The following is a 112,148-nucleotide window of genomic DNA, read 5'->3' as shown; positions in this document are numbered from 1 at the left end:
TCGTCGCGCAGCACGTGGCCGTACTCGCGCACGGTGACGCCGCAGCCGGAGGCGTTCATCACGATTGCCTCGACCGCACCGTCTTCCACCGAGGGCCACCACGCATCGATGTTGGCGCGCATCTGCGCCTTGCCGCCTTCCTGGTCGTTGAGGTGGAACTTCACTGCGCCGCAACACCCCGCGGCCGGCGCAATCACCGCCTCGATGCCCGCGGCATCGAGCACGCGCGCGGTCGCGCTGTTGATGTTGGGCGCCATCGAGGGCTGCACGCAGCCGGCCAGCATCAGCACCTTGCGCGCATGGCTGCGCGCGGGCCAGGCCCCGGCGGGCTGCGGCACCGGCACCTTGGCCCTGAGCTTGGCCGGCAGCAGGCCGCGCACCGACTGGCCCAGCTTCATCGCCGGACCAAAGAGCGGTGAAGGCAATGCCTCCTTCAGCGTCCAGCGCAGCGCACCTTCCATCGCAGGCCGCGGCACCTTCTCGTCGACGATCCTGCGGCCGATGTCGACCAGGTGACCGTACTGCACGCCGCTCGGGCAGGTGCTCTCGCAGTTGCGGCAGGTGAGGCAGCGGTCCAGGTGCAGCTGCGTGCTGCGCGTCGGTGCCTTGCCCTCGAGTACCTGCTTGATCAGGTAGATGCGCCCGCGCGGGCCGTCGAGCTCATCGCCCAGCAGCTGGTAGGTCGGGCAGGTCGCGGTGCAGAAGCCACAGTGCACGCACTTGCGCAGGATGGCCTCGGCTTCCTGGCCGTCGGCGGTGTTCTGGAATTCGGGGGCGAGCTCGGTTTGCATTCAAGTCGTCGGGAAGAGGCGCGCGCGATCGAACACGGCATGGGGATCGAACTCGCGCATCAGCGCTTCGTGGATGCGCCGCAGCGGCGCGCTCAAGGCATCGAAGCGGCGCGTGACGGTGCTGGCGCCGTCCACGGTCGTGAACAGGGTCGCATGCCCGCCCGCCGAGCGAGCCGCTTCCCGGAGTCGTTCGCCATCGCCGGGCGACACCAAGTACCAGCGCTGCGCACCATGCCATTCGATCAATGGCGGCTCTTCCAGGGGGAGCACTGGCGCGGTCTGCGGCACCGACAGGCGCCACAGTTCGCGCCCATCGCGCGCGTCGAACCAGGGCAGGCGCAGGTCGCGCGCAGCCTCCCACTCAGCGCGAGCCTGCGCATCGTCCTGTCGCTCGCCGCCGAGATGGGTGCAGGCTGCTGCCACCGCGGCCGTTGCGCCGCGCAGGCGCAGCCAGAGACGGCCCCGGCCCTGCTCGTGCGTCCAGCGGCTGGCGTTGAGCGGCAGCGGCTGCCCGCCCCAGCCGTTGATCAGGCGCAGCGCGTCGGCCTGATGGCAATCGAACACGAGCGTCGCCTCGGCGGGCGGCACGGGCAGCACCTTGAGGCTGACTTCCGTGATCAGCCCCAGCACGCCCAGCGAGCCAGCAAGCACACGAGACACGTCGTAGCCCGCGACGTTCTTCATGACCTGGCCGCCGAACGTGAGCAGCTCACTGCGGCCGTTGAGGAGCCGCGCGCCCAGCACATAGTCCCGCACGGCCCCCACGCTCGCGCGTGCCGGTCCGCTCAAGCCGGCGGCAACCATGCCACCGACGGTACCGCCGCCCTGGCCAAGACGCGGCGGCTCGAAGGGCAGGCACTGGCCCTGCTCGGCCATCAAGGCTTCGAGCTCGACAAGCGGCGTGCCGGCGCGCGCGGTGACGACGAGCTCACTCGGCTCGTAGCTCACGATGCCGCGCAGCCCGGCGGTGGAGAGCGGTTCGCCGCAAGGCGGTTCGCCATAGAAGTCCTTGGTGCCTGCGCCGCGGACGCGCAGGGTCGTGCTTTCGGCGGCGGCCTCGCGAATGCGTTCGGCGATCTGGCGCAGGGCTGGATCCATGCGTGCGATGGTAGCGCCCGGTCAGGCGGAAGCCGGGCGGCCAAATTCAATCCTCGAAGAAATGGACCGGCAGTCCTGGCACCTCGGTACGCAGCGCGATCACGTGGCCGGAGGCCGGCCGCTGCTCGAGTTCGTCGGCGGACCGCCCGCTGCGTGCGCTGGTGACGAACAGCGTGCGCAGGTCGTCACCGCCGAAGCAGGGCATGGTCGGGCATTGCACCGGCACCGCCAGGGCGGCCGCGAGTTCGCCCGCCGCCGAGAAGCGCAGCAGCTGGCCGCCCTCGAACATCGCGACCCAATAGTGGCCCTCGGCGTCGACCGTGGCACCGTCAGGGCGGCCTTGGTAGCCCCGAGGCGAGGCCGGCGACCAGCCCTCGGGCTTGGCGCCGAACTGCCGGAACGTGCGCGGGCGCGACAGGCGGTTGGCCTCGGCGTCCCAGTCCCAGGCGCTCACACAGTGCGCGGCGGTGTCGGCCCAATAAAGCGTGTACGCATCAGGCGCGAAGGCCAGGCCGTTCGCGGTGGTGACGCCACCGGCCATGCGCGCGAGCACCGGCGCGCCGTCGCCGCGCGCATCGAGGCAGTAGAGCGCACCGCTGGCGCCGTCCTTCGCCTCGTTGAGCGTGCCGGCCCAGAAGCGGCCCTGCGCGTCGCACTTGCCGTCGTTGAAGCGCATGCTGCGCGCGTCGTGGTCCACCGGCGCGAGGGCTTGCAGCGCCCCGCCCCATTCGTGCGCGCGGTAGATGCCATCGCGCAACGCGATCACCAAACCGCCACGGGCCGCAGGCGCCATGCAGCCGGGTTCGGTGGGCAGGCTCCAGCGCTCGACGATTGGCTCGCCCTCGATCTCGCCGCGCGTGCGCAGTACCGCGCGGCCAGGGATGTCGAGCCAATAGAGCGAGCGCTCATGGGGGTGCCAGAACGGCGATTCGCCGAGCTGGCAGAGGCTGTCGTTCAGGGTGGTCCACATGCCGCCAGCTTAGGGCCTGTTGCTGCCTCGACCTCGAAAATGCCCCCACGCTCGAGCACCGCATGGGGCTCCGTGCGCCGGAGGCAAAAAAAAGCCCGCTCGGGCCGAAGCACTTGCGGGCTGAACATCCAGAGGAGACTCTTGCGTTGAATTGTTCCTGGGGGCGATGCCGCAGGCCGCGCGAGGCGACCCGCGCCCGCCTCAGCGGTTGTAGGCGGTTTCGCCGTGGGCCGAGATGTCCAGGCCCTCGCGCTCTTCCTCTTCGCTCACGCGCAGCCCGATGGTGAGGTCGACGATCTTGTAGGCGACGAAGGAGACCACGCCGGACCACACGATGGTCAGCAGCACCGCCTTGAGCTGGATCCACACCTGCGCGCCGATGCCGTTGGACACCACGCTGGCCGTGACCCAGTCGCCGACCAGGCCGGGGCCGCCCAGCGCCTGCGTATTGAACACGCCGGTCAGGAGCGCACCCACGATGCCGCCCACGCCGTGAACGCCGAACACGTCGAGCGAGTCGTCCGCCCCGAGCATGTGCTTCAGGCCGTTGACGCCCCAGAGGCAGGCGAAGCCCGCGACGAAGCCGATCACGATCGCGCCCATGAGACCGACGTTGCCGGCCGCCGGCGTGATGGCCACCAGGCCGGCGACTGCACCGGACGCCGCGCCCAGCATCGAGGCCTTGCCTCTCATCAGCGCTTCGCCGATGGACCAGGCCAGCACCGCCGCGGCCGTCGCCGAGAAGGTGTTCATGAAGGCCAGCACGGCGCTGGTGCCCGCTTCGAGCGCGGAGCCGGCGTTGAAGCCGAACCAGCCCACCCACAGCAGCGAGGCCCCGACCATCGTGAGCGTCAGCGAGTGCGGCGTGAAGGCTTCCTTGCCGTAGCCGATGCGCTTGCCGATCAGGATGGCCCCCACCAGGCCGGCGACCGCCGCGTTGATGTGCACCACGGTGCCGCCCGCGAAATCGAGCGCGCCCCATTGCCAGATCAGGCCGGCCTTGGCGTTCATGGCGTCGACCACGTCCTTGCTGGCGTAGGCGTCGGGGCCCATCCAGAACCAGACCATGTGCGCGATCGGCGTGTAGCTGAAGGTGAACCACAGGGCCATGAAGAGCAGCACGGCCGAGAACTTGATGCGCTCGGCGAAGGCGCCCACGATCAGGCAGCAGGTGATGCCGGCGAAGGTGGCCTGGAAGGCGGCGAACAGCAGCTCGGGGATGTAGACGCCCTTGCTGAAGGTCGCGCCCGGCGCGAAGGTGCCGGTGGCAGGATCGAAGATGCCCTTCATGAAGAGCCGGTCGAAGCCGCCGATGAAGGAGTTGCCCTCGGTGAAGGCCAGGCTGTAGCCGTAGATCAGCCACAGCACGACGATCATCGAGAACGTGACCATGACCTGCATCAGCACCGACAGCATGTTCTTGCTGCGCACGAGGCCGCCGTAGAAGAGTGCCAGTCCGGGAATGGTCATCATGATGACCAGCAGCGTCGACAGCAGCATCCAGGAGGTGTCGCCCTTGTTGAACGAAGGCGCGGCGGCGGCAGCCGGCGCCGCGGCGGCATCGGCGGGGGCCGCAGCCGCCGGAGCCGCTGCAGCGGGCGCCGCGGGCGCCGCCGGGGCAGACGCGGCTGGCGCTTCGGCGGGCGCAGCCGGGGTCTGGGCGAAGCCCGCGGTGCCGGCGACGAGCACGCTCAGGCCGAGGGCGAGAGAGACAATCAGTTTTTTCATTGGATCTGTTCTTTCGTGCCTCGAAGTCAAAGTGCTTCGCGGCCTGTTTCTCCGGTACGGATGCGCACGACCTGCTCGAGGTCGTAGACGAAGATCTTGCCGTCGCCGATCTTGCCGGTGCGCGCGGCGCTCTCGACGGCCTCGATCACGCGCTCGACGAGCTCGTCGGCCACGGCCGCCTCGATCTTGACCTTGGGCAAGAAGTCGACCACGTACTCGGCCCCCCGATAGAGCTCTGTGTGGCCCTTCTGGCGGCCGAAGCCCTTGACCTCGGTCACGGTGATGCCCTGCACCCCCATGGCCGAGAGCGCCTCGCGCACCTCGTCGAGCTTGAACGGCTTGATGATGGCTGTGACCAGCTTCATGATGCTTCCCTCATAGGTTCCACGATTTTTTTCCTCTGCATCGACCCGAACGGCGCGCCATCATGATCAAAGCGTCTTCGTCAGGGTGACGATGAATCGCGCCTTGTTGGGCGACCAGGTGCGCTCGCCGATGGGCCCGAAGCCCAGGTCGAGGCCCGGGTCGGCCACCAGCAGGTACGAGCTCTTCCTGTTGGCGCCCTGCACCGAGCCGGCCAGCGACAGGCCGTTGCCGAAGTCGTACGAAGCGCCGACGTTGTAGTCCACGTAGTTGCGATAGCCCAGGCTGCGGATGTCGCTGCTCATGTGCGTGTAGCCGACCGCCGCCTTGAAGGTCACCTTGGGCACGATCTCCTTGGCGTAGCTCAGGTTCAGGTAGCCGGTGTTGCGGCCCTTCAGGCCCGAGCCGTCCTTCTCGCCAGCGTAGTTGAAGTAGTCCTTGGACACCGTGTGCGAGTACTTCAGCGTGAACGAGCCGATGGCTTCGTCGGCCCAGGTGCCGGCGCCGTAGAGCTCGGTGGTGTTGCCGCGGGTGTTGCCCGGATAGATGTACGTCAGCGCGCCGACGTCCAAGTCGAAGACGCCGGCCTTGAACTTGTAGCCGCCGTAGATGTCGCTCTCGATGCTGTTGCCGTTGAGCCAGTTGACGCTGGAGTTCCAGTTGCCGATGTAGAAGCCGCTCTCGCCGAAGGCATAGTCGAAGCCGCCCTGGATGGCGGGCTTGAAGCCCTTGGTCTTCGCGAAGTCGTTGCTGCCCAGCACGTCCTGATCCTGGCCGCGGAACTTGTAGTTGCTGGTCAGCGCGACGTTGCCTGTGAGCTGGGCACTCGCCAGCATCGGCAGCGCAGCGAGCGCGGCGACGGCCAGGGCAGACGCGGTTTTACGGTGCATCATCGGGAGACTCCTCGGTCGGTTTTGAAATGGTTGGATACCCATTCAAAGCAGGGAGCGTGCCAAATCTCGCGGCCCCTGCGCCGCGGAGCCTGGGACAGGTGCAAGAAGGCGCGATGAACAAAAGATGGGAGCACCATCTTGGTGAAGGGAGAAGGAATGAGCTTATCTTTGGTGCAAAGCCGTGCTTTGCTGGGCCTGGAGGCGGCAAGCGTCACGGTCGAGGTGCATCTGGCCAACGGTCTGCCCAGCTTCACCATCGTTGCGCGTCAACTAGATTTCGTTGTGCGGACCGTATCGTTGGGGCTTGGATACACAACCGTGTATCCAACGCGACTAAGATGCGGGAATGACCACGAAGGAAGTTGGCATCCGCATCCGGGTGGAAAAGGAGCTCCGAGACGAGTTCCAGTCTGCTTGTCTCGCAGAGAATCGCCGCGCTTCTGAGGTGCTGAGAGCGTTCATGCGCCTCTACGCACAACACCAGATGGGGGGCCTGCAGACTGGTCTCTTCCCGCACAACGCCCCCGACATCCCGAAAGAAACGAATGACTAAGCGTCAGGGCGCAAAAGCGCCCAAGAAGTACAACGTAATCTCTCTGTTCTCCGGAGCTATGGGGCTAGACATTGGTCTCGAACAAACGGGCCGCTTTGAATTGCTCGCTTGCGTGGAGAAGGTGCCCTCTTTCTGCGAAACGATTCGAGTCAATCGCGCTGCAGGCCGGCTGCGCCCCGACCTCAAAGTGTTCGAAGGGGACATCTCTGACCTCGACCCGGCCGAAGTCCTGTCCGCTTGCGGGCTGAAGCCAGGCGAGTTGGACGTACTGGTCGGTGGTCCGCCATGCCAATCCTTCAGTACTGCCGGCCGCCGAATGTCCACACAAGACCCCCGGGGAACCCTCCTTTGGCAGTACCTCCGTTTCGTGGAATACATGCAGCCGAAGTTCTTCCTAATGGAGAACGTGAGGGGCCTTCTATCTGCCGCTTTAAAGCATCGTCCCATTGCAGAGCGTCCGGAGCGCGGCGGCGCACCGCTCTCCTCCGACGAACTGCCTGGGTCGGTCGTTCGACTATTCGCGGAGGACATGCAGAACATCGCCAGCGTCGCAGGTTTCGGCTATCACATGGACTGCTTCGAAGTGAATGCAGTCAACTATGGTGCGCCACAATTGAGGGAGCGTGCACTGTTCATCGGAAATCGCTATAACGTAGTCGTCGATTTCCCCAATCCGACTCACGGGCCTGGCCGCTCAATCCCTGCTCAATCATCACTTATTGAAAAGACATCGCCCCTGAGGCCTTGGAAGACGCTGGGTGATGTCATCGGCAGCTTAGGCGACCCCGGCGAAGTAATCATGGACTTCAGTCCTCGCAAAAAGTCCTTTCTGGCCCTAATTCCTCAAGGGTCAAACTGGCGCAGCTTGCCCATCGACCTTCAGCAGGAATCAATGGGTTCTGCTTGGCATGCAAAGGGTGGGAGGTCAGGTTGGTGGCGTCGATTGAGCTATGACCTCCCCTGTCCTACGCTAGTCACGATGCCAAATCACGCGAGCACCTCACTTTGCCACCCAACTGAAGTGCGTGCATTGTCCTTACGGGAATACGCACTTATCCAGGAATTTCCTGCAGACTGGGTCTTTAAGGGGACCGCCAGCCAGCAGTATGCGCAGGTAGGAAATGCCGTACCAGTGCGCCTCGGGACAGTCGCGGGCAAGGTCATCTCAGACGAATTGGATGCCCTTGCGAAACGCAATTGGCTTGCTGAGGCGACAAAGCCGCGCGATTACAGAGTGGTGTATGTTCAATCCCACGTTCGAACTCGACAGTGGTTTAAAGACGGCAAAACCTATGTATGGGAAGACGGCGAGGAAAATCAATCGGCTACCTACGAGGCACCTCAAACGCTCCGAAAAATCAGCGCAATAGGCTAATAATGGCAACAGTCAGAAGAAGAAGAATAGCAAATCCCGATACGTTGTCCGGCGTATTGAAATCAAGAACACATCATTTCAATCCCGAGGAAATTGTCAGGCATTTTGCTTCCGTCACTGAGGAGCGGGTGGACTCCCTCGCCGAGGCACTCACAGCGTACATCAGTGTAAATTTGCCCGCCGCCTTTGAGCGTAGAGACGGCCTAGCGGACTATCGCACTAACCCGTACGTATTGATGACGTCCGCGAGCGTAATGCGATTGGATGACCCCCAGGCATTTGGCACCTTTCTTTTCAATAGCAAGCTATACATGGCGCTCGAAACGTCATTCGGCAAGCAAATCGAGGCAGCGTTCGTCAGCCAATACCCGATTGGGTCGCAAAATAAATGGATTGAGGCTCCAGAGAAGCGCGCGGAATTTACCGCTCTGGAAGGGTTAAGTCGAGAGCGAAAAGCGCAGCAGCGACTCAATTCCGTATGGCGTGAGATTGATAAATCAGTGGTCGTCGGAGACCGCAGATATCTGACTTCAATAAAAAGCGGGCCCAACACCATCAATGATACCCAAGTGCAGGGTATGACACGTGCGATTATTGACAACTATCGCGCTTGGGTTGAACAAACAAGAGCAACCTACCCGGAAGTAACGGGAATAGACGTCGTCCTCGGATTGACCTACGGAACCGACCGCACCACGAACAACAAAGAGAATCAGATTCTGGTAAAGCTCTTGGAAAACGGATTCGTAGAAGAGGACCGGGAGCGATGCCCCGGCGTTCTCATCGACTCAGAAACGGGAACCGTTCGTGTCTATCGATGCATTGGCATGGATTTTTGGGCGTTCATCGGACAACCGAATAACCGTCAAGCCGCGAGCTTTGTATTTTTAGAGGTGCTACTCGCATTGTCCAAAGCTCTTGGCCGCGGGGTAGAAAACGCTGATATTGAAACCAGAATTAACCTGAAGCTTCAACAGCTCGCGCTGGCTCTGTCTCGGCTACTGTTTCCACGACAGAGTCTTCCGGCCTGGGTACGCGATGACTTTTCGGAAAGTCAACTCTTCTGGTTTGCCACAGCGGTGACGGCCTTCTTCGATGAGGGCATATAAACAGCCGAGAAGCGGTCAGCATTGGTGCGCGACTACCCTATTGCGTGCCCTTGTTAGCCGCCGCAGGATGACGGCGGTCAGTTCCGGCCGGCGCCGGGACTGACGCGAAGGCGCACCCGCCCCCAGCGGGTTGCCGTAGCGCTGCGGGAGCCGACCCCTTGCAGGCGCGGTCCAAGCGCCGGGTCCGCGCCCACGCGGATGCATGGGGTCGGGGTGCAGGGAGCGAACAGCGACCGAAGCCCGCCGCTGACGAGCGCAGCGCAGGAAGCCACCCGGGAGGTGACGAGGCGTCCAGCCTCGAAGCGAGGACCGGGCACGGGCCACGCTGCTCACCTGCCGGGTGGCTTCCTGCGCGACGCGCCGACCAAGGGTCGGGGTGGCGTGCAGGCAGCGGCGCTGATGACGGGCGAGCGTGACGTCCAGGAACGCAGGCAGCGTGCGGCCCTAGCCGCCGAGGGCACCGAGAACTGACGTTCGACCGACCGGAGCCCGTGTGCGCTGGCAGCATCTGCTGCGAGCGTGCGCGGGCGACAGACGCATCGGCAGATGCGTCGGCCTGACTGCCCGCCTCCGAGGGGTCGCTACACCTGGCATCGAAACGAAGCCAAGTGCCTTCCCATGCGACTCTCCCCCGACCTCCTGAGCGGCCTGCTGCGCAAGCCCGCGCCGCGCCCCAAGCTGCCCACGTCGCGCGAACGCGCGGCGACGAACCGGCTGCGTGTCCTGCAAGCGGTTGCCGACCACGGCCACTTGCGCTGCGCCGACCTGGCCGCCGCCTGCTGGCCGGGTGCCAGGTTCGGCGAGCAGATGGCCCAGCGCACCGTGCGCGCGCTCGTCACGTCGGGCGACCTCAAGGCCCGGGCCAATTGCCACGGTGGCCTGAGCTACGTGCTGACCCGGCTCGGCGCCGCAGCGCTCGAGGTGCGCGGAACTGGTGCCCACCACGGCTTGGACCTGGCCAGCGTCCGGGGTCCGACATTCACGCATCACGCGCTCACGAGCCGGTGGTGCCTGCACATGCAAGGCCAGGGCTTCCAGGCGTTCCACGAATACGCCGTCGCCTCGGGCCGCGCGCCGGTCACGACCGAGCAGCTGCTGCGCCGATACGGCAAGGTCTGCGATGCCGTGCTCATTAAGGGTGACCAGCTCTGGCTCGCCGAAACCGAGGCCGCTCCCAAGAGCACCCAGGAGCTGATGCGCATCGCCGGCCTGGCCGAGCACGTCGGCCGCAGGGTCCACCCTGACTTGCCGTTCGTGCTGGCCGGCGTGCACATCGTCTTCAACGCCGAGCAGAACCACGCCGCGCGCATCGCGAAGGCGGCGCGAGAGCGCTGGCAGCGCTACACCGCAGCTCAAAAACACACCCTGGCCGGGCGCATCACCCTCAACCGCGTGAGCCTCGGGCTGCCCCTGGTCTGGCGCGGCTGCACCGACGAGCCGCTGAGCCTGAAGGCGATTTAAACCGGTTGCTATACGAAGAAGACCTGCTCATAGAACTCTGCCAGGCCACACCCCGTGCAACCCTGATTAGGAGCCTCGCGCTCCCCCAACGGCCCTTCGGGGCCGTTGGGCTTTTAAACGCCATACCCCCTGGAAGTGCGCCGCCCGATCGCGGCGCTGCGCCCCGCGCTCCGTCGTCGCGGCCGTAAAGCGGAAGGCTAAACCCCCCGTTCCTAGACGTGGACCCCCTTGCACGGAGTCCTCGTCATGCCATCCCCGTCGCCGACGCCCCTGTCGGCCGCCATTGCTCGCGCCAAGCACGACCGCGCCGCGAGCGCCTTTAGCCCACTTCATCCGTTCCTGCCCGAGCCCGACGCCGAGCTGCACCCTCGGCAGGCCGCGCAGCTCAAGCTCGCCCATGCCGAAGCCCAGGCCTGGGAGGCCGAGCTGCTGCGCGATGCGCGCGGCGTGCAGCGCTACCTCGGCTGGAACTACGGTGAGCTGTGCGACGAAGCGCGCAGCATCCCCGCACGGCTGCGTGCGCTCGCCAGCCTGGGCAGCCGGCGCGAGTTCGACCCCCAACGGCTCGTTGCCATCGCCGAGCGCGTGTTCAAGATACAGGTGCCCGGCAAGACCCAGGAGGCCAAGGTCGCCCGGGTGCTCGATGGCCGCTACTGGCGACTTGCGCTGTGGAAGCGCATCGGCCAGGCCAAGGAACATCTGCACCTGAAGCTCGGCCTCATCGGCAAGGGCGCGCGGGCGTACTGCAGCGCCGATGCCCTGACGGTGCGCAGCACCCAGCTGAAGCGTCAGCAGCAGTGGCTCAAGGAGACCGTGCTGCGCGCGGACATCGACGGCGAGCGCGTCGAGCTGCCGCTGGAGGCCGTCGCCAAGAGCCCGCGGCAGAAGCTGGCCAGGCTATACGCGTTCATCGCCGCGATGGACCAGCTGGCCATGGAGAACTCCCTCACCGTGACGATGCTCACGGCCACGCTCGAAGGCCCATGGCATGCGAACCCGACCTATGCGGGCGCCGGCCACCGCTGGAACGGCAAGACGCCGGGCGAAGCCAGCAAGGAGCTGGGCGCGCGCTTCCAGCGCGTGCGCCGCGACCTCGACAAGAAGGGTATCGCCATCAGCGGCCTGTGGGCGGCCGAGCCGCACAAGGATGCGTGCCCCCATCGTCACTTCTGGCTCATCTATGCGCCCCAGCACGAGCGCTCGGTGCTGGCCGCCTTCCTCGGGCACTTCCCCGGCAAGCTGAAGCTGCGCCGCGACGCCGCCGCCGGCGGTGACGTGATGTTCGACGACAGGGCCGATGCGCTGGCCGGCCGCGCGCGGCCGCTCGCGTACGAGAAGGAAGGCGCCCAGGTCGATGTGGTCGTCATCGACCGCACCAAGAGCTCGGGCGCGAGCTACGCGCTCAAGTACGTGTCGAAGGCCATCGGCGCCGAGCTGGCGTTCGATGGCGAGGGCGACCCCGATGACGCAACCGCACCCACCGAAAAGCAGCGGGAGCTGCAGAAGACCCTGCAGGCCGTCGACGCGTATCGCTCGGTGTGGCGCATGCGCAGCTGCCAGTTCTTCGGTATCCGCAACAGCCTGAGCCTGTGGGACGAGCTGCGCCGCATGAAGGAGCCGCCGGAGGAGATGGACCTGCGTGCGCTATGGCGCGCCGCACGCGGCGGCGACGCCAAGGGCAGCGTCTCGGCCGATGTGCAGCGCGGCGATGCGTGCGCCTTCCTCAAGTTGCAGGGCGGCTTGGCGGCGGCGCCGAAGGCCGAGCAGCGCGAGTTGGACGACGAGGCCCCGCAGCCGCAGGCGCGCGTGTACCGCACGCCCACCCTCACGCAGTACGGCGAGACCGGCACGCGCATCGCGGGCGTCGAACTGGTGGAGCCTGGTAAGGAGGAGGCGGTGCTGGAGCGCGTGGCAACGCGGCAGACGCGCTGGACCCTGGCGCCCAAGGAGAAGGCCAAGGGAAAAGGAAAGAAGCCAGGAACCAGCCCTGCAAAACCCATGGCGAAGAGGCGCAGGGATAGTTAGTCATAGTTCTCCAAGATTCGCATTGCTCATCCGACGCCCATGCCTCAGCTGCTCAGACCTGTCCGCGTCGAGTTGCGCCCATTCGTCGGGCGTCAGCTCGGGGACGCCGAAAGTGACGGTCTTCGAGTCCTCAATCTCGAACGAATCGACTTTGTCGTTTCGAAGCTTCACCGTCACTTTGGTGCGGTCCATAGAGACATCGACGCGCGCGACTGATTGAACGATGCGAGAGCGGAACAGCGAGCGCGCTCTGTAGGCATCATCAAATTGCGGTGTCCCGGTTTCGAATACGTCAAGGTATGCAGGCAAGAAGACCCCGGCAGCTTCTTCAAAGCTGAACCCAGCGGCCGGCGCTGCATTGCTCTTGAGGTCATCAAGTTCAGTTTGCAGCGCCTTCTCCTCCGCAACTAGCTCGCGGAGCCGCGGAAGAAACTCCTCCGCCAAGCTATCAGAGACTTCAACCGCGCGCCTGACCTTCGCTTTCCGCTTGGAAACGTCAGAAAACTGCGCTTCAAGCGACAAAATTCGCCCCCGTCTAGGGTCGTCGCCGGAGGAAAGCAACTCCGGTATGCGGTCAAGCGCCCAAGTGACGAACGTATGGTCGAAGAGTCGGCCGTTGACGTTGGGGCACGCGCTAACCGCCCGCTGTCTGTTGGAGCAGCCGTATTGAGAGTATCCACGCTGCTTGCCGCTGTCTTTGTTCATCCATCGCCAAGACCCGCCGCACTCGCATTTCGCGATGCCCATCAAATAGTTATGGTTATTATCATCTCGTCGCGATGGGAAGGTTGTGGCCTTGGCCTGCAGGCTTTGGACCGCGAAGAAAAGGTCCGGCGCAATGGCAACAGGGTAAAAGCCGGCAATCGGCTCGCCTTCTGGCAGCCGCTTACCGCGCCCCGCGTTGCGGTGCGGTTGGAACTCACCGATGAGCGCCCTGTTGTTAAGCACGCGCTTAATGAGGGACGTATGCCATGTGTCGCCCTTACCAGGAACAGGTAGCCTTGCCTGATTGGCATACCGCACGAGCTTATCGATTCCGTACCCGTCCAAGGTCTTCAAGTAGATGTCCCTGATGGAGTCCACTTTCTCCGAGATTACGCGGTATTTGCCGCCGACAACCTCAAGCCAATTGGGGCACTCGCCGGTGAATGCGCTTTGGCCCGGGCGCTCGCGTGCGTGCCGGCGTTTGCGTTCCCAGTTGTCGAGGCTGTAACGTTGCTTTTGTGCACTCTCTTCGCGTGCAAGCTCAGCGTAGAGAGCTAGCTCGACCGACAAGAACTTCGGAACACTACCCCTATTGAACAGGGTTCCGTTCTGGAGCATGAGTATCGAGAAGTCCGCTTCGAGCAGGGTGTGCACCATCGAAAGGAGAACGAACCCGCCCTGGCGCGATGCGCGGGAGACAGTCTCGCAAACGAATAGGCAGTTTTTTGGCAGCTTCCCGGTTCGAACCTTGTCCATGAAGTCGCCGAGCCATCCGTGGGTAACGTGTTCTCCGTGATATGCCGAGAGCCCGTGGTCCTCAAGCCACGTGATGTCGAACCCCGCCACCTCGTCCTTCTGAAAGCGCTGACGCACTGCAGCCTCGATGTCTTGGCGCTGACGTTCCAGGGAGTTCCCGTCCGCCTGCCCCTCGCTGGAAAACCGCGCGTACGCAAAGATGCGCGAAAACTTCGTTGGTTCTTGAGTCATGTGCGGATATCGACAAATCTAGCTAGAAGTTAACCTTGACGCTGGTGGGACTGGCGGACGTGGAGGTCAAGGAAGCGCGGGAGCGGGTGCGTTCGGCCATCCAGAACGCCGGCCTCGAATTCCCCAGCAACAAGCGGATCACGGTCAACCTGGCGCCGGCCGACCTGCCCAAGGACTCGGGCCGCTTCGACCTGCCGATTGCCCTGGGCATCCTCGCGGCCGCCGGGCAGATCGAGGCGGCTCGGCTGGCGGGCCACGAATTCGCTGGCGAGCTCTCGCTTTCAGGGCATCTGAGGCCCGTGCGTGGTGCGCTCGCGATGGCGCTGGCGCTGCATGGCCGCGGCGTCACGACGAAGCTGGTGCTGCCGGCTGAGAGCGCGCGCGAGGCCGCCCTGGTGCCGGGCGCCGACATCTACGGTGCGGCCCACCTGCTCGACGTGGTGCGGCAGTTCCTGCCCGGCGGGCCTGCACCAGGCGATGCGGCGGAAGATGGCTGGCATCGCGCGCAGCCCGCCGCAGCGGGGCCGGCGGCGGCCGGGGCCGACCTGGCCGACGTCAAGGGCCACGCGGGCGCACGGCGCGCGCTCGAGATCGCGGCGGCCGGTCAGCACAGCTTGCTCATGGTGGGGCCGCCGGGTTCCGGCAAGTCGATGCTGGCGCAGCGCTTCGCGAGCCTGCTGCCGTCGATGAGCGTGGACGAGGCGCTGGAAAGCGCCGCTGTCGCGAGCCTGCACGGCCGCTTCGCCCTCGAGCGCTGGCGCGTGCGACCGACCTGCAGTCCGCACCACAGCGCGAGTGCGGTGGCGCTGGTGGGCGGCGGCTCGCCGCCGCGGCCGGGCGAGATCTCGCTGGCGCACAACGGCGTGCTGTTCCTCGACGAATTCCCCGAGTTCCAGCGCAGCGCGCTCGAGGCGCTGCGCGAGCCGCTGGAGACCGGCAGCATCACCATCGCGCGTGCGGCGCGGCGCGCGGAGTTCCCGGCGCGCTTCCAGCTGATCGCGGCCATGAATCCATGCCCTTGCGGCTACCTGGGCTCATCACTCAAGTCCTGCCGCTGCACGCCGGACCAGGTGGCCCGCTACCAGGGCAAGCTCAGCGGGCCGCTGCTGGACCGCATCGACCTGCACATCGAGGTGCCCGCGGTGCCAGCCACCCAGCTGCTCGAAGCACCCGCCGGGGAAGCCAGCGCCGAAGTCCGTTTACGCGTGGTCGAGGCGCGCGAGCGCGCGCTGCAGCGGCAGGGCAAGGCCAACCAGGCGTTGCAGGGCGCGGAGATCGACCGCTACGCGCAGCTCGATGGCGCGGCCCTGCGGTTTCTGCAGACCGCAGCAACGCGGCTGGGCTGGTCGGCCCGTGGAACGCATCGCACGCTCAAGCTGGCCCGCACGATCGCGGACCTGGCTGGGGCTGCCACGGTGCAGGCCGCGCATGTGGCAGAGGCGGTGCAGTACCGGCGCGCGCTGCAGATGGCCGAATAACCGGCATCCATCGAGCGCTGCATCTCGCCTCGGCGCTCAACGCTTGAACCGCCCCCCGCTGATGATCGACAGGTCGACGTAGTCGATGCCCGTGTGGTCCTGCGGCGAGTAGCTCACTTCGAGCCCGCCGCCCGTGTCGTAGCGGAAGTCGTTCAGCGCGGCCAGCAGCCTGGCGCGCGTCGGCTTCGGGCCGGCGCGGCGCAGCGCCTCGACCATCACCTTGGTGGCAACGAAACCCTCGAGCAGCGCCGGCGAGAGTTCGATGTCGCCCTTGGCCTTCGCCAGGTCCGAGGCCTCCTTCACCAGCGGATGCGCCATGCCGCGCTCCGACGGCAGCACCTGCATCACGATCACGCCGCCGCTGGCGCTGCCCAGCTCCTTGATGAAGCCGGATGCCGCGTTGTTCGACAGCGTGATGACCTGCGCGGCGGAACCGGTGGCGCGCAGCGCCTTCACGCCTTCGGTCACGGCGGTGCCAGAGCCGATCCACAGCACGGCTTGCGCGTTGGCAGCAGCAAGCTTGGGCACGATGGCCGCGTAGTCAGGCTTGTTGCGATCGGCCAGCGCCAGCACGACCGGCTTCAGGCCGGCCTTGTCGAAGCCCTTCATGGCGCCTTCCATCGCGTCCTTGCCGAATGAATCGTCGGCCTGGACGACGGCGATGCGCTGCATGCCCACCGTGTGCAGATGCTGGACCGCCTTCTCGGCCTCGCGCTGGTAGGTGGAGCGCACGTTGAACACAAGCTTCTGGACCGGCTTGTGCAGCGACATCGCGCCGGTGGAAGGACCGATCAGCGGTGTCCCGCTCTTGTCGAGCAGCGGAACGACTGCCAGTGCATTGGGCGTCCCGCGATTGAGCAGCAGCGCGATCACCTTCTTGTCTTCGATCAGGATGCGCGAGTTCTCGACGGAGCGCTTGGGGTCCAGCCCGTCGTCCAGGCGGATCACCTCGATCTTCTCGCCGTGGATGCCGCCCTGCGCGTTGACGTTGTCGATGACCAGCTGTGAGCCGAGGATGGTTTCCTTCACGCTCGCCGCGACCGGGCCCGACATGTCGGCTGACTGGCCGATGAGGATCTGGGCCGCTGCGTTCGCCGTGCTCAGGATGAGCGCGGCAGCGCAGAAGAATATTCGCACGGTCTCCATGGGCTGATCTCCAGAAGGCCGGGCCGAAACGCGCGGCGCAATTTGTGATGAATTGTTACCGGGCGATCATCTTCCCTTGTCCAGAGCAAACCCTTGAGCCATTTGTCTTAGTTTTCAGACCATCCGCGTGGCTTAGTTCAGGCTCGCGGGCGCCGCGCGGCGCGGCGGCCGGCGGCGCGCCACGTCCGCGGCGCTCAGAGCAGACCGCGCCCAGCCAGATTGCGCATCAGCGCGCCGATGCCGAAGGACCAGCGCGCCGCCTGGTCGGCATGCACCACGCGGTTCTCCAGTGCGCCGAGCTCGGGCGCCGAGATGGTGACGCGGTCGCCCACCACGTGGGTGAAGCCCTGCCCCGGTCCATGCCGGTCCTGCGTGGGCGCGAACATGGTGCCCAGGAAGAGCATCAGCCCGTCCGGGTAGGCGTGGTGCGGCCCGATGGCCTGCGACACCAGGTCCAGCGGATCGCGGCTGATCTGCGCGAGCGAGCTCTCGCCCTGGAGCACGAAGCCCTCGGGCCCGACGACGCGCAGCGCCACCGTGATGCGACGCACGTCGTCGATGCCGAAGTGCGCGTCGAACAGGCGGATGAAGGGGCCGATCGCGCAGGAGGCGTTGTTGTCCTTGGCCTTGCCCAGCAGCAGCGCGCTGCGCCCTTCGAAATCGCGCAGGTTGACGTCGTTGCCGAGCGCCGCGCCCAGGGTGCGCCCGCGGCTGTCGACCGCCAGCACGACTTCGGGCTCGGGGTTGTTCCAGACGGAGCCCGAATGGATGCCCACGTCGGCCCCGGTGCCCACGGCCGACAGCACCGGCGCCTTGGTGAAGATCTCGGCGTCGGGACCGATGCCGACCTCGAGGTACTGCGACCAGGCGCCCTGCGCGATCAGCACCTCCTTGACCTGGGCGGCCTGCGGCGAGCCGGGGACGATGCCGGCGAGGTTGTCGCCCAGCACGCCCCCGAGCGCCGCGCGAATCGCCTCGGACCGCGACGCATCGCCGCGCGCCTGCTCCTCGATCACGCGTTCGAGCAGGCTGGCGACGAAGGTCACGCCGCTGGCCTTCACCGCCTGCAGGTCGCAAGGCGCCAGCAGCCAGGGCAGTTCGGGATCGCGCCGGGCCTCGTCGCTGTTGGCGAGCGCTGCGTCGAGCGCCGCGATGCGGGGCGCGTCGTTGTCGCGCAGGGCCTGGCGCACCAGGCCAACGGGATCGTCGAGTTCGAGCAACTGGCTGGTGGTGGGCGCCAGGCGCGTGAGGTCGTGCAGGCCGCCCTCATGAATGACCACCGGCGTGGGTCCGACATCGGGCTGCCAGAGGCGGCCGATCAGGGCGGCGCGCTCGACATCGCGCGGGAGGCTGGTGGCGGGCGAGAGGGTCTGGGGCATTGGTGTTGTCTCCAAATCGGGTACCGGACGCAGAGGTTTCGCAGAGGACGCCGAAGCATCCGGCCGCAGAACATTCTGTCTGTCTTTTTCCGGGCCCTCGTTTTCCTTTGCGTCGGCTGCGTCAGGTCAGCTCGTGTTCATTCGCCGCTCCGCACGCGCGCCACCTCCGACGCCAGGTCCTTCCACGCCGGCTCCTGGGGCGCGAAGCGCGCGCGCATGTAGCCGGCGAGCTCGGCGATCTGGGCATCGCTCAGGGCATCGCGGAAAGCGGGCATGAAGCCGATCTCGCGCGTGGCCGGTTCGCGCACGCCGTCGAGGATCGTGCGCAGCAGGTTGTCGGGACGCGCACTCGTGAGATTGCTGTTGAGCGCGAGCGGCACGTTGGCGCCGAGCAGCGTCGGGCCGTTGCCGTCGTGATGGCAGGCGCCGCAGGCCCCGTCGAACAGGCGCTGGGCCGGGCCGAGCAATTGGCCCTGGCGCGCCGCGGCGGTGGCGACGGCGCGCTGCGCCTGCGAACGGGCCTCGGCCTCGCTGGCTTCAGCATTGAAGGATGCGAGGTAGCTCGCCATCGCGCGGATGTCGGCGTCAGGCACCGCGGCCAGTTCGCGCACCACCTCGGCCATGGGGCCGCCGGCCGTGCCGTGCTGCGGACTGTGGCCGTTGCGCAGGTAACGGTAGAGGGACTCGGCATTCCAGGGCACGGCGGACTTCGAGGCCGCGCCGGTGAGCGCCGGTGCTTCCCAGCCCTCGACCATCGCACCCGACAGGTAGGCGCTGCCGCCCTGCTCCGCGCCCAGCGCATTGCGCGGCGTGTGGCAGGCACCGCAATGCCCCAGCCCGTTGACCAGGTAGGCGCCGCGGTTCCATTGCGCACTCTGCTGCGCGATGGGCTGCATCGGTGCGGGATCGTGGAAGAGCGCGTTCCAGCCGGCCATGAGCGGCCGGAGGCTGAAGGGGAACTTCAGCTCGGACTTCGGCGTGGGCGCCTGCACTGCGGGTTGCGACACCAGGTAGGCGTAGAGGGCCTGCAGGTCGTCGTCGCTGGTCTTGGCAAAGGCGGTGTACGGGAAGGCGGGGTAGAGATGGTGGCCGTCGCGCGAGATGCCTTCGCGCATGGCGCGCTGGAAGGCGCTGAAGGACCAGCGGCCCAGGCCGGTGTCCGCATCGGGCGTGAGGTTGGTGGTGTAGAGCGTGCCGAAGGGCGTCTCCATCGCGCGTCCCCCGGCGTTGGGCAGGCCACCGGGCGCGGTGTGGCAGACCGCGCAGTCGCCGAGGGCCGCGAGGGTGCGGCCGCGGTCGATGGTGGCCTGGCTGTAGACGGGCGCGCTGAGGGTGACGGGGGCGATGGCGGAGCGCCAGCCGAGGAGGCCGGCGACGAGGCCCAGGCCGCCGACGACGAGCGCGGTGGCGGTGGCCCACACACCGCGCGGCTTCGGCCACGGCGCATCGGTCTTGCTCCTTCCCCCTCCGGAAGAAGGTGGGGATGAGGGTGCGAGGGCGCCACCATCGACCGCTCGGGTGCCCTCACCCCAACCTTCTCCCGGAGGGAGAGGGAGCAAGTCCGGAGGGCCCAAGGGATTCAGCGCAGCCCGCACCACCTCCGGCGTGAACGGCGGCGCCCTGAACCGCACCCCCGTCGCATCGAAGATCGCATTCGCGATCGCCGCCGTCCCCGGCACCGAGGACGACTCCCCCGCGCCCAGCGGCGGCTCGCCCGGCCGCTGGATGTGCACCACCTCGATCATCGGCACCTCGCGGAAGCTGAGGATCGGATAGCCGCCCCATTCGCGGCTCGCGACCACGCCAGCCGGCAGCACGCCCGGCAGCGCCTCGCCGCCGGACGGCTGCGGGACCGGCGCGAACTGCACGCGCTCCTTCAAGGCCCGGCTGGTGGTCTGGATCACGTTGCCGTGGACCTGGTGATCGACGCCCGCCGGATTCACCATCAGCCCCGCGTCGTGCCCCACGACCACGCGGCGCACGTGCACCTCGCCGGTCGTCTTGTGGACCTCGACATCCGCGACCCAGGCCGACCAGGCCGCGCCGAAGCCGGGCCATTTGCTGTGCACGTAGCGGGCGTAGGCGAAGCCCTGCCCGAAGAGCACGTCGCCGCCCTGTCCGAGCCCGCCATCGACGTTCTCCTGCGGCCCGGTGCGCATGCGCCAGCCGGCCTTCTGCGCGGTTTCGCGCACCAGCTCGGCCGCGCGCGCATCGCGCAAGTGGCGCAGGCGGAAAGCCACCGGGTCCACGCCGGCCGCGGTGGCCAGCTCGTCGACGTAGGACTCGTGCGCGAACGAGCTGGGCAGCGCCGAGACGCCGCGCAGCCAGGAGGCGCGCACGATCGGCGCCATGTCGTTGACCTTGACCCGCAGGTTCTCGTAGGCATAGGGTGGGCGCGCGGTGCGGTCGCCCATCTCGAAGGCCTGCGCCACCGGCTCGACGGTGCGCGTCAGCAACAGCGCCAGCGTGGGCGCGCCGTTCGACGGATAGGAGGTCTCGAAGTCATAGGCCGCCACGCCCCCCTCGGCATCGAGTCCGCCATTGACCTGCATCAGCTGCGCCGCGCCCTTGGGCTCCCACGCATGCTCCTGCTCGCGCGTGAGCTGCACGCGCACCGGCGCACCGGCCGCGCGCGCGAGCAGGGCCGCGTCGGCCGCCACGTCGTCGGCGCTGTTGCGGCCGTAGCAGCCGGCGGCCTCCATGCGCACCACCTCGACGGCCACATCCTCCAGGCCCATGAGCCTTGCGAGATCGGCCCGCAGCACGTGCGGGTTCTGCGAACCGGCCCAGACACGAAGCTGCACACCCGGCTCGCCCTCGGGCTGCCAATGCGCAAGCGCGCAGGAAGGCCCGATGGAGGCATGCATCTGGTAAGGCCAGACATAGGTGCGCGGCATCGGCTGCGCCGCTGCCGCAAGCGCTTCGTCGACCCGGCCTTCGTCGACCAGCAGGCGCTGCGTCGCCGGGTTGGCGCGGATCGCGCCCTCGAGGTCATCGAGCGCGGGCAGGCCCGGCCACGGCTTCCAGCGCACGCGCAGCTCGCGCAGCGCCTGCTCCGCATGCTCCTCGCGCTCGGCCACGACGCCGACGAAATCGCGGATCACCACGACCGCGCGGATGCCGGGGATGTGGGCGATGGAGGATTCGTCCACCGATTCGAGCGTGTTGCCGATGAAGTCGCCGTGGTCCGCGCCGGCATAGGGCGGCCGCACGACCCGGCCGTGCAGCATGCCGGGCACGCGCATGTCGTGAACGAACACCGTCTCGCCAGCCAGCTTGGCCGGAATGTCGACGCGCGGGACCGCGGTGCCGACGAGGCGATAGTCCTTCGGGTCCTTGAGACGGGCCGCGGCGTCCAGCTGCAGCACCGTGCGCGTGCCCGCGACCAGCTCGCCGAAGGGCACGCTGAAGGCCGGGTCCTCGCCGGCATGGATGCGGCCGTCGCGCACCTCGAGCAGCGAAGGCTGCACGCCGAAGCGCTCGGAGGCCTGCTCCAGCAGCCAGGCGCGCGCCTGCGCCGCCGCCAGCCGCAGCGGTGCGGCGTGGATCTGCAGCGAGGCGCTGGCAATGGTGGCGCCCTGGTTCGGCGCGCTCGCCGTGTCGCCCAGCAACATGTGCACCTGCGCCAGCGGCAGGTCGAGCTCCTCGCCAACCACCTGCGCCAGCGCGGTGCGGATGCCGGTGCCCAGGTCCACGTGGCCGTTGAGCGCGTTCGCGCTGCCGTCGCTCCACAGCGCGAGCAGGATCTCCGGGCCTTCGGCGGGATTGCCGAAGACCGCGGGGGGTTGGCCATGCGCGGGGGGCGGCGCGGGCGGCGTCTCGCGCACCACCACCAGCACGTCGTGCGCGTTCAGGATGTCGCTGCGGGTGCGCGGCTGCTCGGCGCGCAGGGTCACGTCGTCTCGTCCTTGGCCATCCGCAGCGCCGCGGCTCGCACTGCAGCGAGGATCTCGACGTGCGTGCCGCAGCGGCACAGGTTGCCCGACAGCTCGGCGCGGATGCGCGCATCGCTGGGGTGCGCATCGCGCGCCAGCAGCGCGGCCGCCTGCATCACCATGCCGCTGAGGCAGTAGCCGCACTGCGCTGCCTGCGCGTCCTCGAAAGCCTGCTGCACCGGATGCCAGCTGTCGCGCGAACCGAGGCCTTCGAGCGTGGTGATGGCACGTCCCGCCACGCCATGCGCAGGGATCACGCAGGCCCGCGCCGCCACACCGTCCACCCACACCGTGCAAGCCCCGCACTGGCCGAGGCCGCAGCCGTACTTGGGGCCGTTGAGCGCGAGGTCGTTGCGCAGCACGTGCAGCAGCGTGGCCGCCTCGGGCACCGACAGTGCGACGTCGCGTCCGTTGACCTTCAGTGCGAGTTCCGGCATTGCGTTCGTGGAACACCGCGGAACCGGCTTTGCCGGGCCGCTGGTGTTGCCCCCGGAAGGGGGTTGGCGGACCCCACGAAGTGGGGGAGCCTGTGGGAGAGCTTCACTTTCAAGCGCTGATCTCGATGTCGCTGGACTGGATGCGCTTGACCCCCTTGGCCTGCATCTCCTTCCAGGCCTTCGCGAGCGAGCCGTCGAGGTCGATGGCCCGCGTCGCGTCCTCGATCACATAGGCCTCGAAGCCAGCCTTGCGCGCATCGAGCGCGGTCCAGGCCACGCAGAAGTCGGTGGCCAGCCCGGTAACGAACACGGTCTTGATGCCGCGCTGCTTGAGGTAGCCGGCCAGGCCCGTGGGCGTCTTGCGGTCGGCCTCCTCGAAGGCCGAGTAGCTGTCCACGCCCTTGTGGTAGCCCTTGCGGATGATCAGCTGCGCGCTCGGCAGCTTCAGGTCCTTGTGCAGCGCGGCGTCGTCCGTGCCCTGCACGCAGTGGTCGGGCCACAGCACCTGGTTGCCGTAGCCCAGCTTGATGCTGCTGAAGGGCTTCTGTCCCGCATGTGCGCTCGCGAAGGACGCATGGCCCTGCGTGTGCCAGTCCTGCGTGAGCACGATGTTCTCGAAGGCGGTGGACAGCTTGTTGATCACCGGCACCACATCCGCGCCGCCCTTCACCGGCAGCGTGCCGCCGTCGACGAAGCAGTTCTGCACGTCGACCACGATCAGCGCCGACTTGTCGTTCGGCCTGACCTTTGCCGCCGCGAACAGCGGCATCGACAAGCCGGCCAGGCCCAATGCGGCAGCGGACTGGAGAAAGATTCTGCGGTGCGTGTCGTGCATGATGTTCGCTCCTCGGTTGATGAAAAACCCTGGCTCAGACGGACAGGTAGGCCCGCCGCACTTCCTCGTTGGTCGCCAGGTCGGCCATCGAAGCCTGGTAGCGGATCTGCCCCTTCTCCAGCACGTAGGCGCGGTCGGAGACCAGCTCGGCGAAGTGCATGTTCTGCTCCGACAGAAGGATGCTCACGCCCTGCGCCTTGAGCTCGAGGATCATGTTGGCCATCTGCTCGACGATGAGCGGCGCCACGCCTTCGGAGGGCTCGTCCAGCAGCACGAGGTAGGGGTTGCCCATCAACGTTCGCGCCACCGTCAGCATCTGCTGCTCGCCGCCGCTCATGCGGCCGCCCGGGCGCTGCGGCATCTCGCCGAGGTTGGGGAAAAGCTTGAACAGGCGCTCGGGCGTCCACAGCGGCGCATCGCTGCCGTCGGACCATCGGCGCGGCGCCTGTTTGCCGACTTCGAGGTTCTCCATCACCGTGAGGTCGGTGAACACGCGCCGGTCCTCGGGCACGAAGCCGAGGCCCAGCTTGGCCGCATGGTGCGGCTCGCACTTCGAGATGTCGTGGCCCAGGAAACGCACCGCGCCGCGCCGCTTGGAGAGCATCCCGATCAGCGCCTTGAGCGTGGTGGACTTGCCGGCGCCGTTGCGGCCCATCAGCGCGACCACTTCGCCGCGGCGCACCTCGAGGTCGACGTCGTAGAGGATCTGGGCGGCGCCGTACCAGGCGCGGAGGGACTTGGCTTCGAGCAGTGTTTCGTGCGTGATCATTGAAATACACCTTCGGGGGCGGAACTCATCAAGCCTCTCCCACGGCCGCATTCACAGCGGCGGCCTTCTCGGCGATCTTCTCGAAGGTCTTGCCGCTGCCGAAGTAGACCTCCTGCACCTTCGGATGGTCGCGGATCTCGAGCGGCTTGCCCTGCGCGATGAGGCGGCCGCGCGCGAGCACGATCATCCGGTCGGCGTACGCGAAGACCACGTCCATGCTGTGCTCGGTGAAGAGCACGGCCATGCCGCGGTCGATCACCAGCTGTTTCGTGAGGGCCATCAATGAGTTGCGCTCCTTGGGCGCCATGCCGGCGGTGGGCTCGTCCATCAGCAGCAGCTTGGGCGAATTGGCCATGGCGATCGCGAGCTCGACGCGCTTGACGTCGCCGTAGGCGAGCACGCTGCAGGGCCGGTCCGCCTGCGCCTTCATCCCGACTTGATCGAGCAGGACCAGCGCTTCGTCGCGCTTGTGGTCGGCGGCGCGGCGCCAGGTCGAGAACAGCTTGTGGTCGTGCGACAGCAGGGCCATCTGCACGTTCTCCACGACGGTGAGCGAGGCGAAGGTCTCGGCGATCTGGAAGGTGCGGCCCACGCCCATGCGCCAGATTTCCCGCGGCCTGCGACCCACCAGCTCTTCGCCATCGAGCAGGATCGAGCCGCGGTCGGCCTTGAGCTGGCCGTTGACCATGTTGAAGGTGGTGGACTTGCCGGCGCCGTTGGGGCCGATGAGCGCCAGCAGCTCGCCGGGGGCGAGGTCGAAGCTGATGCCGTCGACGGCCTTGACGCCGCCGAAGGACTTGCCGAGTTCTTGGACTTTGAGGAGGCTCATGGTCTTGGTTCTGCGCGTCTTGCTCCCGCGGGTGTTGCTCCCTCTCCCTCGGGGAGAGGGTTGGGGTGAGGGCACCGGGCGGTCGATTGGTACCGTGCGCTTGTGTTGAGGCCGGAGCCGGGATGTCGTCCCGGCAGCCGAGTCACTTTCTTTTGCTTCGCCAAAAGAAAGTAACCAAAGAAAAGGCGACCCCACTGGCCGCGACCCTCCGCTTCGCTACGGGCAACCTGCGGTGCTCGCTTTTCGCGGGGTCCTCGCTCACGTTGGCTCTCGCGCACTCGCACACGCACACGCACACGCACACGCAGCACATGCACTTGCACAAGCTCGCGCTCGTACTTGTGCTCGTACTGGTACTCGTGCTTGTGCTCATGGCCATGCTCATGCTCATGCTCACGTTGGGGCGCATAAGCACGCACCTGTTCCAGGCCTCGCGCAGCGAGGCCGTTGGTGGCCGAGCGAAGCAATGGCCCGAACGGTCCCCACTCCCCTCTGCGCGTGCCGAGGAGCGGAGCTTTTCGCGGATCAGGGCCGCGCGTGTTTGAGCGCAGCGAGTTTGCGCGGACCCCGCGAAAAGCGAGCACCGCAGGTTGCCCGTAGCGAAGCGAAGGGTCACGCGCAGTGGGGTCGCCTTTTCTTTGGTTACTTTCTTTTGGCGAAGCAAAAGAAAGTGACTCGGCCGCCGGGACGACGCCCCGGCTCCGGCCTCCGAACAAGCGCAACGTACAAATCGAAGGCCCGGTGCCCTCACCCCACCCTTCTCCCAGAGGGAGAGGGAGCAAATCGAAGTCCGAGGCAATCAAGCCTTCACCTCCTTCAACTCACCCGCATCTTTCTCATGCCGCTTCCGATCGAACAACTGCTTCGCAAACCCCGCGATCCCCTGCGGGAACAGCAGCACCAGCAGCAAGATGATCCCCCCCAGCATTGCCCGCCAGTAGTCGGTATTGCGCGCCACCGTGTCATGCAGCCAGGTGAAGGTAACCGCGCCCACGACCGGCCCCGCCAGCGTCTGGATGCCGCCCAGCAGCACCATCACCAGCCCGTCCACCGACTTGCCCACGCTCAGCGACTCCGGCGAGATGCTGCCCTTGGAAAACGCATACAACGCTCCAGCGAGCCCCGCCGCAGTCCCCGCGATCACGAAGGCCGCCCACTGCATGCGTTTCACGTCGATCCCGATCGCATCCGCCCGCAGCGCCGAGTCGCGCCCCGCACGCAGCGCATAGCCGAAGGGTGAGAACAGCACGCGGCGCAGCCACAGCACGCCCAGCGCGACCAGCGCCAGCGTGAGCCAGTAATACACCCGCTTGTCCGACAGCCACTCCGCCGGCCATACGCCCGTCAATCCGTTGCTACCGCCGGTGAAGCCGTCCCACTGGTAGGTGATGGCCCAGGTGATCTGCGCGAAAGCCAGCGTCAGCATAGCCAGGTACACGCCCGAGAGCCGCACCGCGAACCAACCGTAGATGAAGGCACCGGCGGCAGCCACCAACGGCGCGACGATGAGCGCCAGCTCCATCGGCATGCCGCTCGCACGCACCAGCAGCGCGGCGCCGTACGCGCCGAGCCCGAAGTAGGCCGCGTGCCCGAAGGAATGCATCCCGGCGGGGCCCATGATGAAGTGCAGGCTGGTGGCGAAGAGCGCAGCGATCATCAGGTCGATCATCAGCACCATCGTGTAGGGCGAGTCGGCCGTGAAGACCGGCAAGGCCGCCAGCACCAGCCCGAAGACGGCAGCAGCCACCAGGTAGGCCCGGCTCGGGCGGCGCAACGGCTCCTCCTGCATGCCGACGTGGCGGCTGGCAGCCTGCGGACGGCCGAACAGGCCCCACGGGCGCCACACCAGCACCACGGCCATCACGAGGAAGTCCACCACCAGCGTGAGCTTGGAAAAGGACACGCTGATGCCGAAGACATCGACCACGCCCAGCCAGATGCAGATCGCCTTGATCTCGGCGATCAGCAGCGCGGCCGCGTAAGCGCCGGGGATCGAGCCCATGCCGCCCACCACCACCACCACGAAGGCGGCGCCGATGGTGTTGAGGTCCATCTCCAGCGTGGCGGGCTCGCGCGGCAGCTGCAGCGCACCGCCCAGGCCCGCGAGCAGCGCGCCGAGCGCGAACACGGCCGTGAACAGCCAGGCCTGGTTGACGCCCAGCGCGCTGACCATCTCGCGGTCTTGCGTGGCGGCACGCACCAGGGTGCCGAAGCGGGTGCGCGTGAGCAGCATCCACACCAGGCCCAGCACCACCGGGCCGACCACGATCAGGAACAGGTCATAGGACGGGAACTGGCGCCCGAGGATGGCAACCGAGCCGGAGAGCCCGGGCGCACGCGGGCCCAGCAGCTCGTCGGGGCCCCAGAGCCACAGCACCGCGTCCTTGATCACCAGCACCAGGGCGAAGGTGGCCAGCAGCTGGAAGAGTTCGGGGGCCTTGTAGATGCGGCGCAGCAGCACCACTTCGATCAGCGCGCCGAGCACGCCCACCGCCAGCGCCGCCAGCACCAGCGAGGGCCAGAAGCCGAAGCCGGTGCCCAGGCGATCGACCAGCGTGTAGGCAATGTAGATGCCCACCATGAAGAACGAGCCATGCGCGAAATTCACGATCCGCGTGACGCCGAAGATCAGCGACAGCCCCGCCGCCACGAGGAACAGCGAGGACGCGCTCGCCAGTCCGTTGAGCAGCTGGACGATGAAACCTGAAAAGCTCATGACTCGTTCGCCTCTGCCTCAATCGTTCGCGCGGGACTTCTTCAGCTCTTCGATCGGCGGCTGGTACTTGGGGTCGGCACCATCGAGGTACACGTAGTTGACCATCACGCCCTTGCCGCCCTCGTTCTTGGTGCGGCCCACGAAAGCGCCCATGGTCGACTGGTGGTCTTCCGGGCGGTAGCTGATCTTGCCGAAGGGCGTATCGACCTGCAGGCCCTTGAAGGCCGCGACCAGCTTGTCGGTGTCGGTGCTCTTGGCCTTGGCAATGCCGGCGGCGGCCGACTTGATCATGCTGTAGCCCACCACCGAACCCAGGCGCGGGTAGTCCTTGAACTTGGCCTGGTACGCCTGCTCGAACTTCTTGTGCTCGGGCGTGTTGATGCCGTACCACGGATAGCCGGTCACGATCCAGCCGTTGGGCGCCTCGTCCTTCAGAGCGTCCATGTACTCGGGCTCGCCGGTCAGCACGCTGACCACCTCGCGGTCCTTGAACAGGCCGCGCGTGTTGCCCTCGCGGACAAACTTCGAGAGATCGGCGGCAAAGAGCACGTTGAAGATGGCGTCCGGCTTGGCGTCTGCCAGGGCCTGCACCACGCTGCCGGCATCGACCTTGCCGAGGGGCGTGGCCTGCTCGGCCACGAACTCCACGTCGGGCTGCGCCGCCTTCAGCAGGTTCTTGAAGGCCGCCACCGCCGACTGGCCGTATTCGTAGTTGGGGTAGACCAGCGCCCAGCGCTTCTTCTTGAGCTTGGCTGCCTCGGGTACCAGCATCGCGGCCTGCATGTAGGTGCCGGGGCGCAGGCGGAAGGTGTACTGGTTGCCGCCCTGCCAGGTGATCTTGTCGGTGAGCGGCTCGCCGGCCAGGAAGAAGAACTTCTTCTGCTTGGCGAAGTCGGTGACCGCCAGGCCGGTGTTCGACAGGAAGGTGCCCGCGAGCATGTCGACCTTCTCGCGCGAGACCAGCTCCTCGGCCACGCGCACCGCGTCGCCGGGGTTGGCGTTGTCGTCGCGCGTGACGAGCTCGATCTTCTTGCCGTTGACCCCGCCCGCGGCATTGATCTCGTCGACCGCCAGCTCCATGCCCTTCTTGTAGGGCTCGAGGAAGGCAGGCTGGGCCTTGTAGCTGTTGATCTCGCCGATCTTGATCACGCCCTGCGCTTGCGCGGCGGGAATCAGTGCGAAGGTGAGAGCGGCGATCGACACCGCGCTGAGCGCGAAACGCATGGTCATGGTGAACTCCTCGTTGGAATGGTTGATGAATTGCGACAGGTGGCAGTGAGGCTCAGCGGAGTCCATCCTCACCCTTGATCTCGGAAACCTGCAGCCCGCCGATGCGCGGCAGCGGACGCCCGCTGTCGGTCACGGCCACGGCGACCACGATTTCGTTGGCGCGCGGTGCATCCGACACGCGCGCCTCGACTGCGTCGAAATGGCTGCGCACGAAGGCCGCGTCCTTGTGACCCAGCGGCACGTCGATGGCGGTGCCGAGGGTGCCGCGCTTCTTGGCCGAAGGCACCAGCGCCGCGCCCTTCTCCACCGCCACGCGCAACGGCGCACCGAGCTTGGGGTGCAGGATCGCCGCCGCATGCTCCAGCTCACCGCTCTCGCCGACGATCGCGGCCTTGCCATAGCTCTGCGCCTGGCCGGGCTCGATGCCCAGCGCCTTGACGGCCTTCTGGCCCAGCAGCGCGCCCAGTTCCTCGCCGATGGCAATCAGCTCGTCGAGCGATTCGCTGTAGCGCCCGGCGTAAGGGTTCTCGATGACGGCAATGGCGACAGCGCGGCGCGCGGGCGGCTCGATGGTCTTGCCCATTTCCTTGCGGGTTTCGTCGATCTGCACGACGAGCTTGCGGATGTTGGCGCTCATGGTTCTTTCCTTGTGTCTCTGAATGAAGGGCGTTGCGGGTTCAGCGCAGGCCATCCCACTTGGCGATGTTCTCGGCGCGCAGGCCGCCCACGCGGTCATGCACGCGGTAGCCGGTGCTCATCGCCAGGATGAAGACGATCTCGTCGGCCGCCGGTGCACCCGGCACGCGCACTTCGATGGCGTCGAACTGGCCGCGCACGTAGCTGGCATTGATGTTGGTGAGCGGCACGTCCAGCGCGGCGCCGGGCGGTCCGACCTTCTTGGTCGAAGGCACGATCGACAGCGCGTTGCCGGGCTGGCCGGTCTTCTTCTCGTCGACGGTGCCGGCGGTGTAGGCCGCCCGGTCGCCCTTCCAGCCCAGCAGCTCGCGCATGGCGTAGCCGCCCGGTACGTGCCACAGCGCACCATGCTCGAGCTCGCCGGCGGCACCGACGATGGCGCCCTTGCCGTAGGTCGCGATGCGATCGAGCGGCACGTCCATCGCCGCATGCAGGCGGTGCGCCAGGTCGACGCCGACCGGGTCGAGCAGCGCCATCATCGGCAGGATGTCCGGCTCGTAGCGGCCGGCAAAGGGGTTGGTCAGCACCGCGCCGATGGCACCACGCACCAGCGGCGTGGCGGCACGCGGGCCGAATTCGTGGTGGATGTGCTCGACCTGGGTGAAGACACGGCGGATATCGATCATGAAGACAAGTCCTGCTTTTCGTTAAGCAAATACTGAACCAACTGCAGCAGCCTGCGGCGAATTCCCGAGCGAAGACATGCCCGATCCCCGCAAGCTTAAGGGCTCCACCAGCCGCCATTGCCCCTGGCAAACGAGCATGGCGGACCCGATCCGTCCCGCGCGCTGCAGATCCGCGGCGCGGGCTGCGCCCGCGGCCAGTGCGCGCTGCACCTGCGCGGGCGCGAGCGGCTCGACATTCACCGTCACCGGAATGTCGCCGAGGTCGCTGTCGTCCTTGCATTCGCTCGCCGGGCGGCGATGGACGCCCGCGTCTTCCACATTCACGGCATTGGCGATCACCGTGGCCGCCGCATCGGCCTCTGCTGCCGTCGCCGCAATCACGGTCACGCTGTCGGCAATGCCGAGCGAGAAGCTGCGCCCGCGCCAGCCGCTGGTGGCGACGCCGCGCTCGGGCATCTCGGCGCGCAGTTCGAACTGGCCGTCGGTGGTGAGCGGCCCGCGCTCGCGAATGTCGAAGCGCGCCAGGTCGGCGAAGAGGCCGACGCGCGCCGACTGGCCGGGCGCGAGGTGCAAGGCGATGTCGCCGCCGTTGTTGATCCAGGCGCGCTCGATGCCTTCGCGCTGGTAGCAAGCCACGAGCTCCTGGGCGACGGCCCCCGCCACCGCGGCCATCGGCGTGATGAAGCTGGCGCGGTAGGGCGCGCACGCCTCCCACATGCGGCGCGCGATCGGGCCCTCCAGCGCACAGGCCTCGCCCACGGGCTGGCGCAGCAGGCGCAGCTCGGCCACGAGTTCGTCGAGCACCGTGCCGAAACGCCGCCATGCGAGCTCGTGCGCAACGGCAACCTCGACGTCATCGCCATGCGCCTCGGCCACGATGTCGATCGGGCCATGGTTGAAATGCCAGCGGCCTCCGTCGAGCGCGCTGCGTTGGGCACTCATGGGCGCTCCCGTTCAACCGAGCATCGGCGGGTGGCCCAGCGGCCAAGGGTTGGCATCGTCCATGCGAAGCCATTGGCGCGCAAGCGGTGCGCCGTCGTTCTGCCAGGCGCCGCGCGCCAGCGCCTGCTCGAGCGAGAACACATGCTCCATGTGACCGCCGAGGGCCGCGTAGTCATCGCGCCGCATGCTGAATTCGATGGGCGCCACGATGGCCGGCGTCGGCACGGTGCCGAAGCTGTTGTCGGGCATGCGCAGCACGTCGGCCATGACGGTGATGCCGCCGCCCGGCCACACATAGGCCGGCGCGCCGCCGCAGGTCACGTTGACCAGCGCGCGCTTGATGGCACGGGTGAGCAGCACGGGGTTCTCCGTCACGCCGGCGCGCAAGGAGCCGCCGGCGCCGCCGAGGAAGAGCACGCTGCACAGCGAGGGCTCGCAGTTCTCGCCGATGCGCTCGACGACGCGGCGCACTTCGGCCGGCATCTGCTGCTCGACGGGCTTGAGCTCGTCGTCGAGCACGTACCACTGCGCATGCTCGCCCGTGGTGGACGTCATCAGCAGGCGCAGGCCCGGCCTGGCCACGCCTTCTTCCCAGCCTTCGATGATCGAGAGCGGGTCGTCGATGTCGGTACCGCCCCAGCCATTGCCCGGATTGGCCACCTGGAAGTAACGCCCCGGCGTGGACTTGCGCCCGCGCATCTGGATGCCCGAGGGCTGCATGTCGAGGCAGCGGCCGGCCTGGTGCTCGGTCAGCACGCCGGTGATGTGATCGTCGACCACCACCACCTCGTCGGCCTGGCCGAAGAGCTGGCGCGCGAAGATGCCGATCGCGGCCGAGCCGCAGCCCACGCGCATGCGTTGTTCCTCGACACCGTTGACGATGGGCGCGCGGCCGGCCTGGATCACCATGCCGGCGCCGCCATCGATCACGCATTCGACTGCCTTCTTGTTGCCCAGCAGCTGCATCAGCTCGGCCGTCATCCGGCCTTCTTTCTTGCTGCCGCCGGTGAGATGGTGCACGCCGCCGAGCGAGAGCATCTGCGAGCCGTATTCAGCGGTGGTGACGTGGCCCACCACCTCGCCGCGGTAGCGCACGTTGGCCTGCTCGGCGCCGAGGAAGCGGTCGGTGTCGATCTTCACCTTGAAGCTGCAGTAGCTGAAGATGCCCTCGGTGACCACCGTGACCATGTCCACGCCCTGCGCCTTGGACGCCACGATGAAGGGCGCCGGCTTGTAATCGGGATAGGTGGTGGAGGAGCCCACGCCGGTCACGAAGACCTCGTCGGCATGGAGGAGATCGCCGCTCCATTCGGGCTCGGCACCGGGCGCCGCCGGCTCGGCAGCGGGGCGCGCGAAGGGCACCAGCGCCGGCGACTCGCTGGCCAGCTCGCGACGCAGCAGCAGCACCGGGTCGACCCGCACCAGCACGCCTTCGCGGTTGGCATAGCGGTCGCAGGCGCCGGTGCGGCCCTCGGAGATCTGGCAGAGCACGGGGCAGGCGTTGCACTCGACCTTGGCCGCGCCCATGCGCTCGTTGCGCAAGGGTGCGCGGCCACCGGCCTCGGGCAGCACTGGCACGTCCATGCCGGGCAATCCGTCTGTCTTGGTGTGTTCGGTCATCGCGGGCTTCTCGTGAAATCGTGGCGGCGGGGTGTGCAACAAATGCGCCGGGCTGCTGCTTGTGCTGGAACTTCGCTTTGTGTAGCATTCACTACAAATTCATGTGGTGATCGCTACATGAAGTCAATGTAGCAAACAGACCCGATGCTTGCAATGGTGTTTTCTCAGGTGTCGCCGACAATCGGAGGGTTGCGGCAGACCGACGGTGCTCGGCTCCGCGCCACCGCGCACCGCGTTCGTGCGCGTTTTTTCGTTCACAACCATCCCTGATTCCTATGAGTGCATTCAGCGAAGAACGTGTGTTGAGCGTCCACCACTGGACCGACCGCCTGTTCACCTTCACCACCACCCGCGACCCGGCGCTGCGCTTCTCGAACGGCCACTTCACGATGATCGGCCTGAGGATCAACAACAAGCCCCTGCTGCGCGCCTACAGCATCGTGAGCCCGAACTACGAGGAGCACCTGGAGTTCCTCAGCATCAAGGTCGAGGAAGGGCCACTCACCTCCAAGCTGCAGCACATCCAGGTGGGCGACACCATCATCGTGGGCCGCAAGCCCACCGGCACGCTGCTGATCGACTACACGCTGCCGGGCAAGCGTCTTTATCTCTTCGGCACGGGCACGGGCCTCGCACCGTTCATGAGCATCATCCGAGACCCGGAGACGTATGAGAAGTACGAAAAGGTCGTGCTGGTGCACGGGGTGCGCCAGATCGACGAGCTGGCCTATCACGACCTGGTGACCGACCACCTGCCCAAGCACGAGTTCCTGGGCGAGATGGTCGAGAAGCAGCTGCTCTACTACCCGACCGTCACGCGCGAGGAGTTCCGCAACATGGGCCGCATCACCGACCTGATCGCGACCAACAAGTTGACGGACGACCTGGGCCTGCCGCCGCTGAACGCCGCCGAAGACCGCGTCATGCTGTGCGGCAGCCCCGGCCTGCTGGTGGACCTGAAGCACATCCTGGAAGGCCGCGGCTTCAAGGAAGGCAACACGTCGACCCCGGGCGACTTCGTCATCGAACGCGCCTTCGCCGAAAAGTAGATGGCAGCGGCCCGCGCACCCAAGCCGGCCACGCGCCGCACCGGCGTGCGCGAAGCCGCGGCGCAGGCCACGCGCGACAGCATCCTGCGCGCGGCCACGAAGGTGTTCGCCAGGTACGGCTACGACGGCGGCAGCGTCGAGAAGATCTCGAAGGCCGCCAATTCGTACGACCGGATGATCTACTACTACTTCGGCAGCAAGGAAGGGCTGTTCATCGCGGTGCTGGAAAGCATCTACCGTCGCATGGACGACGCGGAGGCAGCGCTCCATCTGGACGCGAGCCGGCCGGTCGAGGCACTGGCGGCGGTGATCAGCTTCGTGCTCGGCTACTACCGCAAGAACCCCGAGTTCGTGACGCTGCTCAACACCGAGAACCTGCACAAGGGCCGGCACATCGCGAAGTCGCTGCGCGCGCGCGAGTATTCGTCGAAGGCGATCGCGATCATTCAGGAGCTGCTCGAAAGCGGCGTGGCGCAAGGCCTGTTCCGCAAGGACGTGGCGGCGCGCGACCTTTACCTGTTGATCGCCTCCACCGGCTATTTCTACACCTCCAACCGCCACACGCTGACCGCCTTCCTGGGCGAGCCGCTGGAGACGCCGGAGGCGGTCGCGCACTGGGAAGACTTCGTGATCGAGACCGTGCTGCGCACGGTCGATGCGGGCGCTCCCGAGGAAGAAACACCACCACCCCAAGAGGACAAAAAATGGCAGAAGTCGCAACTGGCGCAAAGTCGGGCAAGGTCGTCATCCGGAACATAGGTCTGCTGCTCTCGGGCGACCTCGACCGCCCCATTCTGGAGGCCGACACCATCGTCGTGAACGACGGCCTGATCGTCGCCATCGGCAAGGAGAAGGACTGCGACACCGAAGGCGCGCAGACGGTCATCGACGCGAAGAAGACCTGCGTCGCGCCGGGCCTGATCGACAGCCACGTGCACCCCGTCTTCGGCGACTGGACGCCGCGCCAGGGCCAGCTGGGCTGGATCGATTCCACGATGCATGGCGGCGTCACCACCATGATCTCCGCCGGCGAGGTGCACCTGCCCGGCCGCCCGAAGGACATCGTCGGCGTGAAGGCGCTGGCCATTACGGCGCAGCGCGCCTTCGACAACTTCCGCCCCGGCGGCGTCAAGGTGCTGGCGGGCGCGCCGGTGCTCGAGAAGGGCATGGTCGAGAGCGACTTCAAGGAAATGGCCGAGGCCGGCGTCGGCCTGCTGGGCGAGGTGGGCCTGGGCTCGGTGAAGGCCGGCTACGAGGCAAAGGAGATGGTGGCCTGGGCGCGCAAGTACGGCATCCAGAGCACCATCCACACCGGCGGGCCCTCGATTCCGGGCTCGGGCCTGATCGACAAGGACGTGGTGCTGGAGGCCGATGCCGACGTCATCGGCCACATCAATGGCGGCCACACCTCGCTGCCCGAAGCCCACGTGTGCGAGCTGTGCGAGAAGTCCTCGCGCGCCATCGAGATCGTGCACAACGGCAACGAGCGTGTCGCCATCGCCGCGGCCAAGGCGGCCCTGGATCTGAAGTGCCCGCACCGCATCATCCTGGGCACCGACGGACCGGCCGGCTCGGGCGTGCAGCCGCTGGGCATTCTGCGCATGGTGGCGATGCTGTCTTCGCTCGCCAACATTCCGGCCGAGCTGGTGTTCTGCTTCGCGACCGGCAACACGGCGCGCATCCGCAAGCTGAACTGCGGGCTGATCGAACCCGGCCGCGCGGCCGACTTCGTCTTCATGGACCGGGCGCAGCACACGGCCGGCAAGACGCTGCTCGAAAGCGTGCAGCTGGGCGACATCCCCGGCGTCGGCATGGTGATGATCGACGGCATCGTGCGCTGCGGGCGCAGCCGCAACACGCCGCCGGCCACGGAGATTCCAGTGGTGGTGTCGGGCGCGCACTGAGGAATACGAGCACCGAATGCAGAGGGCGGATATCCGTCTTCTCAGCCCCTCCGCACTAGAAATCGCGCGCCCGCAAGACCACCGGCTCGTGCGGAAGCTGCTGGAACCGATAGGTTGCCGCCACATGAATGGCGAGATGGTTCGCCTCGTAGGCATCCAGCGCGCGGCTGCCGCCGTCTTCCCCGAAGGCGTAGGCGCCGAAATGCGAGGCAAGGGCGTCGTAGGTGATCAGCGCCGACACCTCGCGGCCACGCATCGGGAGAGTGAAGGCGACGCCCTCTCCGACGGACTCGGCGTGGCGTATCCGGTTCGCCAGCGGGGACCGCATGCGCTCGCCGCCTCCCGGCGATGGAGTTGCGACCAGGTCTCCATGGGCGGTGGCGCTCGCATCGGGGCCTGACGCCGGCCGGGCTTGTGCGAGCTCCGCCGCCGGATCATCCATGCAGCAGAACAGGAGCTCGACGTCGGCCAACTGCAGCCGGTCGCCGTCCAGCACGGACAGGGTTTCGATGCGGCTGCCGTTGACGAAGGTTCCGTTGGTGCTGCGTGCGTCCTTGATCGTCGCGAAGCCTCCGCGGCAGCTCAGCAACGCGTGGATCCGGCTGACCTTCCGGCTGGGAAGAACGACCTCGTTGCCGTCCCACCGCCCGATCCGGACCTCCCCTTCGGGAATCCGGAGGCGTCGGACGCAGCGAGCGCCTTCCATGACAAGGAGAGTCGGCACCTTCCCTCCGGTGAATGATCGGAAAGTCGCGAGCCTTCGCCCTCGACTACATCAGTCAAATAGTACTTTTCTCTTCATCCAACAGCAACGTGTGTTACAGCTGCTGCGCATCGCGCCGCTTCCGTCAGTGCCCGCGCCGGGACTTGAAGATCAGTTGTCGCGCGCCGAGGAAATTGAGCGCCAACCCCGCGCAGCTGCCCAGCGCCACGCCGAGCGCGGGCACCCAGACCCCGCTGAATGTATGCAGCACGAGCACGTAGACGCCATAGTTCACCACCGCGCCGCCCAGCATGGTCAGCAGGTAGCCCAGGTATTCGCGCGCCAGGGACGCACCCGAATGGCGTGCGCCGAAGGCATAGCGCCGGTTCAGCGCCCAGGTGGCGGTCGCGGCCGCGAGAAAGGACAGCACGCGGGCCGCATACCAGCCCAGCAGCGGCGCCGCCAGGTAGAGCACGCCCACATCGACGCCGAAACCGATCACGCCGGCGAGCGCGAACAGCAGGAACTCGCGGCCCGCTTTCATCGTCAGGGCTGCTCGACGGGCCCGCGGTGCAGCACGCCCGGGATGCCGAGGTAGCGCAGACGCTTGGCCTCGCGGCGCCCCATGGTCACGGCATGCAGCACGATGCCGCAGACGAAGGCCAGCATCGCTGTCAGCATGGTGCCGGTCAGCAGCACCGCGGTAGGCAGGCGCGGCACCAGGCCGGTGGCGAGGTAGGTCAGGGCCAGGGGCACTGCCGCCACGATCGAGCCCAGCGCAAGCACGGTCGCAATGCCCGAGAAGAACAGCAACGGCCTCTCGCTCACGAACAGCTGGCAGATGGTCTTGAGGATGCGCCAGCCGTCTCGGTAGGTGGACAGCTTGCTGTGCGAGCCCTCGGGCCGCGAGCGATAGCGCACCGGCAGCTCGGCGAAGGGCATGCGCAGCTCCAGCGCGTGGACCGTGAGCTCGGTCTCGATCTCGAAGCCTTCGGAGACGGCAGGAAAGGACTTGGCATAGCGCCGCGAGAACACGCGCAGGCCGGAGAGCATGTCGGTCAGCCGGCCGCCGAAAAGCGCCGCCACTGCGCCGGTGAGCAGCCGGTTGCCGAAGCGGTGGCCGGTGCGGTAGGTCTGGGCGTCACCGCCGTCGTCGACGCGCGAGCCGACCACCATGTCGAGGTTGCCTTGCACCAGCGTGTCGACCAGGTGGCGAAGCTCGCCCAGGTCGTAGGTGGCATCGCCGTCGACCATGACGTAGATGTCGGCCTCCACGTCCGCGAACATGCGGCGCGCAACATTGCCTTTGCCGCGCAGGGCCACATGCGTGACCCGGGCACCGGCCGCCCGCGCCACATCGGCGGTGCCGTCCGTGGAGGCGTTGTCGAAGACGTGGATCTCGATCTCGGGCAGCACGGCGCGGAACTCGTCCACCACCTGCGCGATGGCGAGCGCCTCGTTGTAGCAGGGGATCACCGCCGCGATGTGCAGCGCGGGCCAGGCGGCGTTGGAGGCAGGGGCTTCGGTCATGGTGCGGGGGGCAGGATACGGTACGCCTTGGCGCCGTCCCGCTCGTACATCAGGGCGAAGTGGCGGTTGAAGTCCTCATGGCTCGTCAAGGTGAGCGCCACCGCATCGGGCATGACGATGGCTTCGAAGCCCAGCCCGGCGAACCTGCGCGCGGCATCGGCCGCCGGCAACAGCGGGAAATCCGCATAGCGCCAGGGACCGAGGGTGTCGCCCCAGATCGGGTTGGGCCCATAGTAGATCGCCTCGCTGAGTGCGATCTGGTAGACGCGGCCCGAGACCTGCTCGCGCACGTGGTTCATCACGGCATAGCCCGGCACGTTGGCCCGCAGGAAAGCCTCGCGGGCAGCAGGCGTGGGCGACACCCTGGCCACCTCGCGCAGGGTGTGCCGGAACGACACCGCCGCCAAGACAGCGAGGAACAGGCCGGCCGCGATGCTGCCCGCACGCAGCGTCCAGCCAGGCCGGCCGATCGCCGGCAGCAGCCTGCGCAACCCCGCCGCGACCCATTCCAGCAGCACTTGCCACCCGAGCACCGCAACCAGCGCGAGCAGCGGGAAGGAAGCGGTCATGTAGCGCGGGTAGCGCGAGGTCAGCGCCCACACGAGCAGCGAATAGGCGCAGAACACGATTGCCGCGTGCACCGCCGCCGAGCGCCGCCACGCCAGGCTGAAGGGCGCGAGCACCACCGGCCAGATCAGGAAGTTCGGCAACGCCGCGTGGGCGCGCACGTCGTCGAGCTGGTTCTTGTAGTCGGCGAGGTTCCAGTTGCTGAAGCCGAACAGCTTGGCGCCGATCGGGTTGAAGGGGTCGCCGGTCATCACCGCGTTGCGCGCGTACCAGTAGACGCAAGGCAGCAGGAAGCACACGAGTCCCACCGCCCAGACGGCCGGGCGCCGTTCGCGCCGGACCACGAACCACGCGGCCAGCGGCAGGAAGGTCAGGGCCTGGTACTTGGACCCGGCCGCAAGGCCCAGGAAGAAGGCCGCCAGGGCCAGCCAGCGCGCGCCCTGGGCCGGCTGCGCCGCGTGCGACTCGTTCCACCACCAGAGGGCGATCCAGGCAGACAGCACGAAGAGCGCGACGCCCATGTCGATCAGCGCGTTGGAGTAGTCGCCGATGCCGAGCCAGATGCCGGCTGCGGCGCAGGCCAGCACCCGGTTGAGGTGCTGCACGCCCAGGCGGTAGACCATCCACACCGACAGCCAGCCCGCCAGGGCGTTCATGAAGTGCGGCAGCGCGTCGTCACCGACCAGCAGCGCGCCGGCATAGAGCAGGTTGTAGTTGTATGGAAACCAGGGGTAGCGCAGCCACTCGTGGATGCCCAATGTGCCGCTCTGCGCCACCTGGCGCGCGTAGGGCAGGTGGTACATCAGCTCGTCGAAGGCGGCCGGCGGCGCCAGCGGCGCCACGAGCGTGGGCAGCGCGACAAGCGCCAGCGCGGCCAGGCCCACCTTCTCGAGCGAGGTGAGGGACCGCCCGGGCTCGAGGGCGCGCGCCAGCCGCAGCCAGGCGGGGAACTGCACGCAGGCCGCGGCAAAGCCCACTGCGACCGGCAGCAGCACGCCGGGGACATTGAGCAGCCCCGCGATGCCGAGCGCCTGGAACACGCAGATGAAGATGCCGACGCCGAGCGCCGTGGTCATGGCCATTTCGAGCCAGAAGTCGCGGTGCACCGGTGCTCCCAGGCGCACGAACACGGCCCGGCCGAAGCCCCAGCAGGCAGCGACGAAGATCGCCAGCGCCGCATAGTGCACGGCCGCGAACATCAGTTTTTCGACCGGCATCAGAGATTGGGCGCCAGCAGCCGCTCCAGGTCCGCTTCGCGCTCGTGGCGCCGTGCGGCCTGGTCCTGCAGCTGGTCGCGCCCGATCTTGCCGACATTGAAGTAGGTGGCTTCTGGGTGGCTCAGGTAGAAGCCGCTGACGCTGGCGGCGGGCATCATGGCCAGGCTTTCCGTCAGCGTCATGCCGATGTCCTGGCACTGCAGCAGCTCGAACATCGGCCCCTTCACGCTGTGGTCCGGGCAAGCGGGGTAACCGGGCGCCGGGCGGATGCCACGGTACTTCTCGGCAATCATCGCCTCGTGGCTCAGGGCCTCGTCCGGCGCGTAGCCCCAGAGGTCGGTGCGCACGCGGTGGTGCAGCGCCTCGGCGAAGGCCTCGGCCAGGCGGTCGGCCAGTGCCTTGAGCATGATGGCCGAGTAGTCGTCGAGGTCGTCGAGGAAGAACTTCTCCTTCTTCTCGATGCCGATGCCGGCGGTGACGGCGAACATGCCCACGTAGTCGGCGAGGCCGCTGTCGCGCGGTGCCACGAAGTCAGCCAGGCAGCGGCTGGGGCGCATCACGCCGTCGATCATCTGCTTTTCGGCTTGCTGGCGCAGGCCGTACCAGGTGAGCGCGGGTTGCGTGCGCGTCTCGTCGGTGTAGAGCGCGATGTCGTCGTCGTTCACCGTGTTGGCGGGCCACAAGCCGATCACGCCGTTGGCAGTGAGCCAGCGGCCCTCGATCAGGCGCTTGAGCATGCGCTGGCCATCGCCGAAGACGCGCACCGCCTCGCTGCCCACCACCTCGTCCTTGAGGATCGCAGGAAAGGGCCCGGCCAGGTCCCAGGTCTGGAAGAAGGGCCCCCAGTCGATGTACTTTGCAAGTTCGCTCAGGTCGAAGTTGCGGAACATGCGCCGGCCGGTGAACTTCGGCACGGGCGGGACGTAGCCCTTCCAGTCGATCGGTGTCTTGTTGGCGCGCGCCTTGGCCAGTGGCCACAGCGGCACCTGCTTCTTGTTGGCATGCAGGTGCCGAACCTTGTCGTAGTCGGCGTTGATCTCATCGATGTAGGCAGTGGCCTGCTCCGACAGCAGCGACTGCGCCACGCTCACGCTGCGCGAGGCGTCGGGCACGTAGACCACCGGCCCCTCGTAGTGCGGCGCGATCTTCACTGCCGTGTGCACGCGGCTGGTGGTGGCGCCGCCGATCAGGAGCGGGATCTTGCGGATGCGGAAATGCTCGTCCTTCTGCATCTCGCCGGCGACGTACTGCATTTCCTCCAGGCTGGGCGTGATCAGGCCCGACAGGCCCACGATGTCCGCGCCCTCGACCTTGGCACGCGCCAGGATCTCGTGGCAGGGGACCATCACGCCCATGTTCACCACCTCGAAGTTGTTGCACTGGAGCACGACGGTGACGATGTTCTTGCCGATGTCGTGCACGTCGCCTTTCACGGTAGCGATGACGATTTTGCCCTTGGTGCGCACGTCGCGGCCTGCGGCCTCGTCCTGGCGCTTTTCTTCCTCGATGTACGGGATGAGGTGGGCCACGGCCTGCTTCATCACGCGCGCCGACTTCACCACCTGCGGCAGGAACATCTTGCCGGCGCCGAACAGGTCGCCGACCACGTTCATTCCGTCCATCAGCGGGCCCTCGATCACGTGCAGCGGACGGCCGCCCTTGGCCAGGATGGCGCGGTAGGCTTCCTCGGTGTCCCCGACGATGAAGTCGGTGATGCCGTGCACCAGCGCATGCGACAAGCGTTGGCTGACGGACACCGGCTGCTCCGGCGTGCCGCGCCATTCGAGCTTCTTGCTGTCGTCCTTGGCGCCGCTCTTGGCGCTTTCGGCCACTTCGACCAGGCGCTCACCCGCATCGGGCCGGCGATTGAGCACCACGTCTTCCACGCGCTCGCGCAAGGATGGCTCGAGGTCGTCGTAGACGCCGACCATGCCGGCATTGACGATGCCCATGTCCATGCCCGCCTGGATCGCATGGTAGAGGAACACCGTGTGGATGGCCTCGCGCACCGGATCGTTGCCGCGGAAGCTGAAGCTCACGTTCGACACCCCGCCCGAGACCTTGGCGCCCGGCAGGTTCTTCTTGATCCAGCGCGTGGCCTCGATGAAGTCGACCGCGTAGTTGTTGTGCTCCTCGATGCCGGTGGCGATCGCGAAGATGTTGGGGTCGAAGATGATGTCCTCGGGCGGGAAGCCCACCTCGTCCACGAGGATGCGGTAGGCCCGCTCGCAGATCTCAGTCTTGCGCTGGTAAGTGTCGGCCTGGCCCTTCTCGTCGAAGGCCATGACCACAGCTGCTGCCCCGTAGCGGCGCAACAGCGTCGCCTGGTGCTTGAAGGCCTCCACGCCTTCCTTCATGCTGATCGAGTTGACGATGCCTTTGCCCTGAATGCAGCGCAGGCCGGCCTCGATCACCTCCCACTTGGAGCTGTCGACCATGATCGGCACGCGCGCGATGTCGGGCTCGCTGGCGATCAGGTTCAGGAAACGCACCATCGCGGCCTTGCTGTCCAGCATGGCCTCGTCCATGTTGATGTCGATCACCTGCGCGCCGTTCTCGACCTGCTGGCGCGCCACTGCGAGCGCCTCCTCGAACTGTCCGTTCAGGATCATGCGCGCGAAGGCCTTGGAGCCGGTGACATTGGTGCGCTCGCCGATGTTGACGAACAGCGTGCCCGCGCCGATCTGCACCGGCTCCAGGCCGGACAGCTTCATCGGGGGGACTTGGACGGGAGAGGAGGGATCGGACGACATGGGCTCACCTGCGGATGGAGATCAGGCGAGCGTCGTTGCACTCCAAAAAATGGAAGCCCAAGCCTGACGCGGCGCCCTCGATGGGAGGGCCGCGCTGCAACGCTCCTTGGGAGCCGGCAATTTTACGCCGGCTGCGCAGCCGCGGACGCGGAGGCGGGCAAGCCAAAGACGCCATCGAACGCCCAGTTGAAGGCGAAGGTGTAGACCAGGAAGAACACCACGAGGCCCAGGTCCATCACCAGTGCCTCCCACAGGCTCACGTCCAGCCACCAGGCGAAGACCGGCACGAGGAAGGCCACCAGCCCGCCCTCGAAGCCGATCGCGTGGGCGATGCGGCGGCGCAGGCTCCGTCCGCGCATGGCCTGGCGCGACTCCCAGCGCTCGAACAAGGCGTTGAACGTGAGGTTCCACAGGATGGCGATGGCCGACGCCAGCACTGCCGCGACGCCCGAATGACCGGCGCTCTGGCCGGTCATCAGTGCCAGTCCCCCACTGGCCACGATGATGGCAATGCCCTCGTAGAGCGTGATGTAGACGATGCGGCGCTTGAGGCCTTGCATGAACTCTTTCCTGTAGTGCTTGCTGAGGGGTCGACGTTATGCGTCTGTCGCTGACATATAAAGTCATCTTCTTTCAGGTTTACTGATAGGGCGATGAGTTTCAACAGCGACAACGTGGAGGTCTTCCTCGCCGTACTCGACCACGGCTCGTTCTCGGCCGCCGCCCGCGCGCTGCACCGCGTGCCTTCGGCGGTCAGCATGGCGATTGCCAACCTCGAGGCGGAGCTGGACCTCGCCTTGTTCGACCGCAAAGGGCGCGAGCCCCAGCCGACCCCCGCCGCGCGCTCACTGGAGCCGCAGGCGCGCCTCCTGTCCGCGCAACTGCAGCAGCTTCGGGTGCAGGCGCTCGCCCTCACGCAGGGCCTGGAGAACCGGCTGACCCTTGCCATCGCGCCGGAACTGCTGGCCGCGCCGTGGAGCGGAGCGCTGGCCACGCTCGCACAGGAATACCCGCAGCTGGAGGTCGAGGTGCTGGCCGCGCCGCAGGACGATGCGCTGGCGCTGTTGCACAGCGGCCGCGCGCAGCTGGCGTTGGTGTTCGAGCGCCCGAGCCTCGACGGTCGCGAGGCCTTTCACGAAGTCGCCAACGAGATGATGGTGGCCGTGATCGCGCCCGCACATCCCGTGCTGGCTGGTGCCGGCGGCCGTCTGCGCGAGGACCACCTGAGGACCACCCGGCAGATCGTGGTGGCCGGCCGCGACCTGACCACCCGCGACGCGCGCTTCGAGTTCGCGCGCCATGTCTGGCGCACCGACAACGCGCTGGCGGCGCTGAGCCTGATCACTGCCGGGCTGGGCTGGGGCTGGCTGCCGCGCAACTTCGCCCGGCCGCACGTGGCCACCGGCGCACTGCTGGAGATCCCGTTCGAGAACCTCTCGAACGGGCTGGACCTGTGGGTGGACGTGGTCTGGTCGCGCGAGCGCCCGCTGGGCCTCGGCGCGCAGCGCTTCGTGGCGCTGATCGCGCGCAAGAAGGATCAAGCCCCCTAAGGACGGTCGCCCGACGCCGACGGCGGCCTGTTGATCCTGTCCATCTGCTGCTGCCGCAGATCCGCGCCGGGCATCGATGGCGCTGGCACTGCCGGGCGAGCAGCCGGCGGGCCCGGCTGCATTTGCGGCGGGCGAGCGGTTGGTGGCATGCCGGGCGGTTGGGCATGCTGCGGCAGGACACCACGATCGGCCCGCGGCGGACGGAGATCAGGGCCTGGCTGCGGCGGACGGAAGTCGGGGCCTGGCTGCGGCGGACGAACGTCACGATCGGGCCGCGGCGGCCGGAAGCCGTGCTCCGGCGGTGGGCGCTGCCCGGGCTGCGGCTGCCAGCCGGGCTGCGGCCGGAAGCCCGGGTCCGGTTGGGGCTGGTAGCCTGGACCCGGACGCGGGCGGTAGCCCGACTCGCGGTCCTGCCAGGGCCGGGGTTGCCAATCCGGACGAGGTGCAGGCACCGGCCGCCAACCGGCCGACGGCGGCGGCGGCCGCCCGTGCCACCAGCGCGGCTCGCGGTACCAGGGCCGGTCGCGGTAGTGGTCGGCCCAATAGTTGCCGATCGTGAAGCCGACGATCGGCACGCCGATGGTCGCGCCGTAGGACGCCAAGGGAAGGCGGCGGTCTTCGTAGACGTAGTCGACGGCGCCCGCATACACCCAGCCGCGCAGGCCGTCCGGCAGCACCACGTCGCACCAGCTGTAGCCACTGGTGCAGCCCAGCACCTCGAAGGGCTGGCCGGGGCCCAGCCGGGCCACGACCGGGTAGTCGCCCGCAGGGCCGGCTCGAAGATTGACGGTACTGCGCGCCACGGCCTCCTGCGCCGCAGCGGCGAACGGAAGCGCGAGGGCCAGGGTTCCGATGCCGATCCAGCGTTGCGAGAGCTTGTTGTTCATGATGCCTCCTTGATGAACTTCAGGGCAGACCGCGGGCCCGGGCATGCCATTCGGCGACGGCCTGACCGTCCAACGGACCCGCTCAAGAGGCGGTGCACCGCTATAACCCTTGGAGAGCTTCTTCATCCGGCCTTTACAGGAGCCGGCCCCTGTCGAGCTTAGGAAAGTACCTCGCCTTCGGCGGCGATGCCAGCGGCCTTCGGAACAGCCGGGCGCAGTTCAAGCAGGTTCGGAGTAGAAGGCCGCCCGATGCAGTGCCCGGCCCGCCAGCGGCGACACCGCCTGTCCGATCGAGGCGATGTGTTCCGGCGTGGTGCCGCAGCAGCCGCCCACGATGTTGACCAACCCCTCCGAGGCGAACTCGTGCAGCAGGCGCGACGTGACATCCGGCGTCTCGTCGAAGCCGGTCTCGCTCATCGGGTTGGGGAGGCCCGCATTGGGATAGCAGCTGATGAAGGTGTCGTCCGCCACCCGCGCCAGCTCCTGGATGTAGGGCCGCATCAGCGCCGCGCCCAGCGCGCAGTTCAGCCCGACGGCCAGCGGACGTGCATGGCGCACGCTGTGCCAGAAGGCGGTGACGGTCTGGCCGCTGAGGATGCGGCCCGACGCATCGGTGACCGTGCCGCTGATGATCAGCGGCAGGCGCTCGCCGCTGGCCGCGAAGTACTCGTCGACCGCGAACAGCGCGGCCTTGGCGTTGAGCGTGTCGAAGATGGTCTCGACCAACAGCACGTCGGCGCCGCCCTCGACCAGCGCCTCCACCTGCTCGTAGTAGGAGGAGCGCAGCTCCTCGAAGCTCACGTTGCGCGCGCCGGGGTCGTTCACGTCGGGGCTGATGCTCGCGGTCTTGGGCGTGGGGCCGAGCGCGCCGGCCACGAAGCGCGGCTTGTCAGGCGTGGAGAACTTGTCGCACGCGGCGCGCGCGATGCGCGCGGATGCGAGGTTCATCTCGCGCGCCAGCTCGGCCATTTTGTAGTCTTCCTGCGCGATGCGGGTGGCGCCGAAGGTGTTGGTCTCGATCAGGTCGGCGCCCGCAGCGAGGTAGGCCTCGTGGATGTCACGGATGACCTCGGGGCGTGTCAGCGAGAGCAGCTCGTTGTTGCCCTTCACGTCGCGCGGAAAGTCCTTGAAGCGCTCGCCGCGGTACTGGGCCTCGGTGAGCTTGAAGCGCTGGATCATCGTTCCCATGGCGCCGTCGAGGATGGCGATGCGGGTGGCGAGGATCTCGGGCAGTTGCTGGGCGCGCGTGTAGGTGAGGGGCTTCATGGGGGGATTGTAGGAACGGACATGAACACCTCCTCCCAAGACCGTTTCTTGGTCACATATCTGTCCACTTGTGCTCGCGATGGAACTATTCGCGACACTGAGTTACGGAACTAAGCGTACGGTGCGTCACCGGCTGGTGACGCGAGTTTCTCAAATTATTCAATAGTCGGATTTGATTTATGCTCCCTGCTGGAACTCCTTTTACCAAAACGTTTCCCAAACCCGTACTTGAATCTACAAATACCGCATCCGCCGATGAAAAAACGACCTTACAAGGGATCGACGGCATCAACATCAAGAAGCAGTAACAAAAACAAGCGCCTACTGCCTCGGAGCAAAACACCACCCTCAATGATCTCAACTGGGCACCAGCCTCGAGTGAAAAATTGGCCGAAAAGGTCAAAGATCAGATCGCCAGGACTTCATTCACCGGAAATGCCACGGTACGCGTCTTGCTCATCTTCTTCTGCGCGGCCGGCGGCACTATTCCTGTCAATCCAGAACATCCAGAGACCGATGCGTGCGCAAAGAAGCTAACCGACCTTCCCTCCGAAAAAAGATTCGAGCATCTTAAGCAGATCTACATCGAACTGGGACCTTACCTGACCCGAGAGCTAATACTACTGACGACCATGGCTATCGGGAAGATCTTTCTAAATAACGAGTCAGAGGGGAGACCCGAGGAAACAGATTCGATATTGGCGGAATTACGGGCTGGACTACAAGGCCTTCGACTCCTTGACGACAGCGCTATCTCCAGCAATTAAGAATTAGTACCTGGGTGCGCGTAATGTGCCCGCCAACACCGCTGTAGCGCCGCTTGCCTGGTTGCCTTTCGAGAAAGCAGGGCAGCATCGAACGGATCGACTTGGGCGTCACACAGCGCCGCCGGTGCTGTGCCTTGCCTTCATCCGCTCCCGTTGCGCCGCCCGCTTCTGGTAGTCGGGTTTCCAGAGGCATCGGCGCATGCCGTGTGGGCGAGAACGGAAGCGGATCGACGAGTTTCCCGGCACTTTGGCCTTGTGCACCGATGGAACCATTCCGCACGCCGGGGTTACGCATCTGGGCGCGTTGCGTCCACGGTGGACAAAGCCGCGATCAGGAACACCACCATGAACCAGCTCCAATTCAACGGCATCTGCGAAGCTGCATCCCGGGCATTGCACGTCGAAGCGTCGTCTCAGGACGGACGCTACTCGCTCTCGGTTGACGAAGTCGAAATCCTCATGGACTTCGACGACGCGGAAGACAGCGATGCGCTCTTCTTCTACATCGACCTGGGGGACACCGACTCACACGAGCGTGCCGAGGTTTGCGAGCAACTGCTGCAGCTCAACCTGCGCACGCACGGAACGCTCCGTGGCGCCTACGCCTTCGACGCCGGCTCGTCGCGAGCCATCTTTTGCGGGGAGCTTCGGGATGACGAAGCGCTCGACGGGGAGTTCGTGGCGGAGATGCTTCGCTTTCACCTGGAGGAAACCAGGACGGCGCGGGACGTCATAGGCCTGCGTGCGTCGGAGAGCCATGGCGTCCTTCTGACCAGCGTGCTGGCCTGACTGGTATTTGCTATTTCCCAACTGTTTCTTCAACCATCGAAAACTCAAGTCATGAGCGCCTCAAGACCAAACAACACCGGAAGACCACTTCCTACGCCCGGCTCGACCTCCAAGGCCACAGCCGAGATCAAAAACGTGTCAATGCCTCAGAACACTGGGAACTTGGCGGTCCTGGTTCCAAAGGAGTCACCTCATTCGTCTCCAGAGCGGCCTCGCCCGCCGCTCAACCAGCAGGATTCTGAAAAAGCACCGGAAAGCCAAGCATCTCCTCCAAAAAGGCAGCCTCCGCCAGTCCCCCGCCGAGCTGTCGTTCCCGAGTCAGGCAACGCGGCACTCGAGCAACTGCCGCCAACAGGCAGCAACACCGGCTTCGAAGCCATCGATCTGCCGTCCGAAATTCGTCCGGCGGGGTTGGTCGGAGCAAGCTCTTCCGCCGAGGTCAAGCGCCGCCTCACGACGTCTCCTTCAGGCAAGGCGCCAGCCTTCCTGAGACTGGACCGATTGAAGACGAGTGAGCAGAAAAACAGCTCGCCGCGACCTATACCAAAATTCTCGCTAAGCCCGCGGCCCGTTAATCAAGTCAACGAAAACCATCCGGCGAATTACGATGAAGAACTCGACAAGCTTGCTGAATATCTGAAAACAGAAGCCAATGAGATTCCGGTCCGGAATCAATCGAGATTGAACAGCCCCGAAAAGAAGTCTGCTCGACCCCAACTGCAACGTACGGGCCACGTGAGGCAATTATCTGCGGCGTACCGAGCGCCTCGGGAAAATGTCACTCCGCCGGCGACCCTTCAAAGCGATCCAAGCGACGCAGGGTCTGGATCTGAAAACTAAGGAGCCTAACCATGAGTCGATTTCCATCCGTGACCAGGAGCACCTCCTATAAATCCAAGCCGGAGCAGAAAGAAAGAAAGAACGAAAAAATCGACGAGAATCTCGCATCCATTCTCGAGGGCAAGAGTCCAGAATCTCCCCGTCTCCGACAAACGGCAATTCGCCCAAAGCTGGATGTGCAGACGAGAGAGAAGCTTGAAGCGTCGGAGCGGGAAGTTGCGACTCACGCTCGGGAAGACAGTGGCAGCGAATCGGCTGAAGATGCCTCCAACATCATCCAGATCTCCCGGACAGAGACTGCTCCCGGCAACGAGGAGCGAATGGCCTCCAAGCCAAAAATACGACCAGTATTGCAGCGCCAAGAGAAAAAGACCAGCATACAAAAAGTCGTCAGCGAAAAGCCCAAGAGCAGGACAGGACTCATACCGCGACAGCGGCAATTCCCGAGGCCAAGTCCAAGGCCCTTGAATTTCAGCGGCCAGCTGCCCAGCCTTCCACAAGTTCCAGGCGAGCCAGAAATAGCGAACGAAGCCAATCTGAACGAGGAGCTATTTAATTTCGATGCGATCGAAACTCTTCTTGATCCAGGGGCCGATGCTGCCAAGATTCAAACGATCTTGAGTGGGACTCGAGAAGAGCATGAAACTTCTTCTGGCTCCGCATCACAGATTGAATCAAGCCGTAGCAAGCCAAAAGATCTAGATGAAGTGGTGAAAGAACTGGAAGAGTTCAAGAAGTTTGTGATTTTGGAGGAGCGAAGCGATACGAAACAGCCTGTGCGTGCAATGCCGAACTTTATGTCTCAAAATTTGGCGCCAGCGACGAGCAAGAAGATGGCGGAGACAGTCAAACTCCTGATTGAGCGCAACGAAGGCGACAAGCGGAAATCAGATCGAGCGCTGAATATTCTCTACTGTGCTGCAGGTGGCCATAGGCAGTTTTGCCTTCCGATCGCCTATCCGGAGACTGATGCCTGTGCTGACGCTCTCACGAAAATTCCGCTTGAGAAGAGGTCAGAGTACCTCAACGAACTGTATCTCAAGCTTAAGCAATACCTCTCTCCGGCACAACAAGAGTTGATAGAACCTCGCCTCAAAAATATCGAGCAATGCAGCAAGTTAGTAACGGAGATTATCAGTTTGAACAACTATTTGAAGCACCTCCGGACGGAGATCATTGAGGAAATGGAAAAAATTAGCTGAAAAGGGGGATTTACCTCCCGCGAAGCTGTTCGGGGCGCAGAAAGCGCGCCTTACCGGGATCCAACAAACTCCAGCACCGCCTCCACCATCCGCCGCACCACCGGCTGCACGCGGATGGCGGTCTCAGGCAGGTACGCAAAAGGCAGCTGCTCCTCCATGTAGCTGGCCTGCGTCATTTCCAACTGCACTGCATGCACGCCTCCCGCGGGATTTCCGTAGGTGCGCGTGATGTGGCCGCCCTTGAAGCGGCCGTTCAACACGGCGGTATGGCCGCTTGCCGATGAGGCGATCCGCAGCAGCTCAGCAGCCAGCGCCGGATCGCAGCTCGTCCCTCCCCCTGTCCCCAGATTGAGATCGGTCAATCGCCCTTCAAAGAAGCGCGGCAGCACCGAGCGGATCGAGTGCGCGTCCCACAACGCCACGGTGCCATGCACCGCCTTCATGCGTTCCAGCGCTTCCGCCAGCTTCTGGTGATATGGCCTCCAGATCGCATCGACGCGCGCCGCAATCTCGGCCTCGTCCGGCACGTCGCCGGCGGCGTACAGCGGTGTCTTGTCGAAGGTGTCAACGGGGCACAGGCCGGTGGTGTCCTGGCCCGGGTAGAGGTTCTGGTTGTCCGGCGGCCGGTTCAGGTCGATCACATAGCGCGAATGCGTCGCCACGAGGACGGAAGCCCCCAGTTCGTCGGCGAAGTCATAGAGGCGTTCCAGGTGCCAGTCGGTATCGGGCACTTGCCTCGCTTCGTCGGTCAATCGAGCGGCCAATGTGGGCGGGACATGGGTTCCGACATGCGGCATGGAGATCAGCAGCGGCCGGGTGCCCTGGCGGAAGCGGAAAGGGGGCTCGGTGGTTTCGAAGAGATTCATGATGAAGCAGTGAGCAGTTGACTGCGCGCGGCGACGAAGGCCGCCGCCGCGTCGTGGTGAAGCGGATGCAATCCGCCGGCAACACGCTGTTGCCCGGCCACCCAGGCCGCGGCAATGGCATTGGTCCGGTGACTGGCGAAGACGTGCGAGGACAGCATGTCGGGCGCGCAGAGGCCGGCGAGCGCGGAATGTTCGGCATCGAGCATGACGAAGTCGGCCTGCTGGCCGACGGCGAGGCCCGCGACCGCTCGGCCGCAAGCCTGTGCCCCGCCCTGCACTGCCGCGAGCGTCATGGCCGTCGCGACACAGGGCTCGGCCGCATCGGCGCCGATGTTGCGCTGCCGGGTCGCGAGCCGCTGGCCGTATTCAAGCATCAGCAGTTCCTCGGCGGCGTTGACGCAGGCATGGCTGTCGGAGCCAATGCCCCAGCGCCCGCCACTCGACCGCCAGGCAGCGAAGTCGAAGAGGCCGTCGCCGAGGTTGGCCTCGGTGGTCGGGCACAGGCCCGCCACCGCGCCGCTCGCGGCAGCGCAACGGTATTCGCCGGCATCCATGTGCGTGGCATGGACGAGGCACCATCGCGCGTCGACCGGCGCGTGCTCGAGCAGCCAGGCGACGGGGCGCTGCCCGCTCCAGGCCAGGCAGGCCTCGACCTCGGCGGTCTGTTCGGCGATGTGGATGTGGATGGGCGCGGTGGCATCGATCGCGTCCAGCCCCGAGAGCGCGTCGCGCAAGGCTTCGGGCGCGACCGCGCGCAACGAATGCGGCGCGAGGCCGAGGCGCGCTCCCTGCGACTCGCACAAGGGCCGCAGCCGATCGAGCAAGCGCAGCATCGACTCCGTCGAACGCACGAAGCGCCGCTGCCCCGCGTCGGGCGGCTGGCCGCCGAAGGCGCTGGCCTGGTAGAGCACCGGCAGCAAGGTCAGGCCGATGCCGCTTCGCTCGGCTGCGCGCAGCAGGGCGAGCGCGAGCTCCGCGTCATCGGCATAAGGACGTCCGTCACGGTCGTGATGCAGGTAGTGGAACTCGCACACCGACGTGTAGCCAGCCTCGAGCATCTCGACATAAAGCCAGGTGGCAATGGCCTCGACCTGCCGAGGCGATAGCTGGGCCGCGAAGCGGTACATCAGCGTGCGCCAGCTCCAGAAGCTGTCTTCTCCACTGCCACGGAATTCTGTGAGACCGGCGAAGGCGCGCTGAAAGGCGTGCGAATGCAGGTTGGGCATGCCGGGAAGAAGGGGGCCGCTTGCCGCCGTCGTGCCCGCAGGCGGCTGCGCGTTGGCCTGCACATGGGTGAGTTGGCCTGCGTCGTTCCACGCCAGCAGCACGTTCTTCGACCAGCCCTCCGGAAGGAGCGCATCCTGCGCGAAGAGTGTCGTGCCTCCCTTGCTCTCTCTCCCTCCGGGAGAGTGTTTGGGTGAGCGCACCGGGCCTTCGAGAGACGCAAGTGGACTGTTCACGGCCGCGTGCCCTCACCCTGCCTGTTCCCGGCGGGAGCGGGAGAAGCAACTCGGCCCTGCCGCACCACGATGCGCGCAGGCCTCTGCCCGAACCAGTACGCGAGCTCGGCCGCCTCGCGGACATCCCACATCACGAAGTCGGCCGCCCGCCCGACCCCGAGCACACCATGCGTGTCCGACAAGCCCAGCGCTCGCGCGGCGTGCACGGTGACCCCAGCCAGTGCCTCGGGGACCGTCAGGCGGAACAGCGTGCAGGCCATGTTCATCATCAACAGCAGGCTCAGCGCCGGCGAGGTGCCGGGGTTGTGATCGGTCGCCACCGCCATCGGCACGCCGGCCGTGCGCAGTGCTTCGATGGGCGGCAGGTGCGTGTCGCGCAGCGTGTAGTACGCGCCGGGCAGCAGCACGGCGACGGTGCCGGCCTCGCGCATGGCGGTGATGCCCTCGGGGGAGAGGTGCTCGATGTGGTCGCACGAGAGCGCGCCGTAGCGCGCCGCCAGTGCCGCGCCGCCCATGTCGGTGAGCTGCTCGGCATGCAGCTTGACCGGCAGGCCCAGCGCGCGGGCGGCCTGGAACACGCGCTCTGTCTCTTCCAGCGAAAAGGCGATGCGCTCGCAGAAGACGTCGACCGCATCGACCAGCCCTTCGGCGGCGAGCGCCGGCATCATCTCGCTGCAGACGGCGTCGATGTAGTCGCCGCTGCGGCCCGCGTATTCGGGCGGCAGCGCATGCGCGCCGAGGAAGGTGGTGCGCACGGTCACGCCATAGGCTTCGCCGAGCCGCCGCGCAACGCGCAGCTGCTTGCGCTCGTGGTCGAGCGAGAGGCCATAGCCGGACTTGATCTCGATGGCGCACACGCCGTCGGCCAGCAGCTGTTCGAGGCGCGGCGCGGCCTGGACGAAGAGCTGATCCTCGTCGGCCTCGCGTGTTGCGCGAACCGAGGAGACGATGCCGCCGCCGGCCCTCGCAATCTCTTCGTAGCTCGCACCCGCGAGCCGCATCGCGAACTCGTTGGCACGCTGGCCGCCGTAGACCAGGTGCGTGTGGCAGTCGATCAAGCCGGGCGTGACCAATGCGCCGCCCCCGTGGTGATGCGGACCATCCGCGAAGCGCTCAGGCACTGCGCGGCTGTCGCCGATCCAGGCGATGCGGCCTTGCTCGACGGCGATCACCGCGCGTGCGCCTTCATCGGGCAAGGTGACATCGGGCGCCGCGCCAGGCGCGAGCCGCAGCTCGGTCCACAGTCCATCGGCGGAAGGAAGTTGATTCAGGGCTTTCATCGTTCGTCTCTCAAATCCTGGGTCAGGCGGGCAGGATGCGCACCGCAGCCAGGCGTGCATCCGGCGCCAGCGGCAAGGCCTGCCATGCGTGCGGCGCATCGGTCCAGCACAGGCCCTCGCCTTCTCGGCAGATCTGCTCCTCATCGTTCAGGCGCCAGTCGCCGCGCAATGCCAGCAGCACGCCATGGAGAGCTGCTTCGACGGCGGCTGCTCCCCCGAGCACGCGCAGCTCGGCCTGCCATTGCCCGCGCCGCGTCATCACGTTGAAGTCGCTCGAAGTCCCGCCCTGCAGCGTGCAATCGATCTCCACATCGCCGGCAAAGGCGAAGGGCCTGTGCGGTATGTCGAGCGAGTGATCGATGCGCCCATCACGCGAGCGCAGGCGAACGCCCTCGCCCTCCAGCAGCATGATGCTGCGATCGATGTCCGCGAAGACAGAGAAGGGCCCCTCGGCCGCGATGGTCGCGATGCTCACGCGCCAGCCGAAATCGGACAGGCCCGCGCCGGGCGGCCAGCAGGCAATTTCCTGCGTGGTGCCGCCGCCGTTCTTCCACGGCGCTACGGCCAAGGTGCGGCGCGAGAAATGCGTGAGGCCCATCACATCAATCCATCAATCCATCAATCCATCAATCGGGCTTGATGTTCTGCTTCTTGATCACCTCGGACCAGCGCACGGTTTCCGTGCGGATCGTGGCCGCGAGGTCCTGCGGCTTGCCGCTGCCGGGCTCCAGGCCCTGGGCGGCGAACTTCTCCCTGATCGCGGGCTTGGCCAGCGAGCGGGCGCTCTCGGCATTGAGGCGATCGACCACGGCGGAAGGCGTCCCGGCGGGCGCCATCAGCGCGTACCACGACACGGCCTCGAACTTCGGCAAGCCTTGCTCCGCGATGGTCGGCAGCTCGGGCATGGCGGCCGAGCGCTTCAGACTGGCGACGCCGAGCGCGCGCAGCTTGCCGGACTTGACGTGCGGCAGCACGGCGGACATGGCGCCGAACATCATCGTCACCTGGCCGCCGACCAGGTCGTTGATGGCCGGGCCGATGCCTTTGTAGGGCACGTGGATCAGCTTCACGTCCGCCTCCAGTGCCATCAGCTCGCCGGCCAGGTGGGCCTGGCTTCCCGCGCCGGGCGAGGCGAAGCTCAGCGCGCCAGGCTTCTGCTTCGCCAGCGCGAGCAGCTCCTTGAGCGATTGAGCCGGCACTGCGGCATTCACCGCGAGCACGTTCTCCACCGTCGCCAGCATGGCGACCGGCGCAAGCTCGCTGGCCTTGTAGGGCAACGCGGGAAAGAGGCTGGGATTGACCGCGACGTTGCCCACCGGGACGATGCCCAGCGTGTAGCCGTCGGGCGCGGCCTTGGCGAGCTGCTCGACGCCGATGTTGCCGGCCGCACCGACCTTGTTCTCGACGAGGAAGGGCTGGCCCAGCGTGTCGGATAGCTCCTGGCCGACCACCCGCGCCAGCACGTCGGCCGGGCCGCCGGGCGCGAAGGGCACGATGATGCGCACAGGTTTGGCAGGCCACGTCTGCGCGTTGACGACGGACGCGAAAAGAAGGGGCAAGAGAAGGGCAAGGCGACGCTGGATCATCAGAGGTCCTCGAAGATAGGAAGGTTGGATTGGGCGATCCGCGCGAGGACGTCGTAGTCCGCGGGATCGGGCATGGCAAAGCCGGCAAGCAACAAGCGTTCCGTCACGGCGAGCAGCTCGGGCGCCTTCGTGCTGGCCTGCAGCGCACGGCGCAGGCGCGCGAGCTCGTCCGGCGTCAGTGCGGCGGTGGCCACCAGCGGCGGGATCGGCCGGGCTTCGGTGCTCGCGAGGGTGCGCACCTGCTGCGCGAAGGCAGGCTCGCCCTGCCGAAGGAGGTCGTGGTAGTAGCTGTCGAGCGGTCCGACATCGATGGCGCCGGCGGCCAGCGCATCGATCACGCCGCGCGCGTGGATCAGGCTGCCGACTGACTTGCGGAAGAGACGCTTTCCATGCGCTTCCCGATGAGGCGCGAGGTGATGAGCGAGGGCGACGCCGCCCGACATCGAATCGGCGAGCGTGTAGCCCACCACGCCACCGAAAGTGTCCTCGAGGCGCTGGTACGGTGCATCGGCACGCACCACGATGTCGGTGAAGTAGACGGGCCGGCCCGCATAGCGTGCGGGCGAAGGCACCGGCGCGGCGACCAGCGTCGGCTGCGGCGTGCGTTCCGAGAAGGGCAGTCCGCACATCATCGCCAGTCCCAGGTCCTCGCGCGCCCACAGCGCGGAGAGCGGCGCAGGCGCGTCGTAGTCGATCACCTCCCAGTCGAGCTCCGCGCGCGCGAGCACCCAGGCGAGCAGCGTCTTCCAGTCGGCCCGCGCCGAGGCGGTGGCCGAGTACATGCGCGCGTTGGCGGCGAGGGCCATGGCGTCAGCGGAAGCGCAGCTGCTGCCCGAGCCCCATGCGCCTGGCTTTGTCCAGCATCGCCGAGCCCAGCGCAATGTCCGACAGCGAGAGGCCGCGATGCCAGAACAGGTTGGTCTCATCCTCGCTTTCGCGTCCGGGCTTGAGCCCCGCGACGATCTGGCCCAGCTCGGCGTGCAGCGTCTGTTCGGAGAGCTTGCCGCTGTCGACGTGCGCGCGCAGCGCACCCAGCGGGCCCGCCTTGGCCTGGCCCCAGTCGTCCATCACCATCTTGTCCATGATGTCGGTGAGCGAGAGCTCGACGGCGCTCATGGTGCCGTAGGGAATCACGCACGCGCCCTTCTTGATCCACTCGGTCTTGAGCATGGGCGTGGGCTTCTCCAGGCGCGAGGCCTCGACCACGATGTCGGCACCGCGCACGCAGGACTCCCAGTCCTCGGTGATGGTGATCTTCGTGCCGAGGTCGCGCTCCAGGCGCGCGGCAAACTTCTCGCGGCTCTCGGGGCGGCGCGAATGCACGCGGATCTCGTCGAAGTGGAAGATGGAATGCAGCAGGCGCACGTTCCAGTACGAAGTGCCGCGCGCGCCGATGTGCCCGAGGATCTTCGAGTTCTTTCGCGCAAGGTGCTTGGCGCCAATGGCAGTGATCGCGCCGGTGCGCATGTCGGTGATGTCGGAGGCATCGATGATGGCCACCGGCACGCCGGTTTTCGGGTCGAAGAGGTTGAGCAGCGCCAGCTCCGACGGCAGGCCTTTCTCGTAGTTGCGGTAGAAGTCGCCCACCACCTTGACGCCCGCCACGCCGAGCGGCCGCACGTAGCCGCGCAGCACGTTGAAGTGGCCGGGGTAGTCCTTCTCGGGCACGAGGTGCATGCGCGGCTCGATGGTGGTCTCGCCGCGTCCCTGCGCGAGCAGGCCGGCTTCGACGGCGGCGACGATCTCGGCGTCGGTCATGGCGAGCGCCTGGACGTCGAGGTGGTTCAGGTAGTGCAGGTAGATCTCTGACATTGCTTGGAGCCTCACTTGATCATGGGGAGTTGAAGAGAATGCTTCTTCGCGGCCGCGATGGCCTGCTCGTAGCCCGCGTCGGCGTGGCGCATGACGCCGGTGGCCGGGTCGTTCCAGAGCACGCGCGCGATGCGCTTCGCCGCGGCGTCGGTGCCGTCGCACACGATCACGACGCCCGAATGCTGCGAATAGCCCATGCCGACGCCGCCGCCGTGGTGCAGGCTGACCCAGGTCGCGCCGCCGGCGGTGTTGAGCAGTGCGTTGAGCAGCGGCCAGTCGGACACGGCATCGGTGCCGTCCTTCATGGCCTCGGTCTCGCGGTTGGGGCTGGCGACGGAGCCTGTGTCGAGATGGTCGCGGCCGATGACGATCGGGCCCTTGAGCTCGCCCGACTTCACCATCTCGTTGAAGGCGAGCCCGGCCTTGTGGCGCTCGCCCAGGCCCAGCCAGCAGATGCGCGCGGGAAGGCCCTGGAAAGAGATGCGCTCGCGCGCCATGTCCAGCCAGCGGTGCGTGTGCCTGTTGTCGGGGAACAGTTCCTTGATCTTGGCGTCGGTCTTGTAGATGTCTTCCGGGTCGCCGGAGAGCGCGACCCAGCGGAACGGGCCCTTGCCTTCGCAGAAGAGCGGGCGGATGTAGGCCGGCACGAAGCCGGGGAAGTCGAAGGCGTTCTTCACGCCCTCGTCGAAGGCGACCTGGCGGATGTTGTTGCCGTAGTCGACGGTGGGAATGCCCATGGATTGGAAGTCGAGCATGGCCTGCACGTGCACGGCGCAGGACTTCGCGGCCTCGGCCTGGAGGCGCGCATGCTGCGACGGGTCTTTCTGCGCATCGATCCATTGCTCGACGCTCCAGCCGGCGGGCAGGTAGCCGTTGATCAGGTCATGCGCGGAGGTCTGGTCGGTGACGAGGTCGGGCTTCAGGCCGCCGGCCTTGGCGCGCTTCACCAGCTCGGGCAGGACCTCGGCCGCGTTGCCGAGCAGGGCGATCGACACCGCCTCCTTCGCCGCCGTGTGCTGCCGGATGAGGGCAATCGCGTCGTCGATGTCCCTGGCCTGCTTGTCGACGTAGCGCGTGCGCAGGCGGAAGTCGATGCTCGACTGCTTGCATTCGATGTTGAGCGAGACGGCGCCGGCGAGCGTCGCGGCCAGCGGCTGCGCGCCGCCCATGCCGCCGAGGCCGGCCGTGAGGAACCACTTGCCCGCGAGGTCGTTGTCGTAGTGCTGGCGGCCGGCCTCCACGAACGTCTCGAAGGTGCCCTGCACGATGCCCTGGCTGCCGATGTAGATCCAGCTGCCGGCGGTCATCTGGCCGTACATGAAGAGGCCCTTGCGGTCGAGCTCGTTGAAGTGCTCCCAGGTCGCCCACTTCGGGACGAGGTTGGAGTTGGCGAGCAGCACGCGCGGGGCGTCGGGATGGGTCTTGAAGACGCCGACGGGCTTGCCCGACTGGATCAGCAGGGTCTCGTCGTCTTCGAGGGTCTTCAACGAGGCGAGGATCTGGTCGAAGCATTCCCAGTTGCGCGCCGCGCGGCCGATGCCGCCGTAGACCACCAGGTCCTGCGGGCGCTCGGCCACTTCGGGGTCGAGGTTGTTCTGCAGCATTCGGAACGGGGCCTCGGTGAGCCAGCTCTTGCAGCTGAGCTGGCTGCCGCGCGGCGCGCGGATCACGCGGGTCGCGTCATGGCGTGGATCGGTGGCGGTCTGGGCGACGAACTTGTCTGGAGCGTTCATGGCGGCATGTCCTTTCGTGGGGGCGAGGTTCAGGGGCGGCTGGGGAGGAGGTCCAGCAGGGCGGAGGGCCAATTGCTGCGGCGCGCCCACCGGCGCATGGCTTCGATGTCGGGGGCCATGAAGTGGTCCTGGTCGATGAAGGCGACGCGCTGGCGGATGGCGGTGAATTCGGCTTCGAGCAAGGCGGAGCTCTTCAGCCCGCCGCCGGGCCGCCCCAAGGCGGGCTGCGCGCCCTCGGGGGGCAGCGAGGACACGCCAGTGCCGAGCGTGGGTTTCATGCTGCCTCGTTTCAATTCGATGCCTTGCGCGGCGGCCATCGCCTCGATGCCCACGACCACCGCGGTGTTCTCGACCATCTCGGCGAGACGCCGTGCGGCGAAGGTGGCCATCGACACATGGTCCTCCTGGTTGGCCGAGGTGGGCAGGCTGTCCACGCTGGCCGGATGGGCAAGCGACTTGTTCTCCGAAGCGAGCGATGCGGCCGTGACCTGCGCGATCATGAAGCCGGAGTTGACGCCGCCATCGCGCACCAGGAAGGGCGGCAGGCCCGAGAGGCCGCTGTCGAGCAGCAGGGCCATGCGGCGCTCGCTGATGGCGCCGATCTCGGCCACCGCCAGCGCGATGATGTCGGCCGCGAAGGCGACGGGCTCGGCGTGGAAATTGCCGCCGGAGATCACGTCGCCGTTGTCGAAGACCAGCGGGTTGTCGGAAGCCGCATTGGCCTCGATGCGCAGGACCCGCGCCGCATGCGCGAGGTTGTCGAGGCAGGCGCCCATGACCTGCGGCACGCAGCGGATCGAATACGGGTCCTGCACACGGCCGCAGTCGGCATGCGAGGGAATGATCTCGCTGCCTTCGAGCAGCGTGCGCACCGCGGCAGCGACGGCGATCTGCCCCGGCTGCCCGCGCGCGGCATGGATGCGCGCATCGAAGGGCTTGATCGAACCCTGGATCGCCTCGAGCGACAGTGCGCCCGCCAGCAGGCCGGCCGCAAACACGTCCTCGGCGCCGAACAGGCCTGCCAGCGCCAACGCGGTCGAGACCTGCGTGCCGTTGAGCAAGGCCAGGCCTTCCTTGGGGCCGAGCACGAAGGGCTCGAGGCCGATGCGCGAAAGCGCCTCCGCGCCGCCGATCACCGCGCCCTCGGGCGTCGTGACCTCGCCCTCGCCGATCAGTACGCAGGCCAGGTGGGCCAGCGGCGCGAGATCGCCCGAGGCACCGACCGAGCCTTTTGACGGGATTCGCGGCAGCAGCCCGGCGTTGTGCAACGCGATCAGCGCATCGACGATCTCGGGCGCGATGCCCGAGTGGCCGCGCGCCAGGCTCACGGCCTTGGTGGCGAGCACCAGCCGCACCACGCCGTCAGGCAGCGGCGCGCCGGTGCCGGCGCTGTGCGAGAGCACGAGGTTGCGCTGCAGCTCGGCCAGGCGCTCGTGCGGGATGATGGTCTGGGCGAGCTTGCCGAAACCGGTATTGATGCCGTAGACCACCTCGCCGGAATCGACGATCCCGCGCACGGTCGCCTGCGCAGCCAGCAGGCCCACGCGCGCCGCAGGGTCGAGGGCGAGTTGCACGCGGCCGGCATGCACGCGCCGCAGCGCCGCGAGCTCGACCTCGCCGGGCGTGAGCAGCAGCGGCGCGGTGGAGAGGGGAGTGTCGTCCATGTGGATCCTGTCTATACAAGTAGGTGCGTGCGAAGCGCAGGTGCGTACCTTCGTTCAGCCGAAGCTCGGGTTGCCGTCCGCGCGGAAGCGGCTGCCCAGCCGGTAGCGAGAGGCCGGATGCAGGCAGCGCACCATGGTGACCGGCGTGCTGCGCGACCAGGTGCGCCGCGTCAGCAGCAGACACGGGTCGCTGGCCGGCATGTCGAGCCGCTGCGCCTGCTCGGGCGTGGGCAATACGGCGTCGACCACATGCTCGATCTGGTCGAACGGCACGTTGCGCACCAGGTACTCGCTGGGCGAAGTGGCCGAGAAATCCTGCTCCAGGAAGGCGGGCACCATGCGCGGATTGACGTGGCGGTCTTCCAGCTGAACGGGCAGGTTGTTCTCCAGGTGCAGGCAGACGGTGTGGAACACCGACTCGCCGGGCCGCAGGTCGAGCCACACGGCGACGTCGGGCGAGGCCGCAATGCGCTCTGCGACGAGGAACTTGCAGCGATAGTCGTGCCCGCGGGCGCGGATCTCGCTCGCGATGTTGGCGATCTGCAGCAGCGTGGACTGCGGCTTGTCCTCGGCCACGAAGCTGCCCACGCCGGCCACGCGCACGATGCGGCCCTGCTCCATCAGCTCGCGCAGCGCGCGGTTGACGGTCATGCGCGCCACGCCGAACTTCGCGACCAGTTCGCTTTCCGAAGGCAGTCGGTGGCCGGCGGGCCAGGAGCCGTCCTGGATCTTGTGGGTGATGAAGGACTTGACCTGCTCGTAAAGCGCCAGCGCAGGCTGCACCGGCGCCGCGGCTCGGTGCCCGGTCGTGCTGCTGCGGTGCTTGGCGCTGGTGCTCATGGCTTGTCTTCGTTCTTCAGTGTTCGGCCGCGGCCATCGACTCCGCCCGGATCTCCTCGGTCAGGCGCGCCTTGATGGCCATGAACTCGGGCGAAGTCTTGATCGTGTAGTGCCGCGGATGCGGGAAGTCGACCGCGATCTCGCTCTTGATGCGGCCTGGCCGTGCGCTGAACACCGCCACGCGGTTGGCCATGAAGATGGCTTCGTCGATGTCGTGGGTGACGAAGAGCACGGTCTTCTGCGCTGATTCCCAGATGCCGAGCAGCAGCTCCTGCATCAGCACGCGGGTCTGGTTGTCGAGCGCGCCGAAGGGCTCGTCGAGCAGCAGGATCTTGGGGTCGTTGGCGAGCGCACGCGCGATCGCTGTGCGCTGCTGCATGCCGCCCGAGAGTTGCTTGGGGTAGTGGCTCTCGAAGCCGCGCAGGCCGACCTTGGCGATGAAGTAGTCGCTGCGCTCCTTCTGCTCGGCGTCGCCCATGCCGCGCTCGCGCAGGCCGAAGCGGATGTTCTGCGCGATGGTGAGCCAGGGGAAGAGCGTGTAGCTCTGGAACACCATGCCGCGGTCGGCGCCCGGCCCTTCGATGGGCTGGCCGTCGAGCAGCACGCGGCCTTCGCTCGGGTCGTCGAGACCCGCCACGATGCGCAGCAGCGTGGACTTGCCGCAACCCGAGGGGCCGAGGATGGTGACGAAGTCGTTCTCGCGCACGTCGAAGTCGATGGGCAGCAGGGCCTGCGTGCGCTGGCCACGGTTGCCGGTGAAGGTGCGAGACACGCCGCGGATCGAAAGCTTGCTTTGCATCACAGCGTGCTCCAGGCGAAGAGGCGCCGGTTGACGAACTTGAAGACGAAGTCCGAGACCAGCCCGATCACGCCGATGACGATGATCCCGAAGATGATCTGCCCGGTGTTGAGCAGCGCCTGGCTGTCGGTGATCATGTGGCCGATGCCAGAGGAGGAGCCGATCAGCTCTGCCACGATGACGTAGGTCCAGGCCCAGCCCAGCACCAGGCGCAAGGTCTCGGCGATGCCCGGTGCGGCGCCCGGGATCATCACGCGCGCGACGATGCCGCGGCTGTTGGCGCCCAGCGTGTAGGCCGCCTCCACGAGGTCGCGGCGCGCGCCGCCCACGGTCACGGCGACCATCAGCGTGATCTGGAACACCGAGCCGATGAAGATCACCAGCAGCTTCTGCGCCTCGCCGATGCCGGCCCAGAGAATGAGCAACGGGATGAAGGCCGAGGCCGGCAGGTAGCGGCAGAAGGAGACGAAAGGCTCGAAGAAGGCCTCGATGGGCTTGTAGGCGCCCATGGCGATGCCCAGCGGCACCGCGACGATGGCGGCCAGCACGAAGCCGCCGACCACGCGCCACACCGTCATGCCGATGTCGTGGATGAAGTTGTATTCGGTGAAGAGGCCGTAGCCCTCCTTCACCATCGTCACCGGGCTCGCGAGGAAGGTGGGCGGCACGAAACCGCCCAGCGTGAACGCAGCCCAGACCGCGAAGAACAGCACGAAGAAGCCCAGGCCCAGCATCCAGCGCGCGCGTGGGCTGACGGGTTCGAGCGGCGCCATGCCGCGGCGCCGACGGGGCGCTGCCATGACCGGCATGGCGGCAGGTGCTGCAGGCGCAGCGGTGGGGACGGCGGTGGTCGCTTGCATGGCAGTGGCCGGGCCAGCTTCGTGCTCAGCGCACTTACTTGATGAAGCTCGCGTCGAAGGTCGCCGAGAGATCCTCGGGCGCCTTGCGGATCACGCCGGCCTCCAGCAGGATCGGCACCGAGTCCTTCATGAACTGGGTGAGCTCGCCCGCGAAGAACTTCTGGTTGGCCGCCTTGTCCTGCCAGCGCAGGTAGGCCGAGGACTTGGCGAACTGCTCGCCGCCCTGCTTGACGGCCGAGCCCATGAGTTCGTTGGACTTGGCCGGGTCGCTCTTGATCATCTCCAACGCTTCGAAGTAGGAGTTGGTCAAAGCCTGCGCGGCCTTGGCGTTGGCCTTGAGCCAGGTGGGCGCGCAGCCGACGGTGTCCATCACCATCGGGTAGTCCAGCGTGGTGGCCAGGATCTTGCCGGCCTGCGGGTTGGCGCGCACGGTCGAAAGATAGGGCTCGTAGGTCATGGCGGCGTCGTTCTGGCCGGCCACGAAGGCCTGGGCCGCAGGCTGGGGCTCGAGCGAGACGGTCTTCACGTCCTTCAGCGTCATGCCGTTCTTGCTCAGCATCCAGGCCAGGCCGAAGTAAGGTGCGGTGCCGGGTGCGCTCACGCCGATGGTCTTGCCCTTGAGGTCGGCAAAGGACTTGACGTCGTTGCGCACCGCGATGCCGTCGGCGCCGTAGGACTTGTCCATCTGGAAGATCTGCACGATGGGCACGCCGTTCGCGTTCCAGGCCACGTGCGTCTCGACGGTGGTGGCCGCGCACTGGATGGCGCCGGAGGCCAGGGCCAGGTGCCGGTCCTTCTGCGGGATCATCTTGAGCTCCACGTCGAGCCCGTTCTTCTTGAAGATGCCGGCCTTGTCGGCGAGCGAGAGCGGCGCGAAGCCTGTCCAGCCGGACATGCCGAGGGTGATCTTGGCGTCCTGGGCATGGGCGCTTGCCGCCATGGCTGCGGCGCAAAGGCCTGCCGCGAGCAGCGACGCGGTTCTGGCGAGGGTGTCGACCATCTGGGTACTCCTGTTGCGTTCGTAAAAACTTGGACTCGCCCTGCGTGACACACGCGGCACGCAGGCATGGTGCCGGCGTGCGATGCACCTGTATATACAGGCAAACCCCAACGCGGCACATTTTCATGACTTCGCGCGCTCGGGTCCGGTGCACGTGGGCTCGTCGGCAGCCTGCGCAGGCGCAGGCTGGCACCGGGACAGCAAGGCTCGTGCCACACACGCAGCGCCTCGCCATTCGCAACGCCGCGCGGCGGCTGCGCGCAATTCCAGGCGCAGGCCCTCAGGGTTGTGTCAACCTGATCGCATCGGCCTGCTCCGCAGAAGCGAAGCTTTCCAGTTCTTCGACAAGAGCATTGATCTCTTTCATGGCGCGTTCTTTCTCGGCAGCCCTCTGCTTCACAGGACCGTCGGACTCTCCGCGAGCCGCCTGGAGCCCTGCCGAATAGTTAGCGAAGCCCTTCAGAATTTTCAGAAACGGCGTCTCAGGAAGGTTTTTGGGCTGCGTTTTTGCCAGGAAAGCGCTGATGGCAGTGTCGAAAGCCTGCAAGCCCGCCTGCGCATCGGGATAGAACGCTGCCAGCTCCTTCCGAATTTCTGCATGTAGATCAGCCGAACCGTTTCCCGTTTCGTAGCGCGCACGGACAGTCGACACAGCTCTCCGGAAATGCCCGAGAAAGTGCGACACATGGGGCAGGGCCTGCTGCCGAAGCTCGCCCTGCATTCGCAATTTCATGTCCAGCCTGGGTGCAATCCTCGACTGGATGTAGTCCAGTTGCATATCCGCCGGCCTGGCAGAGGCCGCCTTGCAGATGGCCAGCAGCCTGACCGCGTCGATGCCGATGACGTGCAGAAGCTGGATGAAGGGAGAGTCTGCGTCGTACCTGCCCTCCCGGACCAGATCCTGGACCCGAAGCGCCAACGCGTGAAGTCCCAGGTACTCGTTGTTTCGGGCATCGAACAACATCTCTCGGCCGCCGGCGAAGCGCTCCTCTGCAGGCAGGTACTCGCCTTCCTGGAAATTCATGTTCAGCCGGCGGTCTTCCGCCAGGTTCTCCTCCAAAGCCTCGCGGGACAGTTCGAAGCCCAGGACGCGCGCGGCCCGCTGGCGCCACTTGGACTTGTGCTCGATTCGATGTTCCACGTAGGTGCGCCTGGCTGACACACCTCCCCAAACGGCCCCAGGCGCAGCAGCCAATACCGCGACCGGACCGAGCAACGGTGCGGTGAGGACGCCGCCCAGGACCAGACCTCCGGCCACCGTCAGTGACGCCATTCCGCCCAGGGTCCCACCAGCCGTGCCGAGGTGAGCTTCGGCGAAACTCTCCCCCCATTCCGACTGATCAACCAACTTGTCCTGCCATCCGCCCAAGCCCTGCACGATGCCCGCCAGCAGCGCGTACTCGGAATGCCCCGGGTTGGCCTCCAGGACGGCCTCCATGGCAGTCTTGCGCAGCTCGGCCTGTTCCTTCCTGCTCAACTGGCCCTGGCGTTCCTGGTACGCCTTGTAAACATCGATGGCCGCACCGACAGCGGCCACCGGTGCCAGGACCAGGGCGCCAGGGCCCGAGATCGCAAGCGCGGGCGCGGCCAGGTGGGTGATCGCCGTGCCTGCCAACACGCCGGCAGCCAAGGGCTGAACACCCGCCTGGTTGGCGGCGCCAGCCTGGGCCGCGGCCATGTTCGCGCGTTCTTGCCGGGTCGGAGAGAACAGCTTCTGGGCGGCTTCGTCGAAGTCCAGGAACAGGTCCGACTCCTCGGGGGTGGCTCTTTCAAGGTAGTCAACGTAGCGCCTGGCATCCTTGAAACTGTGCAGCAGGTCCGCATTGGCCTTGTCCCGGTCGCTCATGAGCGATGAGACAGCGACCGTCGCGGCGACGGCATTGGCCGCCACCAGCACCGGCGCGACAAGGCCCAGCGTGTTGCCGACCACGCCCGCGCCGGCCGCGATGGCTGGCGGGTCCAACCCCGCGCTGGCGGCGCCAACAATGCGGTCGGCTTGCGCGATTCCGCCAAGGGCCGCCCCAGCGTTTTCCAGCGGCACGACCTTGGCGCCAGTCACCAGACCTTCAGTGCCCTCGGTGCTCAGGTAATTGCTGCCGTACTTGCGTTCTGTTCCGGCCAATTCGCGCCAAAGGTCGCGTGTACGGTTGACAGCCTTCTGTACCGCCGCTCCTTTTTTGGTCTGCCAGCCCGCGAAGCGCTGAACTCCGGTCTCCTTCGTTCTGACCACTTCGAACTCGTTTCGAGGCTTGCCGTCGCGATCGAGCAGGGCTATTTTCTCGTAGCGCTTGCTCCTGGCTTTTTTCGTCTCCAGCCGCTTTGCCAGTTGGTAATGCCGATCAAACGCTGCCTCACCCTTTGTTTTTTGTTCCTTCAATGTCTGCAGGTCGATTCCGAAGGAAACCGCCTGCCGGGACTCCACCTGATGCGCGGCGTCGTCGTCGGGCGCGGGCGGAAACAGATCAGACGCCTTGAGTTCTTCGGCGTGCTCGAGGAAGCCGCGTTCATCGGCGTTGCTGCGGGCGAGGGCCCGCGCAGCCGGCGTGTCGAAAAGAACAGCCGACCGCTTGACAAGCTTGCCTCCCCGGGGAGTCCCTTCTCTGGTTCGGCTCGTCGAGCTGTCACCATGGTCCACGATGTGCCGGACACTGGGTGTGAGACTGAGGGGTTTCATAAGAAGCGTCCTTTCGTTCAGGCAAATGTTCCGAGTGGAGGAAAAGCTTGGCTGCCGGAGCGCACATGGCTGAGCGCTTGTCGAATGGCAGACTTCCAGTCGTCGAGCAGCGGGATCAACTGCTCGTCGAGCACGAAGGCGAGGCCGATGTTTTGGCCGCGCAGGATCTTCAGGGGCAGGTGATACGCAACGATCGCGTGCCCGGTCTCGGGATGAATGCTGAAGATCGGCAAGTACAGACCGTTGTTGCTCGAGTTGAATTCCAGTAACAGGGAAAACAGCGCTGCCCTGTCTTCTTCCGCCTCCATGTCCCCGAGGTCCATGAGCAGGCGAACCTCATTTCTTTCTTCCAGGTACTCGATGCCGATGAGCGCATCGTCCAATTGCAGGACACCTTGGTGCAGCAACTCGCCTGCTTCTTCGAAGTCGATGTCTTTGCAGAAATCTTGTACCAGCTCGACGTAGTCTTCCCTGCTCACACGCATCCCTTGCTTGTCAGACCAACGAACCAGGAAGCGGCAAGGGGCCGGCGCTTGAAGATTTGCTGTCGAGTGCCTCCCTCAACCTGAGCTTCGAATCGTCCAGCAAGGGGACCAGCCTCTCCGTGAGCACGAATGCCAGATCGACGTCTTCCTCCAGCAATACCGGCAGGGGAATGTGGTGGGCCAACACGGGGTGATCGCTCTCAGGGTGCAGGCTGAAGGCGGGCAAATAGAAGCCGGCGTTGCCGAGGTTGAGCTCCAGGAGCAGTTGGAGCATCTCGCCCCTGTCGACGCCCTCCTCGAACTCGTCGAGGTCCGCCAGCAGGCGGATCTCGTCGCGCTCCTCGATGTACTCGATGGCGATCAGCGTGTCGTCCACCCGAAGCAAGCCGCGACCCAGGAACTCGCTGGCGTCGGCGAGCCCCAGCTCCTCGCAAAGATCCTGAACCAGCTCGACATAGTCTTCCCTACTCATGAGCCCGTCTCCTCATCAGATCGAACAAAGGAAATCCACTTGGCTAGTTGGTAACAATCGTCTCCCCGGCACTCCGCCGGAAAGCCTGACCTTTTGTGGCGGCGGCTGAAGCGACAATCAGCTTTCGGCGCCCAATGCGGTGCCAGTCCGTCCTCCCCCGAGAATCTTCACGCCATCGGTGCCACGCCCGTGTCCGTCTTGCCGTCCCCATCATCCGATCGCGAGTTGTCGCAGATCCTTCGCGACGTCTTCGGCTACGCCGAATTCCGCGGCCATCAACAAGCCATCATCGAGAACGTCACCGCCGGAGCCGACGCGCTGGTGCTGATGCCCACCGGCGGCGGCAAGTCGCTGTGCTACCAGATCCCCGCGATCGCGCGGCAGCGCGCCGGCCGCGGCGTGACGGTCGTCGTTTCGCCGTTGATCGCGCTGATGCACGACCAGGTGGGCGCCCTGCACGAGGCCGGCGTCAATGCGGCCTTTCTCAACTCCACGCTCGATTGGCAAGAGACGCAGGACGTCGAGCGCCGCATGTTGCGTGGCGAGATCACCTTGCTCTACGCGGCGCCCGAACGGGTGACGACGCCGCGCTTTCTCTCGCAGCTCGACGAACTGCATCAGCGCGGCAAGCTGTCGCTGTTCGCGATCGACGAAGCGCACTGCGTGAGCCAATGGGGCCACGACTTCCGGCCCGAGTACCGCGCGCTGACGGTGCTGCACGAGCGCTATGCCGGCGTGCCGCGCATCGCGCTCACCGCCACCGCCGACGCGCTGACGCGCGCCGACATCGTGGAGCGGCTGCAGCTCGAGGAGGCGCGCCAGTTCGTCTCCAGCTTCGACCGGCCGAACATCCGCTACACGATCGTCGAGAAGAAGGACCCGACCACGCAGCTCTTGCGCTTCATCGAGCGCGAGCACGAGGGCGACGCGGGCGTGGTGTATTGCCAGTCGCGCAAACGCGTCGAGGACACGGCCCAGACCCTGCGCGACGCCGGCGTCGAGGCCCTGCCCTACCACGCCGGGCTCGATGCCGCGGTGCGCCAGAAACATCAGGATCGCTTTTTGCGTGACGAAGGCATCGTGATGGTGGCGACCATTGCCTTCGGCATGGGGATCGACAAGCCGGACGTGCGCTTCGTGGCCCACCTCGACATGCCGAAGAACATCGAGGGCTACTACCAGGAGACAGGTCGCGCCGGCCGCGACGGCGCGCCGGCCGACGCGTGGATGACCTACGGCCTGCAGGATGTGGTGAACCAGCGCCGCATGATCGACGAGAGCCCTGCCGGCGAGGAGTTCAAGCAGGTGATGCGCGGCAAGCTCGACGCGCTGCTCTCGCTGGCCGAGGCCAGCGACTGCCGGCGGGTGCGGCTACTGAACTACTTCGGCGAGCACAGCACAGTCTGCGGCAACTGCGACAACTGCCTGAACCCGCCGCAGGTGTGGGACGGCACGGACGCGGCACGCAAGCTGCTGTCGACCATCTACCGCGTGCAGCAGCACAGCGGCATCAGCTTCGGGGCCGGCCACATCATGGACATTCTTCGCGGCAAGACCACGGAGAAGGTGACGCAGTTCGGCCATGCGAAGCTCAGCACGTTCGGCCTCGGCAGCGAGTTCAGCGAGGCACAGCTGCGCGGCGTGATGCGCCAGCTGATCGCCACCGGCGCGCTGTCGGTCGATTCACAGGCCTTCAACACCCTGCAGCTCACCGAAGGCTCGCGCGCGGTGCTGAAGGGCGAGATGCAAGTGCTGCTGCGCGAGTCGGTGTCGTCACCAGCCGATCGGAAGAAGTCACGGCGCGACAAGCCGGCGCGCGGCGCGCCCTCGCCCGCAGCGGCCACGTTGGACATGGCGGGCCAGGCACGCTTCGCCGCGCTGAAGGCCTGGCGCGGGGAGGTGGCGCGCGAGCACAACCTGCCGGCCTACGTGATCTTTCACGACGCCACGCTCGCCGCGATTGCCGAGCGGGCACCGGGCACACTCGAGGACCTGCAAGGCCTGAGCGGGATCGGCAGCAAGAAGCTGGATGCCTACGGGGCGGATGTGCTCAGGGTCTGCGCCGCGTTCTAGCCTGGCTAGCGGCCGGGCCGGAGCAGCCGGTTCTCGAGGATCGGAGAGCGCACCAGGTAAGGCACGCGCTCGGCTTCGGCCTTGCGCATGGCAATGTCACCCTTGCTGACCGACGATGGCGGTGTGGGGCAGACGCCGCCGCCGAGCAGATGCAATGCCACTGCAAGCCGCGCTTCCTTTGGATCGCCGAGCGCGTGCGTGAAGTCGTCCACCACCGCACAGGTCGGCTTGAAGCCATCGCCGTAATCGCCGAAGCCCTTGTCGTTGACGCCCTGGAACTGGATCGCGTAGTAACTGGTGCCGCAGTTGTCCTGCGGGGTGAATCCGTAGGGCTTGCCGCACGTGCCGCCGCCGACCAGGTCGACCGTGATGCCGATGCCTCGCAGGCTGTTGACGACGGACTCACTGGCCGAGCAGGTGTCGGGGCCACTCAGCACTGTGACGCGGGACAGCCCGAGTTGCGGCAAGGCGTACCCCGCACTCATAGGGAGCCCCGCATCCTCCGAGAATCCGAGGGCCGTGGGATGGAAGGGCACGATGGTCTGCTCTGGCGTCAGCTGAAACGGATTCTTGCGGTTGTACTGAAGCCGCTCGAAGGTCTTGCCCTGGGTCGCCGCGCTGGAGCTCACCATGTAGGCCAGCTGGCTCGCAATGTCGAGATACCCGCCGCCGTTGTAGCGCATGTCGATCACGAGATCGGTGATGCCGATGGACTGGAATAGCTCCATCGTGGCGGTGAGCCAGTATTCGGCTGTCGCAATGTGTTCGTTGAAAAGCATGTAGCCGACACGCTTGCCGCCGGGGAGGGTGAAGGCGTTGAGCGTCGGCACGGGATCGCGAGTAATCGACGCCGACGCGAGCGTGAGGATGCGCTCGGTGCCATCGTTCGCCCGCAGCTTGAAGCTGTGCTGTACTCCTGCGCGCTGGGGCGCGATCGCGGCATTCAGCGAGTCGACCTCCGTCCCGTTCACGGCATCGATGCCGTCGATCTCGATCAACCGATCCCCACGAGCCACAGCGGCCTGTGCCGCCGGAGAACCCGGCTCGGTGAATGCGACGCGGATGTCGCGCGGCGCCGAGGCGCTGATGAAGGCGAGTTGCATGCCATAGCCGATTTCGGTGCCGTTCTGCGAAAGTGCGCGCGCCTGCTCCGTGTTGGCGGTGAAATGGAAGCGGTCCTTGGGTTTGCCTGACGCAGTGAGCTTCGGCGTTTTCAGGACGTCGAAATAGGTGACGGGTGTCGCGTAGTCTTTCGCGAGCAGATAGGTGGGCACTTCGTCGTACCACAGATAGGTTTCATCGATCCAGCCGCGCACCCAACTCTTTTCGAGAGCCAGCGTGCCTTGCAAATCGGTGAACGCGGCGCCGGTCGACGGATCGATGCCGGTTCGCGGCGCGGCGCATTGGGCGGCCACGTCGGATGACTTGACGATGTCTTCCCGAGGCTCGGGCGCTGGAGGCGCTGGTGGGACGACCGGCGCCTCGGGCACTGCCGTTGGAGGATTGGCGGGCTGCAAGGGCGCAGCGGGGTCCAGGGGAGGCACAGCCGGAGAGGACGCGACCGGGTCCTCGGCGGCCGTCGGCACCGGAACCGAAGCAGAGTCCCCGGGCGCGGCAGGAGCCGTGAGGAAAGGTGGAAACATGGGGCCGCCGCCTCCACCACCGCATGCCGCGAGTGCGACGGTCCATGCCAGGCCGAGCGCGCATCGCGCCAGCTTCTTGTCGAGAACTCTCCCCATGCTTCCTCCGATGAGACATCGCTGTCAATTTGCAGCCGGGGGATGCTAGAAACACTCAGGTCAAAATAGTTCTCGCAACGACAATTCTTCAGAATGGGAGATTCACGGTTTCGCGTCAGGGCTGCGTCGCGCGCAGCGTGGCAACCAGCCGGTTTTCACGGACTGGCGATCGCATGAGATACGGCGCGCCCTGGGTCTCCGCCTTGCGCAACGCCAGTTCGGCCTTGCTCGACTCCGACGCCGGGCACGCGCCGCTGCTGCGCAAGGTCAACGCCGCCGCGAGCCGCGCCTCGGTAGGGTCGCCCAAGGCGTGATCGAAGTCGTCGGCCACGACGCAGGTCGGCGCAAAGCCGTCGCCGTAGTCGCCGAAGCCCTGGTTGTTGACGCCCTGGAACTGGATCGCGAAGTAGGTGGTGCCGCAGTTGTCCTGCGGCAGGAAGCCATAGGGCTTGCCGCAGGTGGGGCCGCCGATCAGGTTGACCGCGACGCCGACGCCACGCAGGCTGTTGATCACCGATTCGCTGGCGGAGCAGGTGTCAGGGCCCGCGAGCACGGTGACGCGCGACAGGCCCAGGCGCGGCAGCACCTGCCCGGCCGGTGTGGAAAAGCCGCGCGAAGTCACGTGGAAGGGCAAGGTGGCCTGCGCGGGCGCGAGGCGAAAAGGGTTCTTGCTGTTGAAAACGAGGCGCTCGAACACGGCGCCGGTGGTCGCGCCCTGCGAGCTGACCATGGCAGCCAGCTCGCTCGCAACATCGAGCAGGCCGCCGCCGTTGTAGCGCATGTCGATCACCAGGTCGGCGATGCCCGCGCTTTGCAGTTGGTTCACGGCCGCTATCAGCGCCGCCTCCGCGGTCGCGAGGTGGTCGTTGAATTGCATGTACCCCACCGGCCCGCTTGCGGTCGCGATGGTCTTCACGTTCTGCACTGGAGTGCGGGTAACACGCGCGGCGGCCAGCGCGAGCGTGCGCTCTGCGCCGTCGGGCGCGCGCAGCCTGAAGCTGTGCGCCTCGCCCTCGCGGGCCGGGGCCAGGCCTGCGTTGAGCGTGGTCGTGTCGACGCCGTTGGCAACGTCGACACCATCGATTTCCACGACGCGCGTGCCGCGCACGATGCCCGCCTGCGCCGCGGGCGAGTTGGGCTCGGTGTAGGCCACGCGCACGTCACGCGGCGGCGATGCGCTCAGGAAAGCCAGTTCCAGGCCGTAGCCCACATCCACACCGCCTTGCGACAGCGCGCGATAGGCGGCCGTACCCTGCGTGAAGTGAAAGCGGTCCTTGGCTCGGCCGGAAGCGGTGAGCCGAGGTGACCTGAGCACGTCGAACCAGGCAATCGGCGTGGCGTAGTCCTTCGATGCCAGAGTGGCCGGCACTTCGTCGAACCAGAGGTAGGTTTCGTCGATCCAGCCGCGCACCCAGCGCTTCTCGTCGGCGGTGGTGCCGCTGCGGTCGGGGAAGACGGCGCCGGTGTCCGGGTCGATGCCGTTGCGCGGCGCGGCGCAAAGGCCCGCGACGCTGGCGGAAGCGGCGATGGCATCGTCCTCGGCCGCGGGCTCGGCCGGGCGCTGCGGGGTCGTGGCCACGGGCATGAAGGCGCCGCCACCGCCTCCGCCACCACCTCCGCAGGCCGTCATTGCTGCGGCGGCCGCGCACACAGTCACCAGCGCAGCCAGCCGCTGCAATCGAAGCTCCATGAAGTATCCCCCTCACGCGCCGGCGCGCAATGCGCCGGTCGCAGTCTCAGTGAACGAAGCCCATGCTGCGCGATTCGCGTACCTCGGGCTTGATGCGGTGCTCGGCCTCGAGCTGGTCCAGGAACTCGTCTGCCGAGAACGCGACGCCAAGAATATCGGTCTGGCGCTTGACGGCCGCGAAATCGCCAGGACACAGCTGCGGCAGCCTGGCCAAGCGCTGTTGCCGTTCGCTCGTCAGGCCGGCAGCGTCGCCGTCCAGCGCCTCGATCAAGAACATGCGCTCGCGCTGCACCGGCGTCAGCGGCATGAACTTGATCTTGAACGTAAAGCGCCGCAACGCGGCCTGGTCGAGGCGGTCGAGCAGGTTGGTCGTGCAGACGAAGATGCCGTCGAAGCGTTCCATGCCCTGAAGCATCTCGTTGACCTCGGTCACTTCGTAGGTGCGCTGTGCGCCGCGGCGGTCCTGCAGGAAGCTGTCGGCCTCGTCGAGCAGGAGCACGGCTTCTTCGGCCTCGGCCTCCTTGAACATGGCGGCCATGTTCTGCTCGGTCTCGCCGACGTACTTGCTCATCAGGTCGCTCGCCTGCTTGATGATCAGCGGCCGGCCGATGGCGCGTGACAGGTGCTCGGCCAGCGCCGTCTTGCCGGTGCCGGGCGCGCCGTAGAAGCACAGGGTGCCGTGGCCGCGCACCTTGAGCGCCTCGACGATGCGCGGGATCTCGAAGCGGCTCTCGACGTTGAGCATGTCGAGGTCGTAAGTGGTCACGCTGCGGCGCGCGCCCAGACCGCCCTGCGTGCCGAGTGCAAGGTCTGCATTGCGCAGCTGGCGTTCGATCAGGCTTTCCATGGAAGTGCCCTGCGACATGGCAAGACCCGCGAAGCGCACCGCCGTGCGGATCTGAGCAGGCGTCAAGCCCTTGCGGGCAGCCAGTTTCGCCGCAAAGGCATCGGACACAGCCACGCCCTCGAGCGTCTTGCGCACCAGTTGCTCGCGCGCACCGGGCGGCGGCGACTTGAGCTCGAGGTGGTAGGCGAAGCGGCGCCGGAAGGCGGGGTCGATCTGCTCGATGCGGTTGGTCACCCAGATCGTGGGCACCGCGTTCGACTCGAGGATCTGGTTGACCCAGGCCTTGCCGCTCACGCTGCCGCTGGCGGATGCAGGAATCTGCTCGGCGCGCGCCATGAGCTGGGCCGCCTCGGTGCTGATCGGCGGGAACACGTCCTCGACCTCGTCGAAAAGCAATGCCGCCTGCGCGCTCCCCTTGAGGAAGACCTGCGCGATCTGCAGTGACCGGTATCGGTCACGGCCCGAGAGCGAGTTGCCGTCGCGGTCGGCGTACTCGACCTCGAACAGCTCCAGGCCGGCGGCTTGGGCGACGACCTTCGCGAGCTCGGTCTTGCCGGTGCCGGGCGGACCGTAGAGCAGCACGTTGACCCCCGGCTCCTTGCGCGCCACCGCGGCGGAAAGCAGGGTGATCAGCATCTGCGCATCTTCCTGCACGAAGCTGAAGTCCTGCACCACGAGCGCGCTCTTGGCGGAGGGCCGCGTGAACACGGCCATCAGCTCGTTGTGGTCGCGGTATTCGCGCATCAGCACCGGCGGCAGCTTCTCGCTGACCTTCATGAGGTCGGCCAGGTCGGTGATGTTGTGCTCGGAGATGAGGTTTTCGACCAGGCCGATTCGCTCGAGCCGCGAGCCGGCGCGCAGTGCCTCGCCCACGTCGCTGGCTTCGACACCGGCCACCTCGGCGATCGCGGCGTAGGCTTCCGGCGCGTTGTTGACCTTGAACTCGACCAAGAGCGAGCGCAGATCGCGCTGGTAGCGCGCGAGCGTGCCGTAGAGCAGGAGCGCGCGCTCGGCCCTGTTGAGCTGAAGGAGGCCTGCGAGCGCGTCGATGTTCTTCTCGACCAGGGTGGACTGCTTGCGCAGCGCATGGGTGAGCCAGTCGCGCGTGGCCGAGAGCACCGAGAGCAGATCCTTCGGCTGGTCCTTGGCGTACTCGTCGAGATAGAAGAAGAGCGTGCCCTCCTCGTAGGGGCCGCGCCACACACCGTGACGCTCCAGCAGCGTGCGGCCATCGAAGTGCTCGACGCCTTTCCACACTTCGTTGCCGGCGCAGCGGCGGCCGAGGAATTCGCGCAGGCGCTGCAGCACGGGCAGGGGCCAGACCAGGTGCCGGCCGGTCAGCGAGAGCAGGCCGTTGAGGTCGCGCCTCACGTTGAAGCGGGGCCCCTGCTTGGCCGCGAGGGTGAGCACGAAGTGCGAGCACATGAGCTCGAGCACCGGCGCTTCCTTGAGTCCGGGCGACGGCAATGCATGACCGCGGGAAGCCGCAGCCACGACATCGGCACCGGAACGCTTGACCATCGAGCAACCTCCAGTTAGGAGAAACCAGAATCGGAAACTGATCGCGACCATAGCGCAGAGTTTTGCCTTCGGGAAGACTCGGGCACCGTAAAAACCCGGATGTTGCGATTCCGTCCCACAATGCCGCCCATGCTTGGAATCGACGACATCGAACGCGCCGCCGAGCGCCTGCAGGGCCAGGTGCTCGATACGCCCTGCGTGGAATCGCGCACGCTTTCAGAGATCGTCGGGGCGCAGGTCTTCCTCAAGTTCGAGAACCTGCAGTTCACTGCCTCCTTCAAGGAGCGCGGCGCCTGCAACAAGCTGGTCGATCTTTCCGAGAAGGGCGTCCAGGGCGTGATCGCGATGTCGGCCGGCAACCATGCCCAAGGCGTGGCCTACCATGCCCAGCGTCTTGGCTTGAGGGCGCTGATCGTCATGCCCCGCTTCACGCCGGGCGTGAAGATCGAGCGAACCCGCGGGTTCGGGGCCGAGGTGGTGCTGCACGGTGACACGCTGGACGCAGCGCGTGCCCACGCCCTGGCGCTCGCGGAGCAGGAAGGCCTGGCCTTCGTCCACCCCTACGACGACGAGGCGATCATCGCCGGCCAGGGCACCGTCGCGCTCGAGATGCTGGCCGCGGTGCCGCAGCTCGATGTGCTGGTGGTCTCGGTGGGCGGCGGCGGCCTGATCGCGGGCATGGCGCTCGCTGCCCGGGCGCGCAAGCCCGGGATCGAGATCGTGGGCGTACAGACCCGGCGCTTTCCGGCGATGGTCAATGCCGTCCAGGGCACAAATCATCCATCGGGGCAGAGCACCATCGCCGAGGGCATCGCGGTCGGCACACCGGGCGTGCTGACGCAGGCCATCATCGGCTCGCAGGTGGACGATCTGCTCCTGGTCGACGAGGGCGACATCGAACAGGCAGTGCTCATGCTGCTCGAGATCGAGAAGACGCTGGTCGAGGGCGCGGGTGCGGCCGGGCTGGCGGCGCTGATTCGGCATCCCGAGCGCTTCAAGGGCAAGCGGGTCGGCCTGGTGCTCTCGGGCGGAAACATCGACCCCCTGCTGCTGGCGGCAATCATCGAGCGCGGCATGGTGCGCGCCGGCCGGCTTGCGCGCGTGCGCGTCAGCGCGCGCGACGTGCCCGGCTCCTTGGCCCAGATCACGGCCACTGTCGCCGAAGCGGGCGCTAACGTCGACGAGGTGCACCACCAACGCGCCTTCACCATGCTGGCAGCGCAGAACGTGGATATCGAGTTGGTGTTGCAGACCCGTGGACGTGCGCATCTGGCCATGGTGCTCGAGGCCTTGCGCACGGCTGGATTCGAGGCGGACGAGCAGCGCTGAGGGTCTGGCAAGCCCCTAGATCGCGTCGTGCGGGTCCGTCGGTAAAATGGCCTCAGTTTTGCGTACACGAGGAATAAGCATGTCCAATCCCACTCCTGTCGAACCGGCCAAGGCCGCCGCCGTCGAGGACGACGCGGTCGAGTCGATCGTTCACCTGATGCCCCTGGTGCTGCCGCTGGCGGGCGGGGTGTTGATGCTCCTGCTGGCCTCCATCGCCGTCTACTTGGCCTGACATCCGGCTGCGGCAGCGGCGGACACCCCGCAGGCTGCCGCCGTTCGAGGATTGCGAGCCCCGTCTCCGGCTGCACGATCCATCCTCCCGAGACTGAAACGTTTTCTCCAACGGACCTCGATGGCCCGGCGCCACAGCCCCGTTCGAAAAGACGATTTTTCAACTTAGGAGTTTCTATGAACGCACCACTGAAGGGCCTTGCCGTACAGGCACCTGCCTACGTCAAGAACACCAAGCTGGTCGCCTGGGTCGCGGACATGGCCGCGCTGTGCAAGCCCGAAGCCATCCACTGGTGCGATGGCAGCCAGGAAGAATACGAACGCCTGTGCCAGTTGCTGGTGGACGCCGGCACCTTCAAGAAACTGAACCCCGCGAAACGGCCCAACTCCTTCCTCGCCACCTCTGACCCGAGCGATGTCGCCCGCGTCGAAGATCGCACCTTCATCTGTTCCGAGAAAAAGGAAGCCGCCGGGCCCACCAACAACTGGATGGCGCCGGCCGAGATGCGCGCCACGCTGCAGCCGCTGTTCGATGGCTGCATGAAGGGCCGCACGATGTACGTCGTCCCGTTCAGCATGGGCCCGCTGGGCTCGCCGATCGCCCACATCGGCATCGAGCTGTCCGACAGCCCGTATGTAGCAGTCAACATGAAGATCATGACCCGCATGGGCAAGGCCGTGTACGACGTCCTGGGCGCCGAGGGCGACTTCGTTCCCTGTGTTCACACGGTCGGCGCGCCGCTGCAGGCCGGCGAGAAGGACGTGGCCTGGCCTTGCAACAAGACCAAGTACATCGTCCACTACCCCGAGACCCGCGAGATCTGGAGCTACGGCTCGGGCTACGGCGGCAATGCGCTGCTGGGCAAGAAGTGCTTCGCCCTGCGCATCGCCTCGAACATGGGCCGCGACGAAGGCTGGCTGGCAGAGCACATGCTGATCCTCGGCGTCACCAATCCGGAGGGCAAGAAATACCACGTGGCTGCGGCCTTCCCGAGTGCCTGCGGCAAGACCAACTTCGCGATGCTGATCCCGCCGGCGGGGTTCGAGGGGTGGAAGGTCACGACGATCGGCGACGACATCGCCTGGATCAAGCCCGGTGCGGACGGCAAGCTGCGCGCCATCAACCCGGAGGCCGGCTACTTCGGCGTTGCGCCCGGAACCAACGTCAAGACCAATCCGAACTGCATGGCCAGCCTGGACCGCGACGTGATCTTCACGAACGTGGCCCTGACGGACGATGGCGACGTCTGGTGGGAAGGCATGGGCGAGCCCCCGGCCCACGCGATCGACTGGCAGGGCAAGGACTGGACGCCCGCCATCGCGAAGGAGACCGGCGCCAAGGCCTCGCATCCGAACGCGCGCTTTACGGTCGCCGCCGCCAACAATCCAGCGCTCGACGACGCCTGGGACGACCCCAAGGGCGTGGCGATCGATGCCTTCATTTTCGGTGGCCGACGCTCCACCACCGTGCCGCTGGTGACCGAGGCGCGCAACTGGATCGAGGGCGTCTACATGGCTGCGACCATGGGTTCCGAGACCACCGCAGCCGCTGGCGGCCAGCAGGGTGTCGTACGGCGCGACCCGTTCGCGATGCTGCCTTTCGCCGGCTACAACATGAGCGACTACTTCCAGCATTGGCTGGACCTCGGCAAGAAGCTCGAGGCCGCGGGCGCCCGCCTGCCCAAGATCTACACGACCAACTGGTTCCGCAAGGGCGCCGATGGCAAATTCGTCTGGCCCGGCTACGGCGAGAACATGCGTGTGCTGAAGTGGATGATCGACCGCATCGAAGACAAGGCCGAGGGCAAGGAGCATGTGTTCGGCGTCAGCCCGCGGTACGAAGACCTCAACTGGTCCGGCCTCGATTTCAGCGCCGAGCAGTTCGCCACGGTCACCCACATCGACAAGGCCGCATGGCAGGCGGAGCTGAAGCTGCATGCGGAGCTGTTCCAGCAGCTGGCGCATCATCTGCCCAAGGAGCTGCCAGCCACCAAGGCGGCCATCGAGCAGCGACTGGCTGCCTGAAAGGCCCGGCCAAAAGCAAAAAGCCGCCCGAGGGCGGCTTTTTTCATCACGCGATCGATCAGTAGTGCTGGCCGAGGTTCACGGCGCGCAGCGCCGAGTACAGGGTCGGCACGCTCGCGTCGGCAGCGATCTTGGCCGATGCCGCGATCTCGGTCGCCTCCGTTTCCTGGCGCGTGCTGATTGCCTGCAGATCGCGAAGAATGCGCGGATCCTGCTTGGCATAGGCCAGGAACTGCTCGTCGGCGCGGGCGGCGGCCATGCGGCGTGCCGACGTGCGAACCGCCGTCACTGTCCGAACCGCCACGCTGCGCGCGGTGCCGGCGAAAAGGCCGAGGGCTGCAAAACCCACGCCCCACATGACGAGCCAGGCGACGAGCAACCCACCGTCGTTCCAGGTCGAGATGAGCGAGTCGGCGACGACGAGCAGCGAGGCGACGATCGCCGCCAGCAGCAAGGCTGCCAAACCGCGGGCGCCGTCGAAGCTGCGGCGGGCAGAGCGAATGTGGTCGATGACGGCTTCAGCGCGGGCAACGCCCGGATGAGTGGCCGGTTGTTCAACATGGACAAAGCTGGTCATGATGAGGTCCCTCCTAGGACTGATGACTAATACCGATGCAGTGATATTAGTGGTTTCCCTAGTGCTTTTCCACTTTAGCTTCATGATGTCTATCATTCATCGTACTTATGGATGTCAACTTTCGCACATTGGACCTGAACCTCCTGCGCGTCTTCGACGAGGTGATGGCCGAGCGCAATCTCACGCGCGCGGCCCGCAATCTCTCGATCACGCAGCCCGCCGTGAGCAATGCGTTGCGGCGGCTGCGCGAAACGCTGGGCGACGAACTCGTGCGTCGCTCGGGCGCCGGCGTCGAGCCCACGCCGCGCGCAATGGCGCTGTGGCCCACCGTGCGCGGCGCGTTGCAACAACTGCAGCACACGCTGGCGCCGGGCGAATTCGATCCAGCCATCGCCGACAACACCTTCGTTCTCGCCATGGCTGATGCCACTGCAGCGGAGCTGATTCCGGGGCTGATCAAGATCGTCGAGGAAGAGGCACCCGCCATTTCGCTACGGGTCCTGCCCCTGACCACGCGCGATCCCCGACGTCTGCTCGAGAGCGAGGAGGTAGACATGGCCATCGGCTACTTTCCGGCAGTGATCGCCAACTTGGCTGCGCGCGGACAGTCCGATGCCGCCCTGCTGCCATTCGACACACAGCGGCTCTACGTGGGCGAATACGTGTGCGTGATGCGGCGTGGCCATCCGCTCGCGGGGCAGCCGCTGACGCTGGATGCGTTCTGCACGGCGCGCCACCTGCTGGTGAGCTTCTCGGGCCGGCCCTACGGCTTCATCGACCAGACGCTCGGTGCGCTGGGCCGGGAGCGGCGCATCGTGGCGACGGTCAACCAGTTCTTCACCGCCGGCCGGGTGGTGGCCAATTCGGACCTGCTGACGGTGCTACCCCGGCATTTCGTCAAGGTGACGGGTATCGACGAGCAGTTCTTGCTGCAGGAGCTGCCTTTTCAGCAGCCGCTGGTGCATGTGGACGCCATCTGGCATCGGCGGGCGCAGCACGGGCCGGCCCATGGTTGGCTGCGGCAAGCGCTGCTGCGTTCGGCAAGGGCGGCCTTTGCCGGCGCGCCCGGCGGACCGGCTTAGCGAACGACGCTGAGCCAGGCGGTCGCGGCAGCGCGCAGTTCCTGCGCGTGGTGCGCATCCAGGCCGGCGCGGGAGCCGGCGCTTTCCATCAAGGCGGTGGCTGGGCTCGAAGGGGTTTCGACGGGGTTGAAGCGAAACAGGCGTGCCGCTTGGGCAACTAGGCTGAACATGACGTTTGCGGGCGTGCAAGCCGCGCTGGAGTGGGTGATGAACCAAGATTAAGGGTTTTCCCCAATATTTCCAGCCCAACCTCATGCGCTTTGCGCATAGGGATATTCGCCTAGACTGGCGCAATGAAGCTTCAGCTGCTCTCGGATCTTCATCTGGAGGTGCATCCCCGGTGCTGCATCACGCCGGCACCCGGCGCCGATCTGCTGATCCTCGCTGGCGATATCGGCTCCTATCAATCGGGATCGCGCCTGCTCGAGCCCGACTTCGGTCTCACCCGCTTTTCACCACGCCACGGCTGGCCGACCCCGGTGCTTTACGTGCCGGGCAATCACGAATACGACAGCGCCGACTTCGACCAAACCCACGAGCGCCTGCGCGCGTTGTGCGAGGCACTGGAGATCCAGTGGCTCGAGCGCGAAAGCCGCGTGATCGACGGCGTCCGCTTCATCGGCACCACCTTGTGGGCCGACTTCGATGCGCTGATCGAGCACGGCGACAGCATGAGCGAGGCCCTGAAGAAGCGCGGCAAAGCGATGCGTGCCGCCAACTTCTACTTGGAGAAAGCAGGGACCATGCGGGCCGGCGAGATCTTTCTCGCCGACGCGTTGAGAGAGCACTCACTGACGTGCCAGGCCTGGCTGCGTCAGGCATTGGCTCAACACTTCGAGGGGCCGACCGTGGCTGTCACGCACTTCGCGCCGACGCTGGCGAGCGCCGATCCGCGTTACGGACTGAGCCCTGGCACTGCGGGCTTCTGCAACTCGCTGGACGAGCTGCTGCCCCGCGCCGACCTGTGGCTTCACGGCCACCTGCATTGCGCCTTCGACTATGTGAAGGACGGTTGCCGGGTCGTGGCGAACCCGCTGGGCTACGAGACCAAGGGGGAGCAGGAGGGTTTCAGACCCGAGCTGCTCATCGAGGTGCCGCCGAGGCGTCCAGCGCGCACCGCCTGAGCAGGCTCATGCCGGCTTCACGCCCGCATGGCCGGCTTCGACGGCGAAACGCGCCTGGGTGTGGAAGCGCGCGTCGGGCGCCGCCGGATGCGCAGTCGCGCGGAACTCGCACTGCATGGCCTTGGGTGTGGCCTCGATGAAGGCATAGCCGCGCTCGTCGCCGCGCGCATGCAGCACGTCGGGGTTGTCGCGCTGCAGCCATTCCATCGAGGTCCGGCTGGCGCCGCGCGAGCTGATCGAGCCGCCGACGAACTCGCTTGCGACCACCGGCGACGCCGTGTCGTTGGGCACCACGCGCAGGTCGGCGGCCACGTACCGGTGCACGTCGCCGCCCAGCACCACCACGTCGCGCAGGCCTCCCTCGCCGATGCCTTGCAGCAACTGCCGCCGCGCCTCGGGATAGCCGTCCCAGCCGTCGGTCCAGGATTGGCGGCCCCGCGGCGCATCGAGGCTGGCGGAGCTCATCTGGGTGGATTGCCCCAGCAGCTTCCATTGCCTTCCGGATGCCGCCAGGCCCTGCGCGAGCCACCGCGCCTGGTCGGCGCCGAGCATGGTGCGCGACGGGTCCGCCAACGCCTCGCAGCCGATCACCAGGCGTCCCCAGTCGTGCGCCGGGTCCGGGCAGACGTGGTGGCTGCGGTACTGCCGCGTGTCGAGCGTCCAGAGCTCGGCCAGCCGCCCCCAGGCGAAGCGGTCGTGAATGCGCATCGCGGCCCCTTGCGGCGGCAGCAGCAGCGGCATGTGCTCGAAGTAGGCGCGGTAGGCCGCCGCGCGGCGCTGCAGGAAGAGCGCAGGCTCGGTGTACGCCGGGTCGCGATCGTTGGCGTAGTCGTTGACCACCTCGTGGTCGTCCCAGGTCAGGATCCACGGGTGGGCTGCATGTGCGGCCTGCAGATCGGCGTCGCGCTTGTACAGCGCATGGCGCGCTCGGTATTCCTCTAACGTCAACGGAATGGGCGCTCCGTGACGGCGCGGCATCGGCCCCTGGCTGCTGCCTTCGTAGATGTAGTCGCCGGCGAAGAGCACGAAGTCGAGCTCGCGCGTCGAGATCTCGCGATGCGCCGCGTAGTAGCCATGCTCGTAGTTCTGGCAGGAGGCGAGTGCGAAGCGCAGCCGCGGCACCGCCGCATCCACGGCAGGGGCCGTGCGCGTGCGTCCGACCGTGCTGCGTGCATCACCGCAGCTGAAGCGGTACCAGTACTCGCGTTGCGGCGCCAAGCCTTGCACGTGCACGTGCACGCTGAAGGCGTGCGCCGCTTCGGCATGCACTTCCCCCTGCATGACAGGTCGCTTGAGCTCGGCATCGCCGAAGACTTCGTAGTGCACGGCGCAGCGCTGAAGACCCTCGAAACCCGGCTCGTCGTCCTCGGCCACCAGCCGCGTCCAGAGCACGACACTGTCCGGCCGCGGCTGGCCGCTGGCGACTCCGAGCGTGAAAGGGTTCGAACGCCAGCGCGGCGCCGGTTGCGCGCGCGCAGGCGGCGCGGCCGCCCAGCCGCACAGGGCGAGCCACAGCGCGGCGCGATTCAGATCTCGACGGCGAAGATTCATAGGTCTTTCAAGGAGAAGAGGACGCCACGGCGCCGCCTATGATCGCGCGCAACTTCGAAGAACGGCATCGGCAAAGGGATACGCGTGCTCAACGGCTTGTGGCTCGGCTTTTTTCTGGCGGCAGCCTTGGCCGCATTCTCGCGCTGGCTGATCGGCGGCGATGCGACGGTGTTCGCCGCCATCGTGGACAGCCTGTTCGGCATGGCCAAGCTCTCGGTCGAAGTGATGGTGCTGCTGTTCGGCACGCTGACGCTGTGGATGGGCTTCCTGCGCATCGCCGAGGCCGCGGGCCTGGTCGCTGGTCTTGCGCGGCTGCTCGGCCCCCTGTTCCGGCGGCTCATGCCCGAAGTGCCCGCGGGGCATCCGGCGCTGGGCCTCATAACCATGAACTTCGCGGCCAATGCACTGGGCCTGGACAACGCAGCCACGCCCATCGGGCTGAAGGCAATGCGCGAGTTGCAAAGCCTCAATCCGAGCGCGACCACGGCGAGCAATGCGCAGATCCTGTTCCTCGTGCTCAATGCCTCGTCTCTCACGCTGCTGCCCGTCACCATCTTCATGTACCGTGCGCAGCAGGGTGCGGCCGATCCGACCCTGGTGTTCCTGCCGATCCTGCTCGCCACCAGCTGCTCGACGCTGGTGGGCCTCCTCTCGGTGGCCTTCGTGCAGCGGCTCAGGTTGTGGGACCCGGTCGTGCTCGCGTATCTGCTGCCCGGCGCACTGCTGCTCGCCGGCTTCATTGCGCTGCTGGCCACGCTCTCGGCTGCCGCGCTGGCCTCGCTCTCCTCGCTGCTGGGCAACCTCACGCTCTTCGGAATCGTGCTCGTCTTCCTGCTGGCCGGCGCGCTGCGCCGCGTCAAGGTCTACGAGTGCTTCGTCGAGGGCGCAAAGGAAGGCTTCGACGTGGCGAAGAACCTGCTGCCCTACCTGGTGGCAATGCTGTGCGCAGTAGGCGTGCTTCGGGCTTCGGGTGCGCTGGAGTTCGTGCTGTCGGGCGTCCGCTGGGCGGTCGGCCTCGCGGGCTGGGACACGCGCTTCATCGACGCCCTGCCCACTGCGCTGGTCAAGCCCTTCTCAGGCAGTGCGGCGCGCGCGATGCTGATCGAGACCATGCAGAGCCAGGGTGTCGACAGCTTCGCGGCGAAGGTTGCAGCCACCATCCAGGGCAGCACGGAAACCACCTTCTACGTGCTGGCCGTTTACTTCGGCGCCGTGGGCATCCATCGGGCCCGGCACGCGGTGGGTTGCGCGCTTCTGGCCGAGCTCGCCGGTGTGCTGGGTGCCATTGGCGTCGGCTACTGGTTCTTCGGCTGAACCCGGGAGGCGGCGCCCGCCGGAGTGATCGGCCAGAATATCCCCTCACTTCGCAGCTCCTCCGTGACCGCTCCCGCCCAGGCGAAACCGCCCTCCTTCACGACCGACGAATTCCGCGCAGCCCTGGGCATGTTCGCGACCGGCGTCACCATCGTCACCGCGCGCGCGGCCAACGGACGGCTGGTCGGCCTCACGGCCAATTCCTTCAACTCCGTGTCGCTCGATCCGCCGCTGGTGCTGTGGAGCCTGGCGCGCAGCGCCGCCTCGATGGTCGCGCTCAGCACTGGCTCGCACTATGCGATCAACATCCTGGGCTCCAACCAGAAGGACCTGGCCGAGCGTTTCGCCACCAAGGACGTGGACCGTTGGGTGGATGTCGCCTTCACCGAAGGCTACGGCGGCGCGCCGGTGCTTGCAGGCGTGGCGGCGAGCTTCGAATGCTTCAACCGCAGCCGCTACGACGAAGGAGACCACGTGATCTTCGTCGGCGAGGTCGAGCGCTGCGCGCACAGCCCCGGCGCCTCTCCGCTGCTGTTCCACGGCGGCCGGTTCTATACCGAGCACCCGCTGTAGTCGCTGACGTCGCTGTGAGCCTCAGCGCCGGAGGCTGAGCTTGTAGCGGAAGGTGTCGGCACGGTAGACCGCGACCTCCACATGGACCGGGCCGCCGCCGGACAGGTGCAGCAGCCGCTCCACCTGCAACACCGGCGCCCCAGGCTTGAGCTGCAACAGCTTCGCCTCCTGCGGCTTCGCCAGGCCGGCTCCGATTTCGAGCTGTGCCTCGCCGATGTCGAGCCCGCCCTCGTGCTCGAAGACCTCGATGAGGTCGCGCTGCGAGAAATCGACGCGCGCCAGCCGTTCCCCCAGGAAGCGCGGCAGCCAGGAACTGTTCACCGAGAGCGGCTCGCGGTCCAGGTAGCGCAGCGTCTGCAGGTGGTACACCACCTCGCCGGCCGGCAATTGCAGCTGTCGTGCCACCGAGGCGGGCGCCTTCACTTCGCGCCATGCGAGCCGCTTGCTGCTGACTGCGTGCTGTTCAAGCGACAGCGCCTCGTTCAGTCCCTGCAGCCGGTTGAGACTCTGGGATGCCTTCGAATGGGACACGAATGCCCCTTTCCCGTGCAGCTTGACGATCAGGCCCTCGGCCTGGAGCGCACTCAGCGCCTGCCGCACGGTAATGCGGCTGACGCCGTGCGCCGCCGTCAGTTCTGATTCGGAAGGCAGCTTGGCCCCCGGTTCGAGTTCGCCGTCGAGGATGCGCGCGCGCAGCGCGTCGCGAAGCTGCGCGTGCAAGGACTGAGGAAGCTCAGACATCGATGGCCTTGACGCCGACGCTGGCATACGACTTGCGTCGCTTGTCATAACTTGTCATAACAAGTAGATTCTGCACCGCCAGGGTGCTTCTTTCCGTTCATTCACCGACCAAGGAAACGACCATGTCCGCAGCCCGAGCCTTCTTCTTCCGTTCCACCGCCGCCGCGATGGCGCTAGCCGCCGGCACGGCGGCCCAGGCGCAAAGCTATCCCGCCAAGCCGATCACGCTGATTGTGCCGTTCGCCGCCGGCGGTGGCGTCGATGCCACGGCGCGCCTGCTCACCGCCAAGCTCGGCGAGCAGCTCAAGCAGCCGGTGGTGATCGAGAACGTGGCGGGCGCTGCCGGCACCATCGGCACGCAGAAGGCGGCTCGCGCGGCGCCGGACGGCTACACCCTGCTCTTCGCGGTGGCGAGCCCGCTCAACGTGGCGCCGCTGGTGGCACCGTCGGCGGTGCGCTACGACAGCTTCAAGGACTTCGTTCCCGTCGCGACCGTGGGCACCTCTCCCTTCGTCCTCATCGGAAAGCCCGCCCTGCCCGCTCACACCACCGCTGAACTGATCCAGCTGGCGAAGGCGCAGCCCGGCAAGCTCAACTTCGGCACCGACGGGGTGGGCACGTCGCTGCACGTCACGGCCGAGATGTTCAAGCAGCGCGCGGGCATCGACCTGACGCACGTGCCCTACAAGTCGGGCCCCCAGGTGCTGACCGACGTGGCCGGCGGCCAGGTCGACCTGGCCGTGCTGCCGCTGTCGCTGGCACTCCCCTTCGTGAAGGACGGCAAGGTCAGGGCGTTCGGGGTGACCTCGCTGGCCCGCTCGGCCATCGCGCCGGCCATTCCCGCACTTGCGGAGTCGCCCGAACTCAAGGGCATGGAGATGGATGCGTGGCTCGGCCTGCTGGCGCCCGCCGGTACCCCGGCCGCGGTGACGGCGACGTGGGTCAAAGCCCTCGATGCCACGCTCAAGGACCCCGAAGTCATCCGCAAGCTCGCCGAAATTGCCGTCAAGCCGCAGTTGATCGCAGGCCCTGCCTTCGGCGACTACCTGGCGAAGGAACGCAAGACCATCGCCGGCGTGGTGCAGACTGCCGGCATCAAGGCCGAATAGAAAAACAAGGATCGTCTCCATGCTGATGTCGCTCGCCAGTGCCTGGATCGTGCTGCCTGCCGTGTTGCTCGCCGGCGGCCTGATCGGCGCGAGCGGCATCGGCGGCGTGCTGCTGGTGCCGGTGCTGACCAAGCTCGGGGCGGTGCCGCTGCCGCAGGCCATCGCCGCAGCGTCGCTCGGCTTCGCCCTGCCGGCGCTGGTGGCGCTGCGCCCGCTCATGCGCGAGCGCGCGCAGGCGGCGCGCTGTGTCCCTTTGCTGGCCGGCGCCCTCGCGGGGGCGGCCGCGGGCGCGCTGCTGGTGCGCTGGTTGCCTGCCGCCGCGCTGATGACCGGGGTGACCCTGCTGGTGCTGTTTTCGGGCTGGCGCGGCCTGCGCGCCTCGGCGATGAAGTCGGAACCCGCGGCTCCGCTCGGCACGCCGGTGCTGCTTGCACTCGGTATCGCGGTAGGGCTCGGTTCCGCGCTCACGGGCACCGGTGGCCCGGTGCTGGTCTTGCCGCTGCTGATGCTGCTGCGCCAGCCCGTCGTCTTCGCGGTGGTGGCCGCGCAGGCGGTGCAACTGCCCGTGGCCTTGGCCAGCAGCACGGTGCATGCGATCGAAGGCCGCCTCGATCTCCGGCTGGCGGCCCTGTGCGGCCTGCTGATGCTCGCGGGCTCCATCGCCGGGCAGCGCGCCGCCGCCGGCCTGAACATGCGGCAGCTGCAGCGCTTCGTCTCGCTGCTGCTGCTGGCCGTGGGTGCCTGGTTCGCCTGGCTGCTGCTGGCCTGATCGATTCATCCAAGGAAACGCCATGCTGTCTCCCGAACTCCTGCAGTCAGGCCAGCCGCTGCTGCTGGCGCCCGAGTGGGTGATGCTGACCGACGGCCCGCGCCAGGGCCTGGGCGTGGTGGTGCGCGACGGCCACTTCGCGCAGGTGGCCCCGCTCGCCGAGGTGCGCGCAGCGCAACCAGGCCTCGCGGCAATCGAACTGCCGCAGCGCCTGCTGATGCCGGGCTTGATCGACACCCATACCCACCTCACGCAGTCCTTCGGCAAGGCATTGGCCTTCGGCGAGCCTTCGGAGATCTTCCGCCGCATCTGGGTGCCGATGGAAGCCACGCTCGACGCCGACGCCGCGTATCTGTCCGCCAAGCTCTCGGCACTGGAATCGCTGCGCGGCGGCTTCACCACCGTGGTCGACGCGGGCACGCGCTCCGAAGCCGGCCTCGATGCCGTGGCGAGCGCAGCGCGCGACGCCGGCATCCGCTGCGTGCTCGGCATGATCTGCAACGACGCCGGGCTGGATGGCGACGAAGCTGCTGGCCGCCGCATCCTCGATGCCGCGGCCACCTTCCTCGCGCGGCTCGAACACGATCCCCTGGTGCATCCCTCGCTCGCGATCTCGATTCCCGAGGCCGCGACTGACCGCATGCTGCGCGCGGTCGCGGCGCTCACGCTCGAAAGCGGGCGGCGCTTCCAGACCCACGTCAACGAACACCTGGCGGCCGTCGAGCGCTCGCTCGTCGCGCGCGGCCTGCGCCCGCTCGAGCTTCTGCAGGCCTGCGGCGCGCTCAACGCCTCGGCCCTGCTGGCCCATGCCACGCTGCTGACCCCGCGCGAGCTGGGCCTCTTGCGCGACAGCGGCGCCGCGGTGGCCTACAACCCCGTGGCCAGCCAATGGAAAGGCAACGCCGTGCTCGACGCCGGGCTGCTCGAAGTGCTCGGCGTGCCTTTCGGCCTCGGCACCGACGGCACGCGCGCCGACGGCTTCCGCCTCATGGATGCCGCCGAGGCCACGCAGCGCCTCACGCAGGGCCTGGCCAACGGCGACTCTTCCTGCGGCGGCGGCTGGCTCTGGCTCGACCATGCGACGCATCGAGGCGCGGACGCCGCCGGACTGGGCGCGCGCACCGGCCGCATCGCAGAGGGCCTGGCCGCCGACTTCCTGCTCCTCGACCTGGACGTGCCCGAGTTCGTGCCGAGCTGGGACCTGAGCTGGGAGCTGGTGCGCTTCGCGAACCGCGATCAGATCGAAGCCGTGTTCGTGCACGGCGCGCTGCGTCTGTGGAAGGGCTGGCCAGTCGATTGGGACGCCCGTGCGCTGATGCGCGAGGTGGCGAAGATCGCGCGCCGCGATGTCAGCCGCGCGCCGATCCAGCGCGTGCATCCGGTCGCCGATCTGCACCGGTCCCGACAGCGCCCCGGCAACACCGCCTGACGCTTTCGTACGGGCGGGCTACGATCGGCCCATGCCTTCACGCCTGCGCCGCGGCGCGTTCGTGGCCCTGCTCGCCATCGCTTGCGTGGCGGCCTCCGCCGGCCCCGAGAAGAAAAACTGGTTCGACGATCCCTTCTTCCAGGTGTCGTCGGGCGCGCGCGGCTGCCCTGTGCCCGAAGGCCCGCTCTACACCGCCGAGGAGCGCCGCTCGCAAATGCATGCGCGGCTGGAGCGCGGCACCAGTTGCTGGCTGGAGGGACGCTGCAAGGACAGCAACGCCTACCGCTACGACAAGGCCATCGCGCCCCAGGTGCAGGCCGCTCTCTCCGCCGTGCCGGGCGTCCGACGCGCCAGTGTCTGGGCCGTGGTACAGCGGCGCTGGGTCTACCTGCAGGGCTGCGTGCCGTCGCGCACGCTGGCGCGCCGGCTCGGGAAGGCCGCGCGCGCCGTGGCCGACGTCGAACTGGTCGTCGACGACCTGATGATCGGCACGCGCGGAAAGCCGCCGTATCCCGCTGCAAGTCCGTGACCCGCATCGCGAGAGAGACAAAGACGTGCAGAGCAAAACATGGACAGAGCAAGAACGATGATCGACCGCAAGGACCACCTCGACACCCGCGCCACCTCCCTGCTGATCGCCTGCTGCGCCTTCTGGGGCCTGCAGCAGATCCTGATCAAGACAACCGTCACCGAGGTACCGCCGCTGTGGCAGGCCTCCATCCGCATGGCGGGCGCGATCCTGCTGTTGTGGTCGTGGTGCCTGTGGCGCCGCGTGCCGCTTTTCGAGCGCGACGGCACGCTCCGAGGCGGCCTGCTTGCCGGCCTGCTGTTCGCGGGCGAGTTCGTCTGCATCTACCTCGGGCTGCAGCACACCACGGCGTCGCGGCTCACGGTGTTCCTCTACACCTCGCCCTTCGTCGTGGCACTGCTGCTGCCGCGCTTCGCGCCGACCGAGCGGCTGCGCGGCGTGCAGTGGCTGGGCCTCGCGATCGCGTTCACCGGCGTTGTGGCCGCCTTCAGCGAGAGCTTCGGCCACAGCAGCTCCGGCCAGTTGCTGGGCGATGCGCTGGCCCTTGGGGGCGGCGTGCTGTGGGGCCTGACGACGCTCGCGATCCGCACTACGCGGCTCGCGACCGCGAGCGCCGAGAAGACGCTCTTCTATCAGATCGCGGTCACTGCGGCGGTATCGCCTGTGCTGTCGCTCGCGCTCGGCGAACGCTGGGGCCTCACCTACTCGAGCTATGCCTGGTTCTCGATCTCGCTGCAGACCGCCATTGGCGCCTTTGCGAGCTATCTGGCCTGGATGTGGATGCTCAGGCACTACCCGGCCACGCGGATCTCTTCCTTCACCTTCCTCACGCCGCTGTTCGCGCTGGTCTTCGGCGTGGTGCTGCTCGGCGAACCGCTCACGCTGCAGTTGGTGCTGGCGTTGGCAGGCGTGGCCCTGGGCCTCGTACTGGTGAACCGGCGCACGAGCCCGGCGGTGCAAGCCGAAGCCGTGCGTCGCGCTAACTGAAGAAAATTCGTTCGACATGCACGGCACGCGCAGACGCGAGTGATGAACTTCCAGCCTCTCCTCGACGAGATCAATGAAGAGATCCGGCCGCTGCTGGGCCGGACCGGCACGGTGGCCAGCTACATCCCCGCGCTTGCACGCGTGGCAGCACAGCAGTTCGGCATCGCGCTGCGCACCTGCCAGGGCGAGGAGGCCGCAGCCGGCGATGCCGCCACGCCCTTCTCCATCCAGAGCATCTCCAAGCTCTTTACCCTCACGCTGGCGATGCGGCACCTGGGCGATGGGTTGTGGGAGCGCATCGGCCGCGAGCCATCCGGCAATCCGTTCAACTCGCTGGTGCAGCTCGAGAGCGAGCAAGGCAAGCCGCGCAACCCGTTCATCAATGCAGGCGCCATCGCGGTCGCCGACCGCCTGCTGAGTCGCGGCGACGCCAAGTCGGAACTGCTGGCGTTCATGCGCAGCCTGTGCGGCGAGCCGATCCTCTTCGATGCCGAAGTGGCGGCCTCCGAGGCGGCCACCGGCTACCGCAACTACGCGCTCGCCAATTTCATGAAGAGCTTCGGCAAGCTCGACAACGCGGTCGAACCCGTGCTCGACCTCTACTTCCACCAATGCGCGCTGCGCATGAGCAGCGTGCAGCTGGCGCGCGCGGCCGGCTTCCTGTGCCGGGACGGCCGCCATCCGCTCGCCGGCGAGGCCGAGATCACCACCGAGCGCCATGCGCGTCGCATCAACGCGCTGATGCTGACCTGCGGCACCTACGACGCCGCTGGCGACGTCGCCTTCTCGATCGGCCTGCCCTGCAAGAGCGGCGTGGGCGGCGGCATCGTCGCGGTGGTGCCCGACCGGCTCACGCTGTGCGTCTGGTCACCGGCGCTCGACGCAACGGGCAATTCGCTGCTGGGTCGGAAGGCACTGGAGCTGTTCGTCGCAAAGACCGGGCTGTCGGTGTTCTGAGCCCCACCCCGGCGCGGAGCGCGGGCTCAGCCGGGCCGGACCGGTTCGTAGTCCTTTTGATCCGCGAGGATCGATGCCGCCCTGTAGGCGGAGCGCCCCGCCGTCTTCGTGTAGACCACCAACGTCTTCCATTGGCGCTCGCGCTCCTGAGGGGTCATGGAAGTGCCCTGCTTGAGGAGCACCTGGCTCACTTCGAGCAAGGAAATCGCGGCCGTGAGACAGAAGTGCACCGCCGACGCCTCAGGGTCCTGTTGGTACCTGGCCTGCTCGGCGTGCAGCGCCATGGCCTGGTCCTTCTCGCTCATGGAGGCGAGAAGCGTCGGTCCGTAGAAGGGGATGGCGCGCCGGTCCGGCTTGGCGCTGCCCAGGGCCTGGTCGAGCTCGGCCAGCGCGCGTTCGATGTTCAGCATCGTGCTCATGACATTTTCCTCAGGCCGCGCAATCCACGATCGCAAAATCGACGCGGCGATCCGGCGCGTCGACGACATCGTCGGTGCCGCTGCCCACCAGGTTGTGCCTCGAGCCCATGCCGATGGTCCGGGTGCGTGCCGCGAGTTCGGTGGACTCTGCACTCAGCTTCTGCTTGATGAACAAGGCACGCCGGGCGGACAGGCTGTCGTTGACCTCTTCCGGGCCCGTGCTGCTGGTGTGGCCCACGATGTCCATGCAGACCTTCGCGTTGCTCGCCTGCCTGGCGATCTGGCGCAGCCACATGCCATAGGCGCTGGTGAGACGGGGGTCGGCCCAGAATTCCGTGCTGCCGGGATTGAAGAGGAACTTCACGCTCAGGTTCTTCTGCGCGAGCCCATAGGCGACCAGGCGCCCGAATGCGCCTTCGGCCTCGGCCGTACGCCCGAGCTTGACGCTGCTGAGGTAGACCCCGCTCAGGACCCGGATCTGGTTGCCGGCCGGCGTCGCGGCCAACCCTCGGTATTCGACCAGTGCCTCGCGATAGCGCCCGCTGTTGTAGAGCCTGGCCGCGTCGTTGATGGACGCCGCCGCGCCGATCCTGCCCAGATAGCTCGCGTCGGCCTGGTTGCCCGCCCGCGTCTGGGTCGTGCGAAGGTAGCCCTCCACCGTCTCGTCCTTCATGAGCACGGGGCTGTCGCGGTAATAGCCGATCGGCTTCATGTCGGCAGGGTCCAGTCGTGCCAGCACCGAGCTCTGGGCCAGCACGCCGCCGGTCTTGAGATCCAGCAGCGCAAGGTCGAGGCGATGCCCGCCCTGTGCGCGCGACACGGAGCCGACGATCAGGTACTCCGCGGACTTGAGGTTGGCCGCCTCGAAGGGGACGAGTTCGAAGTACCGGGCCTGCTGCACACGCTCGCCGATGGCAACGTCCAGTTGCTGCGTGGCGGACGTCTGCTGTCCGCTGTCGGCATCGAGGGTGGGGTCGAGCACGACCGCGCGCCGTTGCGTGCCGGCCAGCATGCTGGAAAACGGCTGCGCCTGGTCGAGCAGCGCGTCGGCGGCAACGCGGATGGCCCGGTCATACGGCAGGGCCTCGGCAGCCACCTTCGAGGTGCTGCAGCCTGCAAGGGTCGATGCACCGATGCCCAGCAGCAGGCCGCACAGCAGCGGCAAGGTGAAGACATGAGGTCTTATTTGCATTGGCTCTTCTGGAAGGTGAGTTCGTCGGGACTCAAGCTGTCCAGCGACGATTTCAGGACGAGGTCGCTGCATCGCTGCAGCGTGCTTGCCGCAGCGAGGGCCGGCGCCGGGGTGGCGTTCGCGCGCGCAGCGCGCGGCCCAGCTTCAGAGGACTGCGGCGCAGAGGCCGGGGATTTGGCTCGCGTTGCAGCAGGGCGCACTGCGACCACCGGGACCGGTTTGAGGGGCGCACCCGAGCTCGCCGATCCCCGAACTGCGGCTTCGGACGATTCCGCCGGCGCCGGGTTGGAGAGGACCGGTGCCATGTCTTTCACTGCCCGCGTGGGTGGCGCCGCAAGCGCCTGCGGTTCGGGAACCGCTGCCGCAGCCGGCACGACCTGCGCGGGCGTCTGTGCCTGAACAGGTCCGCGCCGAGCGCCCAACCACCATGCTGCGCCGCAGGCAAGAACGAGCGCGAGGAGCATTGCCGGGCGGAATGCAGTGCGATGGGGCGAGGGCGTCGTGAGCGCTGTCGATTGGGTGGGCGCGAAATCGGTTGGCGGTTCCGCATGCAGGTCGGGACTCTCCGCGGCGATCACGACGGTGACATTGGCCGCAGCGAGTGGCCCCGCTTCGGAGGCGGGCGCTCGGGCGGGCGCCAACGCCGGCCGGATCGCTTCGATCGGCTGCGCATCCATCGATGCGCGGAACTCCGCGACGTCCTGGGGCCTGGCTTCCGGGCGCAGCGAGAGGGAGGCATCGATGGTGCGCAGGAATCCATCGCTGTAGAGGCCTCCATAGGTGTCCGCCAGGGGCTCGAAGCTGTCGCTCACCACCCGTCCCGCCGAAGCCGGCGGCAACTGCCCGGAGATCGCGTAGTAGACGACCCCGGCCAACGCGTAGATGTCGGTCCAAGGGCCCTGGGTCATCGCGCCGCCGTACTGCTCGATGGGCGCGAAGCCCGGCTTCAGCACCGCGGTCAGGCTCTGGGTCATGTCGCTGATCACGCGCCGGGCGGCGCCGAAGTCCAACAGGACCGGCCCCAGGCTGGTGAGAAGGATGTTGTCCGGAGAGATGTCGCGGTGCAGGCAGTTCTCGCGGTGGATGACCGCGAGCGCATCCAGCAGGGGGTGCAGCCATTCGCAAAGCTGGTCCTGCGAAGGCGCGGTCTGCTCGCCGGCCAGCACTTCCTTCAGCGTCGGACCTTCGTAGTACGGCATCGCCATGTAGGCGGTCCCGTTGGCTTCCCAGAACCGCAAGACCTTGAGCAGCGCGGGATGGTCGAACCGGGCGAGGAGGCGGGCTTCGTTCAGGAAGCTCTTGAGGCCCGCGTCGAAGGTGCCTCGGTGGCGCTCGGAGCGCATCGACACAGTCAGAGCGTCATCGCTGCGGATGGCGAGCGTCGAGGGCATGTACTCCTTGAGCGCCACATGCCGTTCCAGCACCGCGTCCCAGGCCAGATAGACGATGCCGAACCCGCCTTCGCCCAGGGGACGCAGGATCTGGAAGCCCTCGATCGTCGTTCCCTCGAGAAGTGCCTGCCTCGAAAGCGCGCTGGTCCATCGCCGGTCTCTGTCGCCGGAGGCCTCCACCCGTGTGGACGGGACAGTGGCCGTGTACGCGGGCTGCAGCACAGTTCGAGCCTGGGCGCGCAGGGGTGCGTCCTTCAGGGGCCTGACGCAGCCGATGCAGAACCTTGCCGCCGCTCGATTTGCGGCTCCGCAGCTGGGGCAGATCGCTTCCATCCGGGGACCCGGGCCGACGACTTCACGATCCCGCACAGCTTCAGGCGACAGAGGTGTGGCGGACATGACGTCGACGAGCCGAGTCGAAGTGGCGGCTCAAATGGCAGCCAGCCGGAGAATTGCGAAGCCGAAGGACGCCGCCAGCGCAATCACCAGCAGCGCCTTGAGCCACACCCTTTCCTTGTGCGTGCGGCCGAGGGAACTGCCGCCCAACGACGCGTATGAGGAAGGCCGTTCGATCCTTCCAGGTTTCTCTGTCCACCAGCCGGTGTTTGTTTCATGCTCTTGCATGGCTAAAAGTATTAATCCTTTAGCAAAGAGCGCATACGTCTTTTTACACAGCTTGCAATTTGCATCGTGATCTTCGTCACGAAGTCCCGCACCAACGTGGTGCCGCTGGCCTACGCTGAACGCAAGCGCGTCGACTCGCGCACCACCAGCTCGGGCCGCAATACCACGGTGGATGCCGACAGCGCCTTGCCCTCGATCTCGTCGAACAGCATCTCGGCGGCGCGCCAGCCCAGTTCACGGTGCGGCAGGCGGATGGTGGTGAGCGGCGGGTCGACCATGTCGACCAGCGGCATGTCGTTGTGGCCGGTGATCGAGATGTCCTGCGGCACGCGCAGGCCCTGGGCACGCAGCAGGTCGTAGGCACCCAGGGCCACGAGATCGTTGCAACAGACGACGGCCTCGGGCCGCTCGGGCCCGGCGAGCAGCTGCTCCATGGCGCGGCGGCCGGCCTCGCGGCTGTACCCTTCGCATTCCACGACCGCTGCCAGCGCAAGGCCTCGATCGCGCAGCGCCTGCTCCACGCCCTGGCGACGCGCCACGCCGGTGGGCACGTTCTGCGGCCCGGCCAGGTGCGCGATGCGTCGGTGGCCAGCCCCGACCAGGTGGTCCACCGCGAGCTTCATCGCCAGGCGGTCATCGCTGACCACCGCGGGCAGCCGTCCGCTCTCGTCGGCGCGGTTCACCAGGACCGTGTGCATACCCGCCTTCTGCAGGTAGTCGATGAGCGGGTCGTCGCGGGTCGCGATCGCCATCACCAGCCCATCCACCTGCTGCGCCAGCATGCGCTCCACCACGGGGCGCGCCAGCGCGTGGTCCATCACGTTGGTCACGAACACGAAGTAGCCGCGGGCCGCGGCACTGGCCTCTATGCCCTGGAGGATGGGTGGGAACACCGGGTTGGTGATGTCGGGCACCAGCACGCCGATGGTGTGGGTGCGGCCGGTGCGCAAGGCCGATGCGGCACGGTTGGGCCGATAGCCCAGGCGCTGCGCCGCGTCTTGGACCACGCGCAGCACCTCCTCGCTGATCATCCCGCGCTTGTCCGGGCTGAGGGCGCGCGAGACGGTCGAGACATGCACGCCGGCGGCTCGAGCCACGTCGCGGATGGTGACGGGAGAGGACAAATTGGGGCTCATCTCATGCAAACGATTGAAATGGCGCGCGGCATACGCATCGCCCTGCTCTCATTGCGGATTCTCGCAACCCCCGATTTTGCTCGAGATTTACTTTACCCGCATAATTTGCAAACGTTTGCAGCCAACCAGAGACACCTATGAACATCGTGACCACCCCCGATTCCGTGCTCCGGATGGCGACCACCGCCATGTCCCGCACGCCCGACGAGCGCCTGAGGACTGTGATGGAGGCCCTCACCCGCCACCTCCACGCTTTCGTGCAGGAAGTGCGACTGACCGAGGAAGAGTTCGAGCAGGCACTGGAATTCATCGTCGGCATCGGCCAGGCGACGGGCGAGAACAAGAACGAGGTGGTGCTGGCCTCCGATCTGCTGGGAGTCTCCACGCTGGTCGCTCTGCTGAACAACCAGGACCCGCAAGGCGAGTCGCCCGCAGCGCTGCTGGGCCCCTTCTGGCGCGCGAACGCACCGCTGTGCCGGGCCGGCGAGTCGATCGCGCGTTGCGAAACGCCCGGCGTGCCGCTCGAGGTGACGGGCGTGGTGCGCGACACGCAGGGCCGGCCCATCGCCGGGGCCATCGTGGATGCCTGGCAAGCCTCGCCGGTCGGTCTCTACGAGAACCAGGACCCGCAGCAGGACGACATGAACCTGCGCGGCCGCTTCGAGACCGATGCCGACGGCCGCTTCCACTTCCGCACCGTCCGGCCAGCCGGCTATCCGGTGCCCACCGACGGGCCGTGCGGCGCGCTGCTGCGCGCCCAGCAGCGGCATCCCAACCGGCCCGCGCATCTGCACTTCATGGTGAGCAAGCCCGGCCACAAGGTGCTGATCACCCAGGTCTTCGCCGACGACGACGAGAACCTCGAGAGCGACCCGGTGTTCGGTGTCACGCGCCGGCTGATCGGCCGCTTCGAGGCACAGCGGGACGGCCAGGCCGCGACGCTTGCGCACGACTTCGTGCTCGAGCCCGGCGAGATGAAGTTTCCGCGCCCGCCGATTCCCTGATTTCTTTCCCCATCCCATCTCCATCGCATGAGCTTCGATCCCACACCCCGACTCGACGGCAAGGTGGCCGTCATCACCGGCGGCCTCGGCGCCATCGGGTACGCAACGGCGCAGCGCCTCGCGGCGCTCGGCGCCACCTGCGTGCTGCTGCACCGCGGCGCCGACGACGCGGCCCAGCGCACCGCCGCGCTGCCTGCGGCAGCCGGCCAGCGCCATGCCGCGCTGCGCGCCGACATCGTCGACACGCCCAGCTTGCAGAAGGCCGCAGGCGACGTGCGGGAACGCCTCGGCCGCTGCGACATCCTGGTCAACAGCGCCGGCCACACGCAGCCCGTGCCCGCGGCCGACCTCGACGGCCTGACGGACGAGCTCATCGACGACCTGCTGCGCGCGAACTTCCGCGGCGTCTTCGCCACCATCCGTGCCTTCGTGCCGCTGCTCAAGGCCAGCGGCGACGGGCTGGTGGTCAACATCTCCTCGATCGCAGGGTTCACCGGCGTCGGCAGCAACCTGGCCTATGTCGCGGCGAAGGCCGGCCTGGACGTGGTGGGCGACGCGCTGGCCAAGGCGCTCGCGCCCGCGGTGCGCGTGGTGTCGGTCTCGCCCGGCGCGGTCGAATCGGGCTTCGTGGCAGGCCGCGGCGAGGACTTCAAGGCAAGGATGGCAACGACCACGCCGCTGGGCCGCATCGGCAAGCCCGAGGACGTGGCAGCCACCGTCGAGGCGCTGGCGACCACGCTGCGCTTCGTGACCGGCACGCGCATCGTGGTGGATGGAGGCAGGCACCTGTGAACATGAACAAGACCCTGATCACTTGCGCCGTCACCGGCAACCTGGTGAAGCCCGAGCAGACGCCGCACCTCCCGATCACCCCCGCTCAGATCGCCGACGAGTGCCTGGCCGCGGCCGAGGCCGGCGCGGGCCAGGTGCACATCCATGTGCGCGATCCGGAAAACGGCAGGCCTTCGATGCAGGTCGAGCTCTACCGCGACGTGGTCGATCGCATCCGCAAGCAGAACCGCGAGCTGATCATCAACCTCACGACCGGGCCTGGCGGTCGCTTCATCCCGAGCGAGGACGACCCCAAGGTCTACGCCCCCGGCACCAGCCTGCTGCCGCCGGAGAAGCGTGTGGAGCACATCGCGCTGATCAAGCCCGACGTCTGCTCGCTCGACCTCAACACCATGAACTCCGGCCCCGACGTGGTCATCAACACGCCGAAGAACGTGCGCCGCATGGCGAATGTGATCCGCGAGGCGGGCGTGAAGCCCGAGCTCGAGATCTTCGACTCGGGCGACATCCACATGGCACTGGACCTGATCGCCGACGGGACGCTCGAGGGCCCGTCGATGTGGACGCTGGTGCTGGGCGTGAAGTACGGCTTCATGCCCACGCCGCAGACGGTGATGTACGCGCGCGACATGCTGCCGCGTGGCGCCTTCTGGAGCGCCTTCGGCATCGGCCGCATGGAGTTCCCGATCGTGGCGCAGGCCTGGCTGCTGGGCGGCCACGTGCGCGTCGGCATGGAGGACAACATCTATCTGGAGAAGGGCGTGCTGGCAGAGAGCAACGCGCAGCTCGTGGCCAAGGCGCGCGACATCATCGAGAGCCTGGGAGGCGAGATCGCGAATCCGCGGGAGGCCCGCACCATGCTCGGCCTCGCGGGAGGAACCGGCCGATGAGCGCCGTCCTGAACACGGCGACCCCTGCCCGCGTCGTGCGCGTGCACGAGAAGGCCGCGACGCTCGACGCGTTGAAGCTCGACATCGCGGAGCAACCCGAGCCTGCCGCCAGGCCCGGCGTTGCCGTCGTGCGCGTTGGTGCGGCGGCGGTCAATCCCAGCGACGTCAAGGCCAGCCTCGGCCTGATGCCCCAGGCCCTGTGGCCGCGCACGCCCGGCCGCGACTTCGCGGGCGTGGTGGTCGCGGGCCCGACCGAGTGGGTGGGCCGCGAGGTCTACGGCTCGGGTGGCGACATCGGCATCACCCGCGACGGCTCGCATGCCCGTTTCCTTTCGCTGCCAGTGGCCGCGCTGCATGCGCGGCCACGCAGCATCTCGATGGACGAGGCCGGCGCCGTGGGCGTGCCCTTCGTCACCGCCTACGAGGGCTTCCGCCGCAGCGGCATGCCGCAGCCAGGGCAGACGGTGCTGGTGCTGGGCGCCAACGGCAAGGTAGGCCAGGCGGCAGTGCAGCTGGCCGCGCAAGGGGGCGCGCGGGTGATCGCGGTGCAGCGGCGCGCCGGGGCTTTCGAAGGCTTCGCCTGTGGCCCGGTCGACGTGGTCGACGCCGGCGCGGGCGATGTGGCCATGCGGGTGCGCGAGCTCACGAACGGACGCGGCGCCGACATCGTCTACAACACCGTGGGCAGCGCCTACTTCGAGGCCGGCAACAAGGCGATGGCCAAGGGCGCGACGCAGATCTTCATCGCTACGCACGATCGCGCGGTGCCCTTCGACATCTTCGCTTTCTACCGGGGCATGCACACTTACGTGGGCATCGACTCGCTGGCGCTGGACTGCGTGGCCGCCACGGCGCAGCTCGATGCCATGCGCGAGGGCTTCGAGCGCGGCACGCTGAAGCCTTTCCCCATCGCGCGCGCCTTCGCGCTCGATGAAGCGGCAGAGGCCTATCGCCTGGTGCTCTCCGGCAGCACCGACCGCGTCGTGCTGCGGCCCTGAGCGAGCGGCCATGCACGTCACCCGACTCGACCAGGCGCCCGCCTACGAAGCGCCGAAGCACGTCGACATGCGCTGCCTGCGACTGCAGTGCGCGGCCCGTGCTGGTCGCCCTGGTGATGGCGAACGCGCCGCCTGCGAGCGGCTGATCTGTCCGGCTTCCCCCATCAACGATTCAAAACGGAGACACCCATGACGACACCCCTTCTTCCCGGCCGCCGCCGGCTCCTCGCCGGGGCGCTCGCTGCCTTCGCCCTCACTGGCGCGCACGCGCAGGGCGAGTGGCCCAAGGGGCAGACGATCAAGCTCGTCGTGCCCTTCACCGCCGGCAGCGGCACCGACATCGTGGCGCGGCTGGTCGCCGAGCGCCTCGGCCCCGCGCTGGGCACCAGCGTGATCATCGACAACAAGCCCGGCGCCGGCGGCACGCTGGGCGCGGCGCAGGTGGCCAAGGCGCCGGCCGACGGCTACACGCTGCTCGTCCACTCGGCGGGCCACCTGGTCAACCCGTCGATCTATCCCAACCTCAGCTACGACACGCTGAAGGACTTCGCGGGCATCACGCCGATGGCCAGCCTGCCGAACATGCTGGTGGTCGCGCCCGGCCGCTTTGCGGACGTGAAGGACCTGGTCGCGCAGGTCAAGTCCAAGCCCGGCAGCTTCAACTATGGCTCGGCGGGCAACGGCTCCGCCACGCACATGAATGCCGAGGTGTTCCGCCTTGCCGCGGGCCTGCAGGCGCAGCACGTGCCCTTTCGCGGCACGCCCGAGGCGATGACGGAAGTGATGGGCGGGCGCATCGACTGGTTCTTCGCGCCGATGGTCTCGGCCCTGCCGCTGGTCAAGGACGGCAAGCTCAAGGCGCTGGCGGTGGGCACGGGCAAGCGCTCGGCGGTGATGCCGCAGCTGCCGACCACGGTCGAGGCCGGCGTGCCGGGCTCGGAGTACCTGTTCTGGGTCGGGCTGTTCGCGCCCGCGAAGACGCCCAGGCCAGCCATCGACCGGCTGCAGGCGGAGGTCGCGAAGATCATGACGGCGCCCGAGCTCAGGGAGCGCCTGGACAAGCTGGGCGCCGAGCCCTTCACCATGCCTTCGGCCCAGTTCGACAAATTCCTCGCCGAGGAAACCGCCAAGGCGCAGCAGGTGGTGAAGGCCGCCGGCATCAAGGTCGATTGATGGCCATGAAGCTGTTCGGCGACCCGCCGCAGAGCACCTACCGCCACTGGTGCGCGCACCGGGAGCGGCGCTCACTCGTAGACGGTCAGCGGTCCGCAGTTCTCGTCGGTGACGAAGAAGGCGAGCAGCTTCGCGGTGCGCGCCGGGTCCGGGTTCTCGGCAAACACGTGCAGCGTGCCAGGCGGTTCGAAGAAGCTCTGGCCGGCCCGGTAGTCGGCGGCCGGCGTGCCTTGCAGCTGGGAGCGGACCGTGCCCTCGATCACCACTGCGGTGACGGAGCCCGGATGCCGGTGCGCCGGCGAATAGGCCAGCGGCGGAAACTCCACCAGCACGGTGGTCTGGGACTTGCCGGGCACGTTGGGCAAAGGCTCGCAGGACAGCGGCTTCACCACGGTCGCAGGGCGCGCCGCGGCGCCATCGGCGGCTGGGGCCGAAGCGAACATCGGCCGGCCCAGGCTGGTGCACAGATCGTCGAACCACCGCCCGGCCGAACGCGGCCCGGCGGGCGCGAGCAGCATCCATCCGGCGGCCAGCCCGACGGCTGCGATTGCCGCATTGCGGCGGGAAGCAAGAAACAGGGTGCTCATTGGATTGCCTTCGCCTTCGCTGCGGTGTCAATCGCCTTCGGAACGGCCGTGCGACTCATTGCAGGATCTCCGCCGGCCAGCGCAGCGCCGCATGCCAGCCGAGCTCGCGCCGCGCCTTGTCGGTGCTGAGCTCGGGGCTCTCCTCGGCAATGTTGTAGATGCCGCGGGCGTCGCGTTGAACGGCCATCAGCGCCGCCCATGCGGCCGCTTCCACATGGACCGGCATGGTTCCGCGCGGGGTCGCCGTGGATGTGCCCGGACCGTAGAGCTGCCCGTAGCGCAGCACGGTCCCTGCCAGGCCGGGCGTGTCGAGCGTGAGCGCTTCCAGCGCCGCCACGCCGCGCACGGTGATGCCGCGCGGGTCCTCGGCGGTGAGGTCCAGCGGCTGCTCCTCGCGCCAGGGTTTCGGGCCCGGCGCATAGGCCCAGGCGATGCTCTGCGCGATCAGGCGCTGGCAGCCGGCCGCGAGCGCCGCGGCGACCAGGTTGCGTGTGCCTTCGCTCCGAAGGCGGGCGTTGCGCACCACCGCCTCTGCCATTCGCGCGGGATCCAGATCGCGCGGCAGGTCGGTGAGCTGGTGGATGACGGCATGCGGTGCAATGCGCTTCAGGGCCGGGGCGAGCGCCGCCGCGTCAAGAACGTCGACCACCACGGGCACCACGCCCTGCGCTTCGAGCACGCCGGCCCGTTCCGCGCGGCGGGTGCTGCCGTACACCGCATAGCCGGCGTCCACCAGCAGCGGCGCCAGCACCGAGCCGATCGCGCCCGTGGCGCCGGCCAGGAATATCTTCGTCTGCGTCATGGGTCCTGCGAGTCCTTTATTGCGATCTCAACGCTTCAGCTTAGGGCTACGATGCGCTGCCCAAAAGATCCATGAATCGCAAGAACGACCAGGCCATGATGAGCACCGAAGGCGCTTTTCGCGCAGATCTGCTGAAGCCCGATCGCAGCCGATCGGAGCCGCTGTACCGGCAGATCGTTCAGCGGCTGCGCGACGCCATCGAGCAAGGGCTGCTGCGGCCCGGCGCGCGGGTTGCCTCGGCGCGCACCCTGGCGAGCGAGCTCGGCGTGGCCCGCGCCACGGTGGAACTGGCTTACGGGCAGCTGGCCGGCGAAGGCTATCTGCTCGCGCGCGGGCAGGCCGGCACGGTGGTTTCGCCTCGGTTGCCGCCGCGAGCTCCGGCGCGCGCCGATCGCGGCATCCCGCGAAGCCCTCCAACACTGGCGCCGATCGGCGCGCCACCGCCCTTCCAGCTCGGCATTCCGGCACTCGACGCCTTTCCGCGCAAGCTCTGGGCGCGGCTGGCGGCCCGAAGGATCCGGGCGACCACCATCGCCGACATGAACTATGGCGACCCGGCCGGCTATGCGCCACTGCGCGAGGCCATTGCGGCGTACCTGCGGGTGTCGCGCGGCGTGGCGTGCAGCCCGGCCCAGGTGTTCGTGACCGCCGGGCATCGCGCGAGCCTGGCACTGGTCTCGCGCGCGCTGCTCGCGCCGAACGACCAGGCCTGGGTGGAAGAGCCGGGCTATCCGCCCACACGCGAGGTGCTGCGGGGCGAAGGCCTGCGCGTGGTCTCGGTCCCGGTCGACGCACAGGGCCTGCAGGTCGCCGACGCTCGGCGCCGCGCGCCCGGTGCGAAGCTGGCGGTCGTCACGCCCTCGCACCAGTCACCGCTGGGTTACTCGATGAGCATGGCGCGCCGCCTCGAGCTGCTCGCGTGGGCCCAGCATGCGAAGGCATGGATCGTCGAGGACGACTACGACGGCGAGTACCGCTATGCCGGTCATCCACTGCCGGCGCTGAAGAGCCTCGATGGACAGGACCGGGTGCTGTACGCCGGCACCTTCTCGAAGGTACTCCATCCCGGGCTCGCGCTGGCCTACCTCGTCGTGCCGGAGCCCTTGGTCGGGCGCTGCACGCAGGCCGCCGGTGTCGCATCCAACGGCTGCCCGCAGCTGGCGCAGGCGATCGTCTCCGATTTCCTCCAGGAAGGCCACTTCGCGCGCCACATCAAGAAAATGCGGCTGCTCTATGCGCGCCGCCGGACGATGCTCGCGACCGAGCTGCAGCGGGCCTTCGGCGAGGCGGTGCACGTCGAGCTGCGCGGCGGTGGCATGCACCTCATTGCACGCTTCGAGGGCCTGGGCAGCGACACCGCGATGAGCCGACGCGCGCAGGCGGCCGGGCTGCACTGCCGCGCATTGTCGGAGCGCTATGCGGGCAAGCAAGCACTCGAAGGATTGCTCATGGGCTTCACCAACATTGCGTCGCAGGCCGAGGCGCACCGCCTGGTCGCCAAGCTGCGCGATGCACTCGTTGTGGTCTAAGCTCCGCGGCCATGACCCATGCCATCCTGCTCCTGCTGCACTTGCTGTCTGCCACCTTCTGGGTGGGTGGCATGGCGGTGATGCACTTCGCCGTGCGTCCCTCGGCCGTGGCCGTTCTGGAGCCGCCTTTGCGACTGCCGTTGATGGCGCAGACGCTGTCTCGCTTCTTCGCCGGCGTGTCCGTTGCCATCGTGCTGTTGCTGGCCAGCGGCCTGGGCATGGTCTGGCTCGCCGGGGGCTTCGCGCGCGTTCACTGGGGCGTGCATGCCATGCTGGCGCTCGGGCTGGTCATGATGGCGGTGTTCCTTCACATCCGCTTCGCACCCTACCCGCGCCTGCTGCGCGCGGTGGCCGGCCGCGAATGGCCGGTCGCAGCGGCCCAGCTGAACACGATCCGCATGCTCGTGGAGCTCAACCTTGCGCTGGGCGTGGTGGTGTTCGCGCTGGCCATCGTCGGGCGGGCCTGGTGATGTGGCGCCTCAGGACAGAATGACCAATTCGTAGCGGGTGCTGCGCCCGCCGGACTCCGACTTCTTCAACACGCCGCGCGCGACCAGGTCGCCGATGTCTCGCAAGGCGGTGTCGGCAGAGCATTTGGCAATCGCCGCCCATTTGCTGCTCGTGAGTTTGCCTTCGAAGCCATCGAGCAGGCGGTTGAGGAGCTTGATCTGCCGCTCGTTGAGCGGCAGCTCCGCCCAGCGCTGCCAGGCGCGGGACTTCAGCAGCACGCGCAGATTCACCGCGAAATGCGCGGCGAATAGGCCCGCCATTCACCGCAGAGGCTCAGATCACCCCCGCATCGCGCAGCGCCGCGCGCTGCGACTCGCCAAGCCCCAGCTCGGCCAGCACTTCATCGGTGTGCTGGCCCAGCGCCGGCGGCGCGCGGCGCAGGACCGGCGGCGTGCCTTGCAGGCGCAGCGGACTGGCGACGCCGGCGATCTGCGCGATGCCGTCGCCCGCGTCGCGCGGCAGCCTCACCGCGAGGCCGCGCGCCTTGACCTGCTCGTCCTCGAAGGCCTGGGCTATGTTGTTGATCGGGCCGCAGGGCACGGCCTTGTCCTCGAGCAGCGCGATCCACTCGGCGGTGGTCCGGGTACGGGTGACGGCCTCCATCATCGGGATCAGCACCTCACGGTGCCGCACGCGCAGGGTGTTGGTGGCAAAGCGCGGATCGCTCGCCCACGCGGCCTGGCCGGCGGCCTCGCAGAAGCGGGTGAACTGACCGTTGTTGCCGATGGCCAGCAGCATGGCGCCGTCCTTCGTGTGGAAGTCCTGGTAGGGCGCGAGGCTCGGGTGGCTGTTGCCCTGGCGCTGGGGCGCGACGCCGGTATTGAGAAAGGCGCTGGCCTGGTTGGCGAGGATGGCCATGCCGACATCGAGCAGCGCCATGTCGATGTGCTGGCCTTCGCCGGTGCGGTGGCGCACTTCGATCGCGGCCAGGATGGCCGTGGCGGCGTAGACGCCGGTGAAGAGGTCGGTGAGCGCCACGCCCACGCGCAGCGGACCGCCGCCGGGCTCGCCGTCGGGGCGGCCGGTGATGCTCATCATGCCGCTGGTGGCCTGGATCATCAGGTCGTAGCCGGCGCGCGAGGCATGCGGCCCGTCGTGGCCAAAGCCGGTGACGCTGCAGTAGACCAGGCGCGGGTTGCTGGCGCGCAGGCTCTCGTAGTCGAGCCCATATTGCCGGAGACCGCCGGTCTTGAAGTTCTCGACCACGATGTCGGCCTGCGCCGCCATCTTCTTCAGCAGCTCCTGGCCTTCGCGCGTCGCCATGTCGATCGTGACCGAGCGCTTGTTGCGGTTGCACGAGGTGAAGTAGGTGGCCTGGTCGGTGTCGTGGCCGTGTTCGTCCTTCAGGAAGGGCGGGCCCCAGGTGCGCGTGTCGTCGCCGACGCCTGGCCGCTCGATCTTGACCACGTCCGCACCCAGGTCCGCGAGGATCTGCGTGCACCACGGCCCCGCGAGGACGCGCGAAAGATCAAGAACCTTGATGCCGTCGAGTGCTGCTGGGGTCATTTGACTTCGGGACGTCCGGCTTTCAATTGGAGAACGCCGCGATGCCCGTCTGCGCACGCCCGAGGATCAGGGCGTGGATGTCGTGCGTGCCTTCATAGGTGTTGACCACCTCGAGATTCACCAGGTGGCGCGCCACGCCGAACTCGTCGCTGATGCCGTTGCCGCCCATCATGTCGCGCGCCAGGCGGGCGATGTCCAGCGCCTTGCCGCAGGAGTTGCGCTTGAGCAGGGAAGTGACCTCGACCGAAGCGGTGCCCTCGTCCTTCATGCGGCCCAGGCGCAGGCAGCCCTGCAGGCCCAGCGTGATCTCGGTCTGCATGTCGGCGAGCTTCTTCTGGACCAGCTGGTTGGCGGCCAGCGGGCGGCCGAACTGCTTGCGGTCCAGCGTGTACTGGCGGGCGCGGTGCCAGCAGTCTTCCGCGGCGCCGAGCGCGCCCCAGGAGATGCCGTAGCGGGCACTGTTGAGGCAGGTAAAGGGGCCCTTCAGGCCGCGCACCTCGGGGAAGGCGTTCTCTTCGGGGCAGAACACGTTGTCCATCACGATCTCGCCCGTGATGCTGGCGCGCAGGCCGACCTTGCCGTGGATCTCAGGGGCCGACAGGCCCTTCATGCCCTTCTCGAGCACGAAGCCGCGGATCGGGCCGACTGCGCCGCCCTCGCTGACTTCCTTGGCCCAGACCACGAACACATCGGCGATCGGGCTGTTGCTGATCCACATCTTGGCGCCGGTGAGCGCATAGCCGCCCGGGACCTTCTTGGCGCGGGTCACCATGCTGCCGGGGTCGGAGCCGTGGTCGGGCTCGGTCAGGCCGAAGCACCCGATCCATTCACCGGTGGCCAGCTTGGGCAGGTACTTCTGCTTTTGCGCCTCGGTGCCGAATTCGTTGATGGGCACCATCACCAGCGAGCTCTGCACGCTGGCCATCGAGCGGTAGCCGGAGTCGACGCGCTCGACTTCACGCGCGATCAGGCCGTAGCAGACGTAGTTGAGCGCCGGCCCGCCGTACTGCTCCGGGATGGTCGGGCCGAGGAGGCCGAGCTCGCCCATCTCGCGGAAGATCTTGGGATCGGTCTCGCCGGTGCGGAAGCCCTCGAGCACGCGGGGCGCGAGCTGGCCCTGGCAGTAGGCATTCGCGGCATCGCGCACCTGGCGCTCTTCGCTGGTGAGTTGCTGGTCGAGCAGGAGCGGGTCGTCCCAATGAAAAGCGGCGTGGGCCATGTGCGGTCTCCGGTGTAGGTGGCGGGGGAAGCTGAATGCGATGCTAAGCCGCGGGCCCTTGGAGCGCAAACGAAGATTCGGAACCCAGTTATGCGCTTGGCTCACTTCATCGCACAATGTCCGGCCCTCGTTCCATTGTGCGGAGGGCTCGATCATCCATGTAACGCCCGCATACCATGCGCCGAAGACTGCCTTCCACCCAGGCCCTGATCTGCTTCGAGGCCGCGGCCCGCCACGAGAGCTACACCCGCGCCGCGCAGGAGCTCGCGCTGACGCAGAGCGCGGTCTCGCGCCAGATCACGGCGCTGGAGGATTTCCTCGGCATGGCGCTGTTCCGCCGCACCCGCCACGGCGTGGCGCTGACGCCAGCGGGCGCCGACTATGCACGCCAGATCGCGCGCCAGCTCGACAGCATGGAGCGCGACACGCTCGACGCAATGGCGCGCCAGGGCGTGGGCGGCTCGCTGCAGCTGGCGGCGGTGCCCACCTTCGCGACCCGCTGGCTGATCCCGCGCCTGCCGGACTTCGCACGGGCACAGCCCGACATCACGGTCCACATCGAGACCCGCACCCGCCCCTTTCTCTTCAACGACACGCCCTTCGACGCCGCCATCTACACCGGCACGCCCGCCCAGGCTGCCAACTGGGCCGGCACCCGCTCGGTGCTGCTCCTGAACGAGGACGTGGTGCCGGTCTGCAGCCCCGCCCTGCTCGGTGCGAAGGCGCAACTGTCGCCCGCGGCGGTCGCGCGCATGCCGCTGCTGCAGCAGAGCACGCGGCCCGATGGCTGGCACCAATGGTTCGATGCCCAGGGGGTCGATGCGCCGCGTGCGCGCAGCGGGCCGCGCTACGAGCTGTTCTCCATGATCGCGGTGGCCGCCGCGCACGGCCTCGGCGTGGCGCTGATGCCGCGCATGCTGATCGGGCCGGAGCTCGCGCGGGGCGAGCTGGCGGTAGCCTGCGACCGGCCCCTGCGCGCGGAGCGGGGCTACTTCCTGGTCACGCCGGCGAGCGCGGACGAGCGGCCCGCGCTCGCGGCCTTCCGCAAGTGGCTGGTCGCGCAAACCTCGGGCGAAGGACCGCCGGCCGAACGCCGCTGAACGGATGTGCATCGCGGCCCCGGCGATGCGCCGTGCCGCTCGCGCTCCGGATGCTGGCGTCCGGCCCGACAGTCTCTTATGCTCTCGGTCTTGCCGCACGACGGCGTCAGCCACGTTTGTCGTCCATCATTTCTTTACGAGGAGCGACCATGTCACTGCGCATCAACGACGAAGCCCCCAACTTCAAGGCCAAGACGACGAAGGGGGAGATCGACTTCCACCAATGGATCGGCGATCAATGGGCGGTGCTGTTCTCGCACCCGAAGGACTTCACGCCGGTGTGCACCACCGAGCTGGGCTACATGGCAAAGATCGAGCCCGAGTTCACCAAGCGCAATGCCAAGCTGATCGGGCTGAGCATCGACCCGGTCGACGCCCATGACCGCTGGTCCGATGACATCGAGGAAACGCAGGGTGCCCGCCCCAACTACCCGATGATCGGCGACACCGACCTCCAGGTGGCCAAGCTCTACAACATGCTGCCGGCCGAAGAGCCGGGCAGCTCCGATGGCCGCACCGCGGCCACCAACGCGACGGTGCGTTCCGTCTTCATTGTCGGCCCCGACAAGAAGATCAAGCTGATGCTCACCTATCCGATGACCACCGGCCGCAACTTCGACGAGATCCTGCGCGTGCTCGACTCCATCCAGCTGACCGCCAAGCACAAGGTCGCGACCCCGGCGAACTGGAAGCAGGGCGACGACGTGATCATCGCCGGCTCGGTCTCCGACGACGACGCCAAGAAGCTGTTCCCCGAAGGCTGGAACGCGCCCAAGCCTTACCTGCGCGTCGTCAAGCAGCCCAGCTGAGCCTCGGCGGCGACATGGTCTTCGAGCAGGTCGCGACCGGCGGCTGCCAGTCCTACCTGGTCGGTTGCGAGCAGAGCTGCGCCGCCGCGCTGATCGACCCGGAGCTGAGCCAGATCGACCACTACCTGGGGCTGGCCGCGCGCCACGGCGTGCGCATCCGCTACCTGATCGATACCCACACGCACGCCGACCATTTCTCGGCCACGCGCGAGCTCGCGCGGCAACTCGACGTGCCCGTGGTGATGCACCGCGCCAGCCCGGCACCCTTTGTCGAACTGCGGCTGGCCGACGGCGAGATGCTGGTGCTCGGCAAGCTCAGGCTCTCGGTGCTGCACACACCGGGCCACACGGCGGACTCGATGTGCCTGCAGGTGGAGGACCGGCTCTTCACCGGCGACACCCTGCTGATCGGCGCCACCGGCCGCACCGACCTGCCCAGCGGCGACCCCGAGGCGCTCTACGACAGCCTCTTCAACCGCGTGCTGCGGCTCGACCCGGCGCTGAAGGTCTGCCCGGCGCACGACTACAAGGGACGGACGCACTCGACCATCGGCGAGGAGCTGGCCAGCAACCCGCGGTTGCAGAAGCGCGAGCGCGCCGAGTTCGTCGAGATGATGAGGAGCCTGAACCTCACGATGCCCACTCACGTCACCGAGGCGCTGCGGACCAACATGAGCGGCGGCAAGACGGTGGCGCGGCTGCTGGCCGAGGCCGCCGCGACGGTGCCCTTCATGTCGCTGGCCGAGCTGAAGGCGCGCGTGGAGGCCGGCGAGGACGACCTCATCGTGCTGGACGTTCGGGAGCGCGAGGCCTACGAGACCGGCCATGTGCCGGGCGCGCGGCTGCTGCCGCGCGGCCAGCTGGAGTTGCGCGTCAACCAGGACCTGCCCGACCCCACGCGCCGCATCCTCAGCTGCTGCGAGCTGGGGTACATCTCGACACTCGCGGCAGCCACACTGCGCAACATGGGCTTCCAACATGCGGTGGCGCTCGATGGCGGCATGAAGGCATGGCGAGAGGCGGGCTATCCGCTCAAGGCGGGCAAGGAAGCCTAGTGCGCTCCCCGAGGCGCAGCGCCGAACTCGGCGGCGCGCGCGGCCCACGACAACCGGAGACAACGGAGATGGCCCGACTTTCCTTCGGCGAGATCGCCCACTACCAGCGCGAAGGCTGGCTCATCCCCGAGTTCCGCCTGCCGCCGCGCCGGGTGGCGCAGATGCAGGACGCATTGGGCGAGCTGATCCGGCGCAACCCCGGCGTGCGACCCGAGAAGCTGGTGTCGGCCCATATCGAGGGCGACAACGGCGAGGGCGTGCGGGGCAGCCGGCAGTTCCTCGACCTGGCGATGGACCCGGAGATCGTGGAGCTGGTCTCGGGGGTGATCGGGGAAGACGTGATCCTCTGGGGCTGCCATGTCTTCTGCAAGCCGGCCAGCGAGGGCTTCGAGACGCCTTGGCACCAGGACGGCCACTACTGGCCGATACGGCCGCTGGCCAACTGCACCGTGTGGGTGGCGCTGGAGCCGTCGACGCGCGCCAACGGCTGCCTGCGCGTGATCCCGCGCTCGCACGAGGGCGGCGTGCTGCATCCGCACCTGCACGAGGATCGGGACGACCTCACGCTCAACCAGCGCATGGCGGCCGGCAGCTTCGACGAGAGCGAGGCCGTCGACCTGGAACTGCAACCCGGCCAGATGTCGCTGCACGACGTCTGCATGATCCACGGCGCCCGCGCCAACACCTCGAACCAGCGGCGCACGGGCGTTGCGCTGCGCTACATGCCGTCCACCTCGGTGTTCGAGCGCGACCTGCGGCCGGCCGACGGCAAGACGGGGGTGGCGGTGAACTTCGCGCAGCGGCCTCTGTGGCTGCTGCGGGGCGTGGACCGCAGCGGGCGCAACGACTTCGAAGTGGGCCACCGCCGGCACGTGGCCGGCTGACGCCGTCTGTCCCGGCGCCGCGGACGGACTCCGAGCGAGCCCTGTGTTCTCAGGCGAGCGCAGCCAGGCCGCTCGTCGGTGCGGTGGCGTCCTGGAGGGCGCTCTCCGCGCCGGCCAGCACCGCCGCCGCGTGGATCTTGTCGTGGCCATGAAGCCAGGGAATGGTCTCGTCGTTGCGCAGCATGGCGAGTTCGCGTTCGTAGAAGCTCATCAGCTCGGTGCCCGTGCTGTGCGACAGATACAGCCGCATGTCGTGCTCGGCGATGCCGAGATAGCCATCCAGCACCAGTTCGACATGCAGGTGATGCAGGCCGCTGGCGCGCAGGTTCATGCCGGAGAGGTAGAGCGCCTCGGCGGTCATGGCCGTGGACATGGCCAGCGTGCCGCGGGTGCGCAGCAGGGCCTCGGCCTGGGTGATCCGGGCGATGAAGCCGGCGAGGTTGTGGCCGCGATAGCGCGGGTGCACCCAGCCGGCGCCGATGTAGCCGAAGAGCGCATGGGCGTTGAGCTTCGGGCCGGTGTCCGGCAGCCAGCCTTCCTGCTGCTTGCAGCGGTAGAGGGCCCCCTCGTTGTAGGCCTCGCCGACGCGGCGGGCCGTGTGGTCGTTCTGCATGGTCCGGAAGCCGCTCAGCGCCACCGGCGCGGTACCGTCGTCGAAGCAGACCCAGAAGTTGTAGGGGTTGGCGTCTTTCGGATCGTCCAGCACGAAGGGCAACTGCACATACCCGGTGCCGGTCGCGGCCTCGTAGGTCTTCAGGAGCACCGACAGATCGTCACCAAAACTGACCGTCAGGCCGGAGTCCTCCAGCTGCTGGACGAGTTGATCCTGGTATTCCTTGATCTCCGAGAGTTGCATGACGGGGTCCTTGAAGTGATGGCAGTTGGCGGCTCCGGCTTCGTCCTGGCCCACGGCGGGAAGGAGATTCCGACGGCAGATTGCGCATTACTCCACTTGCGCAGCCGTGACGCAAGTTGTATGTGACGCTCGTCCAAAAAGCAGTGGGGCAAACGGTACAAAGTGTTACGTTAAGTAATCACATTTTTGCGGTTTCCAAATTCATGGTAATGCTTTCGTGCGCC

General features: G+C 67.2%; 100 protein-coding genes, 2 pseudogenes and 1 riboswitch (1 of these 103 cut by a window edge). Of the genes and pseudogenes, 40 read left to right on the top strand and 62 right to left on the bottom strand.

Annotated elements, in window-relative coordinates; genetic code table 11:
• The 6 genes from glcF to G3W89_RS01555 form a co-directional block, all read right to left on the bottom strand.
• Positions 1–791 carry the 5' portion of a glycolate oxidase subunit GlcF gene (gene glcF / locus G3W89_RS01580; protein ID WP_162572468.1) on the bottom strand. It extends 436 nt beyond the left edge of the window, so only the first 791 of its 1,227 coding nucleotides appear in the window; its start codon is at positions 789–791; its stop codon lies off the left edge, out of view.
• Positions 792–1,889: a glycolate oxidase subunit GlcE gene (gene glcE / locus G3W89_RS01575; protein ID WP_162572467.1), complete on the bottom strand. Its 1,098-nt coding sequence runs from the start codon at positions 1,887–1,889 to the stop codon at positions 792–794.
• A gap of 46 nt (positions 1,890–1,935) precedes the next feature.
• Positions 1,936–2,859 carry an SMP-30/gluconolactonase/LRE family protein gene (locus G3W89_RS01570; RefSeq protein ID WP_162572466.1) on the bottom strand — a complete coding sequence of 308 codons (924 nt, stop codon included), beginning with the start codon at positions 2,857–2,859 and terminating at the stop codon, positions 1,936–1,938.
• Positions 2,860–3,060: 201 nt separating this feature from the next.
• Positions 3,061–4,587 carry an ammonium transporter gene (locus G3W89_RS01565; protein WP_174258227.1) on the bottom strand — a complete coding sequence of 509 codons (1,527 nt, stop codon included), beginning with the start codon at positions 4,585–4,587 and terminating at the stop codon, positions 3,061–3,063.
• 26 nt (positions 4,588–4,613) lie between these two features.
• Positions 4,614–4,952 carry a P-II family nitrogen regulator gene (gene glnK, locus G3W89_RS01560; protein ID WP_162572465.1) on the bottom strand — a complete coding sequence of 113 codons (339 nt, stop codon included), beginning with the start codon at positions 4,950–4,952 and terminating at the stop codon, positions 4,614–4,616.
• A 66-nt stretch (positions 4,953–5,018) separates the two neighbouring features.
• A complete protein-coding gene (locus tag G3W89_RS01555) occupies positions 5,019–5,843 on the bottom strand; it encodes a TorF family putative porin (RefSeq protein ID WP_162572464.1) in 825 nt (274 codons plus the stop codon).
• 346 nt (positions 5,844–6,189) lie between these two features.
• On the opposite strand from G3W89_RS01555, the gene G3W89_RS01550 reads away from it, so the two are divergent.
• From G3W89_RS01550 to G3W89_RS01525, 6 genes are all read left to right on the top strand, one after another.
• On the top strand, positions 6,190–6,396 hold the full coding sequence (locus G3W89_RS01550; protein WP_162572463.1) for a hypothetical protein: 207 nt from the start codon (positions 6,190–6,192) through the stop codon (positions 6,394–6,396).
• The gene (locus G3W89_RS01545; RefSeq protein ID WP_162572462.1) at positions 6,389–7,771 is read left to right on the top strand and encodes a DNA cytosine methyltransferase; all 1,383 of its coding nucleotides are present in this window, start codon (positions 6,389–6,391) and stop codon (positions 7,769–7,771) included. The genes G3W89_RS01550 and G3W89_RS01545 overlap by 8 nt, the downstream gene beginning before the upstream one ends.
• Before the next feature lie 2 nt (positions 7,772–7,773).
• Positions 7,774–8,880, top strand: a complete 1,107-nt coding sequence (locus G3W89_RS01540) for a PmeII family type II restriction endonuclease (protein WP_162572461.1) — start codon at positions 7,774–7,776, stop codon at positions 8,878–8,880.
• A gap of 279 nt (positions 8,881–9,159) precedes the next feature.
• Positions 9,160–9,351, top strand: a complete 192-nt coding sequence (locus G3W89_RS01535) for a hypothetical protein (RefSeq protein ID WP_162572460.1) — start codon at positions 9,160–9,162, stop codon at positions 9,349–9,351.
• A 147-nt stretch (positions 9,352–9,498) separates the two neighbouring features.
• On the top strand, positions 9,499–10,341 hold the full coding sequence (locus G3W89_RS01530) for a hypothetical protein (RefSeq protein WP_162572459.1): 843 nt from the start codon (positions 9,499–9,501) through the stop codon (positions 10,339–10,341).
• Positions 10,342–10,587: 246 nt separating this feature from the next.
• A complete protein-coding gene (locus G3W89_RS01525) occupies positions 10,588–12,366 on the top strand; it encodes a replication endonuclease (RefSeq protein WP_162572458.1) in 1,779 nt (592 codons plus the stop codon).
• On the opposite strand, the gene G3W89_RS01520 is transcribed toward G3W89_RS01525, so the two are convergent.
• The gene (locus tag G3W89_RS01520) at positions 12,367–14,058 is read right to left on the bottom strand and encodes a recombinase family protein (RefSeq protein WP_162572457.1); all 1,692 of its coding nucleotides are present in this window, start codon (positions 14,056–14,058) and stop codon (positions 12,367–12,369) included. It lies immediately after the preceding gene.
• Between the two features lie 32 nt (positions 14,059–14,090).
• On the opposite strand from G3W89_RS01520, the pseudogene G3W89_RS01515 reads away from it, so the two are divergent.
• Positions 14,091–15,536 (top strand): annotated as a pseudogene (locus G3W89_RS01515) (YifB family Mg chelatase-like AAA ATPase); the annotation flags it as partial.
• Positions 15,537–15,572: 36 nt separating this feature from the next.
• Here G3W89_RS01515 and G3W89_RS01510 read toward each other — a convergent pair.
• From G3W89_RS01510 to G3W89_RS01450, 13 genes are all read right to left on the bottom strand, one after another.
• On the bottom strand, positions 15,573–16,682 hold the full coding sequence (locus G3W89_RS01510) for an ABC transporter substrate-binding protein (RefSeq protein ID WP_162572455.1): 1,110 nt from the start codon (positions 16,680–16,682) through the stop codon (positions 15,573–15,575).
• Positions 16,683–16,876: 194 nt separating this feature from the next.
• Positions 16,877–18,061 (bottom strand): fumarylacetoacetate hydrolase family protein, encoded by a 1,185-nt coding sequence (locus G3W89_RS01505; protein ID WP_162572454.1) that lies wholly within the window; start codon positions 18,059–18,061, stop codon positions 16,877–16,879.
• A gap of 137 nt (positions 18,062–18,198) precedes the next feature.
• Positions 18,199–21,957 carry a molybdopterin cofactor-binding domain-containing protein gene (locus G3W89_RS01500; protein WP_162572453.1) on the bottom strand — a complete coding sequence of 1,253 codons (3,759 nt, stop codon included), beginning with the start codon at positions 21,955–21,957 and terminating at the stop codon, positions 18,199–18,201.
• Positions 21,954–22,433, bottom strand: a complete 480-nt coding sequence (locus G3W89_RS01495; protein WP_162572452.1) for a (2Fe-2S)-binding protein — start codon at positions 22,431–22,433, stop codon at positions 21,954–21,956. The genes G3W89_RS01500 and G3W89_RS01495 overlap by 4 nt, the downstream gene beginning before the upstream one ends.
• Before the next feature lie 109 nt (positions 22,434–22,542).
• A complete protein-coding gene (pncA, locus tag G3W89_RS01490) occupies positions 22,543–23,268 on the bottom strand; it encodes a bifunctional nicotinamidase/pyrazinamidase (protein ID WP_162572451.1) in 726 nt (241 codons plus the stop codon).
• A 34-nt stretch (positions 23,269–23,302) separates the two neighbouring features.
• Positions 23,303–24,037: an ABC transporter ATP-binding protein gene (locus G3W89_RS01485; RefSeq protein ID WP_162572450.1), complete on the bottom strand. Its 735-nt coding sequence runs from the start codon at positions 24,035–24,037 to the stop codon at positions 23,303–23,305.
• Between the two features lie 28 nt (positions 24,038–24,065).
• Positions 24,066–24,866 (bottom strand): ABC transporter ATP-binding protein, encoded by an 801-nt coding sequence (locus G3W89_RS01480; RefSeq protein WP_162572449.1) that lies wholly within the window; start codon positions 24,864–24,866, stop codon positions 24,066–24,068.
• Between the two features lie 799 nt (positions 24,867–25,665).
• Entirely contained in the window at positions 25,666–27,582 is a 1,917-nt protein-coding gene (locus G3W89_RS01475) for an ABC transporter permease (protein ID WP_162572448.1), read from the bottom strand.
• An 18-nt stretch (positions 27,583–27,600) separates the two neighbouring features.
• Entirely contained in the window at positions 27,601–28,812 is a 1,212-nt protein-coding gene (locus tag G3W89_RS01470) for an ABC transporter substrate-binding protein (RefSeq protein ID WP_162572447.1), read from the bottom strand.
• A 52-nt stretch (positions 28,813–28,864) separates the two neighbouring features.
• On the bottom strand, positions 28,865–29,449 hold the full coding sequence (locus tag G3W89_RS01465) for an amino acid synthesis family protein (protein ID WP_162572446.1): 585 nt from the start codon (positions 29,447–29,449) through the stop codon (positions 28,865–28,867).
• 40 nt (positions 29,450–29,489) lie between these two features.
• Positions 29,490–30,134 carry an amino acid synthesis family protein gene (locus G3W89_RS01460; protein WP_162572445.1) on the bottom strand — a complete coding sequence of 215 codons (645 nt, stop codon included), beginning with the start codon at positions 30,132–30,134 and terminating at the stop codon, positions 29,490–29,492.
• Between the two features lie 21 nt (positions 30,135–30,155).
• Positions 30,156–31,076 (bottom strand): UPF0280 family protein, encoded by a 921-nt coding sequence (locus G3W89_RS01455; protein WP_162572444.1) that lies wholly within the window; start codon positions 31,074–31,076, stop codon positions 30,156–30,158.
• A gap of 12 nt (positions 31,077–31,088) precedes the next feature.
• Complete coding sequence (locus tag G3W89_RS01450) at positions 31,089–32,696, bottom strand: 6-hydroxynicotinate reductase (protein WP_162572443.1); 1,608 nt, start codon at positions 32,694–32,696, stop codon at positions 31,089–31,091.
• Positions 32,697–32,971: 275 nt separating this feature from the next.
• Between G3W89_RS01450 and G3W89_RS01445 the strand changes: the two genes are divergently transcribed.
• The 3 genes from G3W89_RS01445 to G3W89_RS01435 are packed head-to-tail and all read left to right on the top strand — an operon-like array spanning position 32,972 to position 35,649.
• Positions 32,972–33,745: a ferredoxin--NADP reductase gene (locus G3W89_RS01445; protein WP_162572442.1), complete on the top strand. Its 774-nt coding sequence runs from the start codon at positions 32,972–32,974 to the stop codon at positions 33,743–33,745.
• Positions 33,746–34,504 carry a TetR family transcriptional regulator gene (locus G3W89_RS01440; RefSeq protein ID WP_162572441.1) on the top strand — a complete coding sequence of 253 codons (759 nt, stop codon included), beginning with the start codon at positions 33,746–33,748 and terminating at the stop codon, positions 34,502–34,504. It begins immediately after the preceding gene.
• Entirely contained in the window at positions 34,450–35,649 is a 1,200-nt protein-coding gene (locus G3W89_RS01435) for an amidohydrolase family protein (RefSeq protein WP_162572440.1), read from the top strand. The genes G3W89_RS01440 and G3W89_RS01435 overlap by 55 nt, the downstream gene beginning before the upstream one ends.
• A gap of 55 nt (positions 35,650–35,704) precedes the next feature.
• Here the strand turns inward: G3W89_RS01435 and G3W89_RS01430 are convergent, their stop codons facing one another.
• The 6 genes from G3W89_RS01430 to G3W89_RS01405 form a co-directional block, all read right to left on the bottom strand.
• On the bottom strand, positions 35,705–36,373 hold the full coding sequence (locus G3W89_RS01430; protein WP_162572439.1) for an FHA domain-containing protein: 669 nt from the start codon (positions 36,371–36,373) through the stop codon (positions 35,705–35,707).
• 124 nt (positions 36,374–36,497) lie between these two features.
• The gene (locus G3W89_RS01425) at positions 36,498–36,896 is read right to left on the bottom strand and encodes a GtrA family protein (RefSeq protein WP_162572438.1); all 399 of its coding nucleotides are present in this window, start codon (positions 36,894–36,896) and stop codon (positions 36,498–36,500) included.
• A gap of 2 nt (positions 36,897–36,898) precedes the next feature.
• On the bottom strand, positions 36,899–37,882 hold the full coding sequence (locus G3W89_RS01420; RefSeq protein WP_162572437.1) for a glycosyltransferase family 2 protein: 984 nt from the start codon (positions 37,880–37,882) through the stop codon (positions 36,899–36,901).
• Positions 37,879–39,666, bottom strand: coding sequence for a glycosyltransferase family 39 protein (locus G3W89_RS01415; protein ID WP_232076262.1), 1,788 nt, complete (start codon positions 39,664–39,666; stop codon positions 37,879–37,881). The genes G3W89_RS01420 and G3W89_RS01415 overlap by 4 nt, the downstream gene beginning before the upstream one ends.
• The gene (gene metH / locus G3W89_RS01410; protein WP_162572436.1) at positions 39,666–42,419 is read right to left on the bottom strand and encodes a methionine synthase; all 2,754 of its coding nucleotides are present in this window, start codon (positions 42,417–42,419) and stop codon (positions 39,666–39,668) included. Before metH ends, G3W89_RS01415 begins: the two co-directional genes overlap by 1 nt.
• Positions 42,420–42,439: 20 nt before the next feature.
• A riboswitch (S-adenosyl-L-homocysteine riboswitch) is annotated at positions 42,440–42,533 on the bottom strand.
• An 8-nt stretch (positions 42,534–42,541) separates the two neighbouring features.
• Positions 42,542–42,979 (bottom strand): PACE efflux transporter, encoded by a 438-nt coding sequence (locus tag G3W89_RS01405; RefSeq protein WP_162572435.1) that lies wholly within the window; start codon positions 42,977–42,979, stop codon positions 42,542–42,544.
• Between the two features lie 93 nt (positions 42,980–43,072).
• Here G3W89_RS01405 and G3W89_RS01400 point away from each other — a divergent pair, with 93 nt between their 5' ends.
• On the top strand, positions 43,073–43,969 hold the full coding sequence (locus G3W89_RS01400; protein ID WP_162572434.1) for a LysR family transcriptional regulator: 897 nt from the start codon (positions 43,073–43,075) through the stop codon (positions 43,967–43,969).
• On the opposite strand, the gene G3W89_RS01395 is transcribed toward G3W89_RS01400, so the two are convergent.
• Together G3W89_RS01395 and G3W89_RS01390 are read right to left on the bottom strand one after the other, a co-directional pair.
• Positions 43,966–44,856 (bottom strand): SH3 domain-containing protein, encoded by an 891-nt coding sequence (locus G3W89_RS01395; protein WP_162572433.1) that lies wholly within the window; start codon positions 44,854–44,856, stop codon positions 43,966–43,968. The genes G3W89_RS01400 and G3W89_RS01395 overlap by 4 nt on opposite strands.
• Positions 44,857–45,075: 219 nt before the next feature.
• Positions 45,076–46,122 carry a homocysteine S-methyltransferase family protein gene (locus G3W89_RS01390; RefSeq protein WP_162572432.1) on the bottom strand — a complete coding sequence of 349 codons (1,047 nt, stop codon included), beginning with the start codon at positions 46,120–46,122 and terminating at the stop codon, positions 45,076–45,078.
• Positions 46,123–46,508: 386 nt separating this feature from the next.
• Between G3W89_RS01390 and G3W89_RS01385 the strand changes: the two genes are divergently transcribed.
• The 4 genes from G3W89_RS01385 (at position 46,509) to G3W89_RS01370 (ending at position 49,720) form a co-directional block, all read left to right on the top strand.
• Positions 46,509–46,889, top strand: coding sequence for a hypothetical protein (locus G3W89_RS01385; protein WP_162572431.1), 381 nt, complete (start codon positions 46,509–46,511; stop codon positions 46,887–46,889).
• A gap of 345 nt (positions 46,890–47,234) precedes the next feature.
• Positions 47,235–47,678 carry a CesT family type III secretion system chaperone gene (locus G3W89_RS01380; protein WP_162572430.1) on the top strand — a complete coding sequence of 148 codons (444 nt, stop codon included), beginning with the start codon at positions 47,235–47,237 and terminating at the stop codon, positions 47,676–47,678.
• 51 nt (positions 47,679–47,729) lie between these two features.
• Entirely contained in the window at positions 47,730–48,518 is a 789-nt protein-coding gene (locus tag G3W89_RS01375) for a hypothetical protein (protein WP_162572429.1), read from the top strand.
• Between the two features lie 11 nt (positions 48,519–48,529).
• Positions 48,530–49,720 carry a hypothetical protein gene (locus G3W89_RS01370; protein WP_162572428.1) on the top strand — a complete coding sequence of 397 codons (1,191 nt, stop codon included), beginning with the start codon at positions 48,530–48,532 and terminating at the stop codon, positions 49,718–49,720.
• Between the two features lie 50 nt (positions 49,721–49,770).
• Here the strand turns inward: G3W89_RS01370 and hutG are convergent, their stop codons facing one another.
• The 16 genes from hutG to G3W89_RS01290 form a co-directional block, all read right to left on the bottom strand.
• On the bottom strand, positions 49,771–50,586 hold the full coding sequence (hutG, locus tag G3W89_RS01365) for an N-formylglutamate deformylase (protein WP_162572427.1): 816 nt from the start codon (positions 50,584–50,586) through the stop codon (positions 49,771–49,773).
• On the bottom strand, positions 50,583–52,013 hold the full coding sequence (locus G3W89_RS01360) for a formimidoylglutamate deiminase (protein ID WP_162577269.1): 1,431 nt from the start codon (positions 52,011–52,013) through the stop codon (positions 50,583–50,585). The genes hutG and G3W89_RS01360 overlap by 4 nt, the downstream gene beginning before the upstream one ends.
• A gap of 29 nt (positions 52,014–52,042) precedes the next feature.
• Positions 52,043–53,326, bottom strand: coding sequence for an imidazolonepropionase (hutI, locus tag G3W89_RS01355; RefSeq protein ID WP_162572426.1), 1,284 nt, complete (start codon positions 53,324–53,326; stop codon positions 52,043–52,045).
• Positions 53,327–53,348: 22 nt separating this feature from the next.
• Entirely contained in the window at positions 53,349–53,924 is a 576-nt protein-coding gene (locus tag G3W89_RS01350) for a HutD/Ves family protein (RefSeq protein ID WP_162572425.1), read from the bottom strand.
• Positions 53,925–53,952: 28 nt separating this feature from the next.
• The gene (locus G3W89_RS01345) at positions 53,953–54,912 is read right to left on the bottom strand and encodes a tripartite tricarboxylate transporter substrate binding protein (RefSeq protein ID WP_162572424.1); all 960 of its coding nucleotides are present in this window, start codon (positions 54,910–54,912) and stop codon (positions 53,953–53,955) included.
• Positions 54,912–55,718: a phosphate/phosphite/phosphonate ABC transporter substrate-binding protein gene (locus G3W89_RS01340; protein WP_162572423.1), complete on the bottom strand. Its 807-nt coding sequence runs from the start codon at positions 55,716–55,718 to the stop codon at positions 54,912–54,914. Before G3W89_RS01340 ends, G3W89_RS01345 begins: the two co-directional genes overlap by 1 nt.
• Before the next feature lie 4 nt (positions 55,719–55,722).
• Positions 55,723–56,724, bottom strand: a complete 1,002-nt coding sequence (locus tag G3W89_RS01335) for an ornithine cyclodeaminase family protein (protein ID WP_162572422.1) — start codon at positions 56,722–56,724, stop codon at positions 55,723–55,725.
• Between the two features lie 11 nt (positions 56,725–56,735).
• Positions 56,736–58,457 carry a urocanate hydratase gene (gene hutU, locus G3W89_RS01330; protein WP_162572421.1) on the bottom strand — a complete coding sequence of 574 codons (1,722 nt, stop codon included), beginning with the start codon at positions 58,455–58,457 and terminating at the stop codon, positions 56,736–56,738.
• 29 nt (positions 58,458–58,486) lie between these two features.
• On the bottom strand, positions 58,487–60,121 hold the full coding sequence (hutH, locus tag G3W89_RS01325) for a histidine ammonia-lyase (RefSeq protein ID WP_162572420.1): 1,635 nt from the start codon (positions 60,119–60,121) through the stop codon (positions 58,487–58,489).
• 54 nt (positions 60,122–60,175) lie between these two features.
• A complete protein-coding gene (gene hutC, locus G3W89_RS01320) occupies positions 60,176–60,961 on the bottom strand; it encodes a histidine utilization repressor (RefSeq protein WP_162572419.1) in 786 nt (261 codons plus the stop codon).
• A 16-nt stretch (positions 60,962–60,977) separates the two neighbouring features.
• The gene (locus tag G3W89_RS01315) at positions 60,978–61,760 is read right to left on the bottom strand and encodes an ABC transporter ATP-binding protein (protein ID WP_162572418.1); all 783 of its coding nucleotides are present in this window, start codon (positions 61,758–61,760) and stop codon (positions 60,978–60,980) included.
• The gene (locus tag G3W89_RS01310; RefSeq protein ID WP_443083192.1) at positions 61,760–62,569 is read right to left on the bottom strand and encodes an ABC transporter permease; all 810 of its coding nucleotides are present in this window, start codon (positions 62,567–62,569) and stop codon (positions 61,760–61,762) included. Before G3W89_RS01310 ends, G3W89_RS01315 begins: the two co-directional genes overlap by 1 nt.
• A gap of 85 nt (positions 62,570–62,654) precedes the next feature.
• Positions 62,655–63,620, bottom strand: coding sequence for an ABC transporter substrate-binding protein (locus G3W89_RS01305; protein WP_162572416.1), 966 nt, complete (start codon positions 63,618–63,620; stop codon positions 62,655–62,657).
• A gap of 280 nt (positions 63,621–63,900) precedes the next feature.
• Entirely contained in the window at positions 63,901–66,294 is a 2,394-nt protein-coding gene (locus G3W89_RS01300) for a hypothetical protein (protein ID WP_162572415.1), read from the bottom strand.
• 17 nt (positions 66,295–66,311) lie between these two features.
• On the bottom strand, positions 66,312–66,773 hold the full coding sequence (locus G3W89_RS01295) for a CesT family type III secretion system chaperone (protein ID WP_162572414.1): 462 nt from the start codon (positions 66,771–66,773) through the stop codon (positions 66,312–66,314).
• A gap of 16 nt (positions 66,774–66,789) precedes the next feature.
• Complete coding sequence (locus G3W89_RS01290; RefSeq protein ID WP_162572413.1) at positions 66,790–67,251, bottom strand: CesT family type III secretion system chaperone; 462 nt, start codon at positions 67,249–67,251, stop codon at positions 66,790–66,792.
• A gap of 225 nt (positions 67,252–67,476) precedes the next feature.
• Here G3W89_RS01290 and recQ point away from each other — a divergent pair, with 225 nt between their 5' ends.
• Positions 67,477–69,324 (top strand): DNA helicase RecQ, encoded by a 1,848-nt coding sequence (recQ, locus tag G3W89_RS01285; protein ID WP_162572412.1) that lies wholly within the window; start codon positions 67,477–67,479, stop codon positions 69,322–69,324.
• Between the two features lie 5 nt (positions 69,325–69,329).
• On the opposite strand, the gene G3W89_RS01280 is transcribed toward recQ, so the two are convergent.
• The 3 genes from G3W89_RS01280 to G3W89_RS01270 all read right to left on the bottom strand — a co-directional run bounded on the left by G3W89_RS01280 (position 69,330) and on the right by G3W89_RS01270 (position 75,121).
• Positions 69,330–71,063 carry a S41 family peptidase gene (locus G3W89_RS01280; RefSeq protein ID WP_232076257.1) on the bottom strand — a complete coding sequence of 578 codons (1,734 nt, stop codon included), beginning with the start codon at positions 71,061–71,063 and terminating at the stop codon, positions 69,330–69,332.
• Positions 71,064–71,178: 115 nt separating this feature from the next.
• Complete coding sequence (locus G3W89_RS01275) at positions 71,179–72,753, bottom strand: S41 family peptidase (protein ID WP_162572411.1); 1,575 nt, start codon at positions 72,751–72,753, stop codon at positions 71,179–71,181.
• A gap of 46 nt (positions 72,754–72,799) precedes the next feature.
• Complete coding sequence (locus tag G3W89_RS01270) at positions 72,800–75,121, bottom strand: ATP-binding protein (RefSeq protein WP_162572410.1); 2,322 nt, start codon at positions 75,119–75,121, stop codon at positions 72,800–72,802.
• A gap of 129 nt (positions 75,122–75,250) precedes the next feature.
• Here G3W89_RS01270 and G3W89_RS01265 point away from each other — a divergent pair, with 129 nt between their 5' ends.
• The 3 genes from G3W89_RS01265 (at position 75,251) to G3W89_RS01260 (ending at position 78,706) form a co-directional block, all read left to right on the top strand.
• Positions 75,251–76,450: a threonine ammonia-lyase gene (locus G3W89_RS01265; RefSeq protein WP_174258225.1), complete on the top strand. Its 1,200-nt coding sequence runs from the start codon at positions 75,251–75,253 to the stop codon at positions 76,448–76,450.
• A 79-nt stretch (positions 76,451–76,529) separates the two neighbouring features.
• Positions 76,530–76,682 (top strand): hypothetical protein, encoded by a 153-nt coding sequence (locus G3W89_RS32925; RefSeq protein WP_174258224.1) that lies wholly within the window; start codon positions 76,530–76,532, stop codon positions 76,680–76,682.
• A 176-nt stretch (positions 76,683–76,858) separates the two neighbouring features.
• Positions 76,859–78,706, top strand: coding sequence for a phosphoenolpyruvate carboxykinase (GTP) (locus tag G3W89_RS01260; protein ID WP_162572408.1), 1,848 nt, complete (start codon positions 76,859–76,861; stop codon positions 78,704–78,706).
• 58 nt (positions 78,707–78,764) lie between these two features.
• Here the strand turns inward: G3W89_RS01260 and G3W89_RS01255 are convergent, their stop codons facing one another.
• Positions 78,765–79,283: a hypothetical protein gene (locus tag G3W89_RS01255; protein WP_162572407.1), complete on the bottom strand. Its 519-nt coding sequence runs from the start codon at positions 79,281–79,283 to the stop codon at positions 78,765–78,767.
• Positions 79,284–79,390: 107 nt separating this feature from the next.
• Here G3W89_RS01255 and G3W89_RS01250 point away from each other — a divergent pair, with 107 nt between their 5' ends.
• Positions 79,391–80,365 carry a LysR family transcriptional regulator gene (locus G3W89_RS01250; protein WP_162572406.1) on the top strand — a complete coding sequence of 325 codons (975 nt, stop codon included), beginning with the start codon at positions 79,391–79,393 and terminating at the stop codon, positions 80,363–80,365.
• Here the strand turns inward: G3W89_RS01250 and G3W89_RS32920 are convergent.
• The gene (locus G3W89_RS32920) at positions 80,362–80,535 is read right to left on the bottom strand and encodes a hypothetical protein (protein ID WP_174258223.1); all 174 of its coding nucleotides are present in this window, start codon (positions 80,533–80,535) and stop codon (positions 80,362–80,364) included. The two genes, G3W89_RS01250 and G3W89_RS32920, sit on opposite strands and share 4 nt — an antisense overlap.
• Before the next feature lie 123 nt (positions 80,536–80,658).
• Between G3W89_RS32920 and G3W89_RS01245 the strand changes: the two genes are divergently transcribed.
• Entirely contained in the window at positions 80,659–81,489 is an 831-nt protein-coding gene (locus G3W89_RS01245; RefSeq protein ID WP_162572405.1) for a metallophosphoesterase, read from the top strand.
• 6 nt (positions 81,490–81,495) lie between these two features.
• Here G3W89_RS01245 and G3W89_RS01240 read toward each other — a convergent pair whose 3' ends face one another.
• Entirely contained in the window at positions 81,496–83,040 is a 1,545-nt protein-coding gene (locus G3W89_RS01240) for an alkaline phosphatase D family protein (protein WP_162572404.1), read from the bottom strand.
• An 84-nt stretch (positions 83,041–83,124) separates the two neighbouring features.
• Between G3W89_RS01240 and G3W89_RS01235 the strand changes: the two genes are divergently transcribed.
• Positions 83,125–84,354: a nucleoside recognition domain-containing protein gene (locus tag G3W89_RS01235; protein ID WP_162572403.1), complete on the top strand. Its 1,230-nt coding sequence runs from the start codon at positions 83,125–83,127 to the stop codon at positions 84,352–84,354.
• A 129-nt stretch (positions 84,355–84,483) separates the two neighbouring features.
• The gene (locus tag G3W89_RS01230) at positions 84,484–84,927 is read left to right on the top strand and encodes a flavin reductase family protein (protein WP_443083191.1); all 444 of its coding nucleotides are present in this window, start codon (positions 84,484–84,486) and stop codon (positions 84,925–84,927) included.
• Between the two features lie 21 nt (positions 84,928–84,948).
• Here the strand turns inward: G3W89_RS01230 and G3W89_RS01225 are convergent, their stop codons facing one another.
• Positions 84,949–85,668, bottom strand: coding sequence for a GntR family transcriptional regulator (locus G3W89_RS01225; protein ID WP_162572401.1), 720 nt, complete (start codon positions 85,666–85,668; stop codon positions 84,949–84,951).
• Positions 85,669–85,790: 122 nt separating this feature from the next.
• Here G3W89_RS01225 and G3W89_RS01220 point away from each other — a divergent pair, with 122 nt between their 5' ends.
• From G3W89_RS01220 to G3W89_RS01195, 6 genes are read left to right on the top strand one after another with little or no spacing between them, the layout of a single operon-like run.
• Complete coding sequence (locus G3W89_RS01220; RefSeq protein ID WP_162572400.1) at positions 85,791–86,777, top strand: Bug family tripartite tricarboxylate transporter substrate binding protein; 987 nt, start codon at positions 85,791–85,793, stop codon at positions 86,775–86,777.
• A 19-nt stretch (positions 86,778–86,796) separates the two neighbouring features.
• On the top strand, positions 86,797–87,546 hold the full coding sequence (locus tag G3W89_RS01215; RefSeq protein WP_232076254.1) for a sulfite exporter TauE/SafE family protein: 750 nt from the start codon (positions 86,797–86,799) through the stop codon (positions 87,544–87,546).
• 22 nt (positions 87,547–87,568) lie between these two features.
• Positions 87,569–88,975 carry an amidohydrolase family protein gene (locus tag G3W89_RS01210; RefSeq protein WP_162572399.1) on the top strand — a complete coding sequence of 469 codons (1,407 nt, stop codon included), beginning with the start codon at positions 87,569–87,571 and terminating at the stop codon, positions 88,973–88,975.
• A 31-nt stretch (positions 88,976–89,006) separates the two neighbouring features.
• Positions 89,007–89,504 (top strand): BON domain-containing protein, encoded by a 498-nt coding sequence (locus tag G3W89_RS01205; RefSeq protein ID WP_162572398.1) that lies wholly within the window; start codon positions 89,007–89,009, stop codon positions 89,502–89,504.
• Between the two features lie 57 nt (positions 89,505–89,561).
• Positions 89,562–90,491 carry a DMT family transporter gene (locus tag G3W89_RS01200; RefSeq protein ID WP_162577266.1) on the top strand — a complete coding sequence of 310 codons (930 nt, stop codon included), beginning with the start codon at positions 89,562–89,564 and terminating at the stop codon, positions 90,489–90,491.
• A 42-nt stretch (positions 90,492–90,533) separates the two neighbouring features.
• On the top strand, positions 90,534–91,448 hold the full coding sequence (locus G3W89_RS01195; protein ID WP_162572397.1) for a glutaminase: 915 nt from the start codon (positions 90,534–90,536) through the stop codon (positions 91,446–91,448).
• 26 nt (positions 91,449–91,474) lie between these two features.
• Here the strand turns inward: G3W89_RS01195 and G3W89_RS01190 are convergent, their stop codons facing one another.
• From G3W89_RS01190 to G3W89_RS01170, 5 genes are all read right to left on the bottom strand, one after another.
• Entirely contained in the window at positions 91,475–91,867 is a 393-nt protein-coding gene (locus tag G3W89_RS01190) for a hypothetical protein (protein ID WP_162572396.1), read from the bottom strand.
• 10 nt (positions 91,868–91,877) lie between these two features.
• A complete protein-coding gene (locus G3W89_RS01185) occupies positions 91,878–93,059 on the bottom strand; it encodes an OmpA family protein (protein WP_162572395.1) in 1,182 nt (393 codons plus the stop codon).
• Complete coding sequence (locus G3W89_RS01180) at positions 93,050–94,672, bottom strand: serine/threonine protein kinase (RefSeq protein ID WP_232076252.1); 1,623 nt, start codon at positions 94,670–94,672, stop codon at positions 93,050–93,052. The genes G3W89_RS01185 and G3W89_RS01180 overlap by 10 nt, the downstream gene beginning before the upstream one ends.
• 207 nt (positions 94,673–94,879) lie before the next feature.
• On the bottom strand, positions 94,880–95,074 hold the full coding sequence (locus tag G3W89_RS01175; RefSeq protein WP_162572394.1) for a hypothetical protein: 195 nt from the start codon (positions 95,072–95,074) through the stop codon (positions 94,880–94,882).
• A 110-nt stretch (positions 95,075–95,184) separates the two neighbouring features.
• The gene (locus tag G3W89_RS01170) at positions 95,185–96,210 is read right to left on the bottom strand and encodes a LacI family DNA-binding transcriptional regulator (RefSeq protein WP_162572393.1); all 1,026 of its coding nucleotides are present in this window, start codon (positions 96,208–96,210) and stop codon (positions 95,185–95,187) included.
• A 137-nt stretch (positions 96,211–96,347) separates the two neighbouring features.
• On the opposite strand from G3W89_RS01170, the gene G3W89_RS01165 reads away from it, so the two are divergent.
• The 5 genes from G3W89_RS01165 (at position 96,348) to G3W89_RS01140 (ending at position 101,067) form a co-directional block, all read left to right on the top strand.
• The gene (locus tag G3W89_RS01165; protein WP_162572392.1) at positions 96,348–97,214 is read left to right on the top strand and encodes a dioxygenase family protein; all 867 of its coding nucleotides are present in this window, start codon (positions 96,348–96,350) and stop codon (positions 97,212–97,214) included.
• 27 nt (positions 97,215–97,241) lie between these two features.
• Positions 97,242–98,006 (top strand): SDR family NAD(P)-dependent oxidoreductase, encoded by a 765-nt coding sequence (locus G3W89_RS01160; protein WP_162572391.1) that lies wholly within the window; start codon positions 97,242–97,244, stop codon positions 98,004–98,006.
• Positions 98,007–98,008: 2 nt separating this feature from the next.
• Positions 98,009–98,896: a 3-keto-5-aminohexanoate cleavage protein gene (locus G3W89_RS01155; RefSeq protein WP_443083143.1), complete on the top strand. Its 888-nt coding sequence runs from the start codon at positions 98,009–98,011 to the stop codon at positions 98,894–98,896.
• Positions 98,893–99,894 carry a quinone oxidoreductase family protein gene (locus G3W89_RS01150; RefSeq protein WP_174258222.1) on the top strand — a complete coding sequence of 334 codons (1,002 nt, stop codon included), beginning with the start codon at positions 98,893–98,895 and terminating at the stop codon, positions 99,892–99,894. Before G3W89_RS01155 ends, G3W89_RS01150 begins: the two co-directional genes overlap by 4 nt.
• Before the next feature lie 189 nt (positions 99,895–100,083).
• Positions 100,084–101,067, top strand: a complete 984-nt coding sequence (locus tag G3W89_RS01140; protein WP_162572389.1) for a tripartite tricarboxylate transporter substrate binding protein — start codon at positions 100,084–100,086, stop codon at positions 101,065–101,067.
• Between the two features lie 71 nt (positions 101,068–101,138).
• Here the strand turns inward: G3W89_RS01140 and G3W89_RS01135 are convergent, their stop codons facing one another.
• A complete protein-coding gene (locus G3W89_RS01135; protein WP_162572388.1) occupies positions 101,139–101,654 on the bottom strand; it encodes a cupin domain-containing protein in 516 nt (171 codons plus the stop codon).
• A 55-nt stretch (positions 101,655–101,709) separates the two neighbouring features.
• The gene (locus tag G3W89_RS01130; RefSeq protein ID WP_162572387.1) at positions 101,710–102,456 is read right to left on the bottom strand and encodes an NAD-dependent epimerase/dehydratase family protein; all 747 of its coding nucleotides are present in this window, start codon (positions 102,454–102,456) and stop codon (positions 101,710–101,712) included.
• Positions 102,457–102,527: 71 nt separating this feature from the next.
• Here G3W89_RS01130 and pdxR point away from each other — a divergent pair, with 71 nt between their 5' ends.
• Both pdxR and G3W89_RS01120 read left to right on the top strand, forming a co-directional pair.
• Complete coding sequence (pdxR, locus tag G3W89_RS01125) at positions 102,528–103,985, top strand: MocR-like pyridoxine biosynthesis transcription factor PdxR (RefSeq protein ID WP_232076251.1); 1,458 nt, start codon at positions 102,528–102,530, stop codon at positions 103,983–103,985.
• A gap of 11 nt (positions 103,986–103,996) precedes the next feature.
• On the top strand, positions 103,997–104,455 hold the full coding sequence (locus G3W89_RS01120; protein WP_162572386.1) for a CopD family protein: 459 nt from the start codon (positions 103,997–103,999) through the stop codon (positions 104,453–104,455).
• Positions 104,456–104,464: 9 nt separating this feature from the next.
• On the opposite strand, the pseudogene G3W89_RS01115 reads toward G3W89_RS01120, so the two are convergent.
• From G3W89_RS01115 to G3W89_RS01105, 3 genes and pseudogenes are all read right to left on the bottom strand, one after another.
• Positions 104,465–104,713: pseudogene (locus G3W89_RS01115) on the bottom strand (DUF4172 domain-containing protein); the annotation flags it as partial.
• Positions 104,714–104,768: 55 nt separating this feature from the next.
• Positions 104,769–106,001, bottom strand: coding sequence for a CaiB/BaiF CoA transferase family protein (locus G3W89_RS01110; protein ID WP_162572385.1), 1,233 nt, complete (start codon positions 105,999–106,001; stop codon positions 104,769–104,771).
• Between the two features lie 22 nt (positions 106,002–106,023).
• Positions 106,024–107,220: an acyl-CoA dehydrogenase gene (locus G3W89_RS01105; RefSeq protein WP_162572384.1), complete on the bottom strand. Its 1,197-nt coding sequence runs from the start codon at positions 107,218–107,220 to the stop codon at positions 106,024–106,026.
• A gap of 176 nt (positions 107,221–107,396) precedes the next feature.
• On the opposite strand from G3W89_RS01105, the gene G3W89_RS01100 reads away from it, so the two are divergent.
• From G3W89_RS01100 to G3W89_RS01085, 4 genes are all read left to right on the top strand, one after another.
• Complete coding sequence (locus G3W89_RS01100) at positions 107,397–108,320, top strand: LysR substrate-binding domain-containing protein (protein WP_162572383.1); 924 nt, start codon at positions 107,397–107,399, stop codon at positions 108,318–108,320.
• Positions 108,321–108,469: 149 nt separating this feature from the next.
• The gene (locus G3W89_RS01095) at positions 108,470–109,129 is read left to right on the top strand and encodes a peroxiredoxin (protein WP_162572382.1); all 660 of its coding nucleotides are present in this window, start codon (positions 108,470–108,472) and stop codon (positions 109,127–109,129) included.
• Between the two features lie 14 nt (positions 109,130–109,143).
• Entirely contained in the window at positions 109,144–110,184 is a 1,041-nt protein-coding gene (locus G3W89_RS01090; protein WP_162572381.1) for an MBL fold metallo-hydrolase, read from the top strand.
• A 68-nt stretch (positions 110,185–110,252) separates the two neighbouring features.
• Entirely contained in the window at positions 110,253–111,068 is an 816-nt protein-coding gene (locus G3W89_RS01085; protein ID WP_162572380.1) for a phytanoyl-CoA dioxygenase family protein, read from the top strand.
• Between the two features lie 49 nt (positions 111,069–111,117).
• Here the strand turns inward: G3W89_RS01085 and G3W89_RS01080 are convergent, their stop codons facing one another.
• Positions 111,118–111,924, bottom strand: coding sequence for a hypothetical protein (locus G3W89_RS01080; RefSeq protein ID WP_162572379.1), 807 nt, complete (start codon positions 111,922–111,924; stop codon positions 111,118–111,120).
• Between the last annotated feature and the right edge of the window lie 224 nt (positions 111,925–112,148).

The organism is Variovorax sp. PBL-H6, assembly GCF_901827155.1.
In the GTDB taxonomy this organism is placed as follows: Bacteria; Pseudomonadota; Gammaproteobacteria; order Burkholderiales; family Burkholderiaceae_C; genus Variovorax.
This window is presented reverse-complemented; position numbering and strand designations above follow the sequence as displayed.

Coding starts and splice junctions, on each gene's coding strand:
- G3W89_RS01220 (WP_162572400.1), top strand. CDS start 85,791: ATGTCCGCAGCCCGAGCCTTCTTCTTCCGTTCCACCGCCGCCGCGATG.
- G3W89_RS01495 (WP_162572452.1), bottom strand. CDS start 22,433: ATGCCGGAACTCGCACTGAAGGTCAACGGACGCGACGTCGCACTGTCG.
- G3W89_RS01265 (WP_174258225.1), top strand. CDS start 75,251: ATGCTTGGAATCGACGACATCGAACGCGCCGCCGAGCGCCTGCAGGGC.
- G3W89_RS01390 (WP_162572432.1), bottom strand. CDS start 46,122: ATGAAGCCCCTCACCTACACGCGCGCCCAGCAACTGCCCGAGATCCTC.
- G3W89_RS32925 (WP_174258224.1), top strand. CDS start 76,530: ATGTCCAATCCCACTCCTGTCGAACCGGCCAAGGCCGCCGCCGTCGAG.
- G3W89_RS01405 (WP_162572435.1), bottom strand. CDS start 42,979: ATGCAAGGCCTCAAGCGCCGCATCGTCTACATCACGCTCTACGAGGGC.
- G3W89_RS01505 (WP_162572454.1), bottom strand. CDS start 18,061: ATGCCCCAGACCCTCTCGCCCGCCACCAGCCTCCCGCGCGATGTCGAG.
- G3W89_RS01135 (WP_162572388.1), bottom strand. CDS start 101,654: ATGAGCACCCTGTTTCTTGCTTCCCGCCGCAATGCGGCAATCGCAGCC.
- G3W89_RS01570 (WP_162572466.1), bottom strand. CDS start 2,859: ATGTGGACCACCCTGAACGACAGCCTCTGCCAGCTCGGCGAATCGCCG.
- G3W89_RS01485 (WP_162572450.1), bottom strand. CDS start 24,037: ATGATCACGCACGAAACACTGCTCGAAGCCAAGTCCCTCCGCGCCTGG.
- G3W89_RS01455 (WP_162572444.1), bottom strand. CDS start 31,076: ATGAGTGCCCAACGCAGCGCGCTCGACGGAGGCCGCTGGCATTTCAAC.
- G3W89_RS01550 (WP_162572463.1), top strand. CDS start 6,190: ATGACCACGAAGGAAGTTGGCATCCGCATCCGGGTGGAAAAGGAGCTC.
- G3W89_RS01380 (WP_162572430.1), top strand. CDS start 47,235: ATGAACCAGCTCCAATTCAACGGCATCTGCGAAGCTGCATCCCGGGCA.
- glcE (WP_162572467.1), bottom strand. CDS start 1,889: ATGGATCCAGCCCTGCGCCAGATCGCCGAACGCATTCGCGAGGCCGCC.
- hutI (WP_162572426.1), bottom strand. CDS start 53,326: ATGAAAGCCCTGAATCAACTTCCTTCCGCCGATGGACTGTGGACCGAG.
- G3W89_RS01450 (WP_162572443.1), bottom strand. CDS start 32,696: ATGACCGAACACACCAAGACAGACGGATTGCCCGGCATGGACGTGCCA.
- metH (WP_162572436.1), bottom strand. CDS start 42,419: ATGTCGTCCGATCCCTCCTCTCCCGTCCAAGTCCCCCCGATGAAGCTG.
- pdxR (WP_232076251.1), top strand. CDS start 102,528: ATGAATCGCAAGAACGACCAGGCCATGATGAGCACCGAAGGCGCTTTT.
- G3W89_RS01395 (WP_162572433.1), bottom strand. CDS start 44,856: ATGAACAACAAGCTCTCGCAACGCTGGATCGGCATCGGAACCCTGGCC.
- G3W89_RS01300 (WP_162572415.1), bottom strand. CDS start 66,294: ATGAAACCCCTCAGTCTCACACCCAGTGTCCGGCACATCGTGGACCAT.
- G3W89_RS01305 (WP_162572416.1), bottom strand. CDS start 63,620: ATGGTCGACACCCTCGCCAGAACCGCGTCGCTGCTCGCGGCAGGCCTT.
- G3W89_RS01370 (WP_162572428.1), top strand. CDS start 48,530: ATGAGTCGATTTCCATCCGTGACCAGGAGCACCTCCTATAAATCCAAG.
- G3W89_RS01530 (WP_162572459.1), top strand. CDS start 9,499: ATGCGACTCTCCCCCGACCTCCTGAGCGGCCTGCTGCGCAAGCCCGCG.
- glnK (WP_162572465.1), bottom strand. CDS start 4,952: ATGAAGCTGGTCACAGCCATCATCAAGCCGTTCAAGCTCGACGAGGTG.
- G3W89_RS01185 (WP_162572395.1), bottom strand. CDS start 93,059: ATGCAAATAAGACCTCATGTCTTCACCTTGCCGCTGCTGTGCGGCCTG.
- G3W89_RS01095 (WP_162572382.1), top strand. CDS start 108,470: ATGTCACTGCGCATCAACGACGAAGCCCCCAACTTCAAGGCCAAGACG.
- G3W89_RS01195 (WP_162572397.1), top strand. CDS start 90,534: ATGAACTTCCAGCCTCTCCTCGACGAGATCAATGAAGAGATCCGGCCG.
- G3W89_RS01175 (WP_162572394.1), bottom strand. CDS start 95,074: ATGCAAGAGCATGAAACAAACACCGGCTGGTGGACAGAGAAACCTGGA.
- hutG (WP_162572427.1), bottom strand. CDS start 50,586: ATGAATCTCTTCGAAACCACCGAGCCCCCTTTCCGCTTCCGCCAGGGC.
- G3W89_RS01140 (WP_162572389.1), top strand. CDS start 100,084: ATGACGACACCCCTTCTTCCCGGCCGCCGCCGGCTCCTCGCCGGGGCG.
- G3W89_RS01345 (WP_162572424.1), bottom strand. CDS start 54,912: ATGATCCAGCGTCGCCTTGCCCTTCTCTTGCCCCTTCTTTTCGCGTCC.
- G3W89_RS01200 (WP_162577266.1), top strand. CDS start 89,562: ATGATCGACCGCAAGGACCACCTCGACACCCGCGCCACCTCCCTGCTG.
- G3W89_RS01510 (WP_162572455.1), bottom strand. CDS start 16,682: ATGGAGACCGTGCGAATATTCTTCTGCGCTGCCGCGCTCATCCTGAGC.
- G3W89_RS01460 (WP_162572445.1), bottom strand. CDS start 30,134: ATGATCGATATCCGCCGTGTCTTCACCCAGGTCGAGCACATCCACCAC.
- G3W89_RS01465 (WP_162572446.1), bottom strand. CDS start 29,449: ATGAGCGCCAACATCCGCAAGCTCGTCGTGCAGATCGACGAAACCCGC.
- G3W89_RS01565 (WP_174258227.1), bottom strand. CDS start 4,587: ATGAAAAAACTGATTGTCTCTCTCGCCCTCGGCCTGAGCGTGCTCGTC.
- G3W89_RS01480 (WP_162572449.1), bottom strand. CDS start 24,866: ATGAGCCTCCTCAAAGTCCAAGAACTCGGCAAGTCCTTCGGCGGCGTC.
- G3W89_RS01475 (WP_162572448.1), bottom strand. CDS start 27,582: ATGAGCTTTTCAGGTTTCATCGTCCAGCTGCTCAACGGACTGGCGAGC.
- G3W89_RS01340 (WP_162572423.1), bottom strand. CDS start 55,718: ATGGCCCTCGCCGCCAACGCGCGCATGTACTCGGCCACCGCCTCGGCG.
- G3W89_RS01335 (WP_162572422.1), bottom strand. CDS start 56,724: ATGTCAGAGATCTACCTGCACTACCTGAACCACCTCGACGTCCAGGCG.
- G3W89_RS01230 (WP_443083191.1), top strand. CDS start 84,484: ATGTTCGCGACCGGCGTCACCATCGTCACCGCGCGCGCGGCCAACGGA.
- G3W89_RS01435 (WP_162572440.1), top strand. CDS start 34,450: ATGGCAGAAGTCGCAACTGGCGCAAAGTCGGGCAAGGTCGTCATCCGG.
- G3W89_RS01540 (WP_162572461.1), top strand. CDS start 7,774: ATGGCAACAGTCAGAAGAAGAAGAATAGCAAATCCCGATACGTTGTCC.
- pncA (WP_162572451.1), bottom strand. CDS start 23,268: ATGCACGACACGCACCGCAGAATCTTTCTCCAGTCCGCTGCCGCATTG.
- G3W89_RS01315 (WP_162572418.1), bottom strand. CDS start 61,760: ATGCAAAGCAAGCTTTCGATCCGCGGCGTGTCTCGCACCTTCACCGGC.
- G3W89_RS01555 (WP_162572464.1), bottom strand. CDS start 5,843: ATGATGCACCGTAAAACCGCGTCTGCCCTGGCCGTCGCCGCGCTCGCT.
- G3W89_RS01425 (WP_162572438.1), bottom strand. CDS start 36,896: ATGAAAGCGGGCCGCGAGTTCCTGCTGTTCGCGCTCGCCGGCGTGATC.
- G3W89_RS01440 (WP_162572441.1), top strand. CDS start 33,746: ATGGCAGCGGCCCGCGCACCCAAGCCGGCCACGCGCCGCACCGGCGTG.
- G3W89_RS01415 (WP_232076262.1), bottom strand. CDS start 39,666: ATGCCGGTCGAAAAACTGATGTTCGCGGCCGTGCACTATGCGGCGCTG.
- G3W89_RS01310 (WP_443083192.1), bottom strand. CDS start 62,569: ATGCCGGTCATGGCAGCGCCCCGTCGGCGCCGCGGCATGGCGCCGCTC.
- G3W89_RS01190 (WP_162572396.1), bottom strand. CDS start 91,867: ATGAGCACGATGCTGAACATCGAACGCGCGCTGGCCGAGCTCGACCAG.
- G3W89_RS01545 (WP_162572462.1), top strand. CDS start 6,389: ATGACTAAGCGTCAGGGCGCAAAAGCGCCCAAGAAGTACAACGTAATC.
- G3W89_RS01090 (WP_162572381.1), top strand. CDS start 109,144: ATGGTCTTCGAGCAGGTCGCGACCGGCGGCTGCCAGTCCTACCTGGTC.
- G3W89_RS01255 (WP_162572407.1), bottom strand. CDS start 79,283: ATGACCAGCTTTGTCCATGTTGAACAACCGGCCACTCATCCGGGCGTT.
- G3W89_RS01250 (WP_162572406.1), top strand. CDS start 79,391: ATGGATGTCAACTTTCGCACATTGGACCTGAACCTCCTGCGCGTCTTC.
- G3W89_RS01165 (WP_162572392.1), top strand. CDS start 96,348: ATGAACATCGTGACCACCCCCGATTCCGTGCTCCGGATGGCGACCACC.
- G3W89_RS01110 (WP_162572385.1), bottom strand. CDS start 106,001: ATGACCCCAGCAGCACTCGACGGCATCAAGGTTCTTGATCTTTCGCGC.
- G3W89_RS01160 (WP_162572391.1), top strand. CDS start 97,242: ATGAGCTTCGATCCCACACCCCGACTCGACGGCAAGGTGGCCGTCATC.
- G3W89_RS01100 (WP_162572383.1), top strand. CDS start 107,397: ATGCGCCGAAGACTGCCTTCCACCCAGGCCCTGATCTGCTTCGAGGCC.
- G3W89_RS01105 (WP_162572384.1), bottom strand. CDS start 107,220: ATGGCCCACGCCGCTTTTCATTGGGACGACCCGCTCCTGCTCGACCAG.
- G3W89_RS01150 (WP_174258222.1), top strand. CDS start 98,893: ATGAGCGCCGTCCTGAACACGGCGACCCCTGCCCGCGTCGTGCGCGTG.
- G3W89_RS01210 (WP_162572399.1), top strand. CDS start 87,569: ATGCTGTCTCCCGAACTCCTGCAGTCAGGCCAGCCGCTGCTGCTGGCG.
- hutC (WP_162572419.1), bottom strand. CDS start 60,961: ATGAGCACCAGCGCCAAGCACCGCAGCAGCACGACCGGGCACCGAGCC.
- G3W89_RS01205 (WP_162572398.1), top strand. CDS start 89,007: ATGCCTTCACGCCTGCGCCGCGGCGCGTTCGTGGCCCTGCTCGCCATC.
- G3W89_RS01375 (WP_162572429.1), top strand. CDS start 47,730: ATGAGCGCCTCAAGACCAAACAACACCGGAAGACCACTTCCTACGCCC.
- G3W89_RS01420 (WP_162572437.1), bottom strand. CDS start 37,882: ATGACCGAAGCCCCTGCCTCCAACGCCGCCTGGCCCGCGCTGCACATC.
- G3W89_RS01350 (WP_162572425.1), bottom strand. CDS start 53,924: ATGGGCCTCACGCATTTCTCGCGCCGCACCTTGGCCGTAGCGCCGTGG.
- G3W89_RS01225 (WP_162572401.1), bottom strand. CDS start 85,668: ATGTCTGAGCTTCCTCAGTCCTTGCACGCGCAGCTTCGCGACGCGCTG.
- G3W89_RS32920 (WP_174258223.1), bottom strand. CDS start 80,535: ATGTTCAGCCTAGTTGCCCAAGCGGCACGCCTGTTTCGCTTCAACCCC.
- G3W89_RS01275 (WP_162572411.1), bottom strand. CDS start 72,753: ATGGAGCTTCGATTGCAGCGGCTGGCTGCGCTGGTGACTGTGTGCGCG.
- G3W89_RS01525 (WP_162572458.1), top strand. CDS start 10,588: ATGCCATCCCCGTCGCCGACGCCCCTGTCGGCCGCCATTGCTCGCGCC.
- G3W89_RS01215 (WP_232076254.1), top strand. CDS start 86,797: ATGCTGATGTCGCTCGCCAGTGCCTGGATCGTGCTGCCTGCCGTGTTG.
- G3W89_RS01400 (WP_162572434.1), top strand. CDS start 43,073: ATGAGTTTCAACAGCGACAACGTGGAGGTCTTCCTCGCCGTACTCGAC.
- G3W89_RS01085 (WP_162572380.1), top strand. CDS start 110,253: ATGGCCCGACTTTCCTTCGGCGAGATCGCCCACTACCAGCGCGAAGGC.
- G3W89_RS01130 (WP_162572387.1), bottom strand. CDS start 102,456: ATGACGCAGACGAAGATATTCCTGGCCGGCGCCACGGGCGCGATCGGC.
- G3W89_RS01470 (WP_162572447.1), bottom strand. CDS start 28,812: ATGACCATGCGTTTCGCGCTCAGCGCGGTGTCGATCGCCGCTCTCACC.
- G3W89_RS01445 (WP_162572442.1), top strand. CDS start 32,972: ATGAGTGCATTCAGCGAAGAACGTGTGTTGAGCGTCCACCACTGGACC.
- G3W89_RS01270 (WP_162572410.1), bottom strand. CDS start 75,121: ATGGTCAAGCGTTCCGGTGCCGATGTCGTGGCTGCGGCTTCCCGCGGT.
- G3W89_RS01240 (WP_162572404.1), bottom strand. CDS start 83,040: ATGAATCTTCGCCGTCGAGATCTGAATCGCGCCGCGCTGTGGCTCGCC.
- G3W89_RS01120 (WP_162572386.1), top strand. CDS start 103,997: ATGACCCATGCCATCCTGCTCCTGCTGCACTTGCTGTCTGCCACCTTC.
- G3W89_RS01520 (WP_162572457.1), bottom strand. CDS start 14,058: ATGACTCAAGAACCAACGAAGTTTTCGCGCATCTTTGCGTACGCGCGG.
- G3W89_RS01290 (WP_162572413.1), bottom strand. CDS start 67,251: ATGAGTAGGGAAGACTATGTCGAGCTGGTTCAGGATCTTTGCGAGGAG.
- G3W89_RS01260 (WP_162572408.1), top strand. CDS start 76,859: ATGAACGCACCACTGAAGGGCCTTGCCGTACAGGCACCTGCCTACGTC.
- G3W89_RS01080 (WP_162572379.1), bottom strand. CDS start 111,924: ATGCAACTCTCGGAGATCAAGGAATACCAGGATCAACTCGTCCAGCAG.
- G3W89_RS01245 (WP_162572405.1), top strand. CDS start 80,659: ATGAAGCTTCAGCTGCTCTCGGATCTTCATCTGGAGGTGCATCCCCGG.
- G3W89_RS01280 (WP_232076257.1), bottom strand. CDS start 71,063: ATGGGGAGAGTTCTCGACAAGAAGCTGGCGCGATGCGCGCTCGGCCTG.
- hutH (WP_162572420.1), bottom strand. CDS start 60,121: ATGGACGACACTCCCCTCTCCACCGCGCCGCTGCTGCTCACGCCCGGC.
- hutU (WP_162572421.1), bottom strand. CDS start 58,457: ATGAACGCTCCAGACAAGTTCGTCGCCCAGACCGCCACCGATCCACGC.
- G3W89_RS01170 (WP_162572393.1), bottom strand. CDS start 96,210: ATGAGCCCCAATTTGTCCTCTCCCGTCACCATCCGCGACGTGGCTCGA.
- G3W89_RS01155 (WP_443083143.1), top strand. CDS start 98,009: ATGAACAAGACCCTGATCACTTGCGCCGTCACCGGCAACCTGGTGAAG.